This window comes from Actinoalloteichus caeruleus (genome assembly GCF_049311605.1).
Taxonomy (GTDB): Bacteria; Actinomycetota; Actinomycetes; order Mycobacteriales; family Pseudonocardiaceae; genus Actinoalloteichus_B; species Actinoalloteichus_B caeruleus.
This window is the reverse complement of record NZ_CP186005.1, coordinates 3280397-3395739: the sequence shown is the minus strand read 5'-3', so window position 1 is coordinate 3395739 and position 115343 is coordinate 3280397. Positions and strand designations below refer to the sequence as shown.

General features: G+C 72.0%; 83 protein-coding genes and 2 pseudogenes (2 of these 85 running past the window's edge). 63 read left to right on the top strand and 22 right to left on the bottom strand.

Features of this window, described 5'->3' with window-relative positions:
- On the bottom strand, nt 1-853 hold the 5' portion of the coding sequence (gene crtI, locus ACOJVX_RS13765; RefSeq protein ID WP_418153100.1) for a phytoene desaturase family protein. 740 nt of this gene lie to the left of the window's left edge; the window shows 853 of its 1593 coding nt (coding positions 1-853); it begins with the start codon at nt 851-853; its stop codon lies beyond the left edge, outside the window.
- Between the two features lie 674 nt (nt 854-1527).
- Here crtI and ACOJVX_RS13760 point away from each other — a divergent pair.
- The 8 genes from ACOJVX_RS13760 (at nt 1528) to ACOJVX_RS13725 (ending at nt 13773) form a co-directional block, all read left to right on the top strand.
- Nucleotides 1528-2487 carry an NBR1-Ig-like domain-containing protein gene (locus ACOJVX_RS13760; RefSeq protein ID WP_422646807.1) on the top strand — a complete coding sequence of 320 codons (960 nt, stop codon included), beginning with the start codon at nt 1528-1530 and terminating at the stop codon, nt 2485-2487.
- 227 nt (nt 2488-2714) lie between these two features.
- Nucleotides 2715-2945: a hypothetical protein gene (locus tag ACOJVX_RS13755; RefSeq protein ID WP_155886066.1), complete on the top strand. Its 231-nt coding sequence runs from the start codon at nt 2715-2717 to the stop codon at nt 2943-2945.
- Between the two features lie 969 nt (nt 2946-3914).
- A complete protein-coding gene (locus tag ACOJVX_RS13750; RefSeq protein WP_418153104.1) occupies nt 3915-6833 on the top strand; it encodes a glycoside hydrolase family 3 C-terminal domain-containing protein in 2919 nt (972 codons plus the stop codon).
- Between the two features lie 172 nt (nt 6834-7005).
- Nucleotides 7006-8019 carry a LacI family DNA-binding transcriptional regulator gene (locus ACOJVX_RS13745; RefSeq protein WP_418153106.1) on the top strand — a complete coding sequence of 338 codons (1014 nt, stop codon included), beginning with the start codon at nt 7006-7008 and terminating at the stop codon, nt 8017-8019.
- A 149-nt stretch (nt 8020-8168) separates the two neighbouring features.
- Nucleotides 8169-9818 carry an extracellular solute-binding protein gene (locus tag ACOJVX_RS13740; RefSeq protein WP_422646806.1) on the top strand — a complete coding sequence of 550 codons (1650 nt, stop codon included), beginning with the start codon at nt 8169-8171 and terminating at the stop codon, nt 9816-9818.
- A gap of 11 nt (nt 9819-9829) precedes the next feature.
- Nucleotides 9830-10795 (top strand): ABC transporter permease, encoded by a 966-nt coding sequence (locus tag ACOJVX_RS13735; RefSeq protein WP_422646805.1) that lies wholly within the window; start codon nt 9830-9832, stop codon nt 10793-10795.
- Entirely contained in the window at nt 10792-11730 is a 939-nt protein-coding gene (locus ACOJVX_RS13730; protein WP_030105634.1) for a carbohydrate ABC transporter permease, read from the top strand. Before ACOJVX_RS13735 ends, ACOJVX_RS13730 begins: the two co-directional genes overlap by 4 nt.
- Nucleotides 11731-11748: 18 nt before the next feature.
- Complete coding sequence (locus ACOJVX_RS13725; protein WP_030228076.1) at nt 11749-13773, top strand: beta-galactosidase; 2025 nt, start codon at nt 11749-11751, stop codon at nt 13771-13773.
- On the opposite strand, the gene ACOJVX_RS13720 is transcribed toward ACOJVX_RS13725, so the two are convergent.
- A complete protein-coding gene (locus ACOJVX_RS13720; protein WP_026418108.1) occupies nt 13766-14392 on the bottom strand; it encodes an RNA polymerase sigma factor in 627 nt (208 codons plus the stop codon). The two genes, ACOJVX_RS13725 and ACOJVX_RS13720, sit on opposite strands and share 8 nt — an antisense overlap.
- A gap of 707 nt (nt 14393-15099) precedes the next feature.
- Between ACOJVX_RS13720 and ACOJVX_RS13715 the strand changes: the two genes are divergently transcribed.
- The 8 genes from ACOJVX_RS13715 to ACOJVX_RS13680 all read left to right on the top strand — a co-directional run bounded on the left by ACOJVX_RS13715 (nt 15100) and on the right by ACOJVX_RS13680 (nt 35913).
- Nucleotides 15100-16386 carry an FAD-dependent oxidoreductase gene (locus ACOJVX_RS13715; protein WP_418153112.1) on the top strand — a complete coding sequence of 429 codons (1287 nt, stop codon included), beginning with the start codon at nt 15100-15102 and terminating at the stop codon, nt 16384-16386.
- A gap of 32 nt (nt 16387-16418) precedes the next feature.
- Nucleotides 16419-16727 carry an acyl carrier protein gene (locus ACOJVX_RS13710; RefSeq protein WP_051313714.1) on the top strand — a complete coding sequence of 103 codons (309 nt, stop codon included), beginning with the start codon at nt 16419-16421 and terminating at the stop codon, nt 16725-16727.
- A complete protein-coding gene (locus ACOJVX_RS13705) occupies nt 16711-17619 on the top strand; it encodes a hypothetical protein (protein ID WP_418153114.1) in 909 nt (302 codons plus the stop codon). Before ACOJVX_RS13710 ends, ACOJVX_RS13705 begins: the two co-directional genes overlap by 17 nt.
- A complete protein-coding gene (locus ACOJVX_RS13700; RefSeq protein WP_422646804.1) occupies nt 17616-24062 on the top strand; it encodes an SDR family NAD(P)-dependent oxidoreductase in 6447 nt (2148 codons plus the stop codon). The genes ACOJVX_RS13705 and ACOJVX_RS13700 overlap by 4 nt, the downstream gene beginning before the upstream one ends.
- A 67-nt stretch (nt 24063-24129) precedes the next feature.
- A complete protein-coding gene (locus ACOJVX_RS13695) occupies nt 24130-31620 on the top strand; it encodes a beta-ketoacyl synthase N-terminal-like domain-containing protein (RefSeq protein ID WP_418153118.1) in 7491 nt (2496 codons plus the stop codon).
- A complete protein-coding gene (locus tag ACOJVX_RS13690; RefSeq protein ID WP_051313710.1) occupies nt 31617-33227 on the top strand; it encodes a PfaD family polyunsaturated fatty acid/polyketide biosynthesis protein in 1611 nt (536 codons plus the stop codon). The genes ACOJVX_RS13695 and ACOJVX_RS13690 overlap by 4 nt, the downstream gene beginning before the upstream one ends.
- A gap of 149 nt (nt 33228-33376) precedes the next feature.
- Complete coding sequence (locus tag ACOJVX_RS13685) at nt 33377-35047, top strand: acyl-CoA dehydrogenase family protein (protein WP_422646803.1); 1671 nt, start codon at nt 33377-33379, stop codon at nt 35045-35047.
- A 446-nt stretch (nt 35048-35493) separates the two neighbouring features.
- On the top strand, nt 35494-35913 hold the full coding sequence (locus ACOJVX_RS13680) for a CBS domain-containing protein (protein WP_026418103.1): 420 nt from the start codon (nt 35494-35496) through the stop codon (nt 35911-35913).
- Between the two features lie 1551 nt (nt 35914-37464).
- Here the strand turns inward: ACOJVX_RS13680 and ACOJVX_RS13675 are convergent.
- Nucleotides 37465-39795: an ATP-binding protein gene (locus tag ACOJVX_RS13675; protein WP_418153121.1), complete on the bottom strand. Its 2331-nt coding sequence runs from the start codon at nt 39793-39795 to the stop codon at nt 37465-37467.
- Nucleotides 39796-39886: 91 nt separating this feature from the next.
- The gene (locus ACOJVX_RS13670; protein ID WP_051313708.1) at nt 39887-40879 is read right to left on the bottom strand and encodes a YncE family protein; all 993 of its coding nucleotides are present in this window, start codon (nt 40877-40879) and stop codon (nt 39887-39889) included.
- Between the two features lie 1073 nt (nt 40880-41952).
- Here ACOJVX_RS13670 and ACOJVX_RS13665 point away from each other — a divergent pair.
- The 3 genes from ACOJVX_RS13665 (at nt 41953) to ACOJVX_RS13655 (ending at nt 45811) form a co-directional block, all read left to right on the top strand.
- On the top strand, nt 41953-43188 hold the full coding sequence (locus tag ACOJVX_RS13665; RefSeq protein ID WP_030105655.1) for a YcaO-like family protein: 1236 nt from the start codon (nt 41953-41955) through the stop codon (nt 43186-43188).
- Between the two features lie 573 nt (nt 43189-43761).
- A complete protein-coding gene (locus tag ACOJVX_RS13660) occupies nt 43762-44736 on the top strand; it encodes a Gfo/Idh/MocA family protein (protein ID WP_422646802.1) in 975 nt (324 codons plus the stop codon).
- Nucleotides 44726-45811: a zinc-dependent alcohol dehydrogenase gene (locus tag ACOJVX_RS13655; RefSeq protein WP_026418099.1), complete on the top strand. Its 1086-nt coding sequence runs from the start codon at nt 44726-44728 to the stop codon at nt 45809-45811. Before ACOJVX_RS13660 ends, ACOJVX_RS13655 begins: the two co-directional genes overlap by 11 nt.
- 240 nt (nt 45812-46051) lie before the next feature.
- Here ACOJVX_RS13655 and ACOJVX_RS13650 read toward each other — a convergent pair whose 3' ends face one another.
- Nucleotides 46052-48358: a HelD family protein gene (locus ACOJVX_RS13650; RefSeq protein ID WP_026418098.1), complete on the bottom strand. Its 2307-nt coding sequence runs from the start codon at nt 48356-48358 to the stop codon at nt 46052-46054.
- A 248-nt stretch (nt 48359-48606) separates the two neighbouring features.
- Here ACOJVX_RS13650 and ACOJVX_RS13645 point away from each other — a divergent pair, with 248 nt between their 5' ends.
- The 3 genes from ACOJVX_RS13645 to ACOJVX_RS13635 all read left to right on the top strand — a co-directional run bounded on the left by ACOJVX_RS13645 (nt 48607) and on the right by ACOJVX_RS13635 (nt 52554).
- Entirely contained in the window at nt 48607-49017 is a 411-nt protein-coding gene (locus tag ACOJVX_RS13645; RefSeq protein WP_026418097.1) for a DUF2267 domain-containing protein, read from the top strand.
- Between the two features lie 126 nt (nt 49018-49143).
- On the top strand, nt 49144-49812 hold the full coding sequence (locus ACOJVX_RS13640; RefSeq protein ID WP_051313704.1) for a GOLPH3/VPS74 family protein: 669 nt from the start codon (nt 49144-49146) through the stop codon (nt 49810-49812).
- A 234-nt stretch (nt 49813-50046) separates the two neighbouring features.
- Nucleotides 50047-52554: a DEAD/DEAH box helicase gene (locus ACOJVX_RS13635; protein ID WP_030105660.1), complete on the top strand. Its 2508-nt coding sequence runs from the start codon at nt 50047-50049 to the stop codon at nt 52552-52554.
- A 185-nt stretch (nt 52555-52739) separates the two neighbouring features.
- Here the strand turns inward: ACOJVX_RS13635 and ACOJVX_RS13630 are convergent, their stop codons facing one another.
- Entirely contained in the window at nt 52740-53408 is a 669-nt protein-coding gene (locus ACOJVX_RS13630) for a GntR family transcriptional regulator (protein WP_026418094.1), read from the bottom strand.
- Nucleotides 53409-53587: 179 nt separating this feature from the next.
- On the opposite strand from ACOJVX_RS13630, the gene ACOJVX_RS13625 reads away from it, so the two are divergent.
- The 7 genes from ACOJVX_RS13625 (at nt 53588) to ACOJVX_RS13595 (ending at nt 60519) form a co-directional block, all read left to right on the top strand.
- Nucleotides 53588-54421, top strand: a complete 834-nt coding sequence (locus tag ACOJVX_RS13625) for a sugar phosphate isomerase/epimerase family protein (protein ID WP_418153131.1) — start codon at nt 53588-53590, stop codon at nt 54419-54421.
- Nucleotides 54422-54478: 57 nt separating this feature from the next.
- Nucleotides 54479-55246 carry an SDR family NAD(P)-dependent oxidoreductase gene (locus tag ACOJVX_RS13620; protein ID WP_026418092.1) on the top strand — a complete coding sequence of 256 codons (768 nt, stop codon included), beginning with the start codon at nt 54479-54481 and terminating at the stop codon, nt 55244-55246.
- A 134-nt stretch (nt 55247-55380) separates the two neighbouring features.
- Nucleotides 55381-56415 (top strand): TRAP transporter substrate-binding protein, encoded by a 1035-nt coding sequence (locus tag ACOJVX_RS13615; RefSeq protein ID WP_422646801.1) that lies wholly within the window; start codon nt 55381-55383, stop codon nt 56413-56415.
- Nucleotides 56408-57010 (top strand): TRAP transporter small permease, encoded by a 603-nt coding sequence (locus ACOJVX_RS13610; RefSeq protein WP_030105662.1) that lies wholly within the window; start codon nt 56408-56410, stop codon nt 57008-57010. Before ACOJVX_RS13615 ends, ACOJVX_RS13610 begins: the two co-directional genes overlap by 8 nt.
- Nucleotides 57007-58278, top strand: a complete 1272-nt coding sequence (locus ACOJVX_RS13605) for a TRAP transporter large permease (protein WP_418153135.1) — start codon at nt 57007-57009, stop codon at nt 58276-58278. Before ACOJVX_RS13610 ends, ACOJVX_RS13605 begins: the two co-directional genes overlap by 4 nt.
- 19 nt (nt 58279-58297) lie before the next feature.
- Complete coding sequence (locus ACOJVX_RS13600) at nt 58298-60046, top strand: dihydroxyacetone kinase family protein (RefSeq protein ID WP_103056691.1); 1749 nt, start codon at nt 58298-58300, stop codon at nt 60044-60046.
- The gene (locus ACOJVX_RS13595; protein WP_026418087.1) at nt 60043-60519 is read left to right on the top strand and encodes a ribose-5-phosphate isomerase; all 477 of its coding nucleotides are present in this window, start codon (nt 60043-60045) and stop codon (nt 60517-60519) included. Before ACOJVX_RS13600 ends, ACOJVX_RS13595 begins: the two co-directional genes overlap by 4 nt.
- Nucleotides 60520-60595: 76 nt before the next feature.
- On the opposite strand, the gene ACOJVX_RS13590 is transcribed toward ACOJVX_RS13595, so the two are convergent.
- The gene (locus tag ACOJVX_RS13590; protein ID WP_418153137.1) at nt 60596-62467 is read right to left on the bottom strand and encodes a hypothetical protein; all 1872 of its coding nucleotides are present in this window, start codon (nt 62465-62467) and stop codon (nt 60596-60598) included.
- Nucleotides 62468-62605: 138 nt separating this feature from the next.
- Nucleotides 62606-62836 carry a hypothetical protein gene (locus ACOJVX_RS13585; RefSeq protein ID WP_155886064.1) on the bottom strand — a complete coding sequence of 77 codons (231 nt, stop codon included), beginning with the start codon at nt 62834-62836 and terminating at the stop codon, nt 62606-62608.
- A gap of 377 nt (nt 62837-63213) precedes the next feature.
- On the opposite strand from ACOJVX_RS13585, the gene ACOJVX_RS13580 reads away from it, so the two are divergent.
- The 6 genes from ACOJVX_RS13580 to ACOJVX_RS13555 all read left to right on the top strand — a co-directional run bounded on the left by ACOJVX_RS13580 (nt 63214) and on the right by ACOJVX_RS13555 (nt 71482).
- A complete protein-coding gene (locus tag ACOJVX_RS13580) occupies nt 63214-64830 on the top strand; it encodes an N-acyl-D-amino-acid deacylase family protein (RefSeq protein ID WP_026418084.1) in 1617 nt (538 codons plus the stop codon).
- A 477-nt stretch (nt 64831-65307) separates the two neighbouring features.
- Nucleotides 65308-66507 (top strand): lactonase family protein, encoded by a 1200-nt coding sequence (locus ACOJVX_RS13575; protein ID WP_103056694.1) that lies wholly within the window; start codon nt 65308-65310, stop codon nt 66505-66507.
- 241 nt (nt 66508-66748) lie between these two features.
- A complete protein-coding gene (locus ACOJVX_RS13570) occupies nt 66749-68041 on the top strand; it encodes an extracellular solute-binding protein (protein WP_030228041.1) in 1293 nt (430 codons plus the stop codon).
- Nucleotides 68042-68043: 2 nt separating this feature from the next.
- The gene (locus ACOJVX_RS13565; RefSeq protein ID WP_422646800.1) at nt 68044-69015 is read left to right on the top strand and encodes a carbohydrate ABC transporter permease; all 972 of its coding nucleotides are present in this window, start codon (nt 68044-68046) and stop codon (nt 69013-69015) included.
- Nucleotides 69012-69893, top strand: a complete 882-nt coding sequence (locus tag ACOJVX_RS13560) for a carbohydrate ABC transporter permease (protein ID WP_422646799.1) — start codon at nt 69012-69014, stop codon at nt 69891-69893. The genes ACOJVX_RS13565 and ACOJVX_RS13560 overlap by 4 nt, the downstream gene beginning before the upstream one ends.
- Before the next feature lie 5 nt (nt 69894-69898).
- Complete coding sequence (locus tag ACOJVX_RS13555) at nt 69899-71482, top strand: beta-N-acetylhexosaminidase (RefSeq protein ID WP_418153180.1); 1584 nt, start codon at nt 69899-69901, stop codon at nt 71480-71482.
- A 63-nt stretch (nt 71483-71545) separates the two neighbouring features.
- On the opposite strand, the gene ACOJVX_RS13550 is transcribed toward ACOJVX_RS13555, so the two are convergent.
- Both ACOJVX_RS13550 and ACOJVX_RS13545 read right to left on the bottom strand, forming a co-directional pair.
- Complete coding sequence (locus tag ACOJVX_RS13550) at nt 71546-72037, bottom strand: peptidylprolyl isomerase (RefSeq protein WP_030228035.1); 492 nt, start codon at nt 72035-72037, stop codon at nt 71546-71548.
- A gap of 223 nt (nt 72038-72260) precedes the next feature.
- A complete protein-coding gene (locus tag ACOJVX_RS13545) occupies nt 72261-73148 on the bottom strand; it encodes a helix-turn-helix domain-containing protein (RefSeq protein WP_016701301.1) in 888 nt (295 codons plus the stop codon).
- A 383-nt stretch (nt 73149-73531) separates the two neighbouring features.
- Between ACOJVX_RS13545 and ACOJVX_RS13540 the strand changes: the two genes are divergently transcribed.
- From ACOJVX_RS13540 to ACOJVX_RS13530, 3 genes are all read left to right on the top strand, one after another.
- The gene (locus ACOJVX_RS13540) at nt 73532-74497 is read left to right on the top strand and encodes a hypothetical protein (protein WP_422646798.1); all 966 of its coding nucleotides are present in this window, start codon (nt 73532-73534) and stop codon (nt 74495-74497) included.
- Between the two features lie 395 nt (nt 74498-74892).
- A complete protein-coding gene (locus tag ACOJVX_RS13535) occupies nt 74893-75921 on the top strand; it encodes a CobW family GTP-binding protein (protein ID WP_422646797.1) in 1029 nt (342 codons plus the stop codon).
- Between the two features lie 425 nt (nt 75922-76346).
- The gene (locus ACOJVX_RS13530; protein ID WP_422646796.1) at nt 76347-78647 is read left to right on the top strand and encodes a xyloglucanase; all 2301 of its coding nucleotides are present in this window, start codon (nt 76347-76349) and stop codon (nt 78645-78647) included.
- 305 nt (nt 78648-78952) lie between these two features.
- Here the strand turns inward: ACOJVX_RS13530 and ACOJVX_RS13525 are convergent, their stop codons facing one another.
- On the bottom strand, nt 78953-79618 hold the full coding sequence (locus ACOJVX_RS13525; protein ID WP_157163063.1) for an HAD family hydrolase: 666 nt from the start codon (nt 79616-79618) through the stop codon (nt 78953-78955).
- 82 nt (nt 79619-79700) lie between these two features.
- On the opposite strand from ACOJVX_RS13525, the gene ACOJVX_RS13520 reads away from it, so the two are divergent.
- The 16 genes from ACOJVX_RS13520 (at nt 79701) to ACOJVX_RS13445 (ending at nt 95947) form a co-directional block, all read left to right on the top strand.
- The gene (locus ACOJVX_RS13520) at nt 79701-80363 is read left to right on the top strand and encodes a TetR/AcrR family transcriptional regulator (protein WP_016699727.1); all 663 of its coding nucleotides are present in this window, start codon (nt 79701-79703) and stop codon (nt 80361-80363) included.
- A gap of 568 nt (nt 80364-80931) precedes the next feature.
- Nucleotides 80932-81300, top strand: a complete 369-nt coding sequence (locus tag ACOJVX_RS13515; protein ID WP_016698268.1) for a hypothetical protein — start codon at nt 80932-80934, stop codon at nt 81298-81300.
- Entirely contained in the window at nt 81297-81596 is a 300-nt protein-coding gene (locus ACOJVX_RS13510; RefSeq protein ID WP_418153148.1) for a hypothetical protein, read from the top strand. Before ACOJVX_RS13515 ends, ACOJVX_RS13510 begins: the two co-directional genes overlap by 4 nt.
- A gap of 279 nt (nt 81597-81875) precedes the next feature.
- Complete coding sequence (locus ACOJVX_RS13505; protein ID WP_418153149.1) at nt 81876-82205, top strand: hypothetical protein; 330 nt, start codon at nt 81876-81878, stop codon at nt 82203-82205.
- Nucleotides 82202-82507, top strand: a complete 306-nt coding sequence (locus ACOJVX_RS13500) for a hypothetical protein (RefSeq protein WP_418153150.1) — start codon at nt 82202-82204, stop codon at nt 82505-82507. Before ACOJVX_RS13505 ends, ACOJVX_RS13500 begins: the two co-directional genes overlap by 4 nt.
- Nucleotides 82508-82998: 491 nt before the next feature.
- Nucleotides 82999-83553 (top strand): hypothetical protein, encoded by a 555-nt coding sequence (locus tag ACOJVX_RS13495; RefSeq protein ID WP_418153151.1) that lies wholly within the window; start codon nt 82999-83001, stop codon nt 83551-83553.
- A gap of 664 nt (nt 83554-84217) precedes the next feature.
- On the top strand, nt 84218-85588 hold the full coding sequence (gene codB, locus ACOJVX_RS13490) for a cytosine permease (RefSeq protein WP_422646795.1): 1371 nt from the start codon (nt 84218-84220) through the stop codon (nt 85586-85588).
- Between the two features lie 49 nt (nt 85589-85637).
- Nucleotides 85638-87161: an amidohydrolase family protein gene (locus ACOJVX_RS13485; RefSeq protein WP_016698262.1), complete on the top strand. Its 1524-nt coding sequence runs from the start codon at nt 85638-85640 to the stop codon at nt 87159-87161.
- 188 nt (nt 87162-87349) lie between these two features.
- Nucleotides 87350-88012 carry a lytic polysaccharide monooxygenase gene (locus ACOJVX_RS13480; RefSeq protein ID WP_026418074.1) on the top strand — a complete coding sequence of 221 codons (663 nt, stop codon included), beginning with the start codon at nt 87350-87352 and terminating at the stop codon, nt 88010-88012.
- 49 nt (nt 88013-88061) lie between these two features.
- Nucleotides 88062-88709 carry a hypothetical protein gene (locus ACOJVX_RS13475; RefSeq protein WP_418153155.1) on the top strand — a complete coding sequence of 216 codons (648 nt, stop codon included), beginning with the start codon at nt 88062-88064 and terminating at the stop codon, nt 88707-88709.
- 806 nt (nt 88710-89515) lie between these two features.
- On the top strand, nt 89516-89878 hold the full coding sequence (locus ACOJVX_RS13470; RefSeq protein ID WP_211215291.1) for an ArsR/SmtB family transcription factor: 363 nt from the start codon (nt 89516-89518) through the stop codon (nt 89876-89878).
- The gene (locus ACOJVX_RS13465; RefSeq protein WP_016698257.1) at nt 89875-90108 is read left to right on the top strand and encodes a hypothetical protein; all 234 of its coding nucleotides are present in this window, start codon (nt 89875-89877) and stop codon (nt 90106-90108) included. The genes ACOJVX_RS13470 and ACOJVX_RS13465 overlap by 4 nt, the downstream gene beginning before the upstream one ends.
- Entirely contained in the window at nt 90105-90851 is a 747-nt protein-coding gene (locus ACOJVX_RS13460) for a sensor domain-containing protein (protein ID WP_418153156.1), read from the top strand. The genes ACOJVX_RS13465 and ACOJVX_RS13460 overlap by 4 nt, the downstream gene beginning before the upstream one ends.
- 456 nt (nt 90852-91307) lie before the next feature.
- Nucleotides 91308-92387 carry a fatty acid desaturase family protein gene (locus ACOJVX_RS13455; RefSeq protein ID WP_418153157.1) on the top strand — a complete coding sequence of 360 codons (1080 nt, stop codon included), beginning with the start codon at nt 91308-91310 and terminating at the stop codon, nt 92385-92387.
- Nucleotides 92388-92522: 135 nt separating this feature from the next.
- Nucleotides 92523-93557, top strand: coding sequence for a TRM11 family SAM-dependent methyltransferase (locus ACOJVX_RS13450; protein ID WP_026418071.1), 1035 nt, complete (start codon nt 92523-92525; stop codon nt 93555-93557).
- Nucleotides 93558-93997: 440 nt separating this feature from the next.
- Entirely contained in the window at nt 93998-95947 is a 1950-nt protein-coding gene (locus ACOJVX_RS13445) for a hypothetical protein (RefSeq protein WP_422646794.1), read from the top strand.
- Nucleotides 95948-96077: 130 nt separating this feature from the next.
- Here the strand turns inward: ACOJVX_RS13445 and ACOJVX_RS13440 are convergent, their stop codons facing one another.
- The 7 genes from ACOJVX_RS13440 to ACOJVX_RS13410 all read right to left on the bottom strand — a co-directional run bounded on the left by ACOJVX_RS13440 (nt 96078) and on the right by ACOJVX_RS13410 (nt 102623).
- Complete coding sequence (locus ACOJVX_RS13440; RefSeq protein WP_422646793.1) at nt 96078-97301, bottom strand: tyrosine-type recombinase/integrase; 1224 nt, start codon at nt 97299-97301, stop codon at nt 96078-96080.
- Between the two features lie 20 nt (nt 97302-97321).
- Nucleotides 97322-97516, bottom strand: coding sequence for a helix-turn-helix domain-containing protein (locus ACOJVX_RS13435; protein ID WP_418153160.1), 195 nt, complete (start codon nt 97514-97516; stop codon nt 97322-97324).
- A 20-nt stretch (nt 97517-97536) separates the two neighbouring features.
- On the bottom strand, nt 97537-99129 hold the full coding sequence (locus tag ACOJVX_RS13430) for a replication initiator (protein ID WP_422647578.1): 1593 nt from the start codon (nt 99127-99129) through the stop codon (nt 97537-97539).
- Between the two features lie 47 nt (nt 99130-99176).
- The gene (locus tag ACOJVX_RS13425; RefSeq protein WP_418153162.1) at nt 99177-100685 is read right to left on the bottom strand and encodes an FtsK/SpoIIIE domain-containing protein; all 1509 of its coding nucleotides are present in this window, start codon (nt 100683-100685) and stop codon (nt 99177-99179) included.
- Nucleotides 100686-101105: 420 nt separating this feature from the next.
- Nucleotides 101106-101627: a hypothetical protein gene (locus tag ACOJVX_RS13420; protein WP_418153163.1), complete on the bottom strand. Its 522-nt coding sequence runs from the start codon at nt 101625-101627 to the stop codon at nt 101106-101108.
- A complete protein-coding gene (locus ACOJVX_RS13415; protein WP_418153164.1) occupies nt 101624-101989 on the bottom strand; it encodes a hypothetical protein in 366 nt (121 codons plus the stop codon). Before ACOJVX_RS13415 ends, ACOJVX_RS13420 begins: the two co-directional genes overlap by 4 nt.
- A 211-nt stretch (nt 101990-102200) precedes the next feature.
- On the bottom strand, nt 102201-102623 hold the full coding sequence (locus ACOJVX_RS13410) for a plasmid replication, integration and excision activator (protein WP_422646792.1): 423 nt from the start codon (nt 102621-102623) through the stop codon (nt 102201-102203).
- Nucleotides 102624-102818: 195 nt separating this feature from the next.
- Here ACOJVX_RS13410 and ACOJVX_RS13405 point away from each other — a divergent pair, with 195 nt between their 5' ends.
- The 4 genes from ACOJVX_RS13405 to ACOJVX_RS13390 all read left to right on the top strand — a co-directional run bounded on the left by ACOJVX_RS13405 (nt 102819) and on the right by ACOJVX_RS13390 (nt 106507).
- A complete protein-coding gene (locus ACOJVX_RS13405; RefSeq protein ID WP_418153165.1) occupies nt 102819-103679 on the top strand; it encodes a GntR family transcriptional regulator in 861 nt (286 codons plus the stop codon).
- 3 nt (nt 103680-103682) lie between these two features.
- Nucleotides 103683-104597 carry a glycosyltransferase gene (locus ACOJVX_RS13400; protein ID WP_422646791.1) on the top strand — a complete coding sequence of 305 codons (915 nt, stop codon included), beginning with the start codon at nt 103683-103685 and terminating at the stop codon, nt 104595-104597.
- Between the two features lie 524 nt (nt 104598-105121).
- Nucleotides 105122-105262: a hypothetical protein gene (locus ACOJVX_RS13395; RefSeq protein ID WP_418153167.1), complete on the top strand. Its 141-nt coding sequence runs from the start codon at nt 105122-105124 to the stop codon at nt 105260-105262.
- Nucleotides 105263-105616: 354 nt separating this feature from the next.
- Nucleotides 105617-106507 (top strand): aminoglycoside phosphotransferase family protein, encoded by an 891-nt coding sequence (locus tag ACOJVX_RS13390; RefSeq protein ID WP_422646790.1) that lies wholly within the window; start codon nt 105617-105619, stop codon nt 106505-106507.
- 199 nt (nt 106508-106706) lie between these two features.
- On the opposite strand, the gene ACOJVX_RS13385 is transcribed toward ACOJVX_RS13390, so the two are convergent.
- Both ACOJVX_RS13385 and ACOJVX_RS13380 read right to left on the bottom strand, forming a co-directional pair.
- Nucleotides 106707-107045: a DUF3140 domain-containing protein gene (locus tag ACOJVX_RS13385; RefSeq protein WP_418153169.1), complete on the bottom strand. Its 339-nt coding sequence runs from the start codon at nt 107043-107045 to the stop codon at nt 106707-106709.
- A 122-nt stretch (nt 107046-107167) separates the two neighbouring features.
- A complete protein-coding gene (locus ACOJVX_RS13380; RefSeq protein ID WP_026418068.1) occupies nt 107168-107539 on the bottom strand; it encodes a DoxX family protein in 372 nt (123 codons plus the stop codon).
- A gap of 800 nt (nt 107540-108339) precedes the next feature.
- Here ACOJVX_RS13380 and ACOJVX_RS13375 point away from each other — a divergent pair.
- Complete coding sequence (locus ACOJVX_RS13375) at nt 108340-108690, top strand: hypothetical protein (protein ID WP_051713439.1); 351 nt, start codon at nt 108340-108342, stop codon at nt 108688-108690.
- A 40-nt stretch (nt 108691-108730) separates the two neighbouring features.
- Here the strand turns inward: ACOJVX_RS13375 and ACOJVX_RS13370 are convergent, their stop codons facing one another.
- Nucleotides 108731-109723 carry a LysR substrate-binding domain-containing protein gene (locus ACOJVX_RS13370; protein ID WP_030228277.1) on the bottom strand — a complete coding sequence of 331 codons (993 nt, stop codon included), beginning with the start codon at nt 109721-109723 and terminating at the stop codon, nt 108731-108733.
- 45 nt (nt 109724-109768) lie between these two features.
- On the opposite strand from ACOJVX_RS13370, the gene ACOJVX_RS13365 reads away from it, so the two are divergent.
- Entirely contained in the window at nt 109769-111136 is a 1368-nt protein-coding gene (locus ACOJVX_RS13365; protein WP_162147282.1) for an MFS transporter, read from the top strand.
- 187 nt (nt 111137-111323) lie between these two features.
- On the opposite strand, the gene ACOJVX_RS13360 is transcribed toward ACOJVX_RS13365, so the two are convergent.
- Nucleotides 111324-111890 carry a PadR family transcriptional regulator gene (locus ACOJVX_RS13360; protein ID WP_418153172.1) on the bottom strand — a complete coding sequence of 189 codons (567 nt, stop codon included), beginning with the start codon at nt 111888-111890 and terminating at the stop codon, nt 111324-111326.
- A gap of 92 nt (nt 111891-111982) precedes the next feature.
- On the opposite strand from ACOJVX_RS13360, the gene ACOJVX_RS13355 reads away from it, so the two are divergent.
- The 3 genes and pseudogenes from ACOJVX_RS13355 to ACOJVX_RS13345 all read left to right on the top strand — a co-directional run.
- A complete protein-coding gene (locus ACOJVX_RS13355) occupies nt 111983-112195 on the top strand; it encodes a hypothetical protein (protein ID WP_418153173.1) in 213 nt (70 codons plus the stop codon).
- A gap of 118 nt (nt 112196-112313) precedes the next feature.
- Nucleotides 112314-114742: pseudogene (gene uvrA / locus ACOJVX_RS13350) on the top strand (excinuclease ABC subunit UvrA).
- Between the two features lie 10 nt (nt 114743-114752).
- Nucleotides 114753-115343, top strand: a pseudogene (locus ACOJVX_RS13345) (phosphotransferase family protein); its annotated part runs 177 nt beyond the window's last position; the annotation flags it as partial.

The window sequence follows — 115343 nt, the reverse complement described above, 5'->3', positions numbered from 1 at the left end:
GGTCGGGGGTGAGGACCACCGCGTCGCACGGGATGAGTTCCCCGTCGGCGGTGCGGACCCCGGTGGCCCGCCCCCCCGACCTCACCAGTTCGGCGACCTCGGCCCCGTAGCGGAACGAGGCACCGCACTCCGCCGCCACCTGGGCGTACCTCCTCGGTACCTGCCACATCCCCCCTCGGGGGAAGTAGACGCCGGCGACGGTGTCCATGTACCCGATGACCCCGTACACGGCCAGGGCCTGTCGCGGCTGGACACCGGCGTAGAGCGCCTGGAAGGAGAACACCCGCCGCAGGCGGGGGTCGCGCAGGAAACGGCCCACCGCGCGGTCCAACCTGCCGAAGGCGCCGAGCCCGACCAGCCGGGCGAGCTGGGGGGTGCACAGGTCCAGCGGTGAGTCGAAGTTCGCGTCGATGAAGTCGTCGTACTCGGCGCGGTAGAGGTCGGTCAGCCATCGGCGGAGCCGGCGGTAGCCGGCGGCCTCGACCGGACCGGCGAACTCGCGGACGGCCTGCTCCATCCTGTCACCGTCGGTGTGCACGTCGAGCACGCTGCCGTCGGCGAACCTCGCCTGGTAGGCGGGGTCGAGCCGAACGAGGTCCAGCACGGACTCCAACGGGCGCCCGACGGCCGCGAGGGGCTCGGCCACCAGGTCGGGCATCGTCAACACGGTGGGCCCGGTGTCCATCCGGTACCCGTCGATCTCGGCCAACCCCATGCGCCCACCGGGCAGCGGGTCCCGTTCGACCACGGTCACTCGCCGGCCGGCGCCCAGCAGGTGCAGGGTGGCGGAGAGGCCGGCGAGGCCGGCGCCCACGACGACCACATGGTCCGTGCGTCCCGGAACGGTCCGCATCACGCCTCCTCGTTCCGCGCGGTCCGGTTCCGCGCGGTCCATCCGGTCGACCAGCCCCAACGCCTCCTGCCCGCCGCGCCGAGGCACCGGCGGGCCCACCCGGGTCTGCCGACGCCGCGCGCCGAGGGAGCGGTCGTGCGCCCGTTCGCGGTGCGCGGGGGAGCCGGGTCCGTGAGCCGAGCCGCGGCGGGGCGTGGTCGGCGAGCGGGCCGGGTGACCGCGCGGGAGGCCGAGGGAACGGCCCTCGGCAGGTGCCGGCGGTCCCGCCTGGATACGGCCGAGATCATGGACCGCCCTCTCCGGTGTCGGTTGCGCCCTGCCGCAACCCATGCTCGTTCCAGCACCGGCGATCGGCAACTCGTGCCGTCGACCGTCCGGTGCCCCCGGGTATCTTGCCCCGCCGCCCATCCGGCGCGAACATCGGTCGTTCCCGTCGACGGGCCCCTCGCCCTCCCGGAGGCCCCGGTCCTGGCCCGCCCGCCGGAACAGCGGAGCCGGTCCGCCTCCGCCGTTCGTCCGCCAGGACCCCGACCGGGTGGTACGGGTGCGGAATCGGGTGATCAACCAGCGGGTGCGCCGAACAGCGGAGACCAGGTCTGCAAGATGTCAGCCGGACGCCCGCCGGAGGCACCCGGCGGGACACTGTGGACAGTGGAGCGGGTGATCACGCACCGATGGCCAAACGTGGACGCAAACCGCGCACCCCGGACCCGAACGCCGGACCGGTCGCGGAGTTCGCGGCACGGCTCTGGGAGCTCAAGCAGCGCGCCGGTGATCCGTCCTTCGAGGCGATGAGCGGCCGGCTCGGGGCGGTGGCCTGCAAGTCCTCGTTGTCGGCGGCCGCCCGAGGCCGGGAACTGCCCTCCTGGGAGACCACCTGGGAGTTCGTTCGCTGCCTCGCCGTCGGAGTCCTGGAACGCGACGCCGAGGAGGTGCTCACCGAGTGGCGCGGCCGTTGGGAACGCGCTCGGGCCCGGCTCGACGGCCTGGACGAGGAGCCAGCGTGCGAGCCCCCGGTACTGGGGGCGGCCGCCCTGCGCGTTCCCGACCGCCGGGCCACCGGCCAGGCCGTACCCGCCCGCACGGCCGTGCCGCAGGAGGCACCGTCCCCGCCGACGCGCTGGCTACCCAGCTGGGCGCCCCGCCGCACGACCTGGGCGCTGCGCGCCGGGGCGCTGCTGGGGATCGAGATCACCACGACGACCTTCCCCTCGGCTGGTGCGGGGGCCCCGGGCCTGGAGGCGGTGGTGCGCGACCCGTTGAGCACGACCCGACGACTCGTGCCAGGCGACGACTCCGAGCTCCGGAGGGACGTGAACTACCCGGACGGCACGACCGTGCACCGGGGCGAGGACTTCGTGAAGATCTGGGAACTCGCGAACACCGGGAGCGTCTTCTGGCGGCACCGCTACCTCCAGCGCCTCGGCCCGGACGACCCGGACTCGTGCCAGGCGCCCCGGCGTGTTCCGATCCCACCCACCGCACCCGGCGAGACGGCTCTGGTCAGCGTGCCGATGCGAGCGCCCTGGTCCCTCGGGCACAGCCTGACGGAATGGAAGATGACCGACGCCGACGGGAATTTCTTCCTCCCGGACGGTCTACCGGTGCACGTGTACGTCATCGTCGTTCCCTGATCCGATCTCGACGCCGGTGCGTCCGCACCCGATGAGCGAGGCGTCCGGGGGGTGGGGCTGGCGGTACCGCCGAAATGACCACCGACCACGGACGAACCGTGGACATTTCCCGCTTGTGGTGTCCACCACGCCTCCAGCACGATGGCCGCGAGCCGGTCCCGCCCGGCGAGAGCGGAAGGAGGCGGGACACCGTGCCGCGAGGAAGTCGGAAGGGCACTGGACGGGCCGTGCGTGGGCGAACGGGCAGCGGTGGCTGGCGTGCCCCAGGTGGGGCCGTCGCGGGCCCTGTCTACACGGGCACGGTGCGCGCGCTCGCCGTCGACCTGCTGCTGTACGGTTCGGCCGCGACCGAGAACGCCGCCTTCGCGGTGTGGCTGCCCGTCGGAGCCCGCCTCCTCGCCCGCCGGTTCCGGGCCGCTCCGGGCCGGTCCGGTCTGCTGTTCGTTCGAGAGCGCTGACGGTCCGGGATACCGAGCGGCGCGCGTCCGGTCGGTCGGCGGCCCGCGCCCCGGACCATTCGAGGGACCCGGCAACGGGGCCGCGGTCGCGATTTCGCGCGGAGTCGCTCGCCGGGTACACCACTTTTCATTCGTGATGAGTTCGTGATCCAACCTCGGGGTTGGGTCGCACGTTCCGTGCGGGACCCGGAACCGGCGTGAACGCCGATGGGATCGGCGAACTCCCCGCCGGGGGTGCCCGATTCGGAAAGGCAGGGAAATCCGATTCGGAAAGTCAGGGGGATTCCGATTCGGAAAGCTGGTGGGGTAGGTGGTCCCGGCACGGGGAACCGAGCTCGTCCCATCACGCGCCGGTCGAACCGCGCTCCGCGCGCTCGCCCCCACCACGGCGATCCGGCGACGTGGCTCCGCGCGGGGCAGGGGACGTCCCCGTCGCCGAGGCGGTCCCGGCGGGACACGACGTTCGTCCCCGGGCAGGTCACGACTCGGGTGGGGCGTGCGCGGCGGCGGGCCCCGAGCCCGACCCCTGGCCAGTGCGGCGCCGGGGTTGGCCCGATCCGGCCGTGCGCCGGTCCCGCCGTGCCCGCCGGGGCCGCGGCGCTGTCGTCGAACGAGGAGGGCCGGTCGGAGCAGTGCGGCCCGCCGCGCCGGGACGGTCACTGGGCCGGGCGGCGCAGTGCCGGCACCTCCGCCGTGCGCGAGCGCGGCACGGTAGTCCGCGAGTTCCCGAAGTCAACGAGGCCGCCCAACCGGCCGGGGGAATTGCGGGACGACTCTTGACGGCCTCGCCCGGTTGTGCCAGTTTCATGCCGATCGAATTCGCGAATCCGCCGGAGTAGCGGTGGAATCGAAGCGCTTCGAATTCGTTCGACAGGGTATTCGTCGAATGTTCGACTGGTGGGCGCCTCATCCGCCGGAACCAGTGGGCGTGGAACGACGCGGACGCGACGGAGCGGACGGAGGTCAGGAGTGGCTGCCAACGAACGGCGCGACCCGGAACCGGTCGGCGGCGAATCTCGGGCCTACCTCGACCCGGAACTCCCGATCCCGGTGAGGGTGGACGACCTGCTCGGTCGACTGGACCTCCGCACCCGGATCGCCCTGCTCCACCAGGTCCAACCCGCCGTGCCCGAGCTGGGCATGGCCGAGTTCCGCACCGGTGGTGAGGTGCTGCACGGCCTGGCCTGGCTCGGGCCGGCGACCGTCTTCCCCCAGGCGGTCGGGCTGGGCGCGACCTGGAACCCCGAACTGGTCGAGCGGATCGGTTCCGCCGTGGGCGACGAGGTTCGCGGCTTCCACCACGACAACCCGGACCGGGGCGGCGGGCTCAACGTCTGGGCACCCGTCGTCAACCCGTTGCGCGACCCGAGGTGGGGGCGCAACGAGGAGGGGTACGCGGAGGACCCGCTGCTCACCGGAACACTGGCCACCGCCTACGCGGCGGGGCTGCGGGGCCACCACCCCCGGTACTGGAGGACGGCGCCCACGCTCAAGCACTTCCTCGGGTACAACAACGAGACCGACCGGGACACCACCTCGTCCGACCTGCGTCCCCGTGTGCTCCACGAGTACGAGCTGCCGGCTTTCGAGATCCCGCTGCGGGCCGGTGCGGCGGTGGCGGTGATGCCCTCCTACAACCTGGTCAACGGGCGGCCCGCCCACCTCTCACCCCTGATCAACGACACCCTCCGCGAGTGGGCGGGCCCGGGACTGGCCGTGTTCAGCGACGCCTACGCACCCTCCAACATCGCCGGGTCCCAGGGGTACCTGCCCGATCACCCCGCGGGGTTCGCGGCCGCGCTCCGCGCCGGGGTGGACAGCTTCACCGAGCACGACCGCGACTCCGACCACACCATCCAGCAGCTGAGCACCGCCCTCGACCGCGGGCTGATCACCGAGGACGACGTGGACACCGCGGTCCGCCGCCTGCTGGCCGTCCGGTTCCGGCTCGGGGAGTTCGACCCGCCCGAGCACAACCCCTACGCGGGGCTCACCTCGGAGGTCATCAACCGCCCCTCCCACCGCGACCTCGCGGCGGAGGCCGCGCGCCAGGCGCTCGTCCTGCTCAGGAACGAGGACGAGACCCTCCCACTGGACCGCGACCGGATCCGCCGCCTGGCGGTCATCGGGTGGCACGCGGACACGCTCTTCGAGGACTGGTACAGCGGAACCCTGCCCTACCGGATCACACCGTCGGCCGGGATCGAGGCCGCCTTCGACGGCGAGGTGACCACCGTGGAGGCGGTGGACCGGGTCGCGCTCCGCGCGGCGGATGGCCGGGAGGTGCGCGCCGACCCGACGGGCACGTCCCCGCTGCGGCTCGCGGTGGCGGCGGAGACCGCGCGGTCGGACGAGGCCCTGTTCGACCTGTTCGACTGGGGCAACGAGGCGGTGACCCTCCGGGCCGTGGCCAACGCGCGGTACGTCGCCGCCCATCCGGACGGCCACCTCCTCAACGACCGGGTCACGCCGGGAGAGTGGGTCGTCCGGGAGACCTTCGAGCTCCGGGCCGGGCCGGGAGGAACCCGTCGCCTGCGGAACCGGGCACTCGACAGGTGGGTCCGGTGCGATCCCGACGGCGTGCTCACCGCCGACGCGGAGGACGAGCAGGAGGCGACCGCGTTCCTGGTGGATGTCGTCGACTCCGGTGCCCGGCGGGCGGAGGGCGCCGCCGCCGCCTCGGACGTCGCGATCGTCGTGCTCGGCAACGACCCGCACATCAACGGTCGCGAGACCGAGGACCGCCCCGACATCGAGCTCCCTCCCGTTCAGGAGGACCTGCTCCGGCGGGTGGTGGGAGCCAACCCCCGCACGGTGCTGGTCGTCGTCAGCGGCTACCCGATGGCCATCCCGTGGGCTGACGAACGGGTGCCGGCGATCCTCTGGACGGCGCACGGCGGGCAGGAGCAGGGGACCGCGTTGGGGGAGGTGCTCTTCGGTGACCACTCGCCGGGAGGGCGACTGCCCCAGACCTGGTACCGGAGCACCCGGGACCTGCCCGACCCGTTCGACTACGACATCATCAGCGCGGCCAGCACCTACCTGTACCACCGGGGAGAGCCGCTCTACCCCTTCGGGCACGGGCTGTCCTACACCAGATTCGACTACGGACCGCTGCGCGCCGACACCTCGACCCTCGCCCCGGACGCGGTGGTCACGCTGAGCGTCGAGGTCACCAACAGCGGCGACCGCGACGGTGACGAGGTGGTGCAGCTCTACTCCCGTCACCTGACGTCGTGCTGGCGCCAACCCCGGCGACGCCTCCGGGGCTTCCGCCGGCTGCGCCTGCGGGCCGGCGAGCGCCGCACCGTCGAGTTCGTGGTCGCCGCGCAGGAGCTCGCCACCTGGAACACCGCGTCGGACCGGTGGACCGTCGAACACGCCGAGCACGAGTTCTCCGTGGGAGCGTCCTCGGCGGACCAGCGGGCCACCACCTCCCTGCTCGTCCTGGGAGAGCGTGTCCCACCGCGCGTGCTGCACGGCCGCTGGACGGCCGCGGACTCCTTCGACGACCAGGGCGGTGTCCACCTGGTGCCGGACACGCCGCTCTCGGGCACCGCCGTCGCGGGCCGGAACGGGGCCTGGCTGGCCTTCCACCGGGTCTCGTTCCCCGCCGGCCGACATCGGATCACCGTGCGGGCGTCCACCCCGGAGACCGGCGGCCGACCGGGGGCGGCCGGGGCGAGGATCGAGTTCCGCCCCGGGGTCGGCGGTGCGCCGGCCGTGCCGCTCACCGTGCCCCCCGGTAGCCGGGACGCGGTCCTGGACGCCGAGGTCGAGACGGACGCCGGCGTGGCGGAACTGCGGATCGTCTTCACGGACGGCGACGCGGTGGTCCACGCGCTGCTGCTCGAACTCCTGCCCCCGGAGGAGGACGAGGCCGGTTGAGGCGCGGAACGCCCCGCCCGGCGTCGCGCCAGTCCCCCGGCCAGCCACTCGCTCCCTCGTTCGACCTGCTCGGATAGGCCAGACGTCGGATTGTTCCCGACAGGGGAGATCCGTAACGTCCTGGCAATCGAATCGCTTCAATGTGATTTGGCTCACCACCAATGGAGGTGTCGTGGTCACGATCGCGGACGTGGCGAAACACGCCGGAGTCGCCCCGAGCACGGTGTCCTACGTGCTCACCGGCAGGCGGGCGATCTCCGCGCGGACCCGGGCGAAGGTCCGGGACAGCATCGAACTCCTGGGCTACCACCCCCACGCCGGCGCTCGTTCCCTCGCGAGCAACCGCGCCAACGTGGTGGCCCTGGTCCTGCCGCTGCGCACCGGGGTCAACGTGCCGGTGGCGATGCGCTTCGTCCTGTCGGTCGTCACCGCCGCCAGGGAGCGGGACCAGGACGTGCTCCTGGTGACCGGCGACCAGGGGGTCGCGGGCATCAACCGGATCTCCGCCAGCGCGATGGCGGACGGACTCGTCGTGATGGACGTGGAGATGCACGACGAACGCGTCCCACTGCTGCGCGACCTTCCCCAGCCCTCGGTCCTCATCGGATTCCCCGCCGACGCCACCGGGTTGACCTGCGTGGACCTCGACTTCTCCTCGGCGGGGACGCTCTGCGTCGACCACCTCGCCGACCTCGGGCACCGGGAGGTCGCCCTCCTCGGCGCCCCCCGCGCCGTCTACGAACGGGACACCGGTTTCGCCCACCGCACGATGGCCGGCTTCACCAACGCGGCGCTGCGCCGAGGAGTCCACGCCACCACCCGGTCCTGCGAGACCGATCCGGCCGAGGTCACGCGCACGGTCGCGGCGCTGCTCGCCGAACGCCCCGGGCTCACCGCGGTCGTCGTGCACAACGAGTCCGCCATCAGCCCGCTGCTCGCCGCGCTCCGCACCGGGGGACGACGTGTCCCCGAGGACGTCTCGGTGGTGGCCATCTGCCCCGACGAGGTCACCGACCGCGTCTTCCCACCGCTGACCTCGGTGCAGATCCCGACCGAGGACCTCGGCCAGCGAGCCGTCGAACTGCTGATGGCGAAACTCGCCAGGCAGGGCGTCGCCCCCGCCACCCTGCTCACCCCCCGGCTGGTCGAACGCGGCAGCTGCGGCCGCGCCCCCCTACCCGGCTAGCCGCCCGCGACACCGGCGACTCCCGCCCGACGACCTCCCTCCGGCCACTCCTCCCGGTGTCCCGCCCACCGACCCGCCCGCCGCCGCGTGATCCGACCCGCCCCGGCAACCGGACCCGGCCCACGCCGGCACAGCCCGAAAGGCCCACGATGAGACGCACACCGCACCACACCTGGAGCCGCCGCTCCTTCCTCTCCGCCCTCGGAGCGGGAGCCGCCCTCGCCGCGACCAGCCCGCTGCTCACCGCCTGCGGATCCCGCCCGGGGGCATCCCCCACCGGAGCCGTCTCCGACCCCGACGCGATGGGCGCGGTGCTCCCCAACCACGTGCCCGTCGAGTTCGTCGCCCCGGATCTTCCCGGCAGGCTCGGTGCCGCTCCCGGCTACCTGAGCTACCCGGCCCAACTGGTCCGGGGTGTACCCGACGCACCCGGCGCGGGCGGCGAGGTCACCGCGATGACCCCGGCCTTCTGGCCCATCCCCCCGGCGGACAACGACTACTACGACGCGGTCAACGAGCGGCTCGGCGCCCGGGTGCGGTTCAACATCGTCAACGGCAGCGACTACGCCGCGAAGCTGAACGCCATGTTCGCCGGCGACCAGCTCCCGGAGCTCACCGTCATCCCGGACTGGGACGTGCCACCCCGCTTCGGTGAGGCGGTCGGCACCGTCTTCGCCGACCTCACCGAGCACCTCGCGGGCGACGCCGTCGAGAAGTACCCGATGTTGGCGAACCTGCCGACCCGGGCCTGGGCCTACTGCGTACGTGGCAACCGGCTCTTCGGAGTCCCGACGCCCGCCGAGCTCTTCGCCGTCACCAGCTTCTACCGCCACGACCTGTTCGAGGAGCTGGGGTTCGCCCCGCCCACGACGGCGGACGAGCTCCGCGCCCTGTGTGAGCAGATCACCGACCCCAACCGCAACCGCTGGGCCTGCGGGAACCTCTTCCTGGACGTCAAGCGCATGTTCGGGGTGGTACCCGGCTGGAGCCGGGAGAGCTCGGGACGGCTCGTCAACGAGGCCGAGACCGAGGGGTTCCGCGAGGCGCTCACCTTCATGCGGGCCCTCTTCGCCGACGGCCACGTGCACCCCACGGTCGCCGGGAGCAACACCGGGCAGGAGAAGGAGCTGTTCGAGAACGGCAGCATGCTCATGATGGTCGACGGGCTCGGTTCCTGGCACGAGGCGCTGGCCCGGCAGCTCCCCGGCAACCCCGCCTTCGACATGCGGCCGATACCGCCCTTCTCCCACGACGGCGGGGACCCCGTCTACTTCACCGAGGAGGGCGCCAGCATCGCCACCTTCATCAGGGGCGACCTGGAACCCGAACGGATCGAGGAGCTGCTCGGCATCCTCAACTTCTGCGCCGCGCCCATCGGCACCGAGGAGCACTACCTCGTCAACTACGGGGTCGAGGGCGTGCACAGCGAGCGGGGCGAGGGTGGTTCACCCCAGCTCAACGCGAAGGGGAGCCGGGAGGTCACCTTCACCTACGGGTTCCTGGGCGCTCCGCCGCCCTCGATCGCCCAGGCCCAGTACCCCGGCTACGTCCAGGCGCGCTACGACTGGGAGGTCGCGGCGGCCCAGTACAAGGTGTCCAAGATCGACGAGGGGCTGCACATCGAGGAGCCTCCCCGGCTCACCAGCCTCGAACAGCGGCTCGACGACCAGATCCAGGACCTGCTGCGCGGCCGAACCCCGCTCGACCAGCTCGACTCCATCATGGACCGGTGGCGTTCCGACGGTGGTGACGAGCTGCGCGAGTTCTACGACGACGCCCTCAGCGACGTCGGACGCTGAGCGGACCGACCATGGACTCCGACACCACGGCGACGCGGTCCTCCGCCTCATCGAGGGAGCGGCGCCGAGCCGACCGCCGGCGCCGCCTCCGCCGGGACTGGCCCCTGCTGCTCATGACCGCGCCGGCGATCCTCGTCCTTGGCGCGTTCCACTACCTGCCGCTGCTGGGCAACGTCATCGCCTTCCAGGACTACTCGCCGTTCGTGGGCATCCTCAACAGCCCGTTCGTCGGTTTCGACAACTTCCAGCGGCTGTTCGGGGACCCGGCGTTCTGGAACGCCACCCTGAACACGCTCTACATCACCGCGTTCCAGCTCGTGTTCTACTTCCCGGTACCGATCCTGCTGGCCCTGTTGGTGAACAGCCTCCTCAGCGCGCGGATCCGCCTGTTCATCCAGAGCGTCGTCTACCTGCCCCACTTCTTCTCCTGGGTGTTGGTGATCACGCTCTTCCAGCAGATGCTCGGCGGAGCCGGAGCGCTGAACACCTTCCTGCGACAACAGGGGCTGACGCCGTTCGACGTGATGACGAACCCCGACACCTTCGTCCTCCTGGTGACGGCGGAGGGCATCTGGAAGGACGCCGGCTGGGGGATGATCATCTTCCTGGCCGCGCTGAGCACGGTGAACCAGAACCTCTACGAGGCGGCCGCCGTCGACGGCGCCGGCAGGTGGCGGCGCATGTGGCACGTCACCCTCCCCGCGCTCGTCCCCGTCATCGTGCTGCTGCTGATCATGCGCCTCGGCGACGCCCTGTCCGTCGGCTTCGAGCAGTTCCTGCTGCAACGGGGCGCGGTGGGCGCGGACGCCTCCGAGGTGCTCGACACCTACGTCTACTACGAGGGCGTGGTCAACGGGGACTTCGCCTACGCCGGCGCCGCCGGCCTGTTCAAGGGCGTCGTCGGGCTGCTGCTCGTCCTCGGCGCGAACAAGGTGGCCCATCTGCTGGGTGAGGAAGGGGTGTACTCCCGACGATGACCGTCGTGTCCGAACCCACCGCCGCTCGACGCGGACCCCGCCGGGCCGGCCGCGCGGCCTGGGAGGAGGAACCCGGGCCCCTCGGCAAGGCCGCCAAGGCGGTCCTCGTCGCCGCCATCGCGCTGGCCGTCCTCTTCCCCCTCTACGTGGTGGTGTTGACCAGCCTGTCCCCCCAGGAGGCGATCACGAGGGCCGGCGGGCTCGTCCTCGTCCCCGATGGCCTCAGCCTCGCCGCCTACCAGGAGATCCTCTCCGGTGGGGTCGTGACGAGGTCGGTGCTCGTGAGCACCGGGGTGACCCTCGTCGGAACGCTGTTCAGCACCACCCTGACCATCCTCGCCGCCTACGGCCTGTCCCGGCGGGACTCCTACGCGCACCGGCCCCTGCTGTTCCTGGTGCTGTTGACCTTCCTGTTCGGACCGGGCCTCATCCCCACCTACCTGACCGTGCAGGCATTCGGGCTGCTGGACAGCTACGCCTCGCTGATCCTGCCCACGGCCGTGGCCGCCTTCAACCTGATCGTGCTCCGCTCGTTCTTCATGAACATCCCGCAGGAGATCATGGACAGCGCCCGCATCGACGGGGCCAGCGAGTTCCGCATCCTCGGGACGATCGTGCTGCCGCTGTCCAAGGCGGTCACCGCGGTGATCGCACTCTTCTACGGTGTCGGGTACTGGAACGCGTTCTTCAACGCCTTCCTGTTCCTCGACGACAACCGGAAGTGGCCGCTCCAGCTGATCCTGCGCACCTACGTCCTGGAGGGCATACCCATCCCCGGGGCCGGGCCGACCGACACCGTCGCCGGCGGTCCCGTCCCCACCCTGGCCGTCAAGATGGCGGTCGTCGTCATCGCGGTGCTCCCGGTGCTCCTGGTCTACCCCTTCGTGCAGAAGCACTTCACCAAGGGCGTGATCATCGGAGCGGTCAAGGGCTGACGAGAGGAACGGAGGACCATGCCAGGACTGGCGAAGCTCACCCGGGGCCGCCTCGCCTACGGGGGCGACTACAACCCCGAGCAGTGGCCCGAGGAGGTGTGGGCCGAGGACGTCGCGTTGATGCGCGAGGCCGGTGTGACCGTCGTGACCGTCGGCGTCTTCGCCTGGTCCTGGTTGGAACCGAGCCCAGGGGCGCGGGAGTTCGGCTGGCTGGACCGGGTCCTCGACCTGCTGCACGAGGGCGGCGTCGCCGTCAACCTGGCCACCCCGACCGCCACCCCGCCACCCTGGATGGCGCACCGCCATCCCGAGACCGTCCAGGTCGCCCAGGACGGCCGCCGGATGGCCGTCGGGTCCCGGAACCACTTCTGCCCCTCATCCCCGACCTACCGCCGGTACGCCGAAGCCATCGTGCGCGACCTCGCCGACCGCTACGCCGACCACCCGGCGCTGCGGATGTGGCACGCGAACAACGAGTACTGTGAGACCTGCCACTGCGACGTCTCCGCCCAGCACTTCCGGCGGTGGCTCAGAACCAGGTACGCCGACGACCTGGACGCCCTGAACGCCGCGTGGACGACCGCGTTCTGGAGCCAACGCTACGGGGACTGGGACGAGATCGGGACACCCCGGGACACGACCTACCTGCGGAATCCCACCCAGCAGCTGGACTTTCGGCGGTTCTCCTCCGACGCCCTGCTGGAGTGCTTCACCCTGGAGCGCGACCTGCTGAGGCGGCGAACCCCCGACGTTCCGATCACCACCAACTTCCCCGGCCTGGCCACCTGGGTACCGGTCGACTACCGGCGGTTCGCGGCCGAGGAGGATGTCGTCTCCCTCGACTGGTACCCGGACCCGGGCGACGAGAACGCCCACGTGTCCTCGGCGCTGGCCTTCGACCTCATGCGCTCGCTCGCCGGGGGCCGGCCGTGGGCACTGATGGAGCAGGCCGCCGCAGCGATCAACTGGCGCGGTCGCAACCCCACCAAACCCGGCGGCCTGACCCGCGTCCAGTCACTCCAGGCCGTGGCTCGCGGAGCCGACGTGGTGTGCTTCTTCCAGTGGCGCGCCTCGACCGGGGGAGCGGAGAAGTTCCACTCCGGCATGGTGCCGCACAGCGGCCCCGACAGTCGGATCTTCACCGAGATCCGCGACCTCGGAGCCGACCTCGCGCGGCTGTCGGAGGTCGTGGGGCGGACCGAACGGGCCCGGGTCGCCTGCGTCCTGAGCTGGGAGAGCTGGTGGGCGGCGAGCCAGGAGGCGCACCCGTCCAACGATCTCGACGTCCTCGACCAGCTCCACCGCTACTACGAACCGCTGAACCGGTTGGGGCTGACGGTCGATGTCGTCGCCCCGGACGCCGATCTCACGGCGTACGCCCTGGTCGTCGTGCCCAACCTGTACCTCGTCCGCGACGACGAGGCACGCGCGATCGTCGACTACACGCGGTCGGGAGGGCACGTCGTCCTCGGCTTCTTCTCCGGGATCGTGGACGAGTTCGACCGGGTCCGGACAGGGGGGTACCCCGCGCCGTTCCTCGACCTGCTCGGCCTCCGCGTCGAGGAGTTCTGCCCCCAACCGGAGGGCACCCGGGTGCGGTGCGCCTCGGCCGAGTTCGGCGACTTCTCCTCGGATCTCTGGGTCGACCGGACGAGACCGACCACCGCCGAGCCGGTGGCGGCGGTCCGGGGTGGGGAGCTCGACGGTGTGCCCGTCATCCTCCGCAACCGGCACGGGACCGGTCTCGCCTGGTACGTCGGCACCCGTCCGGACCAGGAGACCCTGCGGCGCCTGGTGGCGGCGGCCTGTGCGCGGGCCGGGGTGGACGCGCCCGCCGGCCCCTTGCCCCCCGGCGTGGAGGTCGTCCGACGGGCCGGCCTGCTCTTCCTGCTCAACCACCGGGACCGCCCGGCCGAGATCACCGTGGCCGGCTCGTGGCGGGACGTGCTCACGGGCGCCGGGTTCGACGACCGGATCTCCCTGCCCGGGCACGGAGCCCTGGTGCTCCGCCCCAACGGGGGACGGAACCGGCACCTCAGGTGAGCACCCCCTGGAGATCGTCGATCAGATCCCGCATGCGTTGGAGGAGACGGCGACGGGTGGGGCCGATGGAGCCACGGGGGATCGCGAGCGTGCGACTGATCTCGTCGTAGTGCAGCGGCGGGTCCGCGATGAGCAGGCTGAGCAGCGCCTGGTGCTGTTCCGGCAGGCTCTGGAAGGCGAGGTGGACCTGGGAGTGCTCCGCGTGCAGCAGGGCGCTCTCCTCGGGGGTGGCCTGGCCGTCGGTCCGGCCCTCCAGGAACGACGCGGTTCCGAAGGGGATCTGCCGACCACGACGCGCGAGGAGGGTCAGCGACTCCCGCCGGGAGGCGGTCACCAGCCACGCCCCCAGCTTCTCCGGCTGCCGGATCGAGTCCAGGTGCTCCACCGCGCGGAGCCAGGTCAGCTGGCAGACGTCCTCGCAGTCCGGTCTGGACAGCCCGTGGGACCGTGCCACCGTCCACACCACGGGGCTGAACCGGCAGATCACCTCCGACCAGGCGAGACGATCTCCCGCCCTGCAACGCCGCACCAACCTTTCGATGCTCTCCTCGTCACCCTTCTTCGGCTCCTTCCGGGGGACGGAATGGACGCCGTACCCGTCGCGGTCACTGGTACTCATAGACGGAGCCCCCAACGCTTCACACCAACGGGAGAACATTAGCCGATCAGCCCATCGACACGTCCCCACGGTGGGACGGTGTACGTTTCGTGCGGAAAGGGCCGCGCCGCGCCTCGGGTGAAACCACGGGCCGGTCCTCGGCCCGGGAAGTTCACCTGATGGGTGGGTGGTGTCGGGATTGCGCGGGGCCAGTGATCATCCTTCGGGGGCTCATCCGCGCCGTTTGATGAATCTCACCCGAAAGCCTGACGGGCAGTGCGTCGCGGCGAACTTCCGGCGGCCGGAACGAGCGCGGGAATTCGCGCGTCAATGGTGTCACCTCATTCCGGCGGGTGAAGTTCGTCGCGTGAAGCCACTTCCCCTGATGCTCTGCGTAACGAGGTTATGGTGGCTGGTTGAGCGGCGGTGGTGAGACGGGGGAGCGGAAGTAGGAACGGGTACACGGCGTGATACTCCCAGGTGGGGATGGGTGAGGCAGCGGTGCTCGGACGCCGTTCCCGCCTCCCGGCCGGCCCGCGGGCCGTCGGGTTCCCGATGCCGGTTCCGCCCATCCCCGGCCGGTCGCTCCCGATCGGGACCCGACCCACGGGACGGAGGAATTTCCGCGTCCGATGTGTATCCAGTGGGGACTCCCGCTGGTCTGTGTACGTGGCGGGTGCGGTGAGAACCGTGCGAAGGCGAACCGAACGGCGGTGCGGATGGCGAAGGTGGCGATTGTTGGCGGCGGGGCGGCCGGAATTTCGACCGCCTATCGGTTGCGCGGCCACGCGCACATCACCCTTTTCGAGGCCACCCCGCACCTCGGTGGGCACGCGCGCACCGTCGACGTATTCGAAAACGGCGAGCGTCGCGGTCTCGACGTGGGATTCGTGGTGTACAACGAGGCCAGCTATCCGAAGTACTCCGCCTTCCTCGCCGAACTGGGCGTCGACTCCCATGTCGCCTCCCTGAGCATGTGCCGGTTCGTCAGGGGCACCGGCGAGGCCGTGCTCGTCGACGAGCCGGACCCGGAACAGCGCCCGGGCGACTGGGCCGCGGCGTGGGAGGAGTCCGACAGGTTCCTCCGGGAGGCACCCCGGCACCTGGTGCGGGGCGCGGCTGACCTGCCGCTCGGCCACTACCTCGACCAGCACGGCTACGGCGCTCCCTTCCGCCGGGGGCCAGCCGTGCTGCTCGCCTGCGCGGCCTGGTCCCTGCCGCCCGAGGTGATCTGGGACGCGCCCACCTCGGCCGTCCTCGCGCTCAGCCTCGCCCACGGGAGGCACGGACTCGGCGCGGAGGGAGCGAGGTGGCGCACGGTGGTGGGGGGAAGCGGCACCTACGTGGCGGCGGCCCGACGCGCGCTGGAGGACGCCGGGGTCCAACTCAGGACGGAGTGCCAGGTGCGGGCCGTCCGGCCCGACGGCGACGGCGTCGACCTCACCACCGACGGCCCCGCCGAGCGGTTCGACGCCGTCGTGCTCGCCACGCACGCGGACCAGGCGCTCGGCCTCCTCGCCGCTCCGCTGCCCGCCGTCGAGGTACTGGGTGCCGTGCGGTATCGCGACAGCAGGGTCGTCCTCCACCAGGACCCCGCGGAGATGCCGGCGGACCGCCGCCAGTGGCGAGCGCTGAACTTCGCCGTCCCGCCCGCCGGCGAGGCCCCCGCCCCGGCCCGGGCCTCGTGGGCCACCTACCACCTCAACGCGCTCCAGCGCTTCCGCGCGGAGAACGACTACTTCCTCAGCATGGACCCGGTGGGCACTCCGGACCCGGTCCTGGCGGAGTTCCGGTTCCGCCACCCGGTGGTCGACACCCGGCTGCGGAACCTGCAACAGGACGACACCCGCCGCCTGGTCAACCGGGACAGCAGGGTGCTGCTCGCCGGTTCCTACCTGCACGCCCGCCGGGTCGGGCCGGACAACCTCGCGTCCCATGAGGCCGCCCACGAATCCGGGCTCGACGCGGCGGAGGCCGCCCTGCGCCTCCTGGCCCGCTCCCCGCAACGCGCCTGACGCGCCACCACACCAGATTGGACAACCCCGGCATGACAGCACCCCACGAGACCGGTGACGAGCACGCTCCCACCACGGTCGCCCCGGACGCGGACACGATCCGCGAGTGGCTCGTCACCCAGGTCGCGGCCAGGACCGGCGTCCCGACCTCCGAGGTGGACGTCGACCAGTTCCTCGACGAGTTCCAGCTCGACTCCACCGAAGCCCTGGTACTCGCCGGTGAACTCGAGAACTGGCTCGGCGTCGAGGTCAGCCCGACCGCGCTCTGGTACCACCCGACCATCGCGAGGCTCGCGCGGCACCTCGCGGCGAGCGGGATCGGGAATGACGCCGGCACCTGACACGCGGCCGCTGCTCCGCCAGCTCGCGCGGGGCCCGGCGGAACGCCGCGCCGCACTCATCCATCCGGGAGGCCTCCCCGCCACCCACTACCGGCCACTGGCCGCGGCCCTCGCGGCCCGCGGCACCCCCTACCTGGTGGACCTCGACGCGCTGCCCCAGTTCGTGTTCGCCGCCAGGCACGGCGGGGACACCGACCTGTCCGGGCTCGTGGACACCGTCACCGAGGTGCTGGACGCCCACCACCTCCTCGACCAGCGCACCACCCTCGGTGGCTGGTCGGGCGGCGGAACCCTCGCCTGCGCGATCGCGACGGGCCTCCCCCCACCCCGGCGACCCGGTCGACTGGTCCTCCTGGACAGCCTGCCACCGTGGTCGGGCACGGGGGCCGACAGCATCGAGGACACGGCGGCGCTGCTGCCCGAGTTCGGCCGGTACCTCGCCGCCCGCGCGGGAGTGCCGGCACCGGACCCCGGTGCCATCCGCCCGGCGCCGCCCCCCGGTCAGGAGCAGGCCAACTCCCACGACCAGTGGTTGTGGGGGTTCCGCCAGGCAGCCCTGGCCGTCGGCGCCCTCGACGAGGGTGTCGGCCTCCCGGGGCTCCGCAAGGTGTTCCAGTCCTACCGGTGGGGCCTGCTGCGCAACCGCCGGCTCGGCTCCGGCGCGGCCGCGGGCACGGTGACCATGCCCACGACCCTGATCCGCGCCCGCGACTCGATCATCCCCGACGACGACGTCCCGGGGTGGCGGGCGGTTCCCCACCTCCGCACGGTCGTCGTACCCGGGAACCACTACACGATGCTCACCGAGCCGGCCAGCGTCGAGCTGATCTCCGCCGAGCTGGCCGAGGACACCCCCGCCGTCCGCGACCCCCTCCGATTGGGACCACGATGACCCCGCAGACGAACACCGGCGCCGCCGACGGCCGGATCGCCATCATCGGCCTCGGCGGCCTGTTCCCCGGCGCGAGGAACGTCCACGAGTACTGGACCAACATCGTGCACGGCGTCGACTGCCTCACCGAGGTCCCGGAGACCCACTGGCGGATCGAGGACTACTACGACCCCGACCCCACCGCCCCCGACAAGACGTACGCCCGCCGAGGCGGGTTCGTGCCCACCATCGACTTCGACCCCCTCTACTACGGGCTGCCCCCGACCACGCTGGGTGTCACCGGCGTGCTCCAACTCCTCAGCCTCGTGGTCGCCCGGCAGACCCTGGCCGACGCGGGTACCGCCTCCGCCAGCTGGTACGACCCGTCCCGCACCGGCGTCATCCTGGGCGTGACCGGCTCCAACTCCCTCACCCAGCCGCTCTCGGCCCGGTTGCAGACCCCGGTCCTCAAGGAGGTCGTCCGCAGCGGCGGGCTCACCGAGACCGACGCCGAGGAGATCGCGGCGAAGTTCACCGCCGCCTTCGCGCCCTGGGAGGAGAACTCCTTCCCCGGGATGCTCGGCAACGTCGTGGCGGGGCGGATCGCCAACCGGTTCGACCTCGGCGCGACCAACTGCACCGTCGACGCCGCCTGCGCCAGTTCCCTGGCCGCGCTCCGGATGGCCGTGGCGGAACTCGCGTCCGGGCGCGCCGACCTGATGCTCAGCGGTGGGTGCGACGCCGAGAACACCATCCTGATGTACCTGTGCTTCTCGAAGACGCCCGCGCTGTCCAGGCGCGAACGGGTGCGGCCCTTCGACGAGGAGGCCGACGGGACGCTCATCGGGGAGGGCCTCGGAATGCTCGCCCTCAAGCGCCTGGCCGACGCCGAGCGCGACGGGGACCGGATCTACGCCGTGCTCGACGCCGTCGGCAGCTCCAGTGACGGGCGGTACACCAGCATCTACGCCCCGAGGGCCTCGGGACAGGTCGTGGCGCTCCGCCGCGCCTACCAGGAGGCGGGGTTCGGCCCAGAACAGGTCGGGCTGCTGGAGTGCCACGGCACCGGGACGGTCGTGGGGGACCTCACCGAACTCACCGCGCTGCGCCAGGTCTTCGAGGAGGCGGGAGCGCCGGCGGGAGCCACCGCGATCGGCAGCGTCAAGTCACAGATCGGCCACACCAAGGCGGCGGCCGGCGCGGCCTCCCTCATCAAGGTCGCCCTGGCCCTCCACCAGCGCGTCCTCCCCCCGACCATCAACGTCGACACGCCCCGCCGGGACGCGGACCTGGACTCGTCACCCTTCCACGTCAACACCCGGGCGAGACCCTGGCTGACGACCCCGGACCACCCCCGGCGGCGAGCCGGGGTGTCCGCCTTCGGCTTCGGTGGCACCAACTTCCACTGCCTCCTCGAGGAACACCGGGACGACGTCGACACGAACGACCCCCGCCTCGCGGCCCCCGTGCTGCACCGCGCGTACCAGGTCCACGGGTGGCACGCTCCGACGGTCACCGAACTCCTCCTCGGACTCGACGTCCCCGGTGCCCCTCCGGAGCTGACCGAGCCCGTCCCCGACGAACACCCGAGGATCACCGCGGTGGCCAGGGACGAGGCCGAGTTGGAGACCCTCCGCCAGCTCGCGCTCTCCACGTTGCGGCGCGACCCCGAGGTCGGCGGGTTCGAGCTGCCCGAAGGGATCTGGTTCGCCGCCCGCGCGCGCCCCGCCCGACGGACGGCGGCCCTGTTCGCGGGACAGGGCAGCCAGTACGTGGGCATGGGCCGCACGGCGGTGCTCGCCCTCCCCCCGCTGCGTGCCGCCTTCGACGAGGCCGAACGCCACGCCGCCGGGCTCGGTGCCGCCGTCTTCCCCCCACCGGCGTTCGACCAGGACGACGAGGCCCGGCAGGAGACCGCGCTCCGCGCCACCGACCGCGCCCAACCCGCCATCGGGGCACTGTCCCTCGGCCAGTACCGGTACGTCCGTGAACTCGGCTTCCGGCCGGACACCGCCCTCGGGCACAGCTTCGGCGAACTCACCGCGCTCTGGAGCGCGGGCAGCCTCTCGGACGAGGACTTCCTCCGGCTCGCCGTGGCCCGGGGGCGGGCCATGACGGCGGCCGGGACCCACCGCGACGCTCAGGAGGAGTCCTCGGAGGAGCGGCACGAGCCAGCGGGGGACCCGGGCGCGATGGCGGCGGTCGGGTGCGGCGCCGACCGGCTGACCACCCTGCTGGCCGGGCACGACGATGTCGTCCTGTGCAACGACAACGCCCCCGACCAGGTGGTCGTTGGCGGCGGCACGGACTCCGTGCGGCGGTTCGTCGACGCCTGCCGTGCCGAGGGCGTCGGGGCGAGGGTGCTCCCGGTCGCCGCGGCGTTCCACACCCCGCGCATGCGCGCGGCGGAGCCGGCCTTCGCCTCGGCCGTCGCCGACGTCGACCTCACCACCCCGGCGTTCCCGGTGCGCAGCACCACCCTCGGTGCCGAGTACGGATCAGACCCGCTGCGCGACGCCCGCATCCTGGTCGACCAGCTCACCGGCCCGGTGTCGTTCGGCCCGAGGGTCGAGGAACTCCACGAGGAGGGTGTCCGGGTCTTCGTCGAGTTCGGACCGGGTCGGGTCCTGTCGGGACTGGTCCGCCGCCTCCTGACCGGGCGCGCCGACGTCGAGGTCCTGACCTGCGACCCCGGGCCGCACGGCGACGCCGACCGCTCGCTCAAGCAACTCGTCGCCCGCCTGATCGTGCTCGGCCACCCGCTGACCCACCCCAACCGTCACGCGGCCGCACCGCCGCGCGACGAGGAGAAACCGAAGATGAGCATTCCCATGAACGGCGCGAACCACGTCCCGGCGGACCGGCGCGAACGCTACCGCCAGGCGCTCCGCGAGGGGTACCGGATCCCGGAGGCGGCGGCCCCGGCCGGCGGCCCCACCACCCCCGAGGACGTCCCGCCCCGGCTTGCGGCCCCCGACGAGCCCCACGTCCCCACGCGCCCGGGGCCCGCCGGTGCCAGCCCGGCCCCCCGGCCCCTCGGGGGAGACGGCGCGCTCACGGAACTCGCCGCGCGGCACCTGGCGCTGCACGACGACTACCTGACGAGCCAGCTCCGCGTCGCCGAGCAGCTCGCCGGGCTGCTGCACGCGCACGGACGCGGGGAGACCCCGCCCGACGTGCTGGCCGGGATCGGCGCGGTGACCGACACCGCGCTGGCCATCGGGCGGAGCCACGTGCGGGCCAGCGAGACCCTGCGTGCCCTGGCCGAGCTCGGCGCGGTGCCCGGCGGGGCGCTACCCCCGACCTCCGGGGACCGGGCCGTCCTGGTGCCCGCGCCCGCACCGGGACCGGCCGTGGGGGAACCGGGCGAGACCGGGGGCACCGGAGGCGGCAGCGGTGATGTCGTGCCCCTGTCCCCTGCCCGGGCCTCCACACCGGACACGGCACCCGTGGCCCAGCCGATCACGGCGGAACCCGTCGTGGTGGGTGCGGGTGAGGTGTCGGTGGTGCCGTCCCGGGACGAGGTGCGTCGGGTGTTGGTGGAGGTGGTGGCGGAGCGGACGGGGTATCCGGTGGAGATGGTCGATCCGTCGATGGATGTGGAGGCGGATCTGGGGGTGGACTCGATCAAGCGGGTCGAGGTGGTGGGGGCGTTGCGGGAGCGGTGGCCTGGTTTGGGTGGGGTGGGTTTGGAGGAGTTGGGGGAGTCGCGGACGTTGGATGACCTCGTGGACGTCCTCGTCCCCGACCACGCCCCCGATCCCTCGGTCTCGGCTCGTCAGGACGCCAGGGAACCGGTCGTGGTGGGTGCGGGTGGGGTGTCGGTGGTGCCGTCCCGGGACGAGGTGCGTCGGGTGTTGGTGGAGGTGGTGGCGGAGCGGACGGGGTATCCGGTGGAGATGGTCGATCCGTCGATGGATGTGGAGGCGGATCTGGGGGTGGACTCGATCAAGCGGGTCGAGGTGGTGGGGGCGTTGCGGGAGCGGTGGCCTGGTTTGGGTGGGGTGGGTTTGGAGGAGTTGGGGGAGTCGCGGACGTTGGATGACCTCGTGGATGTCCTCGTCCCCGACCACGCCCCCGACCCTGTCCCCGAATCCGTCGGGATCGCTCCTCCCGCGCCAGCCGAGGAGGTGGCGGCCGACCCAAAAGGTGAGGGCGGTCCCGCCGTCGGGCGGCGGTGGGCCCGCCCGGTGGAACTGCCGCCTCCCGACGTCGCCGTCGATGCCTACCGGGCCACGCCGACCGCGTTGCTCGCCGGTGCTCTCACCGAGGACCACGCCAGGTGCTTCGCCGAAGCGCTCACCTCCGAAGGGTGGACGATCGGTGAGGAGGACACCGACGACGGCACCCCCCTCGACCTCGTCGTCTACCTCGCGCCTCGCCCCGCCGACCTCTCCGACGCGCGGGACGCGCTGCTGGCCGGTCTGATGCTGGCGGCGAGGAACCTGGGACGCCTGGCCGGGCGTCCCGACGGACACCGGACGACCTTCCTCTGCGTGACCAGGACCGACGGTCAGCTCGGCTACACCGGGACCGACCTCGCCGGCGCCGCCCTCGGCGGCCTCGCCGGCCTGGTGCGCACCGCGGCACTCGAACACCCCGCCCTCTTCGCCAGGATCGTCGACCTCGACGCCCGACTCGCCCCCGAGCGGGCGGCGAGGCTGCTCGTGCGGGAACTCCGGGACGCGGAGACCGACCTCCACGACGTCGGGTGGGACGCGGCCGGCGTCCGGCGCACGATCGGTCTCACCGACCAGGAGGAGCGCCAGGGACCGCTGCCCCTGCCCGCCGGGGCGGCGGGACAGGAACCGGGCGCCGAGGACCTCTTCGTGGTCACCGGAGGCGGGCGGGGCATCACCGCGGCCTGCGCGGTCGGCCTGGCACGGGCCCACCAGCCGGGACTCATCCTGCTCGGCAGGTCACGTCTCGAACCCGACCCCCCGTGGGCGGTGGGGGTCGAGGACATCGACCTGCGTACCGCCGCGGCGCGGGCCCTCGCCGCCTCCGGCGGCCGGCCCACTCCGCCCGAGGTCGAGAGGGAGCGCCGGCGGGTACTCGCCGGACGGGAGATCCGCCGTACCCTCTCCGACGCCGAAGCCGCCGGATCGCACGCCGAGTACGTGGCCGTCGACATCACGGACCCGGTCGCCACGGCACGGGCCCTCGAGCCGTACCAGCGACGGGTGACCGGGGTGGTGCACGGGGCAGGCGTACTGGCCGACCGCCGTCTGGTGGACAAGCGCGCCAGCGAGATGACCGAGGTCCTGGACGTCAAGATCACCGGCCTGCGGAACGTGCTCGACGCCCTCGACACCGACCACCTCCGCCACCTGCTGCTCTTCTCCTCCGTGGCCGGCCTGTTCGGCAACCCGGGCCAGGCGGACTACGCCACCGCCAACGAGGCCCTCAACCGGCTGGCGTGCGCGGTCCGCCGCCACCACCCCGCGACCACCGTCCAGTCGGTCAACTGGGGAGCCTGGGAGGGGGGCATGGTCACCCCAGAGGTGGCGCGGCTCTTCACGGCCCGAGGCGTACCGCTCATCCCCGAGGACACGGGCGTCGCCCGCTTCGTCGAGCAGTTCCGCCCGGACCGCGCCTCGGACCTGGTGTGCGCGGTGGGACCGGACATGCCGCTCGCGCCGATCACCCCGGTCCGGGCACCGACGACGACGGTCGAGCGGTCCCTCCGCCCCCTCGTCGACGAACCGGTCGTGTCCGACCACCGCATCGGCGGGGCCGTCGTGCTGCCCGTGACCTTCGCCCTGGGCCTCGTGCTGAACGTCGCGCGGCGGCTGCGGCCCGAACTCCCGGTGCGGCAGGTCACAGACTTCACCGTCCTCAGCGGGGTCCGGTGGTCCGACGACGATCCACCGGCGCTCCGCGCCACCGCCACCGGGACGGCCGACGGGCTCCAGGTCCTCGTCTCCACCCCGGACGGTCGCCCCAGATACCGCGCGCTCCTCCCCACACCGCCGGAGCGGCCCGCGCTGCCGGCCAGGCTCAGCGGACTCCCCACGCCGGGAAGCGGGCGGGGAGCGGCGGAACACTACTCCGACGGCACCCTGTTCCACGGGCCGGAGCTCCGCGGCCTGCGACGCGTCCTCACCGAGGACCCCAGGCTCGTGCTGGAATGCCAGCTCACGGACGTGCCGGTGGCGGCCCGCTCCTACCACGCGGCGAACTACTCGCCGGTGCTGGCGGACCTGCTCCTCCAGGCGGCGCTGCTCCGGGCCCGGCTCGCCACCGGGCTGCCGGCGCTCCCCACCGGCATCGGCACCGTGGAACTCCACGGGCCCCTGCCGGACGACACCCCGTTCCTCGTCGTCGTCGACGGGATGACCGGGGGCGGCAACCCCCGCTGCACGGTGTCCGCCGTGACGCCGGCAGGAGGACTCCTCCTGCGGTTCACCGACGTCCTGGTCGTCCCGCACGCCGGGCTCCAGGACCAGTTCGCGAGCTCGTGAGGAGTCGACGGCCATCCCGACCGCGACATCCCACCGGGGCGACGGCCCCGTCCCCACGGAGGTTCCCATGCCCCACACCGCCGGGTCGTCTCGCATGACCGGGCAGGAGATCGCCGTCGTCGGGATGGCGTGCCTGCTGCCCGGTGCCCGGAACCCCGACGAGCTGTGGCGGCTCCTCACCTCGGGGGGCAGCGCCGTCACCCCCGCCGACGCGACCCGCTTCGGCACCTCGGCCGACGTCCCCGGTGGGTGGGGCGATCCCGACCACCACCTGGTGACCACCCTGGGCGGCTGGGTGGCCGACCCACCGCTGGACCTGGGCGGGCTCCACCTCCCCGAGGACCAGCTGGCCAAGGAGGACAGGGTCGTGCGATGGCCGCTCGCCGTGGCCCGCGCGGCGCTGCGGGACGCGGGCGTCGATCACCGTGACCGGAGTGCCGTCGAGCGGACCGGTCTGGTGCTGGGCAACTACGCGTTCCCCACCGCGCACTCGGTGCGGGCCCGGCGGCCCCTGATCGAGCACGCCGTGGCCCACGGCCTGCACCAGGCGGGTCTGGGCGGACCAGCACCCGAGCTGGCGGCCCCCCGACCGCCCGAGGACCTCCCCGGGGACGCGCGGCCCCTCGGCCGGCCCGCCACCGTCCTGGCCAGCGCCCTCGGACTCGGCGGGCCCCGCCTCGGCCTGGACGCGGCCTGCGCCTCCGCCCTGTACGGGGTGGCGCTCGCCCGTGACTACCTGCTCACCGGATCCGCCGACACCATGCTGGCCGGTGCCGTCTGCGTCCCGGACGAACTCCTGCTCCAGCTGTCCTTCTCCGACCTGGGCGCCTACCCGCGTCCCCCAGCCCGCAGCCAACCCTTCGACGCGGAGTCCGAGGGCATCGTCACCGGCCAGGGCGCCGGGGCGCTGGTGCTGCGGCGCCTCGAGGACGCCGTCCGCGACGGCGACCGCGTGTTGGCGGTGCTGGAATCCGTCGGGCTGGCCGGCGACGGGGCGGGCCGCCATCCGCTCCGCCCCCGGGTGGAGGGGCAGCTCGCCGCCTACCACGCCGCCTACGCCCAGGGGCCGGACCCGACCACCGTGGACTACCTGGAGTGCCACGCCACCGGAACACCGCTGGGGGACCGCACTGAGCTGTCGGGCATCGCCGCGTTCTTCGGCGGGGCTGGTCGGCTACCCGACATCGGCTCCGTGAAGGGGCAGCTCGGCCACCTCCTCACCGTCGCCGGCTTCAGCAGCCTCGCGAAGGTGATCCTGGCGTTGCGGCACGACTGGCTCCCGCCCACACCGGGAGTCGGTCGGCTTCGCCGACCGGTCGACGCCGAAGCGGTCGCCGACCGCGTGCTGCGCGTGGGACGCCCCTGGCCCGCCGGGGACCGACCCCGTCGCGCCGCCGTCTCCGCCTTCGGCTTCGGGGGGATCAACGCCCACCTCGTGCTCCGCGACCACCTCCCGGTCCCCTCCCCGCGAACGCGGGCGCAGCCCGCAGCGGGGGACACCGCCGGCCGGACCAGCGCGTTGACCAGGGCGATGACCACGGCAGAGGTCACCAGCACCACCCGGCTGGGGCCGGAGGAGGACCACGAGGCCCAGCCCACCACCCGTGCCGCCGCCCCCGAACCGGCTCGCACTCGGACCGACCACGAAGCGGGCGGGACACCCGCCACCGAGACCGGCACCCGTCCGCGACCGGGTACGCGACCATCCCGGACCGGCTCCGGGGCCCTCCCGCCGCTCGGCATCACCGGGCTCGGCATCCGCCTCGGCGAACTCGACGACGTCCGACACCTCGACGCCGTGCTCCGCGACGTCCCCAGGCCGGGGCGCCCGGCCTCGACCGACCACGGGAGGCCCGGCCGCGACCTGCCCGCGCCCGACCCGGCCTACCGCGTCCCGCCGGGAGACCTGCGCAACGCCAACCCGCAACACCTCGCCGCGTTCGCCGCGGCGGACCAGGCGCTCGACGACGCCGGCTACCCGCGCTGCGTCCCCGGCCGCCGCCCCGAGCCGCGCCGGGTCGCGGTCATCGGTGTCCTCGACCTGGAGCCGGACGCCCACCGGCACCGGGATCGGTTCGACATCGGCGCCCGCGTCCGCGCCGAATGCCACCGGGCCGGTGTCGCCCCGCCACCAGCCCAGCTCGACGAGCTGGAACGCGCCGTGCGGGATGCCGTCCACGAGCCGCTCAGCGTGAACGAGGTCCTCAGCTACGTCGGCAGCGTGGTGGTCAGCCGCATCGCCGCCTCCCGGAACCTGACGGGACCGGCCTTCACCCTCTCCGGCGACGACACGGCCGGCGCGCGGGCGGTGGAGGTCGCCGCGCTGCTGCTGCGCGATCCCTCGGTGGAGGCCGTCCTGCTCGTCGGTGTGGACCTCGCGGGCGACGCCCGCCCCGCCGGTGACCCCGCTCCCGCCGGTGACCCCGCTCCCGCCGGTGACCCCGCTCCCGCCGGTGACCCCGCTCCCGCCGGGGAACCCGCACCCGGCGGTGACCCCGCTCCCGGCGCGTCCGCCGTCGACGGGGCGGCGGCGGTCGTGCTCGTCCGGGCGGATGACGAGGCGACCCACCACTACGCGGTGATCCGGTCGGTGGCCGTACGGCACCCGGGCGAGCCAACCGAACAGCAGGGCAGGGCGACCTCGGACGCGGCGGAGTCGGCACTCGGCGCCGCCGGCGTCCCCGCCGGGGAGATCGATCACGTCGAGCTCGGCGGCTGGACGCAACGGGACCGGACGGTCGAGGCCAGGGGCCTGTCGACGGTGCTCGGGGCCGGACGGCCCGCCGTGGGGGCCCTCGGACCCGTGACCGGCGTCGCGCCCCACGCGATGACCATCGCGGCCCTCGTCAAACTGGCCTGGTGCCTGCACCGCGCCGAGCTCCCGGCCGCTCCGGGCGGTCTGAGCGGCGTGCCCGGCACGGGATTCGTCGTCCCGGGACGCGCCCGCCCCTGGCTCCCGACCCGGCGAGGTGGTCGCCGCCTGGCCAGCCTGAGCGTGCCGGACCGGGGAACGGGCGCGGCGCACCTCGTGCTCGCCGACAGCGAACGGCCTCGTCCCCGGCCCGCGGTCGAGTGGCGGGACCGGGGCGGGCGGATCCTGCTGCGGCTCACCGGTGACACCCCCGAGGAACTCGTGGCCCACGCCGTCGAGTGCCGGAGGCGGCTGGCCGGGGGAACGCCCCCGAGGGACGTGGCCCACACCGCCACCAGCCTGCCCGCCCGGCGTCACCGGGCGGTCCTGGTGGCCGTCGACGCCCAGTCGCTCCTCGCCGAGTTGCTGGCGGCCGAGCGGGACCTGCCCACGGTGCTCGCGTCCGGTGGCGAGTGGGCCACCCCCTCGGGGAGTTACGCCACCGCACGTCCCATCGGACCGGCTCCGGTCGCGTTCGTCTACCCCGGGGCGTTCACCAGCTACCCGGGGCTCGGGCACGAGCTGTTCCGCATGTTCCCGCGCCTGCGGCAGCGGTTCGAGCGGGAGGCCGGGGAACCCAGGGCGGCGTTCCGGACCGAGCTGCTGTTCCCGGTGGCCGAACACCCGTTGACCAGGGAGGAGCTCCTCCGGCACGAGGTCGACCTGCTCGCCGACATCCCCTCCATGCTCGTGGTCGGGACGAACATGGCGGTGCTGCACACCCAACTGCTGCGTGACGAGCTCGGGCTGACCCCCGACGGGGGGATCGGCTACAGCCTCGGGGAGAGCAGCATGCTCTTCGCCACCGGGGTGTGGGACCACACCGCACGGGACGACGACTCGCTGACGAGGACCGCGCTGTTCCGGGACGGGCTGCGGGGACGCAAACGGCTCGTTCGCGACCAGTGGGAGCTGGACGACGCCGTCGCCGACGACGAGATCTGGTCCACCCACGTCCTGCTGACCCGGGCGGACCGGGTGCGGGAACACCTCGCCGGGCTGGACCGGGTGTTCCTCACCCACGTCAACTCGCCCACCGAGGTCGTGGTGGCGGGCGACCCCCGCCAGTGCCGGCTGCTGGTCGAGCGGGTGGGTGCCTCCTCGGCGAGGGCGCCAGCCAACCACGTGATGCACTGCCCGCTCGTCGCCGCCGCGTCCGACGAGCTGGCCGCGCTCAACACCTATCCGCTGGGGGAGGTCCCGCCGGGCATCAGGTTGTTCGGGACGGGGGAGAGCGGGCCACTCCGGCTGGAGGCCGGTGACGCGGCCTCCCACGGCAGGCGGATCGCGGGCGGCCTGGCGGAGACGGTCGACTTCGCCGGGCTGACGGAAAGCGCCCACGCCGAGGGTTTCCGCTACTTCGTCGAGGTCGGCCCCGGGGCCACCTGCACGCGGTGGGTGTCGGCGACGCTGGCCGGGCGGGAGCACCTGGCCGTGTCGGTGGACCGGCGCGGTGCCCCGGCTGGCGCGGCGATCGCCGCGGCGGTGGCCAGGCTGGCCGCTCACGGCGTTCCGGTCCGCCTCGACGCCCTCACCGGCGGGCCCTCCGGGCCGATCCCCGTCGAGCGCCCCACCGGGTGGCCGGAGCGGGTGCGGCGGCAGCGGACACCACTGGTCGACCGGATCGCCCGCGCGGCCCGACCCGTGCTCGCCGCCCCGGGACCGGCTCCGGTGCGGGACTCGCCGCGCCCCGCCGAGGGGGCACTCGATCGGGTGGTGCCGGTTCCGGGGCGCCCCGACCACCGCACACCCGTCAAGCACTCGTCGGCTGGCGACGATGAGATCAGCATGGAGCGGACGCCCTTCGTGCAGCTTCCCGACCCGACCGCGCTCCACCCGACGGCCGGGCCGTCGTCGGGCGTCACGTCCAGGGTGGAGTGCCCGCCGTCCCCCTCGATCCGGCCGGACGTCGAGCCCCGGGCCCACCTCCTGGGAGCACTGGCGGCCCAGGTCGCCGAGGCACACCGCGCCGCGCTGCGGACGCAGGGCAGTCTCCAGACCTTGGCGTTGCTCGCCCTGACCACCCGGCAGGACGGCGGATCACCGACGCACCCGCTGGCCGGGTCCGCCCACACCGGACCACCGGCCCTCACCCTCGCCGCCCCCGGTTCGGCGGGTCCGGCGACGGAACGGATGACCGCGCCGGTACCGGCCGGTCCCGGCGCGGTGGGCGAGTCCCCTCCCGGCCCTCCGCGTTCGCCCCGTCCGACGTCACCAGGGCGCGCCGGCGGCGCCCCGGTGTGGACCCAGGAGGACCTCGTCACCTTCGCCGAGGGCCGGCTCCAGGACCTCTTCGGACCCGCGCACGTCGAGGCGGACACCTACCGCCGCCGCCTCCGGCTGCCGGCCAGGCCCTACCTGCTCATCAGCCGGGTGACCTCGGTCGACGCGACCCCCGGCGCGCTGCGCCCCTGCGGGATCACCACCGAGTACGACGTTCCCGAGGACGGCCCCTTCACCGTCGATGGCAGCCTGAGCTGCGCGGTGGCCATCGAGGCCGGTCAGGGCACCCTGCTCCTGTTGTCCCTTCTCGGGGCGGACGCCCTCAACCGAGGTGAACGTGGCTACCGGCTCCTCGACAGCACCGTCGTCTTCCACGACCGGCTGCCCCGTGCCGGCCAGACCCTCCGGTACGAGATCACCGTCGACCGGTTCGTGCGCGACGGGAAGACCCTGCTGTTCTCCTTCCACTACCAGTGCTTCTCCGGTGACACCCTCGTGCTCGAACTGCTCAGGGCCACGGCGGGCTTCTTCCTGGACGCCGAACTCGACGGTTCGACGGGACTGTCCGCCCAGGCGCTGCGCCGGGCACTGTCGCCACCCGGCGAGCGCGGGTGGTTCAAGCCGATCGCCCGGACCGACCGACGTTCCCTGTCCCGGCGGGAGCTGGAACGGCTCTCCACCCCGGGCGGCGCGGCCGAGGTCCTCGGCGCGGAGTGGGACCAGGGCGGGGCCAACCCGTCGGTCCGGTTGCCCGGGCCCGACCTGCTGCTCCTCGACGAGGTCACCTCGATCGACCGGACCGGCGGCAGCAGGGGCCTGGGCGAGATCAGGGCGGTGCTCCGCCACCGCCCCGACTCCTGGTACTTCGCCGCCCACTTCCCGGACGACCCCGTGCTCCCCGGGTCCCTGATCACCGAGGCCGCCGTGCAGGTAGCGCAGGTGTACGCGCTCGTCCTCGGCCTGCACCTGGTCCTGCCCGACGCGGAGTTCCAACCCGTTCCGGGGCTCGAGACGACCGTCAGCTGCCGGGGTCAGGTCACCCCCGGGTCTCCTCCCTTGCACTACCGGGTGGACGTGACGACCCTGACCCTGCTGCCCCGACCGACCGTGGTCGCCGACGTCGTGCTGACCGTGGCCGACCGGGTCGTCGGGGTCATCCGAGACCTCGGGATCCGACTGCGGGAGAAGCCGGGGACCCCGTACCGCCCGGAGCGGGGCGGGCGCCCCACCGCGTTCCTCGGCCGTCGGAACACCCTCGGTGAACCGGCGATGATCAACGAACTGCACCTCGCGCACGCCGCGCGCGGTGACCTGGCCACCGCGATGGGCCCGGAGTTCGAGGTGCACCGGGGGCGCGGGGCGCCCCACATCCCCAACGGGGACTTCCAGTTCGTCGACCGGGTGATGGCCCTGGAGGGGGTCAGGGGCGCCTTCACCCCGGGTTCCCGGATGCGCACCGAGTACGACTCACCCCGCGACGCCTGGTACTACCAGGACGGTGCCACCGCCGACCTGCCCCACTGCGTGTGCATGGAGACCGCCCTCCAGGCCGCCATCCTGCTCGGCTACTACCTGGGCGCGACGTTGGGGAGCCCGGACGCGGAGCTGTCCATCCGCAACCTGGACGGTGAGGCGACCCTCGTCGCCGACGTCGACACGCGTGGTCGCACCATCAGCCACTCCACGGAGTTGCTCTCCCACGAGGAGACGCCCGGTGCCGTCCTCCAGTCCTTCCGGTTCGAGCTCTCGGTCGAGGGGACCGTCTTCTACTCGGGGCGGTCCCTGTTCGGCTACTTCACGCGGGAGGCCCTCGCCCGCCAGGTGGGACTCGACTCGGGCCGCCACGTCCGGAGTTGGCTCGACACCCAGGACGCCTCCCAGGTCCGTCCCCGCTGGGTTCCGGTGCCCGACGCGAGCGCCGACACCCTCCGAGCCGGGGCGGGACGGCTGAGCCCGCTGGAGGGCATCGAGGTCGTCGACGGGGGAGGAGCCCACGGACGTGGCTACCTCCGAGGGCGCCGACCGGTCAGCCCCGACGACTGGTACTTCTCCCGGCACTTCCACCGGGATCCGGTGATGCCGGGCTCCCTCGGCGTGGAGACCGTCCTCCAGGGCCTGCGCGTCTTCGTCCTGGACTCCGGTCTGACCGCCGGCATGCGGTCTCCCCGGTTCACCCTCCCGGTGGGGCGGACGTCGTCCTGGAAGTACCGGGGCCAGGTCCTCCCCCAGGACCGGGAACTCCTGTTCGACGCGCACATCAAGGACGTCCGTCGGCTGCCTGGTCGTCTCCAGGTGGTGGCCGACGCGAGCGTGTGGAAGCCCGGGCTGCGGATCTACGAACTCACCGACGTCACCGTCGAGGTTCGGGAACCGGACGTCCGGGTCAGCACGGCCGGTGAACCTCCTGAGGAAGGACGAGCATGACGCAGTCCGCGACCGGTGAGCACCGGTCTCCGGATGGGACCGAGACGAGGTCGGACTCCGCCGGGATCTACCAGGTCCTGGCCCGGTTGGAGGAGCCGTGCTTCGTGGTGTCCACGGAGTCCGGGTACGCCCTCACCTCGGTGCGGCCCGCCTCGGGGGTGGTCGCCGCCCACGGTCCGCTGCCGCCGAGCGAACTCGGCTCGGCGGCCTTCCGCGCCACCTACGGACTCCGCTACCCGCTGATGGCGGGAGCGATGGCCGGGGGTATCGGCTCCGAGGAGCTGGTCGTGGAGCTGGCGCGTTCCGGGAGTCTCGGGTCGTTCGGAGCGGCAGGGCTGCCGCCCGAGCGGATCGAGCGGGCGCTCACCCGGTTCGAACGGGAGATCCCGGGGCTGCCCTTCGCCTGCAACCTCATCCACAGCCCGAGCGAGAGCGGTCTCGAACGCGCCTGCGTCGAGCTCTACCTCGCCAGGGGCGTGCGCTGCGTCGAGGCCTCGGCGTTCCTGGAACTCACGACGAACGTCGTCCGCTACCGGGTGGCCGGCCTGAGCCGGGGCGCGAACGGTGAGGTGGTGGTCGGCAACCGGGTGATCGCCAAGGTGTCCCGCCCGGAGGTCGCCCGCCGGTTCCTCTCGCCGCCGCCGACGGAGAAGGTGCGCGAGTTGCTCGACCGGGGTCTGGTCACGCGGGAGCAGGCCGAACTGGCCCGGGTCGTTCCGATGGCCGACGACATCACCGTGGAGGCGGACTCGGGTGGCCACACGGACCGCCGGCCGCTGCTGGCGCTCTTCCCGATCTTCCACCGGCTGCGCAACCGCGTCCGTGCCGACCAGCGGCTGGCGACGGGCACCAGGCTGGGCGCGGCCGGCGGCCTCGGCACGCCGGAAGCGGTGGCCGCCGCGTTCACCCTGGGAGCCGACTACGTGGTCACCGGCTCCGTCAACCAGGCCTGCGTGGAGTCGGGTACCTCGGCGCGGGTGCGCCGGCTCCTGTGCACCGCCGATGTCGCCGACTGCACGATGGCCCCGGCCGCCGACATGTTCGAACTCGGCGTGGAGCTCCAGGTGCTGCGCAGGGGCACGATGTTCGCCCAGCGCGCCAGACGGCTCTCCGAGCTCTACCGGGCCTACTCGGGTCTGCACGAGCTTCCCAGCGCGGAGCGGTCCATGTTGGAGAAGCAGGTGCTCCGCCGGTCGGTGGACGAGGTCTGGCGGGAGGTGGTCGAGTACTTCTCCGCGCGCGACCCGGCGCAGGTGGAACGCGCGGGCAACGACCCCAAGCGGAAGATGGCGCTGGTCTTCCGCTGGTACCTGGGACTGACGTCCCGGTGGGCCGTCGAGGGCCGGCAGGAACGGGCCATCGACTACCAGATCTGGTGCGGCCCCTCGATGGGTGCCTTCAACGACTGGGTGCGGGGGACCTACCTCTCCGCGCCCGAGAACCGCCGGGTGGCCGAGGTGTCCTGGCACCTGCTGCGGGGCGCGGCGTTCAGCACCCGGGTCGCCCAGCTCGCCGCCGCCGGGGTTCGGTTGCCGGTGGGATGCCGCGACTACCGTCCCGCCCCCGTCCTGAACCGCCGGTCCCCGGAAGGGGCGGTGGCGCGGTGATCCCCGGCAAGGGCACCCGTGCGGTGGGCGGTCCGGTCGCGGTCGGGACGCCAGGTGCGGCACTGGCCAGGCGGCACCTCCCGGCGAGCGAGCTCGAAGCGAGGCTCGGGGCCGCAGGTGATCCGGCGAACCCGGCGGGGTTCGGTGGCATGGTCGCGAGGGACGCCGCTGGTGCGCCGCCGGTCGGTCTCGCCGCCCTCGCGGGCGGTCCGTTGCGGCGGGTGTTCGCGCCCCGCGACGACAGCGAACGACTGGACCTCGACCAGGCCCTGCTGGTGGTGCGGGTGGCGGCCCGCCGGGACGTCACCGTCATGCCCGCCACCATGTTCAACATCACGGCCGTGACGCAGGTCCTCCTCGCCGGTCGACCGGACCAGCGGGCCCGGGTCCTGGCTGTGACCGAGGCGGGCGGGGCGCTGGGCTTCGCCGGCCTCGAGGAGGAGACGGCGGGTCTGTTCGCCACCCGCTGCCAGCTCGGGAGGGAGGGGAGCGGTCACCGGCTCGACGGCGGCAAGTGGCTCGTCGGGCTGGGGGAGGACCCCGACGGGCTCGTCGTCCTGTGCCACGACGGTGGGCGGGGGCCGGCGGCCTTCTCCCTGGTCCTGCTGGATCAGGAGTCGGCGCGTGCCACGCGGTCCCCCTCGGACAGCCGTGCTTCCGGGTTCCGGGGAGTCAGCTTCGGGAGGTTCCACTTCGCCGGGCTGCCCGTGCGCGCCGACCAACTCGTCGGTGGGCAGGGGGAGGGCATGGAGATCACCCTCCGTTCCCTTCAGGTGGTGCGGCTGGTCAGCCTCGCCGCGAACCTGGCCGGCTGCGACACCGCTCTGCGGTTGGCCTGGGGGTACGCCGTGGGCGGCGCGGATCGACGGCTCCAGACCGGCCCGGACGCGGTGACCCGCCAGGATCTGGCGGTGGCCACGACGGCGCTGGCCGTCGCCGACCTCGTCTCGGCTGTCGCGGTCCGGGCGGCCCAGGTGGTGCCGGGCTGGGCCGCCACCGGTGCGGCGCTGGCCAAACGCCTGGTGGGCGAGTTGACCTCGGAGGCGGTGGCCCGTTGCTCGGACGTCCTCGGGATGCGGGGGCTGCTGACCGACGGGCCGTTGCGTGCCTTCGACGTGGTGCGGCGTGACCTGGCCGTCGCCCGCTACGTCGACACCTCACCGCAGGACCTGGTGCGGGAGCTCGGTACCCGGCTGGACGCGGCGCACCGCGTCGGAGGAGCCGGGCGGCCGGCCGACACCGGACTGGTGCCGCGCGTCTGCGCCCTGGACGGTGACCTTCCGCCCTTCGGGCTCGCCGCGTTCACCCTCGCCTCGGCCCGTCCCGACCCGCTGGTGCCCGCACTGCTCGAGGTGGCGCCCACCATCCAGGCCGGTCTCACCGAGCTGGGGGACCCGGGCCGGGACGCCCTCACCGCGCTGACGGCGCTGCTCACCGAACTCGGTGCAGAGGGCCGGGGAACCGACGACCGGGAGGCCGCACCCGGGAGCACCGCGAGCCGGGTCGACAGGCACTGCGCGCTGTGGGCCGGGGCGGCGGTGACCCTGACCTGGTGGCACAACCGGGGGCTCCCCCTGTTCGGGTTGCCTCCCGGGTCGGTCGACTGGGTCGCTCCCGCCCTCAACCTGGTGCTGGACTGCGCCCGAGGTGGCCGGTTCCGGCTCGACGCGAGGTCGGCGGAACAGGCACTGGTGGTCGCTCGCGCCCTCCTCGACGGCGACCGCCTGGTGTCGGCGGTGGCGCTGCCCCTCGTCGAGAGGGGGGCGGTGACGCGCGGGGACGCAGCCGAACGCCTCGCGGCCGCCGTGCCCCAGAGGTGACGGCCCGGGCCGGTGGGCAGCGGGCCACGGTGGCACTCGGGGGAGCGCCGGGCACCGGGACCGCCGCCGTTCGGCGGCCGGAACGGCGAGCGGAGGCGCCACCGTGCCCTGGTCACTCCCCGGCGGCCGCCCGACCCCTCCGCCAGGGCGGCCAGCCCGAGCGGGCGGTGACACCGGTCGACGAGACGGCAGGGCCGGTCCCGCCGGGAACGGCGCGTGGAGGAGGCTCCACCGTTCCCGGCCGGTGGCCCGGCGACGACACCGTGCCGACCCTTCGGTCGCTGGCTGGTGGCCAGGCACGCCGCCTGGCCGTACGCGGTCCTCGCCACGGTCCCGGATCGGCGAGGCTCCGGTGCCCCGCTCCCGTCGCGCCGAGGTGTGGGATCTCGTTCACGGGTACCCCACAGGAGGGCAGGGGACGTTCGAAGGACGAAGGGAGCGGGATCGTGACGACCGCGAGGGAGATCATGACACCGGGCGCGCGCTGTGTCTCCACCGAGGAGAGCGTGCGGGACGCGGCCAACCGGCTGGCGGAACTCGATGTCGGAGCACTACCGATCTGCGGTAACGACAACAGGTTGAAGGGCGTGATCACCGATCGGGACATCGTGGTGCGGGTGCTCGCGCAGGGCAAGGATCCGCGCGCGGTCCACGTGGGGGAACTCGCGCAGGGCGAGGCGGTCACCGTCGGGGCCGACGACGACTCGCACGAGATCCTCCGCACCATGACCCGGCACCGGGTCAGGCGGCTGCCCGTGATCGACGGCCACACCCTGGTCGGCATGGTGTCCCAGGCGGATGTGGCCCGGTCGCTCGACGACGCGGAGGTGGGCGAGCTGGTGGCGGCGCTCTCGGCCGACGGTTGAGCGGGCGGACAGCGTTCGTCCGCTCCCGTTCGCTGAGCGGCATCGCCGGTCGTCGCCTTCGAGCCGCCCAGCGCGGAGCGGTGGCGGCGACGTCCGCACCGGGTGCGGGGGTCCAGGCGTTCCCACACCCGGTGCCACCCGCGGCTCTCCGCCCGTCCCACCGGAGGCGCCCGCCGACCGACGCGCTCGCCGGTCCCGGCTGACCTCGGCCGCCCAGGCTCCTCACGGAACCGGCGATGCGCTCCTCGTTTCGGGGTCCCACCGAGCCCGCTCCACCGCCCGCCGCGTGTCGCCCACGTCACCCGGCACGTGGCGCCGCGCGCCGCCGAGGCGTGAGCACGCGGCGCCACCCGGCTGGGCGGCGCCTCCGCGGCCGCACCGGTTGCGCGCTCCGCGACGGGGCGCACCGATCCGCGTTCGCGCCGAGCGCTCCGCGCACGGGAAGCCACCACCGGGCCATCGTGGGGTGGCCGGCCGGCTGGCGGCGGAATGGCGCCCGCCGGGTGGGCGCGGTGTCCCGAGCCCAGCCGGAGCCATCGAAGGCGGCTCCGGGTCGACGGCTGGCGAGTTCGCGCGCCGTCACACTCGCGGCGCGCGCTCCGCGGGACGGCCACCGCGTCGGGTTCGACCCACGACGAGGCGACCACGGTCCGCTCAGCCCGTCGAAGAGGAGGGCGCGCCGCCACCCCGCCCCGTGACCGCGTCGAGCCGGTGGTCCGGCCCTCACTCCCGCACCACGCGTCCAGCTCCGCACCAGCAACCGCTCAGGCGAGGCGAGGAGACTCGGCGTGGATCGCGCGCGGCCTGGACCGCGCACCCGCCCTCACCCAGTGGACGAGCCAGACCGGCGGCGACAGCGAGTCACCGAGGTCTCATCCAAACAGGTGAGACTGACCGGTGGTGACGCGGTCAGACCGCCCCACGTCTCCCACTATCCGTAGCCATCTCCGTAGTTTCCCCGCTGTCCTCGGCGCGTGTCCGCGAGAAGGTGGAACACGTCGACGAGCAGCGGCTGGCCCACCCCGACAGCGGTCAGCGAGACGGGAGCCCGTCGCGGTCGCGGAACGACAGAAGCCGGTTCATTCTTGCGCCAGACAACGGCGTAGGGGAGGGGAGCCTTCCGATGCACGTGGACTCCACCACACAGCCGTGCCCCCGGTGTGTGGGGCCCACAGTCCTGGTCACCGACCGCTCCGGCCGCCGCTGGCTGCACGTCGGCACCTGGCAGCCCCACTGCGGCCAACCCTCGTGGGTCAGGGCGAGCGAGCACTCCGCGACCCCCGCCGGCGCCCGGTGACCAACCGGCGACTTGGGTACCCGGCCCGCGTCCCGCACGAACGATGAGCCCCGCCGGTCGCGCCACGGCCGGTTGACTTCCCACCCTCCGAACCCCGATCCGCCCCGCCCCGCTGGTGCGCTCCCCCCGACAGAGCACCAGCCCGCCGGTTCCCCCGACGCCCGGACCCCGACCCGAGGCGTTCCGGCGGCCGGGCGGGCCGCGCCGCCGCCAGCGGCGCGCCGGGACGACCGGGGGCGTCCGGTGCCTGCTGGCTACCCGGACGCCCCCGGCCCATCACCGCCGTGGGAGCGCTCCGCCACCCAGGAGGCGATCTGCGTCCTCGACCGGAATCCCAGCTTGCCGAGGATGTGCTCGACGTGCGTCTCGGCGGTCCGCCTGCTGATCACCAGCCGCTCGGCGACCGCCCGGTTCGACAGGCCCTCCGCCACCAGCCGCGCCACCTCCCACTCCCGCCTGGTGAGGACGACCGGGTCGCGCCCCGACTCGCGCCGGGCGCGCTGCCGTCCCAAGGCGTAGTCCACCGCCTCGGCGAGGTCGAAGCGCTCGCCGCGCGCGGCGGCGGCGTCGAACCGCCGGGAGCCCAACGCCGCGAACGACCTCTCCTCGCACTCGCGGTGCCACCGCACGTACGGGGCGAGTTCGAAGAGGTAGACCCCCAACGGGCGCCACAGCCGCCTGCTCGCGCCCAACAGGACCGCGGCCCGCTGGTGCTCACCGCGCGCCGCCGCCACCCAGGCCAGCAGCTCCAACGAGTGGACGATGCCCAGGACGTCGCCGAAACCCTGCTTGATCTCCACGCAGCGGCGGATGTCGTCCGAGATCGAGGCCAGCTCCCCGGAAGCCCACTGGGCGAGGGCCTTCACCCACAGTGACCAGGACAGGCACCACTCGTCGCCGTGCTCGTCGGAGAGGCGAATCGCCTCCTCGCACAGCCGCACCGCCTGACCGGCGTCCCCCGCGAGCAGGGAGGTCACCGCGAGGTTCGGCAGGGACATGACCGTCAGCCCCGGCCACCGGCCGTCCGCGCGCCCGTACCGGACGGCACGGGCCAGGTGCTCCTCGGCGATCTGGAGGCGCTCGTCCAACATCGCGCTGGTGCCGACCGAGTGGTCGACGTAGTGCAGGGCGTCGGCGTCCCCCGACTCCCGGGCCTCCTCGGCGGCACGCCAGGCACGGGCGAAACCGGTCGCGGTCTCACCCTGCATCGCGGTGACCATCCCGGCGATGGACAACGCGTGGATCCGGTCGTGGCTCGGCGTCTCGTCCTCGGCGAGGAGGCTGTCCAGCCAGTGGCGACCGTCCCGGAGCTGGCCTCGGGCGATCCAGAAGAACGCCAGGACCGCGGCCAGCCGTTGACCGGTCCTGGCCTCGCCGGGCTCGGTGCGGCAGAAGTCCAGCGCGGCCCACAGGTTGAACTGGTCAGCGCCGAGCTTCGCGATCCGGTCCCGTTGCCCGGGGCCGAACCACTCCTCGGCGTCCCGGCTGACCACCCCCAGGTAGTGGTCGCGGTGACGTCGCCGGAGGCTTCGGAGCCGGGGCCCGTCCAGGTGCTCCCGACCGAACTCGCGGATCGACTCCAGCAGCCGGTACCTGGCCTCGGCGCCGCCCGTGCTCCACTCCCGGCTCAGCACGGAGCGGTCGACCAGGCCCGCGAGCGCGCCGAACACCTCTTCCCGGGGGAGGCCGTCCCCCGAGCACACCTCCTCGGCCGACCTGAGCTCGAACGCCCCCGCGAAGACGGAGAGCCGGGCCCACAGCTCCCGTTCCCGGTCGTCGCAGAGGTCGTAGCTCCACTCGATCGCCGCCCGCAAGGTCTGGTGACGAGGCAACGCCGAGCGGTCCCCACCGGTCAGCAAGGCGTACCGGTCCTCCAACCTGGCCAGCACCTGGTGCACCGAGAGGGTGCGCATCCGCCCGGCCGCCAGCTCGATGGCCAGCGGCAGGCCGTCGAGCTGGCGGCACAGCCGCACCACCGCGTCCCGGTTGCCCTCGTCGACCCGGAATCCGGGGAGGACGGCGGCCGCGCGCTGTTCGAACAACAGGACCGCCTCCCGCTGACCGGCCCCCGCCCGGCCCGAACGGGGGACGTCGAGCGGGGGAACCGGCCAGATGTGCTCACCCGCCACCCGCAGTGGCTCCCTGCTCGTCGCCAGCACGCGGACCTCGGGTGCCTCCGCCAGCACCTCCGCGACGAGGGTCCCGCACTCCTCGACGAACCGGTCGCAGCCGTCGAGGACCAACAGGAGCCGACGTCCCCGCAGATGGGACAGCAGGGCCTCCCGAGGGCTTCGCCCCGACTGGTCGAAGACGCCCAGTTCCGCGCTGACCTCGGTGTCCAACAGCGAGGCGTCGGTGAGCCGGTCGAGGTCGACCAGCCAACACCCGTCCGGGAACGCCCGTTGCAGCCGGCGCGCCACCGAGATGGCCAGCCTCGACTTCCCGACCCCGCCCACCCCGGTCAGGGTGACCAGCCGCGACGTGGCCAGCAGCTTCCTGACCTGGCTGACCGCCTGCCGCCGTCCCACGAAGCTCGTCGTGTCGTCGGGAACCCGGCCCGATCGCGGCAGCGCGGCGCTGCTCACCGTCTCCCCCGTCCACCGCACATGGCTGACCGCCCACCTCGTCCGTCCTGGTACTCCAGGGTGCGACAGGGTGGGGGTGCCCGCCACCGGCCTAGCCCCGTTGCCTCGGCAGCAACGCCGAGCAGTCCGGCTCCGTCCTGGTCGGGAAACCTCCGACGATCTCGCGCGCCTCGAGGTCGAGGACGCTGATCCTGTTGTCACCCATCTGGGAGATGTAGGCGATCGGCTGGTCGGGGTGGAAGGACACCGCCGACGGGGGGCCGGAGAGCGGGATCCGCTCGATCGGTCGGAGGTCCCCGGTCAGCAGGAGAACGCTGTTCCCGGCCACGTCGGTCATCAGCAGCTCGTCGTCGGACACCGTGTACACCCGCAGCGGGTCCCCCTCGACGCTCACGGACTCCCGGACCTCCAGGGTGTCGGCGTCCACCGCCACCAGCTCGGCGCTCCGCCGGGACCCGACGTACAGGGTGCGTTCGTCCTGGCTGAGGCAACTCCCCTCCGGCATCAGGCCCGGGTTCATCAACTCGGGACCCGCGGTCGGGTCCTGCGGGCGGACCAGGCTCACCGTGTGGGACAACAGGCCCGTCACGTACGCCCGACTGCCGTCCCGGGTGAGGGAGAACAGGTGCGTCTTCACTCCTCCGGTCGGCACCGCCCTGCTCGGCGCGGTGTCCCGCTCGGGCTCGTCGAAGCCGAGCAGGACGGCCGAGGACTCGCTCAGCGCCCACAACCGGTCCTCGGAGTCCAACCGGACACCGTGGATCCGGTGGAAGGGCTGCGTGTCGATGGTGCGGACCAACTCGCGGGCCACCAGGTCCACCACGCACACCGCGGAACCCCCGGCACCCGAGTCCGAGGACATCCGCACGCCGTAGTGGCCGACGTAGGCGAGACGCCGACGGGAGTCCACCACCATCTCGTGCGGAAACGCCGGAAGCTCGACGGTGCCTACCCGACGTCCCGTGCCCGTGTCGTAGAAGCTGAGCGCGTGGCTCCCCTTCTCGACCAGAACGAGGACGTCGTCGTCCGGGGACCCCCTCCCGGCGTCCGCCGTCGCTTCGACCCTGTCCAGCGCATCGAGCACAACTGCCTCCCACGAAGAGCACTCCCTGGAGGGGCACACTATGCGTAGACGAGCCGTGACCCAATGAACGACAGGGGAATTCGTCGGACCTTCCTCGGGACGACCCTGAGCGGCCGAGTCGCGGTCCCGAGCGGCCCGGCACGCACCGTCACCGGTGTCATACCGGCCTGCCGGGTTCGCCTTCCCACCGCGCTTTTCCGTTCCCCCCGCGCACACGGGTCCCCTCCCGCTGATCCGTTGCGTACGGCCAGGTCAGGCCACCTGCCCATCCTCGGACGAGTTCGCGAGGATGTCGCGGGCGAAACGCAGGGGGAAAAGTCCCCACCCCCGCGAACACGCCCGGGCGGCACGCACCGTGATGTCGCGGCCTACGGAACCGAGGGCCGGCCGGAATCAAGGGACGGCGTGGTTTTCCCGGGGACTCGGCGGCGTGTCGCCGAATGCGCGCCACATCGCGCCGCCCCCGCCGCCGGCGGGCCCCAGCCCGTTCTTCCCGCGAACGCCACTACTCCATGAGGTCGCATTGTCACGAAGTGCGTTGTTCTCGGCGCCGTGATCGGTGATAGTCGAGTTGTCCGGACCGGGTGATCCCGGTCGGCACGAATCCGGGGAGGGGAGGACTGGGATCCGGACCGCCGCCGGTATCGGGGCGGGGAGCCCCGTTCCACCTGGCGACCACCCCCCGGACGCGGTTTCGGCGTCGGCTTCCCCCGACCGGCTCCGACCGTTCGCACGGGCACGGCTCGGGGGAGGCGAACCGATGGACCACTTCCCACGGCAGGCGGCTATTCAGGACCAGGCGACAGCGGAACCCCGTGACCTCCGCCGGTGGCGACGTCCCACGACGTCCCCCGCGTCCCGGCGACGCGGGAGGGCAGGTCGTGGATTCCGCCCTGTGCTCGTCCCGGGTGCCTGTCACCCGCCGAACCCCGGGTCCGGCCCCACCCGTCCACCGACCGGACGAGGCACCGCCGTCCCCGCACGCGGCCCCTCCGATCATCTCGGACACCGGCGAGCGACGACGTACCTGGCGTTGACAGGCACGCAGCAGTACCGAATCCAGGAGGCAACCGATGACGACGGGTGAACCGACCACCACCGCTGCGGGACGCCTCGCACGACCCCGGCCGGTCTCGTGGCCGGTGCAGGTGTTCCGCCCCTTCCCCGACTGCGACAACGTGGTGTTCGCGCGTACCGCGGCGCGGACGGACGCGTTCGGACCGACCTCGGCGGCGGCGGGTGCTCCCGTGGTGATCGGCTCCGCCGCCGGGCCCTCCGCCGACGACGCGACGCCGAGAGCCCGCTCGGAACTGCTGGAGCGGATGCAGAACATCCTGTCCGCCCGGGTCGAGGAGCAGCGAGCGGACATCGTCGCCAGCTTCGACGAGCTGCGCAGGTCCGGCAGGCTGGCCCTCGACCCGCTCTCCTGGCCGGAGATCACCGATCCCGGTTGGCGGCAGTCCCTGATGCTGTGGGTGCGGGGTTTCTCCCTGATCGAGGGGGACGAGGTGTTGGTGCCAGCCTCGGCGGTCTTCCTCCGGCACCGTCCCCCACCCCAGTGCCGGGGCCTGCTGTTGGCCGGGTCACCGGGGTTGGCCGCCCACCAGGACCCGATCAGCGCCGTCCGGCACGCCGCGCTGGAGATCCTGGAGCGCGACCTCCTGGCCCGGGCCTGGTACGACGGCGCGGAACGGATGGTGCTGCCCGACACCTTCGTCCCGGAGGATCTGCGACGGCCGATCAGCACCCTGGAGCTCCGCTGCACGGCCTTCCTCATCCCCGGTCCGGAGGGCAGCGGGTGCGTCGCCGTCGCGCTCACCGACGCGGAGGGCGGCCGGCAGAGCTTCGGCGCGAGGGCGGTCCCCACCCTCGACGACGAAAGCCTGGTCTCCGCGGTCGGGGTCGCCGTCTACGAGGCCCTGATGGTGCGGTGGAGCATGCGCACCGGCGCGGCGGCCGCGGCGCTCGCCGCCCTCCGGGGGCGGGCCGACCGGGCTCCGCTGGATCCGATCCAGCACTCGGTGCACGCCTACCACCACCAGGACTCCCTGGCCGTCCTCCTCGAGGGCAGCACCCCGTACGAGCCGGGCTGGATCGAGGAACTCGACCAGCCCGGGCCGGAGGTCACCTCGGTGCTGGCCGAGTACGGAGGGGACGACGTCGTGGCGGTACCCACCACGCTCGACCTGCCCATGAACCGCGACACGGTGGTGATGCGGGTGGTCGCGCCGGCCGTTCGTCGGCTGCCGGCGGACGAACGGACGGAGTCCGCGCTGCACCCGGACGCCCCGCCTCACCCGTTCGGATGAGCAGGGGGCCGACGTGGGTCGGCTCCCGCACGACCTGCCGGACCGACCACCGGTGAGTGGTGGGCCAGCGGGTGGACCGGACGCTCCGACGGGGGACGGGCGCCGCCAGGGACCGGCCGAGGCGGGCCCGTCGAGGGGATCCTCCGTTCGACGGCTCGGGTCGTCGGCCGTCCGGAACACGACCTGCGCGGACGAACGGACCCCTCGGCTGGTCACGCGCAGCTACCACGCCGCCGGGTCTTGACCAGCCCAGGTGACGCTCGGTTGACTGGCCCCACCGTCGACGACGCACGCGCACGGACGGCCGAGACGGGACCAGTGACGTGATGGAGCCGCGGTGGGTGCTAGTCGGTCCGTGCCCCTCGGCGGCCCCGTCGGCTCCGCCGCGCGCCCGGCGACGCGCCAGGGCGGGGAGTGGTGGCGGTGGACGCACCCAGAGCCGGCTCCGCGGCTCCCACCGCCACCAGGACGTCCGACGAGGAGGAGTCCCGCACCGCCGGCCCAGTCGACACGGTGACACCACGACCCCCAGCCCGGAGCGCGGCCACGGGCGCCGCGTGTGAGGAGGAAGCCATGACCGTCTCGGTGGGCATCATCGGAGCAGGGCACCTCGGCACCCGGCACGCGCTCAACCTGCTCGAACTCGACGAGGCCCGTGTGGTCGCCGTCGCCGACACCGACGTCGCCCGCGCGGCCGACCTCGCCAGACGCTGCGACGCCCAGGCCCACGTGGACTACCGGGCCCTGCTGGACGATCCGAGCCTGGACGCCGTCTACCTCTGCGTCCCAGCCCACGAGCACGGCGGCCCGGAGCTCGCCGTCCTGGAACGCTCCCTCGCGCTCTTCGTGGAGCGCCCGCTCGACGTGGACCTGAGCATCGCCGACCGCATCGCCGCCGAGGTGGACGCGCGCGGCGTCGTCACCGCGACCGGGTGCCGCTGGCGATACCTCGACACCGTCGAACGGGCGGCCGAGGTGCTCGCCGACAACCCGGCGCGGATGGTCATCGGCGGCTGGGCGGCACGCACCCACGAGACGGCGTGGTGGGAGGACCAGCGGCGCATGGGCGGTCAACTCATCGAACAGACGAACCAACTGGTCGACCTCTGCCGGCTCCTGGTCGGGGAGATCGCCCAGGCCTGGGCCGTCGGGCGACCGACCACGTGCCCCCCGGAACCCGACGCCGCCGACACCTCGGCGGTGTCCCTCCGGTTCGCCGGGGGAGCGGCGGGAAGCTTCGCCGCCACCCCCGCGCCGTCCCCCAACCCCCGCCCCGGTCTGCGCGTCGTCGCGGAAGGGCTCGCGCTCGACCTGCGCAGCACTCAGCTCCTCGTCGACCACGGTGGGCGGTGCGAGGTCCACGACGCCCAGGCCGACGCCGTGCTGCGCGCCGATCGCGACTTCGTCCGCGCCGTCGGAGGGGAGGAGAACCGGGTGCGCGCCCCCTACACCGAGGCCCTGCGCAGCCACCGCGTCGCCGTGGCCGTGGCCGAGGCGACCCGGACCGGGGGTGCGGCCGACCTCAGGTGGCACGCCCATGCCCACTGAGTCCTGGCCGGTGAGGTCCCTGGGGGTGCGGGCACCGGGCGTGCCCGACTTCTTCGACTCCGTCGAGGCGGCGCTGGGACCGGAGGAGTTCTGGGTCCGAACCCTGTTCAGCGGCCTCTCCTCGGGCGCGGAGGCGTCGTTCGTCGACGGGACCCACCCCTACCTGACGCACGGTTGGCACCGGGAACACGGCGTGTTCGTCCCCGGCGAGGCGGCGGTGGGATACCCGATCAGCCGCCTGGGGTTCATGGAGGTGGCCGAGGTCGTCGAGTCCCGCTCGCACGCGGTCCGACTGGGTGAGGTGCTGGCCATGTCCTACGGCCACCGCACCGGGCAGCGTTCCCGGCGGGACTACTTCTCGATGCCCGTGCCGCCGGACCTGGACCCCGTGCTGGGGATCTACCTGGCGAAACTGGGGCCGTTGTGCGCGAACGCGCTGCTGCACGCCGCGCCGGCTCCGGCGGCACGCCTGGGAGACGGGGTCCGGGACCGTGGCGTGCTGGTCACCGGCGCCGGCATGGTCGGCCTGCTGACCGCGCTCTTCGCCGCCCACCACGGCGCGGCCGTCGTCGTCGCCGACCGGGACCCGACCCGCCTGGCGGCGGCCCGTGGTCTCGGGCTGCCCACCGTCGACGAGGCGGAACTGCCTGCCTGGGAGTACTGCAAGAGCGCCTGGCGCCACAACACCGTCGAGCGGGGAGCCGACCTCGTCTTCCAGTGCCGGGGCACGGGGGAGAGCCTCGCCACCGCGCTCCGCTCGGTCCGCCCACAGGGCACGGTCATCGACCTCGCCACCTACCGCGACGGCCTGACCGACGTGGACCTCAGCCAGGAGTTCCACCACAACGGTCTGGTCCTCCGCGGCGTCCGCAGCGGCAGGTTGCCCGTGGGGACAGGGGCGGTGTGGGACCGTTCGAGACTGGCGGAGGAGACGGTGCGGTTGCTGCGCGCGCACGGTCCGGCGGTGCGGGAGCACGCGATCACCCACGTCGTCCCGTTCGCCCACGGCGTGGAGGCGCTGTCGGCGGTGGCGGACCGGCGGGTTCCGACCGTCCAGGTGGTGCTCGAGTTCTGACGCCGCGGGAGGGCGAACTCCCGGTGGCGACCGGTCAGGGCCCGGGGCGGACGGCGTTGCTCGAGACCCGGCCACCCCGTGCCCTCGGGTGGTGCCGCCCGCGCCCCGGGATCCGTGGGGCACGTTCCCCAGCTCAGTTCATCCACGTGGGTCACTTCAGTGCGAACCGAACCCATCCGTCCCGGCGACGACCCTCCCACCACCCCGACCAACCCCCGACCCCGGTGTCGGGGATCGGCCTCAGCCCCGGGGGCGCAGCCCGGTCAGGCTGGGTGGGAGATCAGTGCTGTGCACCACCCCTAGCTGTTGGGTGGCCCTGGTGAGCGCGACGTAGAGGTCGTTCAGGCCCCGGGCCGAACCCGCGAGGATCTCGGCGGGCTCCACGACCAGCACGGCGTCGAACTCCAGGCCCTTCGCCTCACCCACCGTCAGGACCGTCACCCTGCTGGTCAGCGCCTCCGGGCCGCCCTCGCCGGTCGCCGCGTCCGGTACCACCGCGTGGACGGCGCTGCCCACCTCCGCCAGGAGCGCGGGCGGGGTCAGGACGGCGACCAGGCCGTCGCCGACCTCCTCCACCTGGGCCGCGGTCAGCGCCGCCACCCGCTCGGCCAGCTCGGCGCCGGGTACCCGGGTGCTCCACGGGTGGGAACCGGTCTCCCGTACCGAACTGGGTGCCTCCAACGCCGGGTCGATCGCGGTGAGGACCTCCGCCGCGACGGCCATGATCTCGACCGGAGTCCGGTAGTTCACGGTGAGCTGTTCCAGCCGCCACCGGTCGTTGACGTAGGGGTCCAGGACGGCTCCCCACGAGCTCGTACCGGCCGCGTCGCCGGTCTGGGCGACGTCCCCGACCAGTGTCATGGACTTGCTCGGGCAGCGGCGCATCAGCATCCGCCACGCCATGTCGGAGAGCTCCTGGGCCTCGTCGACCACGACGTGGCCGTAGGTCCAGGTCCGGTCGGCGGCGGCGCGTTCCGCGGTGGTCTCGAACCGCCGTTCCTCGTGGCGGTCGGCCAGCAGGCGCGCGTCGACGATGTCGGTGGCGCGCAGCAGCTCGGGGTCCAGCTCCTCCTCAAGCTCCAGGATCTCCAGGACGCCCTGGGCGTAGGCGAGTTCCCGCCGCCGCTGGCGCGCCTCCCGTTTCCTGGCGGCCCTGTCGTCCTTGCCGAGGAGTTCGGCCGCCTCGTCGAGCAGCGGGACGTCCGCCGGCGTCCAGCCCCCGGCCTTGGGCCGCAGCAGCATGGCCCGTTCCTCGTCGCTCAGCTTCGGCGTGGCACGCCGCAACCGGTCGGGTGAGGAGAACAGGTCGGAGAGGAGCCGCTGCGGGGTGAGGGTGGGCCAGAGCTCGTCCAGCGTCCTCCTCAGCTCGGTGTCCTCCTCCAACTCGGCCCTGATGTCGGTGAGGTCGCCCCGTTCGAGCAGGTGGCTGCCCAGCCGGTCGGCCATCTGCCTGGCGAGCGCGGCGATGACCTCGCGGACGAAGATCTCCTTCGCCTCGTTGTGCGGCCGGCGGGAGCGGCGGGCGCGGGTCCTGGCCTGCGTGACGATGGTCTTGTCCAGGACCACGGGCTCCATCTCCACGGTCAGCTCGACGGGCTGCCGGGGTACGAGCTGGCGGTCCTTGATCGCCTTGGCGACGACCTTGGCCATCTCCCCTCGGCCTTTGATCTCGGCGGCCTCGGGGGACTCGCGTCGGGTCGCGCTGATGCCGGGGTACAGCTCGGCCACCGTGGCCAGCAGCACGCCGGTCTCACCGAGCGAGGGCAGCACCTGCTCGATGTAGCGCAGGAAGGTGGGGTTGGGGCCGACGACGAGGGTGCCGCGCTTGGCGAGCTGGTCGCGGTAGGTGTAGAGCAGGTAGGCGGTGCGGTGCAGGGCGACGGCGGTCTTGCCGGTTCCCGGACCGCCCTGCACGACCAACACCCCGTTGCGCGAGGAACGGATGATGCGGTCCTGCTCCTGCTGGATGGTCGCGACGATGTCCTTCATCCGCCCCGTCCGGCTCTCGTCGAGCGCGGCGAAGAGCGTCGCCTCGGCGGTGAGCGAGGAGGAGGGCCGGTCGCCTCGTGCGGCCGTGACGTCCAGGACCTCGTCGTCGACCGCCTTCACCGTCCGCGCGACGGTGCGGATGTGCCGGCGCTTCAGCACACCCTCGGGGGAGGCGGCGGTGGCGGTGTAGAAGGGGCGAGCGGCGGGGGCGCGCCAGTCCATCAGGAGCGGGGCGTACTCGTTGCCCTCGTCGAACAGGCCCAACCGACCGATGTAGTTGCGCTCACCGGTGTCCAGGTCGAGCCGTCCGAAGCACAACCCGTCCTCGACCTCCCGGAACCGGGACAGCCGCTCCGCGTACATCCCCGCCGACACGTCGCGTTCCCAGCGTTCCTGCGGGTTCTCCGGGTCGTTCTCCCGCAGGACCGTGGCATGTTTGTCGGAGGCCTCGTAGCGGAGCGCGTCGAGTCGCCCGTAGAGCATGGACACGTAGTCCTGTTCCGCGCGGAGCTCGGCTTCCCTGCCGTCGGTGTCCGCGTGACGCGAGGTGCTTGACAACGGTCTCCGTCCCTTGCTAGTTTGTCAGGGCGTTGCCCTCAACGCTCCACTTCCTGCTGTGCAGGGTGTTGAATCTTAGCAGAGGGCGTCCACGCTTCGAACCTCGCTGTCATCCGCGTGTTCCGAATGACTCAACCTCCCTCCTCGCGTTCCCGTCGGAACGTCCACGGCGTCGTGCGGGTAATGCCCTGACGAGCCGGGTAACCCCCGACTGTTCGGACGGCGACACCAGGCAGGAGGTGGGGCGGATGCGACACGACGAGTTCATCGGCGCCGTGCAACACCGGGCGCGCCTGTCCAGTCGGGGGCAGGCCGAAGGTGTCACCCGGGCGACCCTGGAGACCCTGGGCGAACGGATACCCGAACCGCAGGCCGAACACCTGGCGGCCCAACTACCCCGGGAGATCGCGGTGAGCCTCCGCCGCACGATCACCATGGGGGGTGCCGGGTCGGGCGAGCGGTTCGACCTGGACGAGTTCACCCACCGGGTGGCCCGCCGCGCCGGGGTGGACCCGCCCAAGGCGGTCTACGACGCCCGGGTGGTGCTGGAGGTCCTCGGCGAGGCCACGCAGGGGGAGACGCTGCACCGCGTCCGCGACTCCCTGCCCGAGGAGATGCGTGGCCTCATCGACTCGGGGAGCAGCGGCCGGATGACCTGAGCGATGAGCCGCCTCGCGGCGGGTGAGCGGTCCCGTTCCCGCGTGGATGCTGGTTGAATGGTGCGCCATCGAACGAGGGTGCGCCGTCGACACCTCCGGCGCGGAGCACGAGGACGGGAGACGAGAGTGCCCAGACCGCGACTGCCGGAGACACTCCCCGGGCGCCTGTTGCTGGCATGCTGCGACATCCGGTCGAACCGGTTGGACAGCAGGCAGGTTGTCGGCTACCTGCTGCGCGCCGGGGCGCTCACCGAGCTCCTGCTGGCCGGCCGGCTCGTGGACTCCCGGGGACGCGCCTCGTGCCTGCGGGCCCAGGCCACCGGTGACCCGTTCCTGGACGGCGTCCTGCGGGAGATCGCCCAGGAGCGCCCGCGTGCCTGGAAGGCGTGGGTGCGTCGGCGGCCCCGCCCGGCGGTGGACGAGGTCGTGGGAGGGCTCGAGGAGCGCGGCTACCTGCGGCGTCGTCGCGAGTTCGCGCTGGGTGTCCTCCCCGTCGAACGGGTCGTCGTAGAGGACGGGGACACGGTGACCTCGCTGCGCCGTCGAGTCGTCGAGGTGCTGACGGGGACCGAACCCGTGGAGCGGGTGGACGCCCTCGACGCGGCGATGGTCTCGCTGCTGTCGGCGGGCTCCGTGACGTCGGTGGTCCCGCGCCGGGACAAGCGCCAGCACAAGCAACGCCTGGCGGCCCTCACCGAACGCAGTGGCGAGGCCGCGCCGGCACTGCGCACGGTGCTCGCGGACATCCAGGTGGCCGTCGCGACCGGTGCCGCGGTGGCCGTGCACGCGAGCTGAGTCGGGCCGACCGGGGGCGCACCTGGAGTGCACCGCCTCCTTCAGTGCGCACGGTTGCTTCAGTGTCAAGTGAAACCAACTCCACGTCACCATCACCTCCCAACCCCGAGAACCATCCCGCACCCCCACAACCCACCCCGTCGGCCCGCACCAGGGGCGGCGGCCGCCGCGGGAGGAACCGGCCAGCACCCCGGTTCTCCCCGCCCTCCGAGACGAGGCACGATCCACATCACCATGAGACTCAACGACCTGCTGCCGAACGACCCCGACCCCGACACGCTCTTCGAGTCCTTCGCGACCTGGGCCTCCGAGCGGGGGACCGAGCTCTACCCGGCCCAGGAGGAAGCGCTCATCGAGGTCGTCTCCGGGGCGAACGTCATCCTGAACACCCCGACCGGGTCCGGCAAGAGCCTCGTCGCGGTCGGCGCCCACTTCACCGCGTTGGCCGGGGGCGTCCGCAGCTTCTACACCGCCCCGATCAAGGCTCTCGTCTCGGAGAAGTTCTTCGACCTGTGCGCGATCTTCGGGCCGGAGAACGTCGGCATGATGACCGGCGACAGCAGCGTGAACGCCGACGCGCCGATCATCTGCTGCACGGCGGAGATCCTCGCCAACATCGCCCTGCGGGACGGGGACCGCGCCGACGTCGGCCAGGTCGTGATGGACGAGTTCCACTTCTACTCCGAGCCGGACCGCGGGTGGGCCTGGCAGGTGCCCATCCTCGAGCTGCCCCAGGCCCAGTTCCTGCTGATGTCGGCCACCCTCGGCGACGTGAGCAGGTTCGAGGCGGACCTGACCAGGCGCACCGGCCGGCCGACGGCCGTGGTCGCCTCGGCGGAGCGTCCGGTGCCGCTGTTCTTCCGCTACGTGACGACCCCCCTGCACGAGACGATCAGCGAGCTGCTGTCCACCAACGACGCCCCCGTCTACGTGGTGCACTTCGCGCAGGCGGCGGCGCTGGAACGGGCGCAGTCGCTGATGAGCATCAACGTGTGCACCAAGGCGGAGAAGGCCGCGATCGCCGAGATGCTCGGAGGGTTCCGGTTCGCCCCCGGCTTCGGCAAGATCCTGTCGCGCCTGGTGCGGCACGGGATCGGCGTGCACCACGCGGGCATGCTGCCCAAGTACCGGCGGCTGGTGGAACAGCTGGCCCAGGCCGGCCTGCTCAAGGTCATCTGCGGCACGGACACGCTCGGCGTCGGCATCAACGTGCCCATCCGCACCGTCGTGTTCACCGCTCTGAGCAAGTACGACGGCGTGCGGACCAGGATCCTTCGCGCCCGCGAGTTCCACCAGATCGCGGGACGGGCGGGGCGAGCGGGTTACGACACGATCGGCACCGTGGTCGTCCAGGCGCCCGACCACGTCGTCGAGAACGAGAAGGCGCTGGCCAAGGCGGGCGACGATCCCAAGAAGCGGCGCAAGGTCGTGCGGAAGAAGCCGCCGGAGGGGTTCGTCACCTGGAGCGACGCGACCTTCAAGAAGTTGACCGAGGCGCAGCCCGAGCCGTTGCACTCCAGCTTCCAGGTCAGCCACTCGATGCTGCTCAACGTCATCGACCGCCCCGGTGACGCCTTCGCCGCGATGCGCAAGCTGCTGGAGGACAACCACGAGGACCGCCGTCGGCAGCTCCGCCACATCCGGCGGGCCATCGCGATCTACCGCGCCCTGCTCGCGGCCGGTGTCGTCGAACGGCTCGACGAGCCGGACGAGCACGGCCGGCGGGTCCGGTTGACCGTGGACCTCCAGTTCGACTTCGCCCTCAACCAGCCGCTGTCGCCCTTCGCGCTGGCCGCCATCGAGCTCCTCGACCGCGAGGCCCCCGGCTACGCGGTGGACGTGGTCTCGGTCATCGAGGCCACGCTCGACGACCCCCGGCAGGTGCTCTCGGCCCAGCAGTTCAAGGCCAGGGGAGAGGTGGTCGCGGAACTCAAGGCCGAGGGGGTCGAGTACGAGCAGCGGATGGAGCTGCTGGAGGAGGTCACCCACCCCAAGCCGCTCGCCGAGCTCCTCGACGCCGCCTTCACCACCTACCGTCGCGGGCACCCGTGGGTCGCCGACCACGAACTGTCCCCGAAGTCGGTGGCCAGGGACATGTACGAGCGCGGCATGGACTTCGCCGACTACGTCGCCTTCTACGGGCTCGCGCGCTCGGAGGGACTGGTCCTGCGGTATCTCGCCGACGTCTACAAGGCCCTGCGGCAGACCGTGCCGGAGGACGCCAAGACCGAGGAGCTCAACGACTTCGTGGAGTGGCTGGGGGAACTGGTCCGCCAGGTCGACTCCAGCCTGCTCGACGAGTGGGAACGGCTGGTCAACCCGGTCGAGGTGGGCGAGGCCGCCGCCCCGGTCGTCGAGCACACGGCGCCGCCGGTCACGGCGAACCGGAGGGCGTTCCGCGTGCTGGTGCGCAACGCGCTCTTCCGCCGGGTGGAACTCGCCGCCCGCCGCCGGTACCACGAGCTGGGCGAGCTCGACGGCGGCGCGGGGTGGACCGCCGAGGCCTGGCGGGACGCCCTCGAGCCCTACTTCGAGGAACACGACGAGATCGGCACCGGTCCCGACGCCCGGGGGCCGGCTCTGCTGGTCATCACCGAGGAACCCGGTCGGTGGCTGGTCCGGCAGATCTTCGACGACCCCGCCGGCGACCACGACTGGGGGATCAGCGCCGAGGTGGACCTGGCGGCCTCCGACGAGGAGGGAACGGCGGTCCTCACGGTGACCTCGGTCGACCAGCTCTGACCTGGTGACGGCGCCGCCTCCGGTGGGCGGCGCCGCACGACCGGGCCGCTCCGGCCCCGGTCTCCCTCGGGCCCCAGCCCGAGTGCGGCGGTCGTGTGGCCAGGTCACCAGGGTGTCCCGCCGGACGAGGGGTCCGGGCCGGGCCGTCCGCCCGCCCGTCGACGGGCGGCGCGGGGCAGGTCAGATCAGACGTCGAGCAGGGCGACGATGCGCTGGGCGGCGTCCATCATGTGTTCGCGCACGACCTCCCGCCCCCGGGCGGCGTCGCCCGCCTCGATGGCGTCGACGATCGGCTGGTGCCGGTTCCAGTCCATGTTGCGCAACGCCAGCTCGGGCCCAGCCCTGGTGATCGTGGCCCTGGTGAGGCCGGAGATGTGCGACCAGGACTGAGCGAGCGTGGAGTTCCCGGTGAGCTCGCACATCCGGGTGTGCAGGGCGAGGTCCGCCTCGGCGAGGTCGTCCAGGTCGTCACCGGCATCGCGGAGGTCGGCGAGAGCGGCGCGCAGTTCGCGGACGATCTCGGTCCTGTCGGGGGCGGAGCACAGCGTCTCGACCGCCAGGGCCTCCAGCGCCCCCCGGACCGCGAAGATGTCCATCACCTCGGACCGGGTGAGGGCACGGACGAGTAAACGGCCCCGTTCGTCGGCGGCCACCAGCCCCTCCTGCTCCAGGTGCCGCAGGGCCTCGCGCAACGTCCCTCTGGACACCGACAGCGCCTTGCTGAGCTCCGTCTCGATCAGGCGGGTGCCCGGGGCCAGCTGGCCGCTGCGGATCGCCTCCCGAAGTCGTCGCAGGCTCTGTTCGCGCAGCGTCTGTCGCTCGACCCCGGTCAGAGCTGGAACGTCCAGTGACACGTGTGCTTCTACCCCCTCGCGCCGATGAGCGATCTCAACCTTAGCGGACATGTTGGCATCAAATTTCGGTTGACTGTTGACGGTCGACAGAACGAGGACGTTTACTGTGCGCCACACGTCCGGGTGGAGGTAACTCAATGGTTCCAATGGAGGAGCCGGGCAGCAAACACGGTGCGTCAGTGACGTCCCCGAGGCTGGGCTGCTCGACGATCTCGTTCCGTCGCCGCGCGCTGCCGGAGGCCCTCGCGCTCATCGTCTCGCTCGGCATCGAGGGCATCGACCTGGGCGGCCTGCCCGGCGTGTGCGACCACGTGCCGACCCCGCTGGTCGACGAGGGGCCGGGCATCGCCGACGCCGTGCTCGCGAGCGGCCTGGCCACCTGGGGCCTGAACGTCGACCCCGGTCCGCTCAACGACCCCGCCCTGGACCACGACACGCTGGTCCGGCGGGCGACGCCGCTGGTCGAGCTCGCCTCCCGACTGGGCAGCCTGCTCATCGTCCCCTGCGGCGCCCAGTCCCGATCCCCCTTCACCACCGAGACCGAGGACCTCCGCCGGATCGCCGACAACCTCGCGGTCCTCGCCGACCTCTCCTCGGCCTCCGGGGTCCGCCTCGTCACCGAGGGCCTGCACCACTTCCGGTTCTGCCACTCCGAGGACCGCGCGCTGGCCCTGCTCGAGCTGGTACCCACCGAGGTCGCCGGCTTCGTCTACGACGTCAGCCACGTCGTGGCCAGCGGTACCGACGAGATCGCCTTCGCCGACCAGGTGGCGGACCGGACCGAGCACGTCCACCTGCGCGACGCCGTTCCCGAGACCGCCAGCGGCCCCGGCGACATCAACCTGAGCATCGGGCGAGGGCGCGCCGACTTCGCGCGACTCGTCGAGACGCTGGAGGGCCGGGGCTACCAGGGGCGGTACGTCCTCGAACTCGAGACCCACGACGTCGACGAGGCCGACCGGGTCCCGGTGGCCGCCCAGGCCCGGGACACCATCGCCGGCCTCCTCACCTGACCTCGGGCCCCCGGGCACCGCACGCGACAACGAGTGAACACCCGTAGGAGAAACACCGTGAGCCAGAACAGCACCCGCACCGCGATCATCACCGGCGCCGGTTCCGAGCGCGGAATCGGCCGGGAGACCGCCCGGCACCTGGCGGCCGCCGGCTTCGCCGTCGCCGTGCTGGACATCGACGGGGCCGCCGCCGCCCGCACCGCGACGCTGATCAGCGAGGAGTACGGGGTGCCCGCCGTCGGCGTCGCCGCCGACGTCACCGACCGGGGCGCTGTCGACCGTGCCATCACCGAAGTGGAGGACTCGGACCTGCCGCCGGTCGCCGCGCTGGTGAACAACGCCGGCATCACCCGGCCGACCCGGTTCCTCGACATCGACGACGCCGAGTGGGACCTGGTGTTCAAGGTGAACGTGACGGGGACCTACCTGGTCACCCAGCGGGTGCTGCCCGGGATGATCGAGCGGGGCTACGGCCGGATCGTCAACCTGTCCTCGGTCTCGGCGCAACGCGGCGGCGGCGTGTTCGGTGGCTCGCACTACTCGGCGGCCAAGGCCGCCGTGCTCGGCCTGACCAAGGCCCTCGCCCGGGAGGTCGGGCAGCACGGCGTCGTCGTCAACGCCGTCACCCCGGGCCTGATCGACACCGACATCACGGCCGGGGCGATGACGCCGGAGCGCAAGGCGCGGATCGTCGCCGACATCCCCGTGGGCCGCAACGGCCGCACCGAGGACGTCGCCGCCACCATCGCGTTCCTCGCGGGCGAGAACGTCGGCTACATCACCGGCGGCACCTTCGACATCAACGGTGGCTCGCACATCAACTGACCCACGCCGGTCCTCCCCGGTCCGCCGTCGGGCCCCGCGCCCGACCGACCCCGCCGCCGACGTCGCGGCTGACTTCCATCCAGCTGACCTCAGCGACATCTGACTCAGCGACACACAAGGAGGTGTGTGGCACGGTGCGAGCCACCCAGAAACCGAGCGCGAAGCGCTGGCGGCGGGCGCTGTGGGCGTTCCCGCTCGCGGCGGCGCTCCTGGCGAGCGGCTGTGGGGTCGGCGACGACTCCCGGCGCCTGCTGCTCGGGCACGGCGCGGCGCCAGGCAACCCACGCGCCGAAGCGGCCGAACGGTTCAGCCAGATCGTGGGCGAGAAGTCCTCGGAACGGCTCCGCGTCCAGGTCTTCGGCTCCGAACAGCTCGGCTCCGACTCGGAGATGATGGTGTCCATCGCCTCGGGCACCCTGGACATGACCGTCAACTCCCAGGGCCCGCTGGCCACCAGCGTCCCCGAGCTCACCCTCGTGGGCCTGCCCTTCCTCTTCGACACCCCCGAGCACGCCTACGAGGTGCTCGACGGCCCGGTCGGCGACGAGTTCGCCGAGATGGCCGAGGAGAAGGGCTACAAGGTCCTGGCCTGGTGGGACAACGGGATCCGCCACGTCACCAACAGCCGGCGCGCCGTCGAGGACTCCTCGGACCTGGCCGGGCTGAAGATCCGCACCCCGGACGACGGCATGACCATCGACATCTTCGGCACCCTCGGGGCCAACCCGACGCCGATGGCCTTCGGGGAGCTCTACCTGGGCTTGCGGCAGGGCGCCGTGGACGGCCAGGAGAACCCGCTGGTCAACATCGAGGCCTCGAACCTGCACGAGGTGCAGACCCACCTGACCCTCAGCGGGCACAAGTACGAGGTCACGCCCTTCGTGGTGAGCACGCAGACCTGGACGTCGCTGTCCGAGGAGGACCAGCGGCTGCTCCAGGACGCGGCGATCGAGGCTCGGGACCACCAGCGCCAGCTGATGGCCGAGCAGACCGACCGCATCCTCGCCGAGTTCCAGGACTCCATGCGGGTCACCGAGATCGACCGCGACGAGTTCCGCGCCGCGACGGACAGCGTGTACGAGCGCTGGGAGGAGCGGTACCCCGAGGTGTTCGAACGGCTGGTCCAGGCCGTGGAGGACACCCGTCCCAGCGAGGTGTCCCATGACTGAACAACCAGCCGGCGAGGGCCGGGAGGCGACCTCCCCCACCCCGGACGGCGACACGGCGACGCCACCCAGGCTGTTCGCGGAGGGCAGCGTCGAGGAGCGGGTCAACCGGGCCCTGACCATGGTCGGTTCCGCCATCGCCGTGGCCTCGATCAGCGTGATCGGTCTCGTGCTCGTCGTCGGGGTGGCGCTGAGGTACTTCATGAACAGCAGCGCCGACTACGCGACGGAACTCCCGACCTACCTGTTCCCGTGGTTGATCTCGGGCGGCGTCATCGCCGCCATGGGCCGGGGCGGTCACCTGGCCGTGGACTTCTTCGTGGCTCGCATGGCGCCGGCCCGTGCCCGGGTGGTCGACATCGCCGCCTGGGGGTTGTCCACGGTAGTGCTGATCATCCTGACCTTCGTCAGCCTGCGGCTGCTCGCCCCGCTCACCGCCCAGGTCACGCCGATCCTGGGGTGGCCGGTGGTCGGTAGTTTCGCCGGCTTCGCGCTGGCCGTCGTCGCGCTCACCGTGCAGTGCGGGTGCCGGCTGGTCTCCAGCATCCGGATCGGTCCGGTGCACGCCCAGGTCACCACCGCCGGAGGTGCCGCATGATCGAGGTGGGCATCACCTTCCTGGTCTTCTTCGTCCTGCTCGCCGTGAGCGTCCCCGTGGCGTTCTCGATCCTCACCGCGACCGTCGTGGGGCTGTTGCTGATCGGCGACTTCCCCCTCCAGATCGTCGCCCAGACCGCGTTCTCGCCCAGCACCGACTTCATGCTGCTGGCGATCCCGTTCTTCATCCTCACCGGCGACCTGCTGGCGGGCGGGAAGCTCGGGCAACGGGCGATCGGGCTCGCCACCAGGGTCATCGGGCGGTTCCGGGGCGGCCTCGGCCACGCCTCGATCGCCACCAGCCTGGCGTTCTCGGGTGTGTCCGGTTCGGCCGTCGCCGACGCGTCCGGGCTCGGCAACGTCCTCATCCCCTGGACGAAGCGGGAGGGTTACCCGGCGCCGTTCGCGGCGGCCGTGAACTCCTCCACGTCCATCATCGGGGTCATCCTGCCCCCGTCCATCCCGCTGATCCTGTACGCCTCGGTCTCCGGTGCCTCGGTGGCCGCGCTGTTCATCGCCGGCATCGTGCCGGGCATCCTGCTGGCGTTGGCCTACGTGGTCGTCTGCTGGTGGGTGGCCTGGCGCAAGGACTACCCGCGCAAGAAGGTGAAGCTGAGCTGGAGCGGTGTCCTGAAGGACATCGTGGTCATCACCCCGGCCATCCTGCTGCCGATCATCCTGATCCGCGTGGTCCTCTTCGGTGGCATCGCCACGGTCACCGAGGTCGCGGTCCTGGCCGCGCTGTACGCGGTCCTCGTCCGGCTGGTGATCTACCGGGACCTCACCCTGCGGATGCTGACCAAGTCGTTGGTGAACACCGCCGCCGCCACCGGCGTGGTGATGCTGCTGATCATGGTCTCCTCGTCGCTGAGCTGGCTGCTCACCGTCGAGGAGGTACCGCCGAAGCTGGCGACCTTCTTCCTGGACAACGTCAGCAGCGCGGTCCTCATCCTGCTGATCATGAACGTGATCATGCTGGTCGTCGGGGCCTTCCTGGACATGTCGCCGGCCATCCTGCTGCTGACGCCGGTGCTGCTCCCGCTGGCAGCCGGTATCGGGCTCGACCCGGTCCACCTCGGCATCATCGTGGTCCTGAACCTGGCGATCGGCCTGTTCACCCCGCCGGTGGGTACCACGCTCTACATCTCCACCTCGATCGCGGGGATCAAGATCGAACGCACGGTCGTGGCGCTGGTCCCCTTCTACCTGGCGGCGCTCGCCGTCCTCGCGCTGGTCACCTACGTGCCCGCACTCATCATCACCCCGTGACCGGAGAGGAAGGATTTTCGTGACACGCCTGTTCAACGACCCAGCGAGCTTCGCGGAGGACGCGCTCGCCGGGTTCTGCGACCTCCACTCCGACCGGGTCCGCCCGGTGGAGGGCGGAGTGGTCCGCGCCTCGGACACCCCGGAGGGGAAGGTGGCGGTCGTCGTCGGCGGTGGCTCCGGGCACTACCCGGCGTTCTGCGGCGTCGTCGGCCCCGGTTTCGCCGACGGTGCCGTGGTCGGCAACGTCTTCACCTCGCCATCCGCCCAGCAGGCCTACGACGTCGCGCGGGCGGCCAACCGAGGAGGGGGCGTCCTCTTCAGCTACGGCAACTACGCGGGCGACGTGCTGAACTTCGGCGCCGCCCAGGAACGGTTGCGGGCGGAGGGTGTCGACACCCGCACCGTCGTCGTCACCGACGACATCGCCTCGGCCCAGCCGGGGGAGGAGACCCGCAGGCGCGGCATCGCCGGTGACTTCGTCGTCTTCAAGGTCGCCGGCGCCGCCGCCGAGGCGGGGTACTCCCTCGACGAGGTGGAACGGGTGGCCGCGGCGGCCAACGCCGCCACCCGCACGCTCGGCGTGGCCTTCGACGGGTGCACCCTGCCCGGTCAGGATGGCCAGCTGTTCACCGTCCCCGCCGGGAAGATGGGGCTCGGCCTGGGCATCCACGGCGAACCAGGCGTGTCCGAGGTGGACCTCCCCACGGCGTCGGAGCTCGCGGACACCTTCGTCGACGGGGTCCTCGCCGAGACACCCTCGGGTGCCGGGAACCGGGTGGGCGTCATCCTCAACGGACTGGGCCGCACCAAGTACGAGGAACTCTTCGTCGTGTGGACCCGGGTCGCCGCCCGGCTCAGGGCGGCCGGCCTGGAACTGGTCGACCCGGAGGTCGGGGAACTGGTCACCAGCCTCGACATGGCCGGTGCCTCGCTGACGCTGGTCTGGTTGGACGAGGAGCTCGAACGCCTGTGGCGGGCCCCCGCCGACAGTCCCGCCTACCGCAAGGGGACCGGCGAGGTCCCCCGCGCCCCGGCGGAGCTGTTCGCCGCCAACCGGCACGCCGACACCGGTCCCGGCGACCAGCCGCGAGGCACGGCGGTGCGAGCCACCCCCGAGTCGCGGGAGTTCGCCGGCACCGTGGTCGAGGTGCTCGAGGCGGTGCGCGCCGCGATCGAGGCGGCGGAGGACGAACTGGGTCGCATCGACGCCGTGGCCGGGGACGGTGACCACGGGCGGGGCATGGTCAAGGGCGTCACCGCCGCCGAGCCCGCCGCCCGCGCCGCCGTGGACCGCGGCGCCGGAGCCGCGTCCACGCTCGCCGAGGCGGGGGACGCCTGGGCGGCCCGTGCCGGGGGCACCTCGGGGGCGCTGTGGGGGGCCGGGCTCCGGGCCTTCGGTGCCGAGCTGGGGGACGACCGCGCCGTTGACCACGCCGCCGTCGTCGCCGGGGCGCGGGCGTTCCTGGAACGCGTCCGGCAACTGGGCGGGGCCGCCGTCGGTGACAAGACGATGCTCGACGCGCTGGTCCCGGCCGTGGAGGCCCTGGAGCGGAGCGGCGGTGCCGGGCGGGAGGCGTGGACGACCGCCGCGGCGGCGGCCACCCGGGCCGCCGAGGAGACGGCGAACCTGGTCCCCCGGGTCGGGCGGGCCAGGCCGTTGGCCGAACGCAGCGTGGGCACACCGGACGCCGGGGCCGTCTCGATGGCCCTCATCGTCCGAACCGTCGCGTCGATGGCGCGGACCGAGGGGGAAGGGAAACGGGCATGAGCGTGAACCCGGCGTGGAGGATCGTGGTCGGGGCGGACGACGCCGGCCTGGCCTACAAGGACGTGCTGAAGGAGGACCTGGCGGCCGACCCCCGGGTCGCGTCCGTGCGCGACGTGGGTGTCACCGAGGCGGACGGCACCGCCTACCCCAACATCGCCGTGGCGGCGGCCGAACTCGTCGCCCGGGGTGAGGCGGACCGGGCGCTGCTGGTGTGCGGCACCGGCCTCGGTGTCGCGATCAGCGCGAACAAGGTTCGCGGTATCAGGGCCGTCACCGCGCACGACAGCTTCTCGGTGGAGCGGTCCGTGCTGAGCAACGACGCCCAGGTGCTGACCTTCGGTCAACGGGTCGTCGGGTTGGAACTGGCCCGGCGGTTGGCCAGGGAGTGGTTGGGCTACCGGTTCGACCCGGCCTCCGCGTCGGCGGCCAAGGTCGCCGCGATCACCGACTACGAGGAGACCGGGAGCTGCTGACCACGTCATGGAAGGGGCGGCCGGCCCGGTGGGGCCGGCCGCCCCGGTGTTCGTGGTCCGGCGTGGTCGGGGCGGGTCACTCCGGTTCGTCGCGGCTGAGCAGGTGTTGGGTGAGCCAGGCCAGCCCTCGGTCCAGGCGTCGGAAGTAGGTGGCCCGGCTCAGGTGCAGTTGGCGGGCCACCGCGTGGTGTTCCTGGTGGCCCCGCAGGTAATAGGCCCGCAGGATCCGGCCGCACTGGGAGAGCACCGGGTCCTCGTGCTCGGCGAGGTCCCGGATCGAGGAGACGAGCTGGGACCGGAGTCCCTGGGGAGTCGGGTCGAGGGTCACCGCGAGCAGGGGGTTCCGCGCCAGTCCGGTGTCGTCGCGAAGGTGTTCCAGTGCCTGGCGTACCGCCCGGGTCCACCAGCGGCGGTCGGGCTCGTCCTGTCGGGGTGAGGTCAGGGCGGCCACCTTGTCGAGCCAGGCTGGTATTCCCTCCCAGGTGAAGCGTTCGTGGTAGAGCCTGGAGGCGCGGCCGCAGTCGTAGGGGTCGTGGCGGGTGTCTCCCCAGTAGTCGAACCCGAACGCCTGGACCAGATCCTGGTACTGCGGTGACGGGGTCGAGATCACCAGCCGTCCGCCGCTGATGCCCTCGGCGACGATGTGGCGGAGCAGGGCGGCGTGCGCCCCGGGGTGTTCGCAGACCGCCATGCCGGTGAAGACTCCTCCGCCGAGCATCCGAGTGGTGTGCTGCTGGGTCAGGGGTTCGATGACACCGAGCGCCTCGTCGGTGATCCGCGGCGTGTAGGTCATGCCCAAGGGGCGGTCGTCGGGCCCGCACACCAGGTGGAAACCGTCCGCCGTACTGGTCAACCAGCCGTCGAGCAGGCGCTCGCACCGCGCGGTCGCCACCCCGCGTCGGGCGGCCCACTGGCGCACCAGCTCGCCGATCCGGTCGTGGTCCCGGGGTGTGGCGCGCCGCACCCCGAACCCCTCTGCTCCCGGCGGGAACAGGGTCTCGCGCAGCAGCGGATGACCGGTGAGGAACAGGGCGTGTTCGGTCAGCGGACGCCGCGCCCCGCCCCGAGCCGAGTCCAACAGCCGGCGGTTGCGGGCGGCGGCCCTGGTCAGCGCCACCTGGTGGGCGACAGGGCGGCGCCACCGGTAGCTCAGGTCCAACAGCGTCCGGAACGGTTCCGCCACCGCCAGCCCCGAGGTGGTGGTGGTGACCAGGCTCAGGTCGGCCAGCGCGGAGAACCAGCCCTGCCCCCGCGGGCCCTCGACGAGTTCGCCGAGCAGTTCCTCGTCCCCGTGACCCACCACGGCCAGCGAGTCGAGGACGTCCCGAGCCCGGGAGGCCGCCCGCTCCCGTGCCAGCCGCCGCGACAGCTCCCGCAGCGCCCGGTCGGCCACCGCCCCCGGTGCCTCCGCGGGGACACCGGACAGCAGCGCCCGAGCCAGGCAGGCGGCCACCAGTGGGATCCCCCCGGCGAGGCCGGCCACCAGGTCCACCCCGGTTTCCAGGCCGAGAGCCCTGGCGTGGGACCGGATCTCCTCGTCGTTCCAGGGTGGGACCGGCACGGAGGTCAGCGGCCCGGCGGGGGACCGCGCCGGCACCAGGGGGCGACGGCTGGTGACCACCACCCGTGGCGCGTCGGAGCCGGCGCGGTCCAGTTCCTCCCGGACGGTTCGGGCGAGGCCGGGTCCCTCATCACCGTCGACGTACACGACGGGCCGGGCCGAGCCCAGCGCGCGTCGGACACCGACCCGCGCCCCGGCCCGTCGTGCCTCGATGACCGGCTCGCCCCGTGCGAGGAACGCCAGCAGCGTGCTCTTGCCCACCCCCAGCGGGCCGACGAGCGCGACGACGTGCCCGGGCCCGGCGTGCGCGAGCGCCCCGGACACCGCCGCGAGCGCACGGGACTGCCCCGCGGTCGGCCGCGTCCCCTCCCCGTCCCCCCAGTCCACGTCGCGCCTCCCTCCCGAGCGCGGGTGCGCCGCTCAGCTCTGATGTAGCCGCTGAGGCCCGGATCCGAGGGCGGAACGGGTCGCGATCACACGAAGGGAGGCAGCGGCGGGCCCGGGCGAACCGGACCCGCCGGGCGATCAGGCCGCCTCGCACACGTAGACGTGCACCACCCGACCGTCGGAGTAGATGAAGTACCCGGCGTACCGGCAGCTCTGCGCCACCATGTCCGCCTCCGCCTCGTCCACCAGGACGACCTTCGTGCCCGCCGTGGCCGGCGCGGCCGAGGCCATCGCGGGCGCCTGCACCGCCAGCATTCCTCCCAGCGCCAGCACGCCGGCGACCACCGCGGTACGCAGTCGACGAATCATGGAAACCCCCTCGTGTCGCTCCCGGGCCGGCGGTTCCCACCGTCAGGGCCGCGTGGGTGGCACCGGACCAGGTCGTTGGTGCCCTGACATCCCTGACGTTAGGAGTCCCGGCGCCCCGTGGAGTCTCACGTGCGTCTCACCCCGTTCCGCTGGAACCCGGCACGCCGGCGGCCCCGCCGGCGTGCCGGTCGTGGTGGGACGCCGTTGACCAGATCGGCCGGTGACTGCTACCCACGGTGTGGGTCGCGTCGCGGCGGGCGATCACCCTGGACGGAGTGGGGCACCTCGGCGTCGGCCACGGCGACCGGTGGTCGGCCGCCCGCCCCGGTACGACCACCCGGTGCGGGCACCGGGGAACGGGAAGGACCGGGACACGTATGGAACTGGCCATCAGGGGCGCGCTGGTCCTCGACGGAACGGGAGCACCGGGCACGCGTGCGGACGTGCTCGTCCGCGACGGCCGCATCGTCGACATCGGACCACCGGGCCGGCTGACCGCATGCCGCCAGCTCGACGTCGACGGTCTGGTCCTGGCCCCGGGCTTCATCGACATGCACTCCCACTCCGACCTGCGCGTCCTCGCCGAGCCCGACCACCTGGCCAAGGTGTCGCAGGGCGTGACCCTGGAGGTCCTCGGGCAGGACGGCCTGTCCTACGCCCCGGTGGACGCCGAGGCCCTGGACGCGCTGCGGGTCCAGCTCGCCGGGTGGAACGGTGATCCGGCCGGTTTCGCCTGGACCTGGCGGTCGGTGGGTGAGTACCTGGACCGCCTCGACCGCGGTGTCGCCACCAACGTCGCCTACCTGGTCCCGCAGGGCACGTTGCGGATGCTGTGCGTGGGCCACGACGACCGGCCCGCCAGCCCCGCCGAGATCCACGACATGCGGCGGCTGCTCGACACCGCGCTGAGCGAGGGCGCCGTCGGGATGTCCTCCGGGCTCACCTACCCGCCCGGCATGTTCGCCAGCACCGACGAACTGGTCGCGCTCTGCGAGGTCGTCACCGGCCACGGCGGCTACTACGCCCCCCACCACCGCGGTTACGGTGCCGGGGCACTGGAGGCCTACGCGGAGGTGGTCGACATCGGAGCACGGGCCGGGTGCGCCGTGCACCTGACCCACGCGACGATGAACTTCGAGGTCAACCGGGGCCGCGCGGGGGAACTCCTGGCCCTGGTCGACCGGGCCCTCGCCTCGGGCCTCGACGTCAGCCTCGACACCTACCCGTACCGGGCCGGCAGCACCTCCCTGCACGCCCTGCTCCCCAGCTGGGCCGCGGCCGGCGGCGTGCACGCCATCCCGCACCTCCTCCGTGACGTCGAGCGGCGTGCCGCCGTCCTCCACGCGCTGGAGGTCGAGGGGTCCGACGGCTGCCACGGCGTCCCGGTCGACTGGGACACCATCGAGATCAACGGCGTCGCCGACACCGCCGCCCACGGTCACCTGGTGGGGCACACCGTCGCGGCCTCGGCGCGCGGGCTCGGTCGCCCCGCCGGCGAGCTGTACCTGGACGTCCTGCTCGCCGACCGACTGGGCACGACCTGCCTGATGCACGTCGGGCACGAGGACAACGTCCGGGAGATCATGCGCCACCCGAGGCACACGGTGGGCAGCGACGGCATCCTCGTGGGCGCGAGACCCCATCCGCGCGCCTGGGGCACGTTCCCCCGCCTGCTGGGCCGCTACGTCCGGGAATGGGGGGTGCTCGGGCTGGCGGAGTGCGTGGCCCGCATGACCGGCCGCGCCGCCGACCGGATCGGACTGCGCGACCGGGGCCGCATCCGGCGGGGGAACGCCGCGGACCTCGTGCTCTTCGACCCCCGCACCGTGCTCGACGCGGCGACGTTCGCCCAACCCCGCACGCCGGCCGTGGGAATCCCCTGGGTGCTGGTCAACGGGGTCCCGGTCATCGCGGACGGCCGGCGCACCGACGCGCTCCCCGGCCGCGCCCTGCGGCGCGAGGGTGCTCTCGTGGTCGCGCGCGGGGGCAGCTGAACCGCCCCGATGCCCTGCCGGCACGGGTGCCGTGTCCGAGCCGACCCCCCGGGGGTGGGAGACCCGTCGGGTGGGGGACCGTCGGGTGCGGGCGGACGGGCGCGGGGTGCGCCGCCACGAGGGACGGGCGCCAGAGCGCGGGGAACGTGGCAGGGAACCCACCACCCCGTACCCGAGCGGGCGTCGTCACGGGCGGGCGTCGGGGACGGCGCGACGGCGGAGCACCAGGCCCACCCCGGCGCTCCACCAGGAGGAGGCGGGCCCGCCGACACCGAACGGCCCAGTCCGACAAGATGTCCGGTCGATTGCGCCGAAATGGTCTATACCACATCCTCGGTGCCCGTGCAGACTGGGTGGACCCGAGGCGGCGACCGCCGCCCGGCGAGGTGACACCAGGCCGTCCACCACCCGACCCATGACCACGGTCCGATCCGCGTACCGCTCACACCCGGCGCGACGACCAGGGAGGGGCGCACGATGTCCGCCGAAACCAACCGACGACGGTTCCTGCTGACGACGAGTGCCGCGGTCGGCGCGGCCCTCCTGCCCATCCACCACGGCGCGGCGGGAGCGGCAGCGGGAGCGTCCGCCCCGGCGGGCACCGGTGCCGACCCGACGCTGACCCCGGTCTACCTGGGAGGATTCTCCTGGACCCACCCGCCCGGCGGCGACCTGGAGATCGCCGGGTACGACCAGGGAACCGGTGAGCTGGCGCGGAGTTCCACCGTCGGCGGGGTCCCCGACCCCTCGTTCCTGGCCTTCTCCCCGAGCGGGCGTTTCCTCTACGCCACCAACGAACTCGTCCCCGAGGGCCGGGTCACCGCCCTGAGCCTGGCCAACCCACACCGGCCCACCGTGCTGAACTCCGAACCCACCCACGGCGCGGGACCCACCCACCTCAGCGTGACCTCGGACGGCCGGTTCCTGCTGACCGCCAACTACACCGACGGCTCCGTGGTGGTGCACCCGCTGGGAGCCGACGGGCGGCTCCGCCCGGCCACCCACCTCGTCCGCCACCCCGGCGGAACCCGAGACCCGCACGCCCACCAGATCCTCCCGGACCCCAGCGGCCGCTGGGTACTCGCGGTCGACCTCGGCGCCGACGCCGTGTTCGTCTACACCCTCGACGCCCGGGCGGGGCGACTGCGCGCGCACCAGCGGTGCGACCTGCCGCCGGGGACCGGGCCCCGTCACCTGGCCTTCCACCCCGACGGGCGACGCGCCTACCTGCTCGGCGAACTGGACTCGACGGTCACCGTGCTCGGGTGGGACGCCACCACCGGACGCATCACCCCTGGGGGGACGACCAGCACCCGGCACCCCACCGCGTCGGGCGACAACTTCCCGGCCGAGATCGCGGTGTCCGAGGACGGGCGGTTCGTCTACGCCTCCAACCGGGGAGACGACGACATCGCGGTGTTCGCCACCTCCACCCACGACACCCCCGGGCGCCATGCCCCCTCGCACGAGTCGCTGGCACTGCTCGGCAACACCCCCACCGGCGGAGCCTGGCCACGGCACTTCGCCCTCGACCCGGGCGAGCGCGCCCTCTACGTGGCCAACCAGGACTCGGGGACCGTCACCAGGCTCACCCGGGACGCCAGGACCGGGTTGTTGACCCACGGCACGCCAGCGCTGGCCGTCCCCGGAGTCTGCTTCCTCGCCTTCCACCCCTGACCCCGCCCACACGCGGCCGAGCCCACGAACCCGGAGCGCGCGGCCCAGTAACGGGTCCACGGGTCGTGGCCGTCCCAGCCCACCGCCCCCGGCCCCGCTCCCGGCGAGGCCCGTCCACCCGCACCCGCGCGAGGCGTCCCGCGTCCGTCCGCGTCACCGGAGCACCGGGGGGCCCACGGATGGAGAACGGAGCCCACCCCGGCACCCAGCGCACCACCGAGTCGACTCCGACGGAGGACCCATGCCACGGAGAACACCCGCCCCGGCCGCCACGCTGTCCCTGCTGGTGCTGGCACTCGCCGCCTGCGGGCCACCCCAGGTCACCAGCGGCCTCGCGGAGGAGGACGACCTCACCGGCACCCTGCGGGTCTGGCTGTTCGACGAGGCCGACCGCGGCCCCAAGGAAGAGGTGGTGAACCGCGCGGTGGCCGAGTTCGAAGCGCAGTACGAGGATGTCGAGGTCGACGTCAGCTACCTCCAGGTCGACGCCAGGTCCGAGCGCTTCACGGGCGCCTTCAACGACCCCGCCAGCGCCCCGGACGTCGCCGAGTTCGGCAACACCGATCTCGCCGCCTACGTCGAGGCGAACGGGTTCGCCGACCTCACCGAGGCGTTGGCCACGTGGCCGGAGGCGCAGGACCTCCTCCCCTCCGTGCTGGACACGGCCACCGTCGACGGCCGGGTCTACGGCCTGCCCTGGTACACGGGGGCGCGGGCCCTGTACTACCGGACGGACGTCTTCGACGAGCTCGGCCTGGCACCGCCCCGCACCCTCACCGAGCTGCGCGACACCGCCAGGAGGATCAGGGCGGCCCGCCCCGAGCTGTACGGGATCGCGGTGGGCGGCAACTACCACTACGCCCTGATGCCGTTCCTCTGGGCCGTCGGCGGGGGCCTCGCCGAACAGCGGGACGGGACGTGGCGGGCCACCGTGGACAGCCCCGAATCCCGGGCGGGCGTGGACCTGTTCTCCTCCCTCCTCGCGCCCGACATCTGCCCGCCCGAGCAGTGCGCCATGCTCACGGGAACCCAGAGCGTGCAGGTCTTCGCCTCCGGTGCCGCGGCGATGACCATCGGCGGTGACTTCAACCGCGCCGCGGTCGACGCAGGCGAGGCGGCCGGTCGGTACGCGGTCGTCCCCCTGCCGGGCACCGAACCGGGCACCATCGCGCCGGCGTTCGCCGGCGGCAACCTCCTCGGGGTGCTCGGCTCCTCCCGCCGGTCCACCCTCGCCCGCGAGTTCGTCCAGCTCCTCGGCGGCAAGGAGTACCAGCGGGAGATGTACGCCGCCATGGGGAACCTGCCCACCTTCGCCGACCTGCAACGTGACCTCGCCGACGAGGACCCCGCCGTGCGACCGTTCGTGGAGACCCTGCGCGCCGGAACCCGTTTCGTGCCCCCCACCCCGGCCTGGGCGCGCATCGACGCGCAGGCGGTGCTGCCGACCATGGTGCAGCGCGTGGCCACCGGGGAGTCCGTGGACAGCGCGACGGCCGACGCCGCCGACGCCATGAACGTCGCCTTCGGGAGCTGACCATGCGGGTCCCGGCCACGACCACCGCTCCCGGCGACGCCCGTCCCCCAGGCGGTGGCGCACCACGACGCCGCCGGCGCCGGTCCTCCGACCTCAGGATCGCCCTGCTCTACCTGGCCCCCGCCGGGCTCGTGCTCGCCGCGATGCTGGCCTACCCCCTGTACCAACTCGGGGTCATCTCGCTGTTCGACTACGGGCAGGCCCAGGCCAGCGGGGGAGCACCGCTGGACTTCGTGGGCCTGGACAACTACGCGCGGCTGCTCGGGGAGCCCCGCTTCTGGACCGTCCTCGTCCAGACCTGCGTCTTCGCCGCCGTGTGCGTGGTGGGCAGCCTCGCCGTCGGTATCGGGCTCGCCGTGCTCGCCAGCCGGGTCCGGGTCGTCCCCAGGATGGCGCTGTTCCTCGCCGCCCTCGGCGCATGGGCGACGCCGGCCGTCGCGGGGTCCACGGTGTGGCTCTTCCTGTTCGACCAGGACTTCGGCCTGGTGAACGAGGTGCTCGCGGGGAGCGGCCTCGCGGGCATGGAGAACTTCTCCTGGACCTACGACCGCTACGTGGCCTTCGGGCTCGTCGCCGCGCAGGTCGTCTGGTGTTCGTTCCCGTTCGTCATGATCACCGTCTACGCCGGGATCCGGTCCATCCCGGCCGACGTCCTCGAGGCGGCCGCGCTGGACGGCGCCAGTCCCTGGCGGATCCTGCGCGGTGTCATCATCCCCATGCTGCGCGGCCTGCTGGTGGTGGCCACCATCCAGTCGATCATCTGGGACTTCAAGGTCTTCACCCAGATCTACGTGATGACCAACGGCGGCGGGGTCGCCGGTCGCAACCTGGTGCTCAACGTCTACGCCTACCAGGAGGCGTTCGCCGCGTCCAACTACGGTCTGGGCGCCGCGATCGGCGTGGTCATGACCGGCATCCTGCTACTGATCACCCTGGGCTACCTGCGGGCCCAGCGGGGGACGGAGGAGTCATGAGCACCGCGGCCCCCGGGCACCGCCGGAGACGTCTCCTCGCCCGTCCGGGGCGGACCCTGGCCGAGGTCCTCACCCTGCTCATCGCCCTCGTCGTCGCCTTCCCCCTGTACTGGATGGTGTTGTCGGCGGTCAAACACCCGGGGGAGATCCAGAGCAGCGCACCCCGCCTGTGGACCACCGCACCCACCTGGGACAACTTCCGCCGGGTCCTCCAGGTCGAGGGCCTGGGCGGGTACCTCCTGAACAGTGTGGTCGTCGCCCTGGCCGTCGTGGTGCTCTCGCTGTTCCTGTCGTTCCTGGCCGCCGTCGCCCTCACCCGGTTCCGTTTCCGGGGCCGCACCGTGCTCGCCGTGATGCTGCTGGTGGCCCAGATGGTGCCGGTCGAGGCGCTGACGATCCCGCTGTTCTTCCTCATGCGCTCGGTCGGGGGCGTGGCACCGCAGCTGGGCCTGAACCACCTCGGCTCGCTCGTGCTGGTGCACCTGGCGTTCAGCCTGCCGTTCGCGATCTGGATGTTGCGGGGATTCGTCGCCGCGGTGCCGAGGGAACTGGAGGAAGCGGCCACCCTCGACGGGGCCAGCCGGTTCCGCTTCACGTGGCAGGTGCTCTTCCCGCTGGTCGCACCCGGCCTCGTCGCGATGAGCGTCCTGTCGTTCATCCACGCCTGGAACGACTTCCTCTTCGCCAGGACCTTCATCATCTCCGCCACGGAGAACCAGACCCTGCCGATGGCCATCCTGGTGTTCTTCTCCCCGGAGGGCAACGACTGGGGAGCGATCATGGCGGGTTCGACGCTGCTCACCATTCCCGTCCTGGTCTTCTTCGTCCTCGTGCAACGCCATCTGGTGTCGGGGCTCGCCGGCGCCGTGAAGGGGTGATCACGTTGTCCTTCGACGGTCTGCTGCCGCGTCCGGTGTCGGCGGTACCGACACCCGGCCGGTTCACCCTCGACACCTCCACCGCCCTGGTGGGGGACCGCGCCACCGCCGACACCGTGCGGTGGTTGCGGCGCCGACTCGGCGCGGCCACCGGGTTGCCGCTGAACTCCACCGGGAACGGCGGCTCGATCCGGTTCACCCTCGACCGGACGGTTCCCGGGCCCGCCGGCTACCGGATCGAACTCACCGAACGGCTCGTGACCGTCGCGGCCACCGACCCCGCCGGCGCCCACCACGCGGCGCAGACCCTGCGGCAGCTGCTCGGGCCCGCCGCCTTCCGCGCCGCGCCCACCGGTCCCCGCCACTGGTCGCTGCCCTGCGGCCGGATCGTGGACCGGCCCCGCTTCGGGTGGCGGGGATGTCTGCTCGACGTGGCCCGGCATTTCCTGCCCACCAGGGAGGTGCTCCGGTTCGTCGACCTGGCGGCCGCGCACAAGCTCAACGTCCTGCACCTGCACCTGACCGACGACCAGGGGTGGCGGTTGGAGGTTCCGCGCTACCCCCGGCTGACCGAGGTGGGTGGGTGGCGGCGGCGCTCCATGGTGGGACGCGGCACCCCGGACGCCTTCGACGACCGGCCGCACGGCGGTCACTACACCACCACCGACCTCCGGGAGATCGTCGCCTACGCGGCCGAACAGCACGTCATGGTGGTCCCCGAGGTCGACGTGCCGGGCCACAGCCAGGCCGCGATCGCGGCCTACCCCGAACTGGGCAACGAACAGAGCCGCCTGCTGGACGTGTGGCCGTCGTGGGGGGTCAATTCCAACATCCTCAACGCCTCCGACCACACGGTCGCGTTCTTCCGGGACGTCTTCGACCACGTGATGGAGGTGTTCCCCTCTCCCGTGGTGTGCCTGGGCGGGGACGAGGTGCCCACCGAGCAGTGGGACTACAGCCCGCTGGCCCGGCGCAGGGCGGCGGAACTCGGGCTCGCCCGGCCGGCCGACCTGCACGGGTGGTTCGTACGGCGGATGGTGGACCACCTGCACGACCGGGGACGGCGGGCACTCGGTTGGGACGAGATCCTGGACGGCCCCGACCTGCCCGCCGAGGCGGTGATCGGGTGCTGGCGGGGCGTCGAGACGGGCCACCGGGCGGCGGCGGCCGGGCATGACGTCCTGCTCTGCCCCGAACAGCACGTCTACCTCGACCACCGCCAGTCCGACCACCCCGACGAGCCCGTCCCGGTCGGCTTCCTGCGGACCCTGGCCGACGTCTACCGCTACGAACCGGTTCCACCGGGGACGCCGGACGCGGTGGCCGCGCGGGTGCTCGGAGCACAGGCCCAACTGTGGAGCGAGCACCTCGACTCGCCGCGCCGGGTCGACTACGCCGCCTTCCCCCGGCTCGCGGCCTTCGCCGAGGTCGTGTGGAGCCCCCGTGAGGCCCGCGAACCCGACGGGTTCGAACGGCGGCTCGCCGCGCACCACCTGCCCCGGCTCGACGCCCTGGGGGTGGAGTACCGGCCACTCACCGGGCCGCGTCCCTGGCAGACCCGGCCTGGCGTCGCCGGTCGGCCGCGCTGAGCCGGAACGACCGGCGCCCACGGTCCCGACCGGGCGGGCGTGGGCGCCGGTGGGGCGACCGGCTCAGGCGACGGAGGCCGTGGTGATCACCACGTCGGAGGTGGGCACGTTCTGGTGGCCGCCGGCGTTGCCCGTCGGCACCGCCGCGATCTGGTCCACCACGTCCTGGCCCTCGATGACCTTGCCGAACACGGCGTAGCCGAAGTCACGGCTGCCGTGGTTCAGGAAGTCGTTGTCGCTCAGGTTGATGAAGAACTGCGCGGTCGCGGAGTCGACGACCGACGTCCGGGCCATGGCGACGCTGTACCGCACGTTCTTCAGGCCGTTGTCGGCCTCGTTCTTGATCGGGTCGTTGGTCTTCTTCTGCTTGAGGCCGGGCTCGAAACCGCCACCCTGGATCATGAAACCGGGGATCACCCGGTGGAAGACCGTGCCGTCGTAGTGGCCGGCCTGGGCGTACGCCACGAAGTTCTTGACGGTGATGGGGGCGCGCTGCTCGTCGAGCTCCAGAACGATGTTGCCGTGCGAGGTGGAGAGGGTGACAGTCGTCGTCATGCCGACGATCGTATGTGCCGGCGGTTCGACCGTTCGTACGCGGTGCGCGGTCGGGTTGGACCATCGACGATCGTCCAGCGCACGGGGGAGGACGCCGTGTTCCAGGCCCCTTCCCCCGGGGCTCGTGGTGCGGCGGCCGACCGCGCGTGCGCCGCCCGGACGGCGGGGCGCGGACACCGGCGACCCGACCTCGGCCACTCCCACGACCCGACCGGGAGTGCCCTCAGCCGTCCGGCGCCCGGGGGGTCAGGTGCGCCAGCCAGTCCAGTCCCCGCTCGCAGTGCTGCTGTTCCATCTCGTCGGCGTGCCCCAGGACCAGTTCCCGGGACGCGTCGGGGGAGAGCGCCACCGCGTCCAGCGCGGGCAATGCCTCGACGTGGGGTCGGACCTGGGCCGGGTCGGTGAGGAAGGCATCGGAGAGGCAGTGCTCGAGGTGCACCACCGGGCCGCCGCGGGCGAACTCCAGGACCAGGCTCGGACCCCTGAGCGCCGGGTGCGCCCCGACATCCACCGGGATGACCCGGACCACGACGTTCGGCCTCGTCGCCATCCGGGCGAGATGCCGCAGTTGTCGAGCCATCGCCGCCGGCCCGCCGACCGGACGGCGCAACACCTGCTCGTCCACGAACGCCGTCAGCGTGACCGATTCACCCGACAGGATCGCCTGGCGTCCCACGAGCACCGCCACCCGGGCCTCGACCGCCTCCCGGTCCAGGCCGTCCAATCCGACGAGGGTCCTGGCGTACTCGGGGGTGCGCAGCAGCGCGGGCACCACCAGCACCGAGACGTCGACGATGCGGGTCGCCCGGCCCTCCAACTCGAGGAGGGCCGACACCCCGGCCGGCAGTGCCGGGTGCGCCGTCTCCCACCAGTTCGGGTACCGCGCCCTCCGGGCCTCCGCCACGAGTTCCGCGCGGGTCTCACCCGCGACACCCAACGCCGCCAGGATGGAGGCGACCTCGGTCTCGGTCGGGAGCCGCTTCGCGGTCTCGACGCGGCAGACCGTGGAGGGGCTCATCCCCACCAGTTCCGCCAGCCGCCGCGCACTGATGCCGGAACGCTCCCGGAGCTGGCGGAGGCGAGGGCCCAGCCCTCCCTGAGCGGTGCTCATAGCGATTGACCTTAGGGCGCCCCCCGCGCCTCCCGGCAACCACCCGTTCAGGGGGTGGGATTGGGCCGAGCGGGGTTTCGTGCCAGGTCCACACCAGCGCGACCCCACCCCCTCCAGCGTTGCCGCCCCTTTCCCGCGCCGACGACGCTTTCGGTGAGAAGGCGCGAAGTATGACACCTTCGGACGACAAAACCTGAACTTCAGGTCCTCAACTTTCCGATTCCGCTATACCGGGTCCGGTACACGACATTGGAGGCGACGGGCACCGTCCACCGTTCACCTCACGGTGGTGGCGGGCCGTGCGGACCGGCGGCGCCGCCCACGACCCGGGTTCGGGCCGCCGCACCGGGGCGCGGTGGCCCAGGTGACGGGAGCGGAGCGACATGCAGATCCTGGTGGTGGTGACGGGAGGCGTCGATCCGACCGCCGATCCGGTGGTGGTGGAACTCCTGCGCCGACAGGTCAGCGTGTTCCCGGTTGACGCCCGGGCGATGCTCACCGGAACGCCGTCCGTACCCGGTGGCGATGGCTGCTCCCTCGCCGAGCCGACCTCACCCCAGCCCCGGCCGCTCGCCGAGGTGCGTTCGGTGTGGTGGCCGGCTCCCCGGCCGGGCCACCGCGACTGGCGGCGTCTGCCCCGGTGGTCGGCGAGGGTGACCGGGACGTGCCCGGAGCACGGGCAGACCTTCCTCCCCCGCGACACGGGAATTCGCTGGTGCAACCATCCACGGCGCGTCGCGGAGGCCGACCAGCTGCCCCGGCAGCTGGCCGCCGCGACGCGGTGCGGCCTGCGGGTTCCCGAGACGCTGATCACGAGCGACCCTGGCACCGCGGCGGCCTTCTGCTCCCTGCGCGCCGGGAGCGGAGTGGTCTACCGATCCGTTCCCGACGCCCCGGCGGCCCCGGGGTGCGCCCCGTGCGGACTGCCCGGAGCCAGCGCGGACGGCGCCGGCGGGCGGACGCGCACCCACCTGTTCCAGGCAGCCGTGCCCGCCGCGCGGTCCGTCCGGATCACCGTCGTCGGCCGACGCGCGTTCGGGGTGGCGGTGGACCACGAACCCGGCTTCGGTGGGCGGCACGACTGGCACCGACCAGCGCACCACCTCCCGTACCGACCGGTCACGGTCCCCGGCGACGTCGCCGCCGCCGTCGTGGAGATGGTCGACACCCTGGGTCTGACCTGCGCGGCCAGTGACTGGGCTGTGACGCCCGGCGGGCAGTGGTACTTCCTCGAACTCGACCCCACCTGGTCCGCGTCCTGGACGCTCGCCGACCAGGTCAGCCCCCTGGTCAGCGCGCTGGCGGACGCCCTGACCGACGAGTACGCCCCGGCCGGTGCGGGGCGGTGAGGGGCTGCCACGGGGACCTCGGGCCCATTTCCCCGCTCCCCGGACCACCGGGCGCACGCCGAACACCCCACGGCGTGGGTCCACACCACGAGCTGGTGCGGCTGCCGGCCGCGGGGAACACCCGGAACCGCGCGATGCCTCGACCGGTCGCGGGCGGCTGAGACACCCAGGACCAGGACGGGACACCGCCGCGGCTGGCCTGCCGGACGCGGGACCGGGGAGGGAACCGGTGCGGGCGCGCACGCCGCCGGGCCTCGGGCCGCTCACGGCGGCCGCTCGCGTGAGCCCCGTGCGAGGTGCTCGTCACCGCCCCACCCCGGCCGGTGGCGGGTCCGGCGGCGCCGCTACGATCGGCCGCCCACAGGCACATCCGGCGCCACCCGGGGAGAGGCACGATGGGCAGCGCTCGCATTCCGGTGGTGATCCTCGCCGGACACCTCGGAGCGGGGAAGACCACCCTGCTCAACCACCTGCTGGGCAACGCCGACGGGCTCCGGATCGGCGTGGTCGTCAACGACTTCGGCAGCGTCAACATCGACGCCATGAGCGTGGCCGGGCACGTGGACTCCACGGTGTCGCTCTCCAACGGCTGTCTCTGCTGCGCGGTCGACGCCAGCGGTCTCGACGACCTCCTCGGCCGGCTCGCCCGCCCATCGAGGCGACTGGACGTCATCGTCGTCGAGGCGAGTGGGCTCGCCGAACCGCGCGACCTGATCAGGCTCCTCCTGGCCAGCGACAACGACGCGATCACCTACGGCGGCCTGGTGGAGATCGTCGACGCCGTCGAGTTCGAGCGGACCCGCGAGCGGCACCCCGAGGTGGACGCCCAGCTCAGAGTGGCCGACCTGGTGGTCCTCAACAAGGTCGACCGGCTGGCGGCTGACGACCGGCACCGGCTGACCGCCGTTCTCCGGGACATCGTCGAGGAGGTGCCCGTGGTGGCCACCACTCGCGGTCGGCTCGACCCCGGCCTCCTGTTCGACCGCCGCCTCCCCGCCCAGTCCGACTCGGTGCCACGGCAACTGTCCTTCGACGAACTCCTGGCCGCGACCAGGCACGACCACGACCACCTCCACGAGCACTACGAGGCCGTGGACTTCGTGACCGACCAGGCCCTGCACCCCCGTCGGTTGATGGACTTCCTGGACGCACGCCCCACCGGGCTCTACCGCATCAAGGGATTCGTCCACTTCGGCGTCCCCGGCCACCGAGAGCGGTACACCGTGCACGCGGTGGGCAGCTTCCTCCGGTTCGAACCCACCCGGTGGCGCCGAGGTGAGGGCAGGACCAGCACCCTGGTCCTGATTGGCAGTGGCGTGGACCCGGAGGACATCCGAGCGCGCCTGCGGGCCTGCGAGGAGCCCGCCCCGCACGCGCTCCCCCCGGAGAGCATGCTCTGCGTGCTGCGCCACACCCAGCACTGAGGCCGGCCCGCCGGTTCGACGGTGTTCGGCACGCCGCTGTCGAACACGACGTTGACGGGAACGCGGAAACGCGGACCGACGTGGCGAGCAGGCCACCGGAATGCGACGGACGGGGGATTTTCGGAATACCCGTCCAGGGGTATCCCGGTGCTGGTCGACGGGCCGTCGAACTCCGCCTCCGACGGGTATTCGAGAGCCAGGTGAATTCGATCGCCGGTGCTGGGAAACGGTGGCGTCCGGATTTCGGGAGAATGGTTGACATTTCGTTTCCGTGTGTGTGAACCTTTCCCGACGCTGAATCGTCCCCGTTTGTTTCCTTGTTCTTGGCTCCGCTGTTCCGCCGCCGTCGCCGGGCCAGCGCGTCCCCACGCGCACTCCGGTGCCGCCGCGCGTGCGCGGGGCCGGTGTCCCCGGAAGGACAGCACATGCGAAGACACCTGGCGGGTGCGTTGGTGGTCGGGATGGTGGCCAGCACCCTGGTGGTGCCCTCCGGCACCGACACGGCACCCCGGGCCGAGGCGACGCCCCGGGCGTCCTACTCGTGGCGCAACGTCGAGATCGGTGGGGGCGGCTTCGTCCCCGGCATCATCTTCAACCAGACCGAGCCCGACCTGATCTACGCGCGCACCGACATCGGCGGTGCCTACCGGTGGAACGAGTCCACCCAGCGCTGGACGCCCCTGCTGGACTGGGTGGGGTGGGACGACTGGGGCTGGACGGGCGTGGCGAGCCTGGCCACCGATCCCGTCGACCCGGACCGCGTCTACCTCGCCGCCGGGACTTACACCAACGACTGGGACCCCAACAACGGTGCCATCCTCCGCTCGGCCGACCGGGGCGAGAGCTGGCAGGTCACCGAACTGCCCTTCAAACTCGGTGGGAACATGCCGGGGCGGGGGATGGGCGAACGCCTGGCGATCGACCCGAACGACAACCGGGTCCTGTACCTGGGGACGCCCAGCGGGAACGGGTTGTGGCGCAGTACCGACCAGGGCGTCAGCTGGTCGAAGGTCGCCAGTTTCCCGAACGCGGGCGACTACGCGCAGGACCCGGATGACCCGAGCGGGTACCTCAGCGACAACCAGGGCGTCGTCTGGGTGACCTTCGACGAGGGCACCGGCACCCCGGGGAGCCGCACCCAGCACATCTACGTCGGCGTCGCGGACAAGAACAACAACGTCTACCGCTCGACCGACGGCGGTACGACCTGGCAGCGACTACCGGGACAGCCCACCGGGTTCCTGCCCCACAAGGGAGTGCTCGACAGCGAGCACGGCTACCTCTACCTCGCGACCTCCGACACCGGAGGGCCCTACGACGGTGCGGCTGGCGACGTCTGGAAGTTCGACACCACGAGCGGGCACTGGACCCGGATCAGCCCGGTGCCCTCCGACTCCGACGACAACTACTTCGGCTACAGCGGGTTGACCATCGACCGGCGCAACCCGGAGACGCTCATGGTCACCGCCTACAGCTCGTGGTGGCCCGACACCCAGATCTGGCGGACCACCGATGGGGGAGGCACCTGGAGCCCGATCTGGGAGTGGGCCGACTACCCCACCCGCACCCCGCGCTACTCCCTGGACACCTCCTCCGCGCCCTGGTTGTCCTTCGGCCAGGACAACCCGGTACCACCGGAGGTCTCCCCGAAGCTGGGCTGGATGACCGAGGCGCTGGAGATCGACCCGTTCGACTCGGACCGCATGATGTACGGGACCGGGGCCACCATCTACGGCACGGACAACCTGACGGCGTGGGACGTCGGGGGCCGTGTCGGTATCCGCCCGATGGTCTTCGGGCTGGAGGAGACGGCCGTCCTCGACCTCATCAGCCCCCCTGGTGGAGCTCCCCTGCTCAGCGGGATGCTCGACATCGGCGGTTTCCGGCACACCGATCTGGACCAGGTCCCCGCCATGATGCACACCACCCCCTTCATGAGCGCGGTACGCAGCCTGGACTTCGCCGAGCTCAACCCCTCCGTCGTCGTCAGGGTGGGCGACGTCGAGGACTCGGCGTCCTCCCACATCGGGATCTCCACCAACAACGGGCAGACCTGGTGGCAGGGCCAGCGACCGGCCGGCGTCACCGGCGGCGGCACGGTGGCGGTGGCCGCGAACGCCAGCAGCATCGTGTGGAGCCCGGAGGGAACGGGCGTGCACGTCTCGACCAGCTACGGCGGCAGCTGGCAACCGGCGAGGGGTATCCCCGCCGGGGCCACCGTGGAAGCCGACCGGGTCAATCCCGCCGTCTTCTACGGCTTCAGCGGCGGCACCTTCTACGTCAGCGTCGACGGGGGAGCGAGCTTCACCGCCACCAGTGCCAGCGGTCTGCCCAGCAGCGGAGACGTCCGGTTCAAGGCCGTGCCGGGGCGGGCGGGGGACCTGTGGCTCGCCGGGGGAGCACCGGGGCACTACGGCCTGTGGCGCTCCACCAACCAGGGCTCCAGCTTCAGCCGCGTCGCCGGAGTCGAGGAGGCCGACAACATCGGCTTCGGCCGGGCCGCGCCGGGGGAGGCGTACCCCGCGCTCTACTCCAGCGCGAAGGTCAACGGAGTTCGTGGCATCTACCGGTCCGACGACGCGGGAGGGACCTGGCTCCGGATCAACGACGACGACCACCAGTGGGCGTGGACGGGTGCGGCGATCACCGGCGACCCCCGTGTCCACGGTCGTGTCTACATCGCCACCAACGGTCGGGGCATCATCTACGGGGACCCCACCGGCTGAGCCGCACCGGGTCGGACCTGTCCCGCCGGCGGCCACCCGCGAGGGGACGGACCGGCTACCCAGGATCACGCGGACCGGGTCCCCGCACCCGCGGCGGACCCAGGTCCGGGCGGCGTCCCCTGCCCTCGTCGGCGGCTGACGCTCGGTGGCATGAGCGAGTCCGGAGCTCCAGCCGCCCGGTAGGGGTGTCCCACGGTGACGGCGGGAACGCGGACCACCCGCCACCCGGCGTCCCCTCAGGACGTGGACGGCGCTGACGGCAGTGGTCCGTCAGGCAGCACCGGCGGCCCCGGGGTGGTGCCGGGTCACCGCGCCCGGACGTCGATGCCGGCCGCCGCGTAGCGTTCCCGGGTGCGGCGGGTCGCCCCGACCAGCACCACCCGTGCCGCCAGGCGAGCGGTGGGCAGGTCGGTGTACGAGTCGGTGGTGAACACGGCCTCGTCGAGCGGAACCCCGCACTCCCGCAGGGCCTCGGCCTTGCGGGCGCCGACACGGTGGTCCGCGACCCGCTGCCCGGTGGGTCCCCCGGTGAGCCGTGAGGCGGAGAGCAGGTCGAACGGGATGTCGGCGGCCCGCAGCAACGCGGTCGCCAGGCGGTGTTCGCTGGCGGTGGCCACCACGACCCGGGTTCCCGCTCCGTGCTCGCGCCTGATGCGGTCGACCACCTCCGCGCGGAGCCACGCCGGGTCGCCCCCGATGCGCGCGCCCACCTCGTCCGCGAGCTGCTGGTATTCGGGAGTGGACAGCCCGCTGAGCGCGACCTCCGTGACCCGGCGCGCGGCGCGGCTCCGACGCTGCGCGTCGCCCGGGTGGAGCGTCAGGCGCAGCAGGGACGGAAACGCCCTGATCAGTCGGGGTGGTGACGCACGTAGGCGGTCGACGAGCAGCGCGGTGAAGGAGTCCCGCCGGGTGACGACGCCGTCGAGGTCGTAGACGGCCACCTGGTCGCGAGCGGGTGGTGGGGGAGACATCGACCATCCTTCGGTAATCACGTGATTCCTCATCGTACGCCGCGGCCCACCCCGGAAGGAATCGGTTGATAACCTCCGTGGCGTGCCCGCACCCACGCCGCGTCGGCTGCCGGCGGCCCGGCGCCGCGAACTGGTCATCACCGCGGCCCAGGAGGCCTTCGCGAACCACGGTTACGAGGGCACGAGCACCGACACCGTCGCTCGCCTCGCCGGGGTGAGCCAGGGGTACATCGTTCGCCTGTTCGGGACGAAGAAGGCGTTGTTCCAGCACGTCGTCGCCGCCAGCCTCGACCACGTCCGCGCCGCGCTCCGGCCCACCCCCGATTCCGGGCCGACCGCGAACCCGGCATCGGCGCGCACCCGTCAGGTCCTCGGTCGGGCCTACCTCCGGGCCATCGCGGAGAAACCGGCCGCATTGCTCGTCCTCCTCCGGCTGATCTCCTCCGGAACCGACCCAGACCTCGCGCGCCTCGCGCGGGAGACGCTGTCGAGCCTGCACCGGTCGCTCCGCGACGACGCGGGTCTCGGCCCTGGCGACGCTGCCCGGTTCCTGGCCAACGGACTGCTCACCAGCGCGCTCGCCGCGACCGCGACCCGCCCCGAGGATGACGACCCGGATCTGCGCGAGCTCCTCGAGCACACGGTGGAGGACAACGTGGACGCCTACTCGCGGCTGCTCGCCCGAACACCGTCCACCACCACGGCCGCGCGGCGAGGACCAACACGACCACCGGCCCCGCGCTGACCAGCTGGAAGCCCGCGGCGCGCGAGACGGCCGTTCGCCGCGGAACGCGGGCTCCGCCCCGGGACCCGCCACCTCCCGGGCCGTTCCGCCCTCCCACCGGCGGGCCGCCCGAGGTCGGCGAGCAGGGGGAGCCAGTCGGCGGCCGCGTGGAACCGAGCGGCTGGCACGGAGGCCCACCCCCGGGACGGTCGGCAGGACGGCCACCGGCGGTGACCGCGGGCGGGGGCCGCGCGCGGCGCGGACCGCCGCCCGGCTCAGTGGCGGCGAGCGGTGCCGGACACGCTCGGCGGACGAACGGCCCCGACGGCGCAACCCCACCCGAGTGCTCCGACGGGTCGCGCGGAGCCCAAGCCGCCCGACCTGCCGTGCCACAGCGCTCCAGCGCACCGACGCCACCCGGACGCCGGGGTGGGCACCCCGCCCGCCCCGGCCCGGTCTCGCCGGGAACGGGGCGCGTTCCGAGCACGACGCACCCCTCACCCAACGCGGTCAGCCGCCCTGCGCCCCTCGGACCACCGACCTAGAGTCGTGGCGCGGAACGATTCTCCACTCATTGCCGAGAGGAGCAATGATCGTGGATGGCATGCACGTCGAACCCAGGTCCGCGACGAGTGACTCCGACAAGGTCGTGACATCGTCGCTCCTCATCACACAACCCCGGAAGAACACCATCATCGAGCTCTGCATGGCGCGATGGGTCACTTATCGCGCCGACATCTCGTCGCGCGCGAACCTGGCGATCACCGCGGTGCGAATCGTCAACCCCGATGGCACCACGGACCTGGACGAATTCGACGTGGACTCGGGCCCGAACGTCATCGTGCGCGAGAACGTCACCAGCGTCGTCGTCACGGCCCAGGTCAGCAACGCGTACGTTCGGGGACTGGTCAACCTGTTCTTCTGGCCCGTCGTCGTCCCCGCCGAGGAGCGAGCATGAGGTTCGGAGGCGGCGGAACGGGACCCCGGGCCACGGCCACCCACCTGGTCGTGCTCTACGACCCCTCGGACAACCGCGTCGTCCACCTCCACCAGGTGGTGGTGCTCGAAGGCGGCGAAACCGTCAGCAGGGAGGACGCCGAGCGGCATGCGGTGGACCAGGCACGGCTGCTGGGCCACGATCCCGAACGCCTGACCGGCCTCCACCTCGACACGCCCCTCCCCGACGAGCCCGGTGTGCTGCACGTGGGCGCCGGCGGCCGACTCGTCGCGATCTGGCCCGACGCGCAGCGATGACGGCGACGCGCCCCGGATCGCCGGGTCGCGCCGCGCGAGGAGCGACCACCCCCGGACTGGAGAGGCCGACGTCCGGCCGCACCCCGCAGGTCCTGACCGGGCGCACGGCGCCGCCAACCCGCCACCAACCCACTTCGAACTCCGGGAGCGCCGCACGGCCTCGGAGAACGAACGGCGTGCGAACGCGGAACCCACCTCGGAGTGCCCGAACCCACGAACGCGTAGCCGACGCGGAAGGGACAGGTGCCCATGGACGGGATGCTCGCTCGTACCTGGAGCATGACGAGCACTTCCAACACGGAACTGGGAGTGACGCTCCACGTCGAACAGCCACCCAGGAACACCATCGTCGAGATCTCCATGTCGAGGTGGATCACCTACCAGCCGGACATCACCTCTCACGCGAACATGGTCATCACGCACATCGACCGCATCAATCCCGACGGCACCGGAGCATCCGAGGAATACCCCGCCTCCGAGGGGAGGAACATGGTCGCGAGGGACGCGGTCACCACCATCCACCTCGCCGCGTTGGTCAGGAACGCCCACGCGCGGGCCCTGGCGAACGTGTTCCACTGGCCGATCATCACCCTCCGGGAGGCGAGATGACCGAGTTCGCCGTCGCCGGGGACGCACCCGCCGTCGCGCTCACCCACGTGGTGGCGCTCTACGACCCCTCGGACAACCGCGTCGTCCACCCGCACCACGTCGTCGTGCTCGAGGGCGCCAGGCGCATCACCCGGGAGGAGGCCGAGCGGGAGGCAGTGGACAGGGCGCGGGAGCTGGGCCGGGACACGGCGCGACTGCGCAGCCTCTACCTCGACACCCCACTACCGGAGGAACCCGGAGTGCCGCACGTGGACACCGCCACCGGTCGGGTGCTGGCGGTCCACGTCGAGGCGGCGCCGTAGGGGGCGACGCCGACGTCCCGGTCGGACGTGGGACGGGTCAACGGGCTGGGCCGTCCCCTCCCCGGCCAGCAGCCCCTCGTCCGCGAGGACGAAGCGGGCGGGACGACCGGGCAGCGCTGGTCCACCCGGGGACCTCCGAGGAGCGAGGGGGGTGGACGGGAGCGGGCGCTGCGCCCGCCGGGCGCGGTTCCCTGGTGCCGGAGCCGGCCTGGTGGGGAAGCACCTGCTGGTGCCGCCGTGGTGGACGCCGGCGTCGCGACCCGAACCGTTCCGCGCCCGGGGCTGGTGCCGTGGTCGTGAGTCCGTCTCGCCCCAGGAACGGGTCGGGCAGGCACCGTCAACCTGACCCCGCGCGCCAGGACGCGCGCACTCCGCGGGCGGTGCTCGCCGGGAGGCAACCCGGCCCCGGGGCCGTTCCGTCCTCCCACTGCCGGTGCCGGCGGTGTACGTCGGCGGCGGCCCCAGGACGTCCACGAGGAACGGGAGCGCACATGAGACCGAGCAGGCGGCACGGGGGAACGTTCCCTCGATGGGCGGCGGCGCTGTCCCTGGCGGTCACCGCGGCGGTGGCGGGTCCAACCCTCGCGGCGCAGGCCGCCGAACCGGCCGGCGGAGTCCGCGACATCGCCTGGCGGGACGCGGTCGTCCCGTTGCCCGCCATCGGCGCCTGTCCGGCGGCGCCGGTCTCCTTCACCGGGGGCACGGCCGAGACCCCCGGCCACGTCTACCGCTTCGCGCCGGGACACGAGGTCGCGTTCGCCGACGTCACCGCCGACGGCGTGGAGGACGCCCTCCTCATGATCGACTGCGGCCCCCGGAACTCCGAGTACTCCGGGTCGTTGGTCGCCGTCACGGTGGACGAGGAGGGGCGGCCGAGCCTACTGGGCACCGTTGCCGACGGACCGCACTGGATGCTCCGGCCCACCGACTTCGCCGTCGAGGACGGTGACGTCGTCGTCACGATGACCGACTGGTCGACCGAGACCACCTGGGTCGACCGCTACCGGTGGTCCGCGCGACTCGGTCACTTCGAACTGGTCGGGTAGGAGGCCCGCGCTGCGACCCCGCGCCGGGCCGCCAGCCCGGGTGTGCCTGGCGGACGCCGAAGCCACCTCCCCTGGCGTGCCGGCGGGGGAGGTGGCGCACGCCGGTCGCGACGGTCCGCCGCGGCCCCACTCACCTGCGCGGGCGACCACCTCGGCCGCTCGGAGTCACGCCGCGCACCAGCGAGGTGAGCCGAACAGACCGGGCGCATCGTCCCGACCCGCCGTCCGAGGCGGTGACGCCCCAGGCGAGGCCGGTGGTCGGAACCGCGCACCGCGCACCCCGGAACCTCGTGATCGGGCGGAAGGCGGGGGCGGGCCGACACCGCGCGACAGGCGGGCGACCCGCTGGCGACCGCCACACGGAGAGCCGGATCGCCCGTGCCGCCGGCCGGCGATGGGGGAGGCCTTCCACCGCGCGGGACCTTCCGCCACCCGGACGAGGACCGAGGTCCCGCAGCCGGCGGCTCCACCGCGACTCGTTCGCCGGACCCCACCCGAGCCCACCAGGACCCGAGCCTGGTTCGGGCGCCCGAGCAAGCGGTGCGGTTGCTCACACCCCGGCTTCGTCATCTCCCCGTAACGCGGCACGGAGCCGCGTGAAACACCCACTTCCTACCGTCCCTTGCTCGTCAACCTGTGACGGAAAGTAGTGAAAGGGGGGGCCATGTCGCCACGGGCACTGCGGACGTTGGGCAACAAGGGTGATCAGGGGGTGGCCCAGGGTAGTCAGCCGGTGGTGGACCCCGACTACCCGCTCGCCCCGGTGCCGATGTCCGCCCGCCGAAGCCTGGGGTCGCTGCTGCTGATGCTGGTCAGCTTCACGTTCTTCGCACCCACGATGCTCGCGGGGGGCCAGATCGCGGGCGCCTTCCCGTTCGCGGAGTTCCTGGTGCTCAGCCTGACCGCCAGCGTCCTGCTCGGCTGCTACGTCGCCGTCATCGGGGTGATCTCCGCCAGGACCGGCCTGAGCACCGTGCTGCTCGCCCGCCGGACCCTCGGTCTCGCCGGCGGCAAGTGGGCGTCGGTGCTGCTCGGCGGCACCCAGATCGGCTGGTTCGGCGTCACGGTCGCGCTGCTGGCCGACCTCGCGGGCAGGGCGCTCGGCTGGGAGAGCACCTGGCCCATCATGGTGGTCGCCGGGCTGCTGATGGGCACCACCGCCTACTTCGGATACCGGGGACTGGAGATCCTCAGCGCGATCGCCGTGCCCCTGATGTTCGTCCTGGCGTTCTGGGTCGTCGCTCGCGCCCTCGGCGACGCCGGCGGCTGGCACGGACTGCTCTCGATCGAACCGACCGCCGAACTGGGCGTCGCCACCGCCCTCACCATCATGGTCGGCACCTTCGTCAGCGGAGGGACGCAGGTCGGCAACTGGACCCGCTTCGCGCGACGCCCCCGGCACGCCTTCGCCGCCGCGCTGGTGGCCTTCCTCGTCGCGCAGACCCTCATGCTGTTCTTCGGCGCCGTCGGCGCGGTCGTCTACGGCGAACCGGACTTCGCCGCCGTCCTGATCCAGCTCGACCTCCTCGTCCTCGGCCTGCTCCTGCTGGTCGCCAACCTCTGGACCACGAACGACAACGCCGCCTACGCGTTCGGCGTCGCCGGCGCGGAACTCTTCGGGGTGAACGACAAACGACCCTTCGTCATCGGCGGGGTCCTGCTCGGGATCCTGTTGGCCGTGACCGGTGTCTACGAGGCACTGGAGACCTTCCTCGTGGTCCTGGGGATCGTGATCCCCCCACTCGGGGGCGCCGTGATCGGCCAGTACTTCCTGGCCTGGCGCGGTCGCCTGCCCGCCGCCGCGGGGGGACGCGAGCCCGTGGTCCGGTGGAGTGGGCTCGGCGCCTATCTCGCCGGCACGCTGGTGGCGGCGGTCAGCAACGTGTACGAACTCGGCGTGCCGCCGCTCCAGGGCATCCTGGTCGCCGTCGTCGCGGCGCCGCTGCTGCACCGGGTCCTGCCCGGACACCGAAGGGACGCCGCGTCACCGACGCCGACCCCGGCGGAGCGGGCCACCCCGGCCAGCACCAGCTGAGGACCAGCCGACGCCCGCTGGCCGCCCACGAGGAACAGGAGAACAACACGTGGGAACACTCATCCGCCACGCCTCGGTCATCACGATGGACGAGGTGACCGGGGCCCGGCCGATCACCACGAGCATCCGGATCAGTGATGACCGGATCTCCGAGATCGGACCGGACCTGGAACCACGACCGGACGAGAGGGTCATCGACGGCCGGGACCGGCTCGTCACCCCCGGACTGGTGAACGGGCACCTGCACTCGTGGGAGGCGCTGTTCAAGGGACGCTACGACAACCTGCCGCTCGAACTGTGGATGCTCTTCTCCTACCCGATCCTGGGGATCGGGGAACTTCCCGCCGACCTCGTCCGGCTGCGCACCCTGCTGGTGGCCATGGAGTCACTCCGGGCCGGCGTGACCTGCGTGGTCGACGACGTCCTGGAGACCCCGACCCAGAACGTCGACCAGCTGGCCGCCGTGTTCGACGCCTACGAGCTCGCCGGGATCCGGGCGAACGTGTCCGGGCACGTCATCAACAAACCCTTCGTCGACACCCTGCCCTTCGTGGAGGAGGTCCTCCGCCCCGACCTGCTCGACGAGGTCCGGGCGATCACGCCGCCCCGCACCGACGAGTACCTCGACTTCAGCAGGCGGGCCTTCGAACGGCACCACGAACGGGCCGGCGGCCGCCTCCGGTACATGGTGGCACCCTCCGGTCCCCAACGGTGCACCGACGACCTCCTCGTCGGCGCGGCGGAACTCGCGCGTGCCTGGAACGCCGAGTACCACATCCACGTCCTGGAGACCAAGGTCCAGGCCGTCACCGGCCGGGAGTTCCACGGCACCACCCTGGTGGAACACCTGCGACGGATCGGCGCGCTGGGCCGGGAGACGACCTTGGCCCACGGCATCTGGTTGACCCGGTCCGACATCGAGATACTCGGGGCGGCCAACGCGTCGGTGTCCCACAACCCCATCTCCAACCTGAAGCTGGGATCGGGCATCGCTCCCTTCCGCGACCTGCTCGACGCGGGGGTGAACCTCGCGCTGGGCAGTGACGGAGCCTCCAGCAGCGACAGCCCGAGGATGCTCGACGTCGTCAAGGCGGCCGGGCTGCTGCACAAGGTCAGCGAACCGGACCACCATCGCTGGCCCAGCGTCGCCGAGGTGTTGCGCGCCGGCACCCTCGGCGGAGCGCGCAGCGCGCTCGTGGAGGACAGGACCGGATCGCTCGAGGTCGGCAAGCAGGCCGACCTGGTCATCTACGACCTGAACACCCTCCCGTTCACCCCGCGCAACGACCTCGCCGTGCACCTCGTCTACTCCGAGAACGGCTCGTCCATCGAGCAGGTCATGGTCGCGGGGGAGACCGTGGTCGAGAACGGGCGGCTGACCAGGGTCGACGAGGACGCCGTGCTCGCCGAGCTGCGCCACTGGCTGCCCCGGGTGCGGGAGTGGCAGGAGGAGTGGGAGAGCGTGAACGCCGCCTTCGTCCCGGCGTTCACCGAGATCCACCGCCGCTGCGCGGCCACCCCGACGGGCGTGAACCGCTGGTCGGGTGATGAGGAGGCCTGGCTGGTCGGCTGACGCGCCAGCCGGCTCGGGGAGGTGCGGGCACCGCGCCTCCCCGCCCACCGCCGCCATGACCGCCTCGTTCCTCGCCGACGGAGGCAGCCGGGTTGAGATGAACGGCGCTGTTCGGCCAGTCCACCGCTGCCTACACTCCGTTCCAGGGCGCGCGATCTTTGTCTGTCCAGCACAGAAATGAGCAGCGCATGAGAACGAGACGACGCAACGTCGCGTCGCTGGGCGTGGTCGGAGTGGCGCTGGCCCTTCTCGCCAGCACCCTCACGGCCGGTGTGGCGCACGCGCACGGAGGTATGACCGCACCGGCGACCCGGACCTACGTCTGCTTCGACGAAGGGCCGCAGACCCCCAGTTCGGACGCCTGCCGGGACGCGGTGGCGGAGGGCGGGACCCAGCCGCTCTGGGACTGGTTCGCCATCCTGATCCCCGACGCCGCCGGACGTCACCGCGAGATCATCCCCGACGGGGAGCTGTGCGCGGCGGGCACCGACAAGTACGCGGCCTACAACGCCGCCCGCCCGGACTGGCCGGCGACCACCCTGCGGTCCGGCGCCGACTACAACTTCCGCTACGCCGCCTGGGCGCCGCACCCCGGCACCTTCGAGCTGTACGTGACCAAGGACGGCTACGACCCCACCACCCCCCTGGCCTGGTCCGACCTCGAAGAGGAACCCTTCCTGGTCGCGACCGACCCGCCCAAGGAACACACCGACGGGAGCTGGTGGGACTCCTACCAGATGTACGGGCAGCTGCCGGAGGGCAAGACCGGGCGGCACATCATCTACTCGATCTGGCAGCGCTCGGACAGCCCCGAGGCCTTCTACAACTGTTCGGACGTCGTCTTCCAGTGAGCCGCGCGTGCCGACGGGAACACCGGACGGACAGGAAAGGGAGAACCGAGTGAATTCCAGCCTGCTCACCAGGGCACGGCTCGCCGCGACCGGGTCCTTGGCGGCGGTGGCCCTCGTCCTCGCCGGCTGCGGCGGAGGCGAGGATTCCGCCGAGGCCCCACCCCCCGCGAGCACCGAGCACGCGGCCCCCTCGGAGGAGGGTGGGGGACACGACGACCACGACCACGAGGCGGCGGAGGAGACCGGTGCCGCGGCGATGGGCCAGTCCTTCGACACCGCCCTCGAACTGGCGTCCTGGGTCGCCGAGGAAACCGGCGAGTGCGCCGACCCGACACCCGCCAACGAGGAGGAGTTCCGGGACTTCGTCGGACCCCTGCTGATCGGGCTGTACGAACCCTACGTGGCGGAGTGGGCCACCTGTGCCGTGCCGCCGCACGACAAACTCGGCCTGGTCATCTTCGACCCCGACCGCTTCACGGAGTTCCAGGAGTCCTGGCGTGACGCCGTCGAGGAGGGTGAGGTGCGGGGCAACCCGGACTGGTCCTTCGGCAACGGTTTCGCCGTGACCTCGGGGCCCACCGGGGCCGAGGAGATGGGGCTGCACTACCTCTGGTGCGCCCCCGTGGACATCGAGGACGCGCATCTCATCCCCGCCGACGCGGAGGGGTGCGACTTCGCCCACCACGGCCACCACTGAGCCGAGCCCCGCCCGACGCCATACCCACCCGCGTCGGGCGGGGACACCGGCAGGCCAAGCGGGTTGCCCCCGACGCGCGTCGCACCGGGCGGCAGGACCGCACCGAGCATCGGGGGGAGCCGGGGCAAGGCCCCGCCAGCCCGCCCGGGTCGTCCTCCCACGGCACCACCGGTCCGGCGGTCGCGCGGGAAGCGCCGCTCCGTGGGCCCCGCCCGACCGGCACCCCGCCGACCGGTGATCCCGGGCGGGCGGAGCGGGACGGTCCCACCCTGACCAGCCCGGTACTCCGGCCACTCCCGCCCCGGTTCGCCGGCGGAACCCCGCCGCCCCAGCACGGGAGACCCGTCCAGATCGTCTCGGATGCCCCGTGCCGCCACGGCCCGGGGGCACGGGCGCGTCAGCACGCCCTCGACCCGTCGTCGCGGTGATACCCCTTCCGCGCCAGTGCGACGACCGGCGGACCCGGTGGCCAGTGGCCGGTGCCCGGAGGCCACGAACCCACCCCACCCTCGGAACTCCTGCCGCCATTCCCTGGCGGCCTGCCAGGCCCCATCCCCTCCGCCGTCGCGTCCCGGGCGGCAGGGGACATCCGCCGTCGCGACCCCACCCGGACCCGGCAGGGGAGGAGCGCGACCAGACCCGCCTCGCGGTGCGGTTCCAATCCACCCCGACAACCGTGGTTCCGGTCCCGCCGCTGCTCCCCGGGCGAGGGAGCACGCCGTTCCCGTCGGGGGACCCCGCGCACCCACGGTGGCACTTCACGTGTAATGTCACCCTGACAGGTGAAACTGGGGTAGTGGAGGGGGTTGCCTCTGAACAGCGCGGAACTGCTCGCGGTACTCGCGGCCCTCGGTCACGTCCAGCGCCTCCGCGTCATCGAGGAACTGGCGGCTGGTCGCGTGCACGTCAGCGAGCTGGCGAGGCGCCTGGGGTTGTCTCGTCCCCTGCTCTACATGCACCTCGAACGGCTGGAAAAGGCTGGGATCGTCACCGGTGCCCTGGAACTCTCAGCCGACGGCAAGGCGATGAAGTACTTCGAGCTGACGCCCTTCGAGTTTCGCCTCAACGTCGACACCGTCCGCCAGGCCCTGCGGGCCGACCAGGACGCGTCTCCCGGTACATCGGGCAACGAGGAAGGCCCTACGGACATGGAGGACACATCCACATGATCGGCGCTGTCATCGCCATCTCGATCGTGCTGATCGTCATCGGTGGGCTCTCGCTGAGCCTCGTCTCCTACTTCCGGTTGCAACGCCACCGGGCGGACGCCGTGGCGATGGCCCACTACCGCAAGCTCGCGGAGGAAGCCGTCGCCAACCAGGCGATGCTCCGGGGGGAGCTCGCGGAGCTGGCGGCCAGACTGGGAGCGGTCGAGAAACTGCTGCGGAGCGTGGAGTGAGCACGAATGAACCGACAGCGCCCGCGTCACCGGCGATGGCGCTGTTCACCCGAGAAAGCTGGTGGGCCCTCGCCTACCTGATCAGCTACCTGCCGATCGCCGTGGCCTTCATGGCCGTCGCACTGGTGAGCGTGATCGTCTCCTCCGTGCTCAGCATCTTCTGGCTCGGGTTCCCGCTGCTCCTCGGGGCCGCCCTGCTGATCAGGGGGATGGCGGAGGTGGAGCGGCGCCGGGCGTTCCTGGTGGCCCGGCGCGTCGAGAGCGCCTACCGGCCCGTCACCGATCCCGGCATCATCAGCCAGATCAGGACCCGGTGGACCGACCCGGCCACGTTCCGGAACCTCGCCTACCTCCTGCCGCTGGCGCCCCTGCTGTTCGTCTTCGACCTCGTCGTCGCGGTCCTGTGGGTGATCCCGGTCGCCGGCATCACCCTGCCGTTGTGGTACTGGTCGATCCCCATCACCTTCGACGATGGCACCGTCGGCCACGGCATCATGATCGGATACGTCACGGGCCCCGAACACAACCTGTTCGACGGTGGCTTCGGGATCTGGGTCGGTGACCTGCCCACGGCGCTCCTGGTCATGGCCGTCTGCTTCATCGTGGCCACGATCACCGCACCGCTCATGGTCCGCGCGGCCAGGTCACACGCCGCGATCGCCCGATCCCTCCTCGGGCCAGCGGTCGACCCCCTGGAACCAGCCAGGCGAGTCCTGCGGTCACCAGGTCCGCTCAGCGGCTGACAACCAGGCCGCCCCAGCCGGAACACCACGCACCACGACCTGCCCCACTCACCCGCTGACGACCGTCCCCCGGCCGCACACCACACCACTGGCACCCCGGCCGGGGGACGACTCCTCAACCGAGTCCCTCAACTCACTCAAGGAAGGTCGAGATTCTATGACAGATCGACCACCGCGCCGGGGTCGGCGACGAGCGCGTCCGCCCATGCGCACCGTTGGCCTCCTCCGTCGACGCTGAACCGCGCGCCTGGTCAACCAGGCATTTCTCCGCGCACAGACGCACCAGCGCCCACGTCCGGCGCCCGGTGCGACGTGCCCGATTTCACCCGACCGGCGGTCCACCCACGCCCGGTGACGCCCCGTCGGCACCACCGGGGAACGCCCGACCCCGGCCAGAACCTCGACCGGTCCGCCTCGGTGGACCGGACCCGCCCCCTACCCAAGACAGGGAACCCCATGTCCTTCCCCGCAGCCGTCGAGGAGCCCCAGGACGCCTCCGACCGGCGCAGCGACTACAGCGTGCTCTCCCGCAGGATCCGGGACGCCGGGCTGATGCGTCGACGGCACGGCTACTACACCGCCGTCATCGCCACGAACGTGGCGCTCTACCTGGGAACCTGGGCCGTCTTCCCGTTCCTCGGCGACTCCTGGTACCAGTTGCTGACCGCGGTCGTCCTCGCCGTGCTGTCCACCCAGATCGCCTTCACCGGGCACGAGGTCGGCCACCGCCAGATCTTCCGAGGCCGTCGGGCCTCCGAGGTCGCCGGCCTCACCCTGGGCAACCTCGGCATCGGCCTGGGCATCGGGTGGTGGGTGGACAAGCACAACCGGCACCACAGCCACCCCAACCATGTCGACCGGGACCCCGACATCGCCGAGGGAGCGCTGTCCTGGACCGAACAGCAGGTGGGCAAGACACGAGGACTCCGCCTGCTGTGGACCAGGTGGCAGGGCCGGCTCTTCTTCCCCCTGCTGCTACTCGCCGGACTCAACCTGCACGTGTCCTCCTTCCGCGCACTGCCGACCCTGCCCCCGAGGCGGCGCTGGCTGGAGGGCGGCCTGCTCGTGGTCCACTTCGCCGCCTACCTCTCCGCGCTCTTCCTCGTCCTCTCGCCCGGCAAGGCCATCGCGTTCTTCTTCGTCCACAAGTGCCTGTTCGGCCTGTACATGGGATCGACGTTCGCCCCCAACCACAAGGGAATGCCCATCCTCCAACCCGGTGAGAAGATCGACTTCTTCCGCCGCCAGGTCCTCACCTCCCGCAACGTCACGGGTGGTCGGTTCCTGGAATGGGGGCTCGGCGGGCTCAACTACCAGATCGAGCACCACCTGTTCCCCAGCATGCCCCGACCCGCGTTGCGGCACGCCAGGCCCATCGTGATCGAGTTCTGCCAGGAACGGGGCGTCCCGTACCACGAGACCAACCTGATCCAGTCGTGGCGGGAGATCCTCACCTACCTCGACGAGGTCGGCAACTCCCGCGCCATCGAACGGGCCGTGCCCGCCGAACACCTCCAGTCGGCCCAACGCCGGTAGCGCCGCGCCCGGCACCGTCGACGGACACGTCGTTCGCCGGCGGTGCCGTCGCGTCCCGGCGGGGGACGGGCTCCACCAGCCTTCAGTATCCTTGCGCGGTCCCGACGGAGTGAACCCTTGGTGGAACAGAAGCGCATGAGGCGTTACGGCATCCTGATCCTTCCCGCTGCGAACAAGGTCTACACCGGGGCGTCGGTGGAACTGACCAGGGCCGAACTCGCGGTCTTCGGTGACCGCCTGTTCCCCGGCCGCCTCACCGGCATCGATACCCGCCGCCTTGGCGGTGTGGACTACGTCACCTTCGACGCGGACGAGCTCTCGGAGGAGGACCTCAACCGCCTGGCGAACCTGTCCTCCCGCTACGCCCTCTTCGAACTGCGGGACGACCTGCTGCTCCCGCTGGACGCCCACCCCGAGGACCGCTTCGACGACGACCTCCTCACCATCCCGAAGTACGTGGGCAAGACCAACGAACTGTTCACGAAACTCCTGCTCAACGTCACCCTGCTCTCCTCCGACCTGGCCGCCGAGTGGGGACGACGGAAGCTCCGCGTGCTCGACCCGCTCGCCGGGCGCGGCACCACCCTGAGCCAGGCCCTGACGTACGGCTTCGACGCGCTCGGCGTCGAAGCGGACGGCAAGCACGTCGACGCCTACGCGGCCTTCCTCCGCACCTGGCTCAAGCGCAAGCGCGTCAAGCACCACGCGGAGATCACCAGGATCCGACGCGACAAGAAGCAGATCGGCCGACGCCTCCACGCCGAGATCGGCGTCGACCGGGAGAGTTACAAGGCGGGGGAGCGGCTCACCCTCGACCTGGTGCACGCCGACACCCTGCGCGCGGCGGAGTTCTTCCCCGACCGGTCGGTGGACCTGATCGTCACCGACGCCCCCTACGGCGTGCAGCACGGCAGCAGGGACCGCACTGACGGCCTCACCCGCAGCCCGCTGGAACTCCTCAACGCCGCCGTCCCCGGGTGGTGCCGCCTCCTTCGCGCCGGTGGCGCGGTGGGGATCTCCTGGAACACGTACGGGGCCGGGCGGGACGAGATCGCGGCGATCCTGTCCGACAACGGGCTGCGGGTGTGCGACACCCCCGCCCACCACGGCTTCCGGCACCGGGTAGACCAGGCCATCACCCGGGACCTGATCGTCGCCACCAAAGCCTGACGCGTCGGACCCCCGTGCGGGTGGCGGGCTGGGACATGCCCACGCGGGGCGCGGCGCCCGTCGGGACCACCACGGGATCCGCGTGGACGCTCCGGTCGACGGCCGCTCCCCGCCGGCCGCACTCAACCAGGCCCTCGATGACCCCGGCCAGCGCCTCCGATGGCCTGACCGGTAACGGCCAACAGCCCGTTCCGAGGTCACCCCGGACCCGCGGGGGCCCTGACCTGCGACAACACCGGTCGAACGGTGCCCGGCCGACCCGGTCACCCGCCCCGCGATCAGCTATCACTAGGTCGGGAAGCGGTTTCTCGGCAGATCCAGACCAGGACGGCTCCCCGAACCCGTGACGACGCCGGGAACGGGACGCCGAACCGAGGAGAACCCAGGAACCGCCCGACACCGTGACAACCTGCCCCTGATCCGGGAAAGGGCCCAACGCAATGACGCGTGCACGAAGATCACTACTCGCGCTGGTGGCCGGAAGCGCCCTCGTGGTGTCCGCCGGCAGCGCCGCCGCACTCGACGACCCAGCCGGAGCGGACCGGTCGGCCGCACCGGCCGGCTCCGCCACGACCGGGGACGCCACCCCGGCTCGGCAGGCCGAACGCCTGGACCGGGGACTGCTGGCCGTCCCCACCGAGGACGGGGTCCTGGTGAGCTGGCGCCTGTTCGGCACCGACCCGCAGGACCTCGGCTTCCACCTGTTCCGCGACGGCCGGAAGATCAACCGCCAGCCCATCCGCTCCAGCACCAACTTCCTCGATCCCGACGGTGCCCCCGGGGCCACCTACGAGCTGCTGCCACTCGGCCAGGGTGGGCGCGCCGCGTCGGAGACGACCACCGCCCTGGCCGAGGCGCACTTCGACATCCCGCTGAACAAGCCCGCGGGCGGCACGACCCCGGACGGGGGCGAGTTCGAGTACCGGATCAACGACGCCAGCGTCGGTGACCTCAACGGCGACGGCCAGTACGACATCGTCGTCAAGTGGGAGCCCACCAACGCGCAGGACAACTCCCGGTCGGGCTACACCGGTGAGGTGTTCCTCGACGCCTACACCCTCGAGGGCGAACAGCTCTGGCGGCTCGGGCTCGGACCCAACATCCGCGCCGGAGCGCACTACACGCAGTTCCTGGTGTACGACTTCGACGGAGACGGTCGCGCCGAGGTCGTCCTGCGCACCGCCGACGGCGCGGTGGACGGCATCGGGCAGGTGATCGGTGACCCCGACGCCGACTACCGCGAGTCCTCCGGCTACGTCCTCACCGGACCGGAGTTCCTGACCGTCTTCGACGGACTCACCGGCGAGGCGGTGGAGACCGTCGACTTCGAACCGGCGCGCGGTGACATCTGCCAGTGGGGTGACTGCTACGGCAACCGGGGTGACCGGTTCCTCGCCGCCGTCGCCTACCTGGACGGTGAACGCCCCAGCATTATGATGTCCAGGGGCTACTACGAGAAGACCGTGCTGGCCGCCTACGACTGGCGCGACGGGGAACTCACCCAGCGGTGGATCTTCGACAGCGACGAGCCGGGCAACGGCGCCTACGCCCAACAGGGCAACCACAACCTGAGCGTGGGCGACGTTGACGGCGACGGCCGTGACGAGATCGTGTTCGGCCAGATGACCATCGACGACGACGGCACCGGTCTCTACTCCACCGGGCTCGGCCACGGCGACGCCATGCACCTGGGCAACCTGGACCCGAGCCGGGACGGCCTGGAGGTCTTCGGAGTGCAGGAGAACTCCTCCGCGCCGTACGGCCTGGCGCTGCGCGACGCGGGCAGCGGCGAGGTCCTGTGGGGCGAGCACACCGGGCGGGACACCGGCCGGGGGACCGCCGGTGACATCGACCCCCGGTTCCCCGGAGCCGAGGCCTGGGCCATCGACGGGGAGTGGAACAGCCCGACCGGCTGGTTGGTCAGCGCCTCCGGCGAGCTCATCTCCAACAACATCCCCCCGGCGAACTTCGTCGTCTGGTGGGACGGTGACCTCGGCCGGGAGATCCTGGACCACGACTTCCGGGAGAGCGACCGCCGGGGAGTGGGCCGGATCGACAAGTGGGACTGGGAGACCGAGACCCTCGTCAACCTGCTCACGCCGACCGGGACCCAGTCGATCAACGACACCAAGGGCAATCCGAGCCTCCAGGCGGACATCCTCGGCGACTGGCGCGAGGAGGTGCTGTGGCCGACCGAGGACGACACGGCCCTCCGGGTCTACACGACCACGCACCCCACGGAGCACCGGATCCACACCCTGATGCACGACCCGGTGTACCGGCTCGGGGTGGCCTGGCAGAACGTCGCCTACAACCAGCCGCCGCACACCAGCTTCTTCCTGGGCTTCGACATGGAGACCCCGGACCAGCCCAACATCTACTACCCGTGACCCGTTGACCAGCGGTTCCGTGTCGGGGAGTCCCGGTGGGCTCCCCGACACGGTCCGCAGTGCGCGAGTTCCCCAGCCGACGCCCATGTCACGCTGGGTCCTACCCGGGTCCTACGAGTGAGCGGTGCGGTCACGCGGATACGTCATCGCGTCGCTGGTGCGCGGCGAAGGCCGCGTCCACAGCTTGACGCGTCCGGTCATGGCTGTTCGGAAGAAGGTGGGTGTAGGTGCGGAGGGTGAATGCGGGATCATGGTGACCCAGGTACTCCGACAGGGCCTTGACACTCTCCCCGGCATCCAGAAGCACCGAGGCGTAGTAGTGCCGGAGAGCGTGTGTCCCATCCTGCCTCGTTGGCTTGGCCACCCCTGCCGCTCGTCTGGCACGGTCCCAGACGAGGTCGAACCAGGAGCGGTGGAGTGCCCTCGCGTTCTCGTGGGTGAGCATGAGCCGGACAGTTTCCGGTCTTCCGTCGGATCTCGCCCACGGAAGGGTTACGAGGTGCGCGGAGAACGCCCAGAGATGGTCGTCCAGTGCAGTCAACACACTTTCGGGTAGCGGAACCTGCCGAATTTTCCCGCCCTTGGGCAACGCGAAGGTTTGAACCCCGGAGACGGTCCGGACCTGTCGGCGGACGTGGAGAGTCATCGTCTGGCGATCGATGTCGTCGGGTGAGAGACCGAAGCACTCTCCTTGGCGTAACCCACAGCCAGCACCGAGCGCGACAAAGAGTCGGAATCGTTCGGGCAGTGCGTCTCGCGTGGCTGATACTCGTTCCGCTGACCACGGGGTGATGCGGGGCCTCGTTGGACGGGGCCGGGAAACTGTCGCTGCCAGGCACGGGTTTTTGCGGATGCGGCCGTCATCCAGTGCAGCGTTGAACACGGACGACAGGTGGGAGAAGCACGCTGCCTGGTAGGATGTCGCCAGTTGTTTGTCCTGCATCCACTTAACCCACCCTCGGATGTCTGAGGGACGCAGGGAAGTGAGTGAGCGACTTCCCAGTTGGGGAAAGATCTGATGGGTCAGTCGTGAGCGCACGCTTGCCCTGGTCGACTCTTCGAAGGTCTGGGAGTCAAGCCACCGCTCCGCGTACTCCCTTACTGTGATCGCGCCGGCGTCGGGGGCGATGTAGTCCCCGGTGTTCATCTGGTTCTGCACCGAGATCATGAATTTTTCGGCGGCGCGCTTCTGGCGATCGGGAAAGGACTTAGCCCGCCGTCGTCCGTCCGGCGCGTAATAGCGGACTCTGTACCGCAGTCCCTTTCCATGACGTTCACTACGGACCCGTGTGATCTCTTGTGGGTGCGCGGGGTCTGGGACTTCGTTCCACCAGCGGTCCTCGATGTAGGCCATGATGTTCTTCGGTCCTCCCCTCAGGCGGCGGTACCGTCGGAAGCAGTGGCCCAGTGCTGGACCTGAACCGGGTCGTAGCGCAGGTGCCGGCCGATCTTGCGGACTGGTGGCCCTTCGCCGCGCCAGTGCCACTGGTAGAGGGTCTTGACAGGGATGCGCAGGTAGTCCGCGACGTCATCCACGGTCCACAAGGGCTGTAGCTGGCGTGTGGTCATGCTCGTGTTCCCCCAGGTCATCAGGCCGCGTGGTCAGTTGCCGAAACATCGGGGGCTGTGCCCGGTGGTGGTTGGGCCAGGGCCAGGGCACGGTCGTACTCGGCGCGCCACCGCCGTCGTTCGGCGATTCCCCGCAGCAGCAGGTCCGCTCGGGAAGGCACGTTCGGGTCTCCGGGGCGGACCTTCTGCCACACCACCCGCGAGGAATCGGCGGTCGGCTTGTCGATACCGGCGGCGGCGAGCATCTCGGTGACGAAGCGCCGCCTGTCGGCCCGGTGATCGGCGAGGGACTTGCCCGACCACTTCCGGGACACCAACACCCGCCGCCCGGGCAGGCCCAACGTCGACCTTCGGTGGGCGCGGGTCGTGCAGCGACCGGGGCGCATTCTGGCGTGCGGCTTGCGGGGCTGCACCCCGTAGAGCAGCCACACCGCGCACCGGGGCGAACAAGGGGTGCGAGCCAGCTCGGCGTGAAGCCGGTCGGCGTGGGCACGCTGTCGGCCGGTGTCGTGCTCGACCACTTCCCCCACCGACTTGGTGAGGTACTTGGTCAGGTAGCCGATGTGCCGCCCGGCTTCGGCCGAGCCGCCGAGGATGCCCTTGGAGTGCACCTGCGGTCCGAACCGGGCCACGTGCGCGGGCTCCTCGACCTGGTCCACCGCCTCCTCCCAGGTCGTCAGCGGGGCCCGGGTGGTGGGGTCGAGGAACGTCTTGCGGTCGGCGTCCCACACTGGCAGGGCGTCGCCCTCGGCGTAGACGAGGCGGTCGTGGGCCGGCCACCAGACCTGGTGGTAGGTCGCCGCGGTGACCTGTCGCAGCACCGCGTGCGGGATGCTGCCGCGGATCGCGGCGTGCAGGTGTGGGGCGGCGCGCTTCTGCGGTTCGACGGTGGCGAAGTACTGCACGTCCCAGCCGACGCAGCGACGGAGGTTCTGCCACCAGCGGTCCGTGAGTGCCGCGAAGTGGACCGCGTCGCGGGCGGCCTGGCGGTAGTCGTAGCGGTCGGGATCGCGGGGGGTGCCGTCGCGGTGGACCGGCCCGTAGGTGTCGCAGGTGAGCGTGACGAACATCGAGGGGCGGTAGCCGCCGGCGTACTCGCGGCCCAGGGTGTGGTTCTCCACCCTGCGGCGGGGGAGGTCTGGGATGTCGTGGCGGCGCTTGGTCGAGCGGTGGGCTCTGCGAGGCCGTTTGGCGTCTGGGTGGGGCAGGCGGCCTCGGACGCCGGTGGCTTTCAGGTCGTCGTCGGCGGCGGTGATTTCCTCGCGGAGTTCCTCGATGTCCTGCCGGTCACCGACCGCCTGGGCGGTGCGGTACTCGGCCAGGAGGTCGGCCCGGTAGTCGATCAGGTGGGTCTGTTCGCCCGTGGGGGGTTCGGGCGTGAAGTCGGGTTCGGTGTCCCGGTGCCAGCCTTCGCGGCACTGAGCCATCCGCAGGGCTCGGGCTTTGCGGGCGCAGGGCCGGCAGGTGCTCTCGATGGTGGCTCCGCAGGGGACGGGGACGTAGCGCAGTTCGCCGGTGTCGTAGTCGGCGACCTCCATGACGAAGGGGCGGGTGCACACGCCGTGGTGTTCGGCGGCGGCCTCGATCACGTGGGAGGCCAGGGGTTGGCGCATGCGCTGTGCTCGGCTTTGGTGGTCGGCCAGGTCGGTGACGGTGGCGTTCACGCGGCCTCACCCCGCTGGTCGCGGTGGTCGCGGGTGGGGAAGGTGATGACCTCGGCGTCCTCGGAACCGTCGGCGGGGGTGTCGGATGCGGAGGTGAGGTAGTCGGTCAGAGCGGTCAACTCCGCATCGGTGGTGTGGAAGGCCCGGACTCGTTGCGGGTCCCGGCGGCCGTCGATGCCGACCCAGGCCACCCCGGGGGTGGTGTCGGGGATGTCGTGGGCCGCTGCGCCGCGTTGGCGAAGGGCGTCGCCCAGGACCATGTCCACCTGGGTGGGTTCGTCCAGGCGTAGGGCGATGCGGGTCGGGAACAGGTGGCGGAAGCCGATGATCTCCTTGCGGGGGTCCTGGACCTGCCCGACCACGGCCACTCCCGGGGCTCGTCCCTGGGAGGTCAGGAGCTGAAGGGCCGCGTTGGCTCGTTCCCGGAGCTTGCGGTCGGTCTCGTAGGCCACGAGGTCGGCGAGTTCGTCCACCACGAGGATGAGGAACGGCCCGTGCTCAGGTGACCAGTTCCGGGCGTGGCCTCGCATGCTCTCGGCGCGGGTGCGGACTTCCTCGGCGAGGTGTTCCAGGAGTTCCACCGCCGGCTGACCCTTCTGGCACACCAGGCGGTGGAACACAGCGGGGGCGCGGCCGAGTTCCATCCCTCCCTTGGGGTCGATCCCGTACACGCGGACCTGGTCCTTGCGGACGAGGGGTGCCACCGCCCGCAGCAGTGCCCAGACGACGGAGGCCTTGCCCGCGCCGGTCGCTCCGACGACCAGCCAGTGCGTGCCGTGCAGCGGCAGAGTCCAGCTCCGTCCGGTATCGGTGACGCCCAACGGCAACGAGCGGAGGTCCACCACGGCGGTGGGATCGGGCAGGGGAGGCGGCGCGACCGGGGCGGCCAGCGGGTCGGCGTGGACCAGGTCGAGCATGATCCGACGAGGGCGCAGGACCCGGACGCGGCAGGAACGGGCACCGAAGGAGTGCGCCAGCGCGTCAGAGCGGGCTTCGAACTCGGCGGGGGTCTGCCCGGCCAGCAGCGCCACGGTCAGCCGGTCTCGCCATCCGTGCGAGCGGACTCGCAGCAGCCGGGGCAGGTAGGTCTTGCGGTCCACACGACGTCCCAGGTCGGCGAAGCGCATCACGCGGTGCCAGGCAGGGGCGTAGACGGTGGCGCGTCGCCACTCCGACCGCAGCTCCACCAGCAGCACGCGGCGGAAGGAGACGGGAGCCTTCCACCGCCAGGCCCCGCACACCACGGCCAGCAGCGCGGCGGTCAGCAACGCGACCGGCCACCCGGAGCCGACGGCGGCGAGGAGCACCAGGAGCAGCACCAGCGCTGCCACCGGGTAGCGGCAGGCTCGCCGCAGCACACCCACCCCCACGGCGGTGAGCGCGACCAGGGCCAGGACGGGGAACCCCACGAGGAGAACCGTCTTGGGCAGCAATAGCCACCAGGGCAGCCGAGGCCGGGCGATCTCCAACGGAGCGGGGTCGACCCATCGACGAGGTTCAGGCATCCTCGACACCCGCCCCGGGCCGGACGGTGCTGCGTGCATCGCCGAAGTCCAGCGGGAGCCAGTTCAAGCAGCTCAGGCAGTCAGCGTGCCCGGGTGCGAACAGCCCACGGCGTTGGCACAGCGGGCATCGTGCCGCCGATGGGGTGAGGGGGCTTGCGGTGGTCCGATCATGATGCTCTACGCTCATACGTGTTCACTTCCTGTGACAGGGGTGAATGGCGCAGAGACGGTGCAGGTTTTCCAGGCCCGAGCCCGTCTCTCGCGTCACAGCCGACTTCGATCAAGGTGCGGACGTGCGGAATCGCCGCCGCGACCTTCCGGTTTTTGTCGCGTCGTGTCGTCAGATGACGTATTCCTGATGTGTGAAAACGCTGGGTGGGGCGGCACGGACGAGCACGTTCCGTTACCGCCCCAGCAGCGTCAGTACCGTCCGGCGGCCGCCTGCCGGGCCGCCGTGCGCAGCCCTCGCCATTCACTGGCTGCCGTGCAGTCCCAGCACCACTCCTGCCCGTCGGGCCACCAGCCGCCGTTCCGGCAGGTCCGGCACCGCCGGAACTCCAACCGCACCCGCCGAGGCACGACCGGCCTGGTCGGAGACCGCCGCCACGTTCGAGACCACCAAGCTGCTAACCGGCCGGCCGTCCCGGTCTGCCCCTCCGCCCGGGGGGCGGGGACCTCGGCTGCCGGCGGGGGCGGGTACTGACCCGCCAGCTTGCGCAGCATGTCGAGGCTGTCCCGCGCGGACCGCGCCAGCATGGCCGCCGTGCGTTGGATCTCGTCGAGGGTGTCCGCGACCTCGTCGAAGCACTCCGCCCACCGCTCCCGGTAGACGATTTGCTCCTCGGCGGGAGCGTCCTTGGGTGGCAGGTGCTCCACGAAGGTGAGGAACAGGGCGCGCAGTTCCCGTTCCCACGCGGGCACCTCCGGCTGGTCCTCGCTCACCGGTAGCCTTCCCCCTCGTCGGTGGGCTCAGGTGCCCGCCAGTGGTGCGCCCCACCCGAGGGGTCCTCGGGTGGGGTCGCGGGGAGGTAGCCGGCCAGCGCGGTCCGGGCGGAGTCCACGTCGAGCAGCCCGTGGGTGTGCCGAGGCTGGGAGCGCAGCCACTCCACGGCCCGAGACGCTTCCGCAGCGAGTTCGGACAGGAACCGGTCGAGGTGTTCCCGGTCCCGACCGTCCTGGTGGAACCGGACCTGGAGGCAGAGGCTGCCCAGGTCCACCATCAGCATCGGCCCGGTGCCGGGCATCTCCACCGTGAACAACGCCCCCGCCCCCTGAGCCGGGACCCCGATTACTTGAGGAACCATCACGTGTCGTCTCCCTTACCGGTCTGCTGCAACACGGCCCGGGCCTGTTGCAGGGAAGCACTGAACGGTTCCGGAGCCTCGGGGTGTCGGTGACCAAGGCGAACGGGACCGAATCGACGCAGTGAACCTCCGCCTAACGTGGCGAAGGGCAGAGCACGCACTGTCGAGGCAGGGCAGCGGCGGTGAGCATCCGCCCCCACGTCCCGCATCCCTACGCCGCCTTGGCTCCGGGCTCCGCGACACCCGGGCTCTTGACCGGCTTGGAGCCGGAGCCGCCCGGGGCACGCATGCCCGACGCGCGGTAGCTGAACTGTTGCCGCGCTCGGCACCGGTGACCCTGCCCAGCGGCCGGCGGCGTGCACGGCCTGCTGTCAATCCAGGGAGTCACCGTCAGGCCCTCGAAGACCACCGGCCGCAGGTTGGTCCCGGGAAGCGCCTCCGGCGGCACCGGTGCCACATCTGCGGAGATCTTGACCGTGACCACCGCGTCGGACTTTCGCTCCGCCGCCTGGTCGATCACCGTCACCAACCACTGACGCTGTTCGGTACGCGGATCCAACTCCGGCACCGGAGCAGCCCCCCGCGCCCGCTCCTCACGACTCTGGAACTTCATCACCGGTTCCACCCCCATCACCAGCGCACCTTGGGGAAACACCTCGTCGTGCTCCGCCGGGAGCCGAGCCCCACCACCGATTGCCATCGTGAGTACCTCCATGCTCGTAGCCGCTTCGCTAGTTCGCTAGCGAACTTAGCCAGGCTAGGCCGATCGGCTCAGCCCTGTCAAGGTCTTGGCTAGTTTGCTAGCGAGGGCCGTGCTGTAATGGCCGGCATGAACACCGACCCGGGTAACAGCACAACCGCAGGTCACGTGCCGGTTCATCATCGAATCGCCGACGCGCTCAGGGCGCAGATTCGATCAGGCGACCTCGCGGAGGGTGACCAGCTCCCGACAATCCGCGAACTTCACCAGCAATGGGGATGTGCACCGCTGACAGCGCGGAATGCGGTGGACGTCCTCAAGGCGGAAGGTCTGGTGACTGGCGGCCGAGGCCGTCCGCCGAAGGTTCGGGTGAAGCCGGAGCGTCAGAGCATCTCCACCGGCATGGCCGCCGAGCAGAAGCGCCTAGTATTAGCACCGGCAAGCGAGCGTCGTCAGCGGGGGGCTATCGAAATGGTGGCGGGAATTCCCATTGATGACATCGTCTCCACCCATCGATACGACATGGTGGAGGCAACCGAGGAACTGGCCAGGGAGTTCGATATATCCGTGGGAACCGTCCTGCAGCGACGGAACTACGAGATGCACACTCACGAGGGAAGGAGGGTCGCCTTCAGTACCTCGTACATTCCTGCGTACATCGTCGAGAAAAACCCCGATCTGCTCGACGAAAAGAACGAACCTTGGCCGGGAGGGCATCAGCACCAACTCTATACTGCGGGCGTGGAAATCGGCACGATGAAGCGCACGGTGATTGCAATAGAACCGACCACCAGGGATCGACAGGATTGGCAGATCGACCAAGGGACGCCGATGCTGAAGATCAGGTCGAAGTCAATCGACATCGACGGAAGGGTGGTCGAGCTGTCCGATGCCGTGTACCCCGCAGACAGAACCGAAGTCGTCATAGTCGAAGACCTCCCCCGATGGCCTGACGGCTATCCCAGATTCAGCAAACAGGCAGGAAGCTAGAGAGTGGAACAGACAAACATCAACCCGGCGCTTGGTCTCCACCTGCCCGCCATTAACACCCTCTCCCAGCCGGAGAGGAGCAACTACACGGTCAGTGTGGTCATCCCGGCCCACAACGAAGAGGACACCATCGAGCAGGCCGTCACGTCCGCCCGTGACGGCCTGGCCCATTTGGGCACGCAAGGTGAGATCATCGTAGCGGCAAGCGCGTGTGAGGACCGCACCGCTGACCGCGCCGAGGGTGCGGGAGCGGATGTCCTTCTCGCGCCCATAGGGAAGGGCTCGGCGGTTCGGTCAGGGATCCAGTCCGCAAGCGGAGACATCATTTGCCTCCTGGATGCCGATTTCGAATACTTCGGAAAGACTCCGATTGTCGCCGAACTTGTCGAGCCAATCCTTATGGGTGTGAGCGACGCGACGATCAGCGATCTATATTGGCGTCCATTGTATCCACAGATGTGGCTATTTGGTTTCTTTGCGCCGGTCGCCGGATGGCTTTTCCCTGAGCTTCTGCCCAAGTGTGGGAGCACGCCCTGGTCAGGGCAGCGAGCCGCGAAGGCGGAGCTGTGGCCGGATCCTGATACTTTGCCAGACGGGTTCACCGTCGACCTTGCGATTCTGTTGCACTGGAACGAGAGTGCTCCGCGTCTACGTCCCATCATCTCCGATGACTGGGTGAATCCACAAAGGCCGAAGCCGCATTTGATGGCAGAAGAACTCGATCTCCTGTGTGAAACAGCCGTTCGCCTCGGGCGCATCGACCGTCGCGACACGCATCTTCTCAAGCAGTGGTACGCCGAGATTCACGAAATCTTGGCTACCTATGACCCCGACCGCGACGAACCCGGGGACTTCGAGCGGATGATCCTCAACGAGTCACGCGCCCGCCTCCCGCTCCAGACGCGGCACACGAACTGAGCGCCGGCACGGCCCGTTGTGACGCTCACAAGCACCCAGCGGGGCGCTACTGCTGCCGAATTTGGCTCTAGGGGATCAAGCGCGCGCCGCTGGCGCGCGTGCCGCCTGCGGCGGCCTGAGGGCGCACGGCGGCGGCTGCGGGCGCGCTGACGCGCGTCCTCGCCTTGCCGCCGCCCTCAGGGAGTCAGGCGGGTCCCCGTCAACCGACACAGTACTGATCTTCACCACGGGCGGACGTACCCCGGGAGGTCCTCGCGCCGTGTGGTTCCGGACCGCTTCAACCAGGGCGCTCGCCTGACGCGGCGCTTCCGGTCCTCGCTCCGCTGCGGTCCGGATCCCCTTGTCCCGGAGTCCGGGAGATGCCATCCACACTCGCGCCAGCAGTCACAGGAACCGAGGGACAGCCTCACCCCTCGAACCCCGTCCCTGGGTCCTGCCGGGGTCCTAAGAGTTCGGGGACCAACCGTTACTACCGAGTAGTGCCGAGAACCACCGGGCAGCCGTTCCCGCAGGACACGCGCGTTGTGAGTCGAAACCGCGAGGTCAACGCCAGCGCCGATGTAGAAGGGCCAGAGAACGTCGCCTACAACCAGCCGCCGCACACCAGCTTCTTCCTGGGTTTCGACATGGAGACCCCGGACCAGCCCAACATCTACTACCCGTGACCCGTTGACCAGCGGTTCCGTGTCGGGGAGTCCCGGTGGGCTCCCCGACACGGGAGGTACCGCCCGGATCCGCCCCGTCAGTCGCACATCTCGTGCGGCACGGCGGACGAACACCGGTCCGAGTGGCACGGTGCGGTGGCGGCTCGGTCCTCGGGACCACCCGGAGCAGCGCGGTCGGTAGGGGAGTGGCAGCGGACCCCGAGGACCGAGCCGCAGGTGCTCCTCCTGGCCCCGGCGCGGCCCCGTGGGCGGTGCACCGCGGTGCTCTCGGATGCGCGTCCCGGACAGCGCGACACGGGGGAGGTGGGTGGGAGGTACCTGGCTGAGGTGTCCCCACCGGGCAGGATGGTCAGCGTGATCGTTCCCGGTGAGTTCGCGGAGTGGCGCTCACGTGTCGACGGCGAGGAGGGCCGCAGCTGGGTGGCGGCGCTGCCCGAGCTGGTCCGCCAGCTGTGCGTTGACTGGGGGCTGACCCTTGACGACACACCGCCGGAACATGGTGGTTCCGGCCTGGTGGTGATGGCGCACCGTCGGCACCAGGCCTGCGCGCTCAAAGTGAGCTGGCCGACCGGCACCACCGCGGACGAGGCGCGAGCACTGCGCACCTGGGATGGCGCCGGGGCCGTCCGGCTGCTCGGAGCCAGGCCGGATATCGGCGGGCTGCTGATGGAACGGCTGAACCAGCGGCGCAGCCTGCGCGGCCTTGGCCTGTGGGAGGCGGCCGAGGTGGCGGGCACGCTCCTGCGTCGCCTCGCGGTGCCGGCACCACCCGGGCTGCGCTCACTGGGCGAGATCGCCGACGACATGGTGGAGCGCCTCCCGTCTCGGCAGCGGACGCTGGGCGACCCCATTCCGCCGGCCTGGCTCGACACGGCGCGAGGCCTCGCCGCTGACCTCTGGGCGGAGGACCACGGCACGCTCATCCACGCCGACCTGCACTACGGCAACGTCCTGGCGGGCGAACGCGAGCCGTGGCTGGCGGTGGATCCTCGTCCGGTGCGGGGCCGCCCGGAGTTCTCCGTGCCCGAACTGTTGTGGACCAGGGCGGACGACGACGCCATCGGCTCTGATGCCGACCTGCGCCGCCTGCTGGCCATGCTCGTGGAGACCGGGGAGCTGGAGCCTCGCGCGGCGCACGGCTGGGCGGTGGCGCGGTGCGTGGACTACTGGCTGTGGGGCCTGGAGAACGGCCTCACCACGGACCCGGTCCGCTGCCATCGCGTCCTGGGCGCATTGCTCGGCTGAGCACCAGGGTCGCTGCTCCGCGGTCTCGAGTAGGCGATGGCGCGGCAAATACCGCCACTAAGCCCCCAATTCGTCGACCGGATCCATCATTTCAGTGTTGGATGAATCCAACACTGAACCCACGCACGGATCTCCCCACCACGCGGGGAGGAGATCCAGCATCCCTACCCCAGGCCTCCCACCGTCGACGAGGCCCGGCTCAGACGGGTTTCAGGGGATCGTGCCCGATCGACATCAGCCGGTGCCGCCAGCCCGACGGGCCGCTGGTGGGCTCCAGGTCGTCGCGGCGTTCGGCGTGGACTCGTTCCACGACCCGGCGCATGACATGGAGGTCGCCGTCCTCGAGGTCGGTCCTGCGCTTGTTGAGGATGCGCAGCACCTCCTGGCCGGTCGGCGTTCCCGACTGGTCAGGGAACTCCTCAGCGGTCTCCCCTGCCGATCTGGTCCGAAGCCACTCGCTGAGTTCACGGGAGGACATGTTCACCACCCGGTGGAATTCGTTCCAGAGGGCGTCGCTCTCGTGCGTGTGCTCGGCCATGATCGTCGGCCTCCTCCCGTGCACGGTGTGCTGCCGGCGCGGTCGCCACCACGCTCAGCACCGTTCACCGGGGGTGGTACCCGCCCGGGGTGGGAACGAATCCCACCCCGGGCGCCACGTGATCAGAAGGGCACCGGGCCGAAGCGGGTCCAGGCAACGACCCCGGCCATGACCAGCAGCAACAGGTTGATCGGCACTGGTTTGAACTTCCACCGCCTGCCGTGCACGACGATGGCCCCGATCATCAGCAGCACCACGCCGCACGCGGCGACGGGCGTCATCACGGTCAGGAAGTTGAGCAGGCCCGGCAGGATCAGGCCGGCGGCGGCCGCCACCTCGATCCCTCCGATGATCTTGACCTCCTGGCTGGAGAAATCCTCCGCCCACGGCATGTTCGCCAGTAGCAGCTCTTCCCGTTGGACGAGTTTCATCCCGCCGGAGATGAGAAGGATCAGCGCGAGTGGCACTTGCAGCGCCCAGATGACGTAGGTCAAGAAGGCTCCCGGGGCCGGGCCGCCCATCCGAGGAAGTCACTCGCGGGCGCCCGGAGCGCCTGGCCTTTCAGTGGCGGGCGGCGGAAGTGGGTGCAGTCGGTGGTGCCCCACCTGCCTGCCGCGCCATCGCGGCGGGATGTGGGACAAGTCTCGAGATCCTGCGAGGAACGGCGTTCGTCGCGCCCCACACCACGGGGGGTGCGGTCGGCGACGACCTGTTGACACCCTACCGATCATGACCGCCTGAACGCACCTGGTTTCCCCGTGTGATCACTCGACTGTCGTAAGGGTTGGAGCCGCGGGGGTGGTGTTCACCGTGGGTTCGATCCGAACACCGCCGGCGCTACCCCATCCCCGACGCCCCATTGAATTCATATTTGTCCGTTATTTCAGTGTCAATCAAAATCAACTCACCACCAACCAACAAACACCAACCGCCACGAAAAAAGCACCCTCACTACCAAGAGTCACTACCGGGGAGTGTGGGTCGGAGCACCTGGAGCGGGACGTGGAGCCCTGTGCGTCCGCCGGGTGCGGCCCACTCGCCTGGTGGCCCCTCCGGAACGCGCCGGTACCTCCGCCGACGATCACACCCGCTCCCGCGCCCACTGATCGAAGCCCTGACGTGCGAAGATCCGGAGCACCCGTGGATGGGTGCTGTCCTCGTGGCGGCGGGGGGACCGTGCCATCGCGGGTGCTGGGCCCGCGGCGGGCCAGTGGGGGACGAGAGGGAACGAGGTGGAGGTGGACCTGCGGACGGGTGAGATACTGGCGGCCCCGTCAACTGATCGAGGTAACAGATGGTGTCCATGATCCTGTGGATCGTCGGCGCGACCGCGGTCGCCGCCGGGGTGCTCGTTCCGGTCATCCTGGGAGCGTCACGGCACCGGGAGGTTCGCTCGGCCAAGTCCGCCGCGCGCTCGGCGTACCGGCGGCTGGGCTTCCACGTCGAGACGCTGGGCGTCGGTGACGATGTCGTCGCCCGCCGTGCGTGGGAGGACGCGAGCGAGCGGTGGAGGGCGACTGGTGAGCTGCTCGCCAGGGCCACCACGGCGGAGGAGTGCGCGGCGGCCCGTGCGACGGCGATGGAAGGGCTGAAGCGCATCGACGACGCCAGGCGCCGGCTCGGTCTCGAGGCCGAAGGCGGCTGAGTTCTCCCACGCGGTGGTCGGGTTCTGGGGCGGAGCGGGGTCAGTGGGGGAGGTCCGAACTGACCGCCGAGGGGTGGTCAGCCGATCCCGCCAGCGGGCGGAGGTCGAGTCGCCGAACGACGGCCGTGATCGCGTCGAGGACACTGCTGATCACAGGGCGGTCCCGGCTCCCCAGTCGGGTGGCGGTGAGCACGCGGCGCGCCGGAGCCGGGTCCCCGGTCAGTCGGAGGCGGGACACCGGGTGGGTGCTGGGAAGTCCGGCGAGCTGGGGGACCAGGCAGACCCCGAAGCCCTGCGCGACGAGTGCGGTGGCCGTCTCCCACTCGTCGCTGCGGTGGGCGATTCGAGGGGAGAACCCGGCGGTCGCGCACGCGGCGAGCACGAGTTGGTGGTAGGTCGACCCTGGTTTGGAGACGATCCACTGTTCGTGCGCCACGTCGACGAGTCGCACCTCACCCGCGCCTGCCAGCGGGTGGTCCTGCGGGATCAGGAGGTCCAGGGCGTCGTCGAAGAGGGGACGTTGGTCGAAGCGGGGGTCACTGGGTGAGGGCGTGTCGGGTGTGGCCACGACGAGGGCGATGTCGGCCTCGCCGGAGAGCAGCAGGTCGAAGCATTCGGTGGGTTCCGCCTCGGTGATGCGGATGCCGAGGTTGGGGAAGCGTTCTCGGAGGGCGCCGGCGGCGCGGGGGAGGACGACCGCGGCCGCGGTGGAGAAACCGCAGATGCCGAGGGTGCCCGACGGTTCCTCGTCGTAGGCGTCGAGGGCGGCGCGTGCCCGTTCCCACTGGGCGAAGAGGATCTCCGCGTGGGCCAGGAGTGTGCGGCCGGCGGGGGTGATGCGGACGCCTCGTCCTCGGGGGCGGACGACGTCGGTTCCGAGTTCGGCGCTGAGGCTGCGGAGGGCCTGGGATACCGCCGATGGGGTGTAGTGCAGGGCGGTGGCCACCGCGTGGACGGTGCCGTGTCGGTCGAGTAGCTGCAGCATATGGAGTCGCCGGTCGATCATGTAGTGCAACTGTACGGATCGCTGCATCAACGTTTGCTTTTCGTCGCCTATCGAGTTGCGCACCCTGGGCGTGTGTCTCGATCTCGTGTGCTGTCCGGTCGGTGGTTCGGTGCGTCGCCGTGGTGGTCGGTGGGGAGCTGGCTGGGTGGTGATGCCTGGTGGCGGGGGTCCTCACGGGTGCCGGGGACGGTGCGGGGGCCCGGGGTGGGGGGCGGGACGGGTGCGCTGGTCGCTTCGGCCGCGGCGTTGTTGGTGCTGACGGCGGGGGCGAACATGGTGAGCCCGTTGTACCCGCTGTACCAGCGGGAGTTCGCGTTCTCGTCGTTGACGTCGACGGCGCTGTTCGCGACGTACTCGCTGGTGAGCGTGCCGGCGTTGGTCGTGTTCGGTGCGGCGGTGGAGCGGGTGGGGCCGCGGCGGTTGTTGTTGTGGGGGTTGGGTGTGTCGGCGGTGGCGTCGTTGCTGTTGGTGGGTGCGGAGGGGGTGGGTGCTCTTTTCGCGGGTCGGGTGCTGCACGGCCTGGCGTTGGGGGCGGGTACCGGGGCCGGGGTGGCGGTGGTGGTGGCGCGGTGTTCCTCGCCTGAGCGGGGGGCGTTGGTGGCGGGTGTGGTGTTCGTGGTGGGTGGGGCGGTGGGGCCGTTGGGCACTGGGTTGTTGGCTTCGTTCGCGCCGGCGCCGTTGTCGATGTCGTTCGCGGTGCATGTGGTGGCGACGGTGGTGGTGATGGGGCTGGTGCGCCGTCTCCCTGAGCGGTCGGGGCCGTTGCGGGGGTGGCGGTTGGCGTGGCCGAGGGTGCCCAGGGTGGTGCGGCGGTCGTTCGTGGTGGGCGGGGTGAACGGTTGGGTCGCCTGGGCGGTGGTGGGGTTGTTCCTGGCGCTGGTGCCGGACTTGTTGCGGAGTGAGTTCGGGGTGTCGAGTCCGGTGGTGTCGGGACTGGTGATCGGTGTGGTGATGGCGTGTTCCGCGGTGGCGCAGGTGATGACGCCGGGGTTGCGGCCGGTGGTGGCGCAGCGGGTGGGCGTGGTGTTGCTGGGGGGTGGGTTGGTGGGGTTGGCGTTGCCGGTGGCGGAGTCGGGGTTGTGGGTGTTGGGGGCCGCGGCGGTGGCGGCGGGGGTGGGGCACGGGTTCGTGTACTGGGGGGCGACGGCGGAGGTGGAGTCGGTGACTCCCCGGTCGGCCTCGGTGGAGACGACCTCGGCGTTGTACGTCCTGTTCTACCTGGGGGCGGGTGTGCCGGCGGTCGGGGTGGGGGCGTTGGCGTTGTGGGTGCCGTTGGAGGGGGCGGTGCGGTTGTTCGCGGTGGTGAGCGGGGTGGTGTTGGTGGTGGGGGTGGTGGCTGACCTGGTGTGGCGTGGTGGTTCGGAGGTGCGTGGCGGTGAGCGGGCGGTGGAGTGGTCGGCGCCGGTGGGGCGGGCCGTGTCGGTGGAGGAGGGGAGGTGAGTGGGATGCGGGCTCTGGTGATGCGGGTCAGGCGGTTCGTGGCGGAGTTGAACCGTTGTTACGAGGTGTCGCGGGGAAGGGATCCCTTCCGCGGGTCGTCGTAGTGCCGGGTGGATCGGCGGCCTGGGTGGGTGGGGAGGGCGGCGTGTGCCTGCGTGCCGGTCCGGTGTGCGTCCGCTCTCCCGCCTCAGGGTGGGGTGGTGTGGGTGTTGTCGTTGGTCATGGCGTAGGTGCCGGAGCGCAGTCGGTGCAGCAGTCCTTGGGTCCATTCGATGCCTCCGCGTGCGGTGTGTTCCCACAGGCGGGGTAGTTCGCGGAGGTGTTCGGTGCCGGGGGCCGTGCCGAGTTCGGCGAGTTTGGCCTTCTCGGTGCGTTCGGTTTCCAGGGTGCGGAGTCTTTCGGTGAGGAGGGTGATGGCTTCCTCGCGGGTGAGGGCGGGGAGCAGGGCGAGTGCGGCTCCGAGGGTGTCGGGTCGGTGTTCTGGTCGTCGGAGGGCGTCGCGGAGCAGGCGGTGGAACTCCGTTTCTCCGGTGGTGGTGAGGGAGTAGTCGGTGCGTCCTGGGGTGTCTTTGGCGGGGGTGGCGATCATCAGCCCTTCCTTGGCGAACTGCCTGAGGGCGTGGTAGAGGGAGCCCCATTTGATGTTGGCCCATTCTTCGGCGCCCCAGGCGACCAGTTCCGCTCGTACTCGGTAGCCGTGTGCTGTTCCGCATTGGCGTACTACGCCGAGTACGAGGAGTCGTGTCGCTGACATGCCGTTCCGCTCTGCCGTTGTTCGAGGCCGGGCTCAGGTTAGAGGTTGGGTGTCGTGGTGGGGGGGGTGGCCACCCGGGTGTGGTCGAGGGGTTGGCTGAGGGCGCTCGCCGCACCTCGTTCGAGGAGATGTTCGCCCACGAGTCCGTGGTCTCGGTTGACTTCCTGACCATGCGCGAGGAGGAGATCGTCTGCCAGGCCGGTGGGCTGGTGCGTGGCGGGGGTTTCGGCTGGTGTCGCGGTGGTGTGGTGGGTGGCCGCGGGGACGGGTACTCAAGTTTGAGTATGCTCTCGGGGTCGTGGTGACGCCGTGCGGGGACCTGCCCCGTGTGCGTGTTCGGCCGCGTTCCGATCCCTGGCGGAGGAGTTTCCGATGACGATGTCCCATGCCCGTGACGTCCTGCCCGGCTCGGCCCGGGCGGTGTTGCCGGACACCCTGCGGGTGCGGGGGGCGCGGGTGCACAACCTGCGGGGGGTGGACCTCGACGTTCCGCACCGGGCGTTGGTGGTGTTCACCGGCGTGTCGGGGTCGGGGAAGTCCTCGTTGGCGTTCGACACGATCTACGCGGAGGCGCAACGGCGGCAGGTGCAGTCGATGTCGTCGTTCGCCCGGCAGTTCCTCGGTGAGATGAGTCGCCCGGACGTCGACCAGGTCGAGGGTCTGTGCTCGGCCGTCGCGGTGGATCAGCGGTCCTCGGCGTCGCGGAGTCCTCGGTCGACGGTGGGGACGGTGACCGAGGTGTACGACCTGATGCGGGTGTTGTGGGGGCGGGTGGGGGTGCCGCACTGCCCGAGGTGTGGGGAGGGGCTTGGCCGGGGGGATCGGGGGTGGGCGTGTCCGGCGGGGCACGAGGTGGGGTCGGTGGAGGTGGCGGGGCGGGCGTTCTCGTTCAACCTGCCGTTCGGGCAGTGCCCGGACTGCGCGGGGGTGGGTGTGGTGTTGGCGGGGGACGAGGGGTTGGGGTGCCTGACCTGGAGTTGTCGGTGGTGGAGGGCGCGGTGGCTCCGTGGCGGGAGCGGTCGGCGGCGGGGTGTCGGGAGGCGGCGGTCGCGGTGGTGTCGGGGTTGCGGGAGGTTCTGCTGCGGGGCCGTGAGGTGGCGGTGCCCGGGCGGTCGGAGGTGTTCACCGGGGTGCTGCCGTGGTTGGCCGAGCGGCAGCGGGCGGCGGCGGGGGGTTCCTTCCCGGGGCAGGTGTTCCTGCGTCCGGTGCCGTGCTCGTCCTGCGGGGGAGGGCGGTTGCGCGCCGAGCAGCGGGCGGTGCGGGTGGGTGGTCGGGGGATCACCGAGGTGAGCGCGTTGCCGGTCACCGGGTGCCGGGAGTTCTTCGCGGGGTTGGAGTTGGCGGAGCGGGAGCGGGTACTGGTCGAGCAGGCGGTGGAGGAGATCCTGGAGCGGTTGTCGCGCCTGGTGGAGGTGGGGTTGGGGTATCTGACGCTGGACCGCCCCGCGCGGACCCTGTCGACGGGTGAGGCGCAGCGTGTCCGGTTGGCGGGCCAGGTGGGGACGCGGTTGTTCGGGTTGTTGTACGTGTTGGACGAGCCGACGGCCGGGTTGCACCCGCAGGACGTGGAGGAGTTGGTGGGGACGCTGCGGGCGTTGCGGGACCGGGGCAACTCGGTGGTGGTGGAGGAGCACGACGCGCGGGTGATCGAGGCCGCGGACTGGGTGGTCGAGTTGGGGCCGGCCGCCGGCGAGCACGGTGGTCGGTTGCTGTTCTCGGGGCCGGTGGAGGCGCTGCGGTCCTCGGAGGAGTCGGTGACGGGCGGGTACCTCGCGGGCCGGTGGGGGCGGGGGTTGCCGGAGCGGCGTCGGGCCTCGGAGCCGGGGCGGGAGCTGGTGGTGCGGGGGGCTGTCGAGCACAACCTGGGGGGAGTGGACGTGGCGTTCCCGCTGGGGTGCGTGGTGGCGGTGAGCGGGGTGTCGGGTGCGGGCAAGTCGACGTTGGTGGATCAGATCCTGTACCGGGTGATCGACCGGGCGTTGGGGGGCGATGCTCCCCCGCCGGGGGCGCACGAGCGGGTGGAGGGGGTGGAGTTGGTGGACCGGGTGATCCGGGTCGACCAGTCCCCGATCGGCCGGTCGGCGCGGTCGACCCCGGCGACCTACACCGGCGTGTTGGACGCGGTGCGGACGTTGTTCGCGCGGACCGAGCGGGCGCGGCGGTGCGGGTTCACCCCGGGCCGTTTCTCGTTCAACTCGCCGGGGGGCCGGTGCGAGGAGTGTTCGGGGGAGGGGGTGGTGCGGGTGGAGATGCACTTCCTGCCGGACGTGTTCCTGCCGTGCGCGGAGTGCGGGGGGAGCCGGTATGACGCGGAGACGTTGTCGGTCACCTACCGGGGTCGCACGATCGCCGAGGTGCTGGCGATGACCGTGGAGGAGGCGGCCGAGTTCTTCCGGGAGGATCCGCCGGCGGTGCGCGGGCCCCTGCGGGTGCTGTGCGAGGTGGGGTTGGGGTATCTGCGGTTGGGGCAGGCGGGGACGACGTTGTCGGGTGGGGAGGCGCAGCGCGTGAAGCTCGCCGCCGAGCTGCACCGCCGGGCCGGCCGGCACACCGTGTACGTGTTGGACGAGCCGACGACCGGGTTGCACGCGCGGGACGTGGAGCGGCTGGTCGGGGTGTTGCACCGGTTGGTCGACCGGGGGCACACGGCGGTGGTGGTCTCGCACAGCATGGATGTGGTGCGGGCGGCGGACTGGGTGATCGACCTCGGCCCGGGTGGCGGGCGGGACGGCGGTCGGGTGGTGGCGGTGGGCACCCCGGAGGAGGTGGCGTCCGGTCGGGGGCACACCGCCCGGCACCTGCGGCGCGCGCTGGGGAAGGACGGAGTGCCGGGGGAAATTGGGGTGCGGTGACCGGGAGGTCGTGTCTACGGTCACCCGCCGTGTGAGCGGTGGTTCCCTGCCCGAGGCGACGACGGTGGCGCGGTTCGAGGCGGTGGTCGAGGACGAGGCGCGGTTGCGGCCCGGGGTGGTGGAGCTGTGCCGCCGGTTGGGGATCGGGGGTGAGCTGGTCCGGTTCGCCGACGGGTCTTTGCCGGTGTACGCGGTCGGGGAGGACCTGGTGCTCACGCTGTACCCCCCGGTCCACGCCGGGGAGGCGGCGGTGGAGGCCGGGGTCCTTGACCTGGTGGCGGGGCGGCTGCCGGTGGCGACTCCCCGGGTGCATCAGGTGGGAGTCCGTGACGGGTGGGCGTACGTGCTGATGAGCCGGTTGCGGGGCCGGCCGCTGGGTGAGGTGTGGCCAGCGCTGTCCCCGGCGGAACGCCGGTCGGTGGCCGCTCGGGTCGGGGGTGCGCTGGCCGCCCTGCACGAGGTGGACCACCGAGGTCTGGACGTGCTGGGCCCGCCTTGCTGGGAGGAGTTCCTCGCCGCCCAGCGGGCGGGTTGCGTGCGGCGGCAGCGGTCTTGGGGGCTGCCGGAGGCCTGGGTGGAGCAGATCCCGGACTTCCTGGAC

Bases quoted from the DNA above. Each gene is read 5' to 3' on its own strand.
- ACOJVX_RS13430 (WP_422647578.1), bottom strand. From the start codon at position 99,129: ATGCGCCAACCCCTGGCCTCCCACGTGATCGAGGCCGCCGCCGAACAC.
- ACOJVX_RS13695 (WP_418153118.1), top strand. From the start codon at position 24,130: ATGCCCCACACCGCCGGGTCGTCTCGCATGACCGGGCAGGAGATCGCC.
- ACOJVX_RS13415 (WP_418153164.1), bottom strand. From the start codon at position 101,989: ATGGTTCCTCAAGTAATCGGGGTCCCGGCTCAGGGGGCGGGGGCGTTG.
- ACOJVX_RS13560 (WP_422646799.1), top strand. From the start codon at position 69,012: ATGAGCACCGCGGCCCCCGGGCACCGCCGGAGACGTCTCCTCGCCCGT.
- ACOJVX_RS13700 (WP_422646804.1), top strand. From the start codon at position 17,616: ATGACCCCGCAGACGAACACCGGCGCCGCCGACGGCCGGATCGCCATC.
- ACOJVX_RS13740 (WP_422646806.1), top strand. From the start codon at position 8,169: ATGAGACGCACACCGCACCACACCTGGAGCCGCCGCTCCTTCCTCTCC.
- ACOJVX_RS13505 (WP_418153149.1), top strand. From the start codon at position 81,876: ATGACGAGCACTTCCAACACGGAACTGGGAGTGACGCTCCACGTCGAA.
- ACOJVX_RS13530 (WP_422646796.1), top strand. From the start codon at position 76,347: ATGCGAAGACACCTGGCGGGTGCGTTGGTGGTCGGGATGGTGGCCAGC.
- codB (WP_422646795.1), top strand. From the start codon at position 84,218: ATGTCGCCACGGGCACTGCGGACGTTGGGCAACAAGGGTGATCAGGGG.
- ACOJVX_RS13375 (WP_051713439.1), top strand. From the start codon at position 108,340: ATGGTGTCCATGATCCTGTGGATCGTCGGCGCGACCGCGGTCGCCGCC.
- ACOJVX_RS13445 (WP_422646794.1), top strand. From the start codon at position 93,998: ATGACGCGTGCACGAAGATCACTACTCGCGCTGGTGGCCGGAAGCGCC.
- ACOJVX_RS13580 (WP_026418084.1), top strand. From the start codon at position 63,214: ATGGAACTGGCCATCAGGGGCGCGCTGGTCCTCGACGGAACGGGAGCA.
- ACOJVX_RS13685 (WP_422646803.1), top strand. From the start codon at position 33,377: ATGGTCGCGAGGGACGCCGCTGGTGCGCCGCCGGTCGGTCTCGCCGCC.
- ACOJVX_RS13645 (WP_026418097.1), top strand. From the start codon at position 48,607: ATGCGACACGACGAGTTCATCGGCGCCGTGCAACACCGGGCGCGCCTG.
- ACOJVX_RS13535 (WP_422646797.1), top strand. From the start codon at position 74,893: ATGGGCAGCGCTCGCATTCCGGTGGTGATCCTCGCCGGACACCTCGGA.
- ACOJVX_RS13605 (WP_418153135.1), top strand. From the start codon at position 57,007: ATGATCGAGGTGGGCATCACCTTCCTGGTCTTCTTCGTCCTGCTCGCC.
- ACOJVX_RS13510 (WP_418153148.1), top strand. From the start codon at position 81,297: ATGAGGTTCGGAGGCGGCGGAACGGGACCCCGGGCCACGGCCACCCAC.
- ACOJVX_RS13500 (WP_418153150.1), top strand. From the start codon at position 82,202: ATGACCGAGTTCGCCGTCGCCGGGGACGCACCCGCCGTCGCGCTCACC.
- ACOJVX_RS13635 (WP_030105660.1), top strand. From the start codon at position 50,047: ATGAGACTCAACGACCTGCTGCCGAACGACCCCGACCCCGACACGCTC.
- ACOJVX_RS13360 (WP_418153172.1), bottom strand. From the start codon at position 111,890: ATGTCAGCGACACGACTCCTCGTACTCGGCGTAGTACGCCAATGCGGA.
- ACOJVX_RS13495 (WP_418153151.1), top strand. From the start codon at position 82,999: ATGAGACCGAGCAGGCGGCACGGGGGAACGTTCCCTCGATGGGCGGCG.
- ACOJVX_RS13515 (WP_016698268.1), top strand. From the start codon at position 80,932: ATGATCGTGGATGGCATGCACGTCGAACCCAGGTCCGCGACGAGTGAC.
- ACOJVX_RS13450 (WP_026418071.1), top strand. From the start codon at position 92,523: ATGAGGCGTTACGGCATCCTGATCCTTCCCGCTGCGAACAAGGTCTAC.
- ACOJVX_RS13575 (WP_103056694.1), top strand. From the start codon at position 65,308: ATGTCCGCCGAAACCAACCGACGACGGTTCCTGCTGACGACGAGTGCC.
- ACOJVX_RS13465 (WP_016698257.1), top strand. From the start codon at position 89,875: ATGATCGGCGCTGTCATCGCCATCTCGATCGTGCTGATCGTCATCGGT.
- ACOJVX_RS13540 (WP_422646798.1), top strand. From the start codon at position 73,532: ATGCAGATCCTGGTGGTGGTGACGGGAGGCGTCGATCCGACCGCCGAT.
- ACOJVX_RS13705 (WP_418153114.1), top strand. From the start codon at position 16,711: ATGACGCCGGCACCTGACACGCGGCCGCTGCTCCGCCAGCTCGCGCGG.
- ACOJVX_RS13660 (WP_422646802.1), top strand. From the start codon at position 43,762: ATGACCGTCTCGGTGGGCATCATCGGAGCAGGGCACCTCGGCACCCGG.
- ACOJVX_RS13720 (WP_026418108.1), bottom strand. From the start codon at position 14,392: ATGAGTACCAGTGACCGCGACGGGTACGGCGTCCATTCCGTCCCCCGG.
- ACOJVX_RS13385 (WP_418153169.1), bottom strand. From the start codon at position 107,045: ATGGCCGAGCACACGCACGAGAGCGACGCCCTCTGGAACGAATTCCAC.
- ACOJVX_RS13455 (WP_418153157.1), top strand. From the start codon at position 91,308: ATGTCCTTCCCCGCAGCCGTCGAGGAGCCCCAGGACGCCTCCGACCGG.
- ACOJVX_RS13725 (WP_030228076.1), top strand. From the start codon at position 11,749: ATGCCAGGACTGGCGAAGCTCACCCGGGGCCGCCTCGCCTACGGGGGC.
- ACOJVX_RS13710 (WP_051313714.1), top strand. From the start codon at position 16,419: ATGACAGCACCCCACGAGACCGGTGACGAGCACGCTCCCACCACGGTC.
- ACOJVX_RS13425 (WP_418153162.1), bottom strand. From the start codon at position 100,685: ATGCCTGAACCTCGTCGATGGGTCGACCCCGCTCCGTTGGAGATCGCC.
- ACOJVX_RS13595 (WP_026418087.1), top strand. From the start codon at position 60,043: ATGAGCGTGAACCCGGCGTGGAGGATCGTGGTCGGGGCGGACGACGCC.
- ACOJVX_RS13730 (WP_030105634.1), top strand. From the start codon at position 10,792: ATGACCGTCGTGTCCGAACCCACCGCCGCTCGACGCGGACCCCGCCGG.
- ACOJVX_RS13440 (WP_422646793.1), bottom strand. From the start codon at position 97,301: ATGGCCTACATCGAGGACCGCTGGTGGAACGAAGTCCCAGACCCCGCG.
- ACOJVX_RS13665 (WP_030105655.1), top strand. From the start codon at position 41,953: ATGACGACGGGTGAACCGACCACCACCGCTGCGGGACGCCTCGCACGA.
- ACOJVX_RS13480 (WP_026418074.1), top strand. From the start codon at position 87,350: ATGAGAACGAGACGACGCAACGTCGCGTCGCTGGGCGTGGTCGGAGTG.
- ACOJVX_RS13735 (WP_422646805.1), top strand. From the start codon at position 9,830: ATGGACTCCGACACCACGGCGACGCGGTCCTCCGCCTCATCGAGGGAG.
- ACOJVX_RS13585 (WP_155886064.1), bottom strand. From the start codon at position 62,836: ATGATTCGTCGACTGCGTACCGCGGTGGTCGCCGGCGTGCTGGCGCTG.
- ACOJVX_RS13760 (WP_422646807.1), top strand. From the start codon at position 1,528: ATGGCCAAACGTGGACGCAAACCGCGCACCCCGGACCCGAACGCCGGA.
- ACOJVX_RS13370 (WP_030228277.1), bottom strand. From the start codon at position 109,723: ATGCAGCGATCCGTACAGTTGCACTACATGATCGACCGGCGACTCCAT.
- ACOJVX_RS13525 (WP_157163063.1), bottom strand. From the start codon at position 79,618: ATGTCTCCCCCACCACCCGCTCGCGACCAGGTGGCCGTCTACGACCTC.
- ACOJVX_RS13405 (WP_418153165.1), top strand. From the start codon at position 102,819: ATGAACACCGACCCGGGTAACAGCACAACCGCAGGTCACGTGCCGGTT.
- ACOJVX_RS13690 (WP_051313710.1), top strand. From the start codon at position 31,617: ATGACGCAGTCCGCGACCGGTGAGCACCGGTCTCCGGATGGGACCGAG.
- ACOJVX_RS13655 (WP_026418099.1), top strand. From the start codon at position 44,726: ATGCCCACTGAGTCCTGGCCGGTGAGGTCCCTGGGGGTGCGGGCACCG.
- ACOJVX_RS13570 (WP_030228041.1), top strand. From the start codon at position 66,749: ATGCCACGGAGAACACCCGCCCCGGCCGCCACGCTGTCCCTGCTGGTG.
- ACOJVX_RS13435 (WP_418153160.1), bottom strand. From the start codon at position 97,516: ATGACCACACGCCAGCTACAGCCCTTGTGGACCGTGGATGACGTCGCG.
- ACOJVX_RS13610 (WP_030105662.1), top strand. From the start codon at position 56,408: ATGACTGAACAACCAGCCGGCGAGGGCCGGGAGGCGACCTCCCCCACC.
- ACOJVX_RS13545 (WP_016701301.1), bottom strand. From the start codon at position 73,148: ATGAGCACCGCTCAGGGAGGGCTGGGCCCTCGCCTCCGCCAGCTCCGG.
- ACOJVX_RS13550 (WP_030228035.1), bottom strand. From the start codon at position 72,037: ATGACGACGACTGTCACCCTCTCCACCTCGCACGGCAACATCGTTCTG.
- ACOJVX_RS13565 (WP_422646800.1), top strand. From the start codon at position 68,044: ATGCGGGTCCCGGCCACGACCACCGCTCCCGGCGACGCCCGTCCCCCA.